General features: G+C 30.8%; 116 protein-coding genes (1 of these 116 running past the window's edge). 85 read left to right on the top strand and 31 right to left on the bottom strand.

The window, feature by feature from the left end:
- Positions 1-491: the 5' end (the start) of a nitrogenase component 1 gene (locus K354_RS0100585; protein WP_024953571.1), read on the bottom strand. The gene continues 865 nt to the left of window position 1, outside the view; the window shows 491 of its 1,356 coding nt (coding positions 1-491); it begins with the start codon at positions 489-491; its stop codon lies off the left edge, out of view.
- 107 nt (positions 492-598) lie between these two features.
- Here K354_RS0100585 and K354_RS0100580 point away from each other — a divergent pair, with 107 nt between their 5' ends.
- The 7 genes from K354_RS0100580 (at position 599) to K354_RS0100550 (ending at position 4,341) form a co-directional block, all read left to right on the top strand.
- On the top strand, positions 599-973 hold the full coding sequence (locus K354_RS0100580; RefSeq protein ID WP_024953570.1) for a NifB/NifX family molybdenum-iron cluster-binding protein: 375 nt from the start codon (positions 599-601) through the stop codon (positions 971-973).
- A complete protein-coding gene (gene cowN, locus K354_RS0100575) occupies positions 974-1,276 on the top strand; it encodes a N(2)-fixation sustaining protein CowN (RefSeq protein ID WP_024953569.1) in 303 nt (100 codons plus the stop codon). It begins immediately after the preceding gene.
- Between the two features lie 11 nt (positions 1,277-1,287).
- Positions 1,288-2,025, top strand: a complete 738-nt coding sequence (locus K354_RS14515) for a NifU family protein (protein WP_024953568.1) — start codon at positions 1,288-1,290, stop codon at positions 2,023-2,025.
- On the top strand, positions 2,022-2,384 hold the full coding sequence (locus K354_RS0100565; RefSeq protein WP_024953567.1) for a NifB/NifX family molybdenum-iron cluster-binding protein: 363 nt from the start codon (positions 2,022-2,024) through the stop codon (positions 2,382-2,384). Before K354_RS14515 ends, K354_RS0100565 begins: the two co-directional genes overlap by 4 nt.
- Positions 2,384-3,601 carry an FprA family A-type flavoprotein gene (locus K354_RS0100560; RefSeq protein WP_037939942.1) on the top strand — a complete coding sequence of 406 codons (1,218 nt, stop codon included), beginning with the start codon at positions 2,384-2,386 and terminating at the stop codon, positions 3,599-3,601. The genes K354_RS0100565 and K354_RS0100560 overlap by 1 nt, the downstream gene beginning before the upstream one ends.
- On the top strand, positions 3,598-3,927 hold the full coding sequence (locus tag K354_RS0100555) for a nitrogen fixation protein NifQ (RefSeq protein ID WP_024953565.1): 330 nt from the start codon (positions 3,598-3,600) through the stop codon (positions 3,925-3,927). The genes K354_RS0100560 and K354_RS0100555 overlap by 4 nt, the downstream gene beginning before the upstream one ends.
- A 66-nt stretch (positions 3,928-3,993) precedes the next feature.
- Positions 3,994-4,341 (top strand): MmcQ/YjbR family DNA-binding protein, encoded by a 348-nt coding sequence (locus tag K354_RS0100550; protein WP_024953564.1) that lies wholly within the window; start codon positions 3,994-3,996, stop codon positions 4,339-4,341.
- On the opposite strand, the gene K354_RS14510 is transcribed toward K354_RS0100550, so the two are convergent.
- Entirely contained in the window at positions 4,338-5,618 is a 1,281-nt protein-coding gene (locus K354_RS14510) for an HD domain-containing phosphohydrolase (RefSeq protein WP_024953563.1), read from the bottom strand. The genes K354_RS0100550 and K354_RS14510 overlap by 4 nt on opposite strands.
- On the bottom strand, positions 5,615-6,490 hold the full coding sequence (locus K354_RS0100540; RefSeq protein ID WP_024953562.1) for a type 2 periplasmic-binding domain-containing protein: 876 nt from the start codon (positions 6,488-6,490) through the stop codon (positions 5,615-5,617). The genes K354_RS14510 and K354_RS0100540 overlap by 4 nt, the downstream gene beginning before the upstream one ends.
- A gap of 224 nt (positions 6,491-6,714) precedes the next feature.
- Here K354_RS0100540 and K354_RS0100535 point away from each other — a divergent pair, with 224 nt between their 5' ends.
- From K354_RS0100535 to K354_RS0100510, 6 genes are all read left to right on the top strand, one after another.
- The gene (locus K354_RS0100535) at positions 6,715-8,967 is read left to right on the top strand and encodes an N-6 DNA methylase (protein ID WP_024953561.1); all 2,253 of its coding nucleotides are present in this window, start codon (positions 6,715-6,717) and stop codon (positions 8,965-8,967) included.
- A complete protein-coding gene (locus K354_RS0100530) occupies positions 8,964-10,376 on the top strand; it encodes a restriction endonuclease subunit S (protein ID WP_084607287.1) in 1,413 nt (470 codons plus the stop codon). Before K354_RS0100535 ends, K354_RS0100530 begins: the two co-directional genes overlap by 4 nt.
- Complete coding sequence (locus K354_RS0100525) at positions 10,366-11,808, top strand: DNA sulfur modification protein DndB (RefSeq protein ID WP_024953559.1); 1,443 nt, start codon at positions 10,366-10,368, stop codon at positions 11,806-11,808. Before K354_RS0100530 ends, K354_RS0100525 begins: the two co-directional genes overlap by 11 nt.
- The gene (locus K354_RS0100520) at positions 11,805-12,494 is read left to right on the top strand and encodes a hypothetical protein (protein WP_024953558.1); all 690 of its coding nucleotides are present in this window, start codon (positions 11,805-11,807) and stop codon (positions 12,492-12,494) included. Before K354_RS0100525 ends, K354_RS0100520 begins: the two co-directional genes overlap by 4 nt.
- Before the next feature lie 76 nt (positions 12,495-12,570).
- Positions 12,571-12,996 (top strand): MarR family winged helix-turn-helix transcriptional regulator, encoded by a 426-nt coding sequence (locus K354_RS0100515; protein WP_024953557.1) that lies wholly within the window; start codon positions 12,571-12,573, stop codon positions 12,994-12,996.
- Between the two features lie 49 nt (positions 12,997-13,045).
- Positions 13,046-13,630, top strand: coding sequence for an NAD(P)H-dependent oxidoreductase (locus K354_RS0100510; protein WP_024953556.1), 585 nt, complete (start codon positions 13,046-13,048; stop codon positions 13,628-13,630).
- Between the two features lie 143 nt (positions 13,631-13,773).
- On the opposite strand, the gene K354_RS0100505 is transcribed toward K354_RS0100510, so the two are convergent.
- Both K354_RS0100505 and K354_RS0100500 read right to left on the bottom strand, forming a co-directional pair.
- Positions 13,774-14,223, bottom strand: a complete 450-nt coding sequence (locus K354_RS0100505; protein ID WP_024953555.1) for an SRPBCC family protein — start codon at positions 14,221-14,223, stop codon at positions 13,774-13,776.
- 9 nt (positions 14,224-14,232) lie between these two features.
- A complete protein-coding gene (locus K354_RS0100500) occupies positions 14,233-14,745 on the bottom strand; it encodes a lipocalin family protein (protein WP_037939940.1) in 513 nt (170 codons plus the stop codon).
- A 138-nt stretch (positions 14,746-14,883) separates the two neighbouring features.
- Between K354_RS0100500 and K354_RS15300 the strand changes: the two genes are divergently transcribed.
- A complete protein-coding gene (locus tag K354_RS15300) occupies positions 14,884-15,012 on the top strand; it encodes a hypothetical protein (protein ID WP_281169377.1) in 129 nt (42 codons plus the stop codon).
- 118 nt (positions 15,013-15,130) lie between these two features.
- Positions 15,131-15,292, top strand: coding sequence for a hypothetical protein (locus K354_RS14950; protein ID WP_156928193.1), 162 nt, complete (start codon positions 15,131-15,133; stop codon positions 15,290-15,292).
- A 256-nt stretch (positions 15,293-15,548) separates the two neighbouring features.
- On the opposite strand, the gene K354_RS0100485 is transcribed toward K354_RS14950, so the two are convergent.
- Both K354_RS0100485 and K354_RS0100480 read right to left on the bottom strand, forming a co-directional pair.
- Positions 15,549-16,223: a response regulator transcription factor gene (locus K354_RS0100485; protein ID WP_024953553.1), complete on the bottom strand. Its 675-nt coding sequence runs from the start codon at positions 16,221-16,223 to the stop codon at positions 15,549-15,551.
- Complete coding sequence (locus K354_RS0100480) at positions 16,220-17,278, bottom strand: ATP-binding response regulator (protein ID WP_024953552.1); 1,059 nt, start codon at positions 17,276-17,278, stop codon at positions 16,220-16,222. Before K354_RS0100480 ends, K354_RS0100485 begins: the two co-directional genes overlap by 4 nt.
- A gap of 74 nt (positions 17,279-17,352) precedes the next feature.
- Between K354_RS0100480 and K354_RS14505 the strand changes: the two genes are divergently transcribed.
- The 7 genes from K354_RS14505 (at position 17,353) to K354_RS0100445 (ending at position 26,404) form a co-directional block, all read left to right on the top strand.
- Positions 17,353-19,995, top strand: coding sequence for a response regulator (locus tag K354_RS14505; protein WP_024953551.1), 2,643 nt, complete (start codon positions 17,353-17,355; stop codon positions 19,993-19,995).
- A gap of 114 nt (positions 19,996-20,109) precedes the next feature.
- A complete protein-coding gene (gene urtA / locus K354_RS0100470; protein WP_024953550.1) occupies positions 20,110-21,390 on the top strand; it encodes an urea ABC transporter substrate-binding protein in 1,281 nt (426 codons plus the stop codon).
- 49 nt (positions 21,391-21,439) lie between these two features.
- On the top strand, positions 21,440-23,035 hold the full coding sequence (gene urtB, locus K354_RS0100465) for an urea ABC transporter permease subunit UrtB (protein WP_024953549.1): 1,596 nt from the start codon (positions 21,440-21,442) through the stop codon (positions 23,033-23,035).
- Between the two features lies 1 nt (position 23,036).
- The gene (urtC, locus tag K354_RS0100460) at positions 23,037-24,167 is read left to right on the top strand and encodes an urea ABC transporter permease subunit UrtC (RefSeq protein WP_024953548.1); all 1,131 of its coding nucleotides are present in this window, start codon (positions 23,037-23,039) and stop codon (positions 24,165-24,167) included.
- Positions 24,154-24,942, top strand: coding sequence for an urea ABC transporter ATP-binding protein UrtD (gene urtD / locus K354_RS0100455; protein ID WP_024953547.1), 789 nt, complete (start codon positions 24,154-24,156; stop codon positions 24,940-24,942). The genes urtC and urtD overlap by 14 nt, the downstream gene beginning before the upstream one ends.
- Before the next feature lie 2 nt (positions 24,943-24,944).
- Complete coding sequence (gene urtE / locus K354_RS0100450; protein WP_024953546.1) at positions 24,945-25,640, top strand: urea ABC transporter ATP-binding subunit UrtE; 696 nt, start codon at positions 24,945-24,947, stop codon at positions 25,638-25,640.
- 11 nt (positions 25,641-25,651) lie between these two features.
- Positions 25,652-26,404 carry an urease accessory protein UreD gene (locus K354_RS0100445; RefSeq protein ID WP_024953545.1) on the top strand — a complete coding sequence of 251 codons (753 nt, stop codon included), beginning with the start codon at positions 25,652-25,654 and terminating at the stop codon, positions 26,402-26,404.
- A gap of 37 nt (positions 26,405-26,441) precedes the next feature.
- Here K354_RS0100445 and K354_RS0100440 read toward each other — a convergent pair whose 3' ends face one another.
- Genes K354_RS0100440 through K354_RS0100425 form a run of 4 tightly spaced genes read right to left on the bottom strand, consistent with a single transcriptional unit; the run spans position 26,442 to position 29,284 of the window.
- Positions 26,442-27,170, bottom strand: a complete 729-nt coding sequence (locus K354_RS0100440; protein WP_024953544.1) for an amino acid ABC transporter ATP-binding protein — start codon at positions 27,168-27,170, stop codon at positions 26,442-26,444.
- Positions 27,157-27,807, bottom strand: coding sequence for an amino acid ABC transporter permease (locus K354_RS0100435; protein WP_024953543.1), 651 nt, complete (start codon positions 27,805-27,807; stop codon positions 27,157-27,159). Before K354_RS0100435 ends, K354_RS0100440 begins: the two co-directional genes overlap by 14 nt.
- Complete coding sequence (locus K354_RS0100430) at positions 27,808-28,488, bottom strand: amino acid ABC transporter permease (RefSeq protein WP_024953542.1); 681 nt, start codon at positions 28,486-28,488, stop codon at positions 27,808-27,810.
- A 16-nt stretch (positions 28,489-28,504) separates the two neighbouring features.
- Positions 28,505-29,284 (bottom strand): transporter substrate-binding domain-containing protein, encoded by a 780-nt coding sequence (locus K354_RS0100425; RefSeq protein ID WP_024953541.1) that lies wholly within the window; start codon positions 29,282-29,284, stop codon positions 28,505-28,507.
- A gap of 254 nt (positions 29,285-29,538) precedes the next feature.
- On the opposite strand from K354_RS0100425, the gene K354_RS0100420 reads away from it, so the two are divergent.
- The 17 genes from K354_RS0100420 (at position 29,539) to K354_RS0100340 (ending at position 47,624) form a co-directional block, all read left to right on the top strand.
- Positions 29,539-30,234: a GntR family transcriptional regulator gene (locus K354_RS0100420; protein WP_024953540.1), complete on the top strand. Its 696-nt coding sequence runs from the start codon at positions 29,539-29,541 to the stop codon at positions 30,232-30,234.
- A complete protein-coding gene (gene puuE, locus K354_RS0100415) occupies positions 30,231-31,157 on the top strand; it encodes an allantoinase PuuE (protein ID WP_024953539.1) in 927 nt (308 codons plus the stop codon). Before K354_RS0100420 ends, puuE begins: the two co-directional genes overlap by 4 nt.
- Positions 31,154-32,158, top strand: coding sequence for an allantoicase (alc, locus tag K354_RS0100410; RefSeq protein ID WP_024953538.1), 1,005 nt, complete (start codon positions 31,154-31,156; stop codon positions 32,156-32,158). Before puuE ends, alc begins: the two co-directional genes overlap by 4 nt.
- On the top strand, positions 32,155-32,676 hold the full coding sequence (locus K354_RS0100405) for an ureidoglycolate lyase (RefSeq protein ID WP_024953537.1): 522 nt from the start codon (positions 32,155-32,157) through the stop codon (positions 32,674-32,676). The genes alc and K354_RS0100405 overlap by 4 nt, the downstream gene beginning before the upstream one ends.
- Positions 32,677-34,845: a malate synthase G gene (locus K354_RS0100400; RefSeq protein ID WP_024953536.1), complete on the top strand. Its 2,169-nt coding sequence runs from the start codon at positions 32,677-32,679 to the stop codon at positions 34,843-34,845. It abuts the gene before it with no gap.
- A gap of 76 nt (positions 34,846-34,921) precedes the next feature.
- Positions 34,922-35,602: an urease subunit gamma gene (locus K354_RS0100395; RefSeq protein ID WP_024953535.1), complete on the top strand. Its 681-nt coding sequence runs from the start codon at positions 34,922-34,924 to the stop codon at positions 35,600-35,602.
- A 1-nt stretch (position 35,603) separates the two neighbouring features.
- Positions 35,604-37,307: an urease subunit alpha gene (gene ureC / locus K354_RS0100390; RefSeq protein WP_024953534.1), complete on the top strand. Its 1,704-nt coding sequence runs from the start codon at positions 35,604-35,606 to the stop codon at positions 37,305-37,307.
- Positions 37,308-37,315: 8 nt separating this feature from the next.
- Positions 37,316-37,750 carry an urease accessory protein UreE gene (locus K354_RS0100385; RefSeq protein WP_024953533.1) on the top strand — a complete coding sequence of 145 codons (435 nt, stop codon included), beginning with the start codon at positions 37,316-37,318 and terminating at the stop codon, positions 37,748-37,750.
- Positions 37,725-38,414, top strand: a complete 690-nt coding sequence (locus tag K354_RS0100380) for an urease accessory protein UreF (protein ID WP_024953532.1) — start codon at positions 37,725-37,727, stop codon at positions 38,412-38,414. The genes K354_RS0100385 and K354_RS0100380 overlap by 26 nt, the downstream gene beginning before the upstream one ends.
- Before the next feature lie 8 nt (positions 38,415-38,422).
- Entirely contained in the window at positions 38,423-39,010 is a 588-nt protein-coding gene (ureG, locus tag K354_RS0100375) for an urease accessory protein UreG (protein ID WP_024953531.1), read from the top strand.
- A gap of 186 nt (positions 39,011-39,196) precedes the next feature.
- The gene (locus tag K354_RS0100370; RefSeq protein ID WP_024953530.1) at positions 39,197-40,888 is read left to right on the top strand and encodes a methyl-accepting chemotaxis protein; all 1,692 of its coding nucleotides are present in this window, start codon (positions 39,197-39,199) and stop codon (positions 40,886-40,888) included.
- Positions 40,889-40,971: 83 nt separating this feature from the next.
- Complete coding sequence (locus K354_RS0100365) at positions 40,972-41,892, top strand: helix-turn-helix domain-containing protein (protein ID WP_169733408.1); 921 nt, start codon at positions 40,972-40,974, stop codon at positions 41,890-41,892.
- Between the two features lie 245 nt (positions 41,893-42,137).
- The gene (nifH, locus tag K354_RS0100360) at positions 42,138-43,052 is read left to right on the top strand and encodes a nitrogenase iron protein (protein WP_024953528.1); all 915 of its coding nucleotides are present in this window, start codon (positions 42,138-42,140) and stop codon (positions 43,050-43,052) included.
- A 115-nt stretch (positions 43,053-43,167) separates the two neighbouring features.
- Positions 43,168-43,524, top strand: coding sequence for a hypothetical protein (locus tag K354_RS0100355; RefSeq protein WP_024953527.1), 357 nt, complete (start codon positions 43,168-43,170; stop codon positions 43,522-43,524).
- 28 nt (positions 43,525-43,552) lie between these two features.
- Positions 43,553-45,022, top strand: coding sequence for a nitrogenase molybdenum-iron protein alpha chain (nifD, locus tag K354_RS0100350; RefSeq protein WP_024953526.1), 1,470 nt, complete (start codon positions 43,553-43,555; stop codon positions 45,020-45,022).
- 1 nt (position 45,023) lies between these two features.
- Entirely contained in the window at positions 45,024-46,571 is a 1,548-nt protein-coding gene (gene nifK / locus K354_RS0100345; RefSeq protein ID WP_024953525.1) for a nitrogenase molybdenum-iron protein subunit beta, read from the top strand.
- A gap of 234 nt (positions 46,572-46,805) precedes the next feature.
- Positions 46,806-47,624, top strand: a complete 819-nt coding sequence (locus tag K354_RS0100340; protein WP_024953524.1) for an HhH-GPD family protein — start codon at positions 46,806-46,808, stop codon at positions 47,622-47,624.
- Positions 47,625-47,660: 36 nt separating this feature from the next.
- On the opposite strand, the gene K354_RS0100335 is transcribed toward K354_RS0100340, so the two are convergent.
- Positions 47,661-48,074, bottom strand: a complete 414-nt coding sequence (locus K354_RS0100335) for a DUF4410 domain-containing protein (RefSeq protein WP_169733407.1) — start codon at positions 48,072-48,074, stop codon at positions 47,661-47,663.
- Between the two features lie 300 nt (positions 48,075-48,374).
- Between K354_RS0100335 and K354_RS0100325 the strand changes: the two genes are divergently transcribed.
- The 7 genes from K354_RS0100325 to clpX all read left to right on the top strand — a co-directional run bounded on the left by K354_RS0100325 (position 48,375) and on the right by clpX (position 55,553).
- Positions 48,375-49,481: an aldo/keto reductase gene (locus K354_RS0100325; RefSeq protein ID WP_024953522.1), complete on the top strand. Its 1,107-nt coding sequence runs from the start codon at positions 48,375-48,377 to the stop codon at positions 49,479-49,481.
- Positions 49,482-49,483: 2 nt separating this feature from the next.
- Positions 49,484-51,130, top strand: coding sequence for an FAD-dependent oxidoreductase (locus K354_RS0100320; protein ID WP_024953521.1), 1,647 nt, complete (start codon positions 49,484-49,486; stop codon positions 51,128-51,130).
- A gap of 9 nt (positions 51,131-51,139) precedes the next feature.
- Positions 51,140-51,349: a putative nitrogen fixation protein NifT gene (nifT, locus tag K354_RS0100315; RefSeq protein ID WP_024953520.1), complete on the top strand. Its 210-nt coding sequence runs from the start codon at positions 51,140-51,142 to the stop codon at positions 51,347-51,349.
- Positions 51,350-51,475: 126 nt separating this feature from the next.
- The gene (locus tag K354_RS0100310; protein ID WP_024953519.1) at positions 51,476-53,005 is read left to right on the top strand and encodes a sigma-54-dependent Fis family transcriptional regulator; all 1,530 of its coding nucleotides are present in this window, start codon (positions 51,476-51,478) and stop codon (positions 53,003-53,005) included.
- Positions 52,995-53,528 carry a thioredoxin domain-containing protein gene (locus K354_RS0100305; protein ID WP_024953518.1) on the top strand — a complete coding sequence of 178 codons (534 nt, stop codon included), beginning with the start codon at positions 52,995-52,997 and terminating at the stop codon, positions 53,526-53,528. The genes K354_RS0100310 and K354_RS0100305 overlap by 11 nt, the downstream gene beginning before the upstream one ends.
- Positions 53,521-54,342 carry an SIR2 family protein gene (locus tag K354_RS0100300; RefSeq protein WP_024953517.1) on the top strand — a complete coding sequence of 274 codons (822 nt, stop codon included), beginning with the start codon at positions 53,521-53,523 and terminating at the stop codon, positions 54,340-54,342. The genes K354_RS0100305 and K354_RS0100300 overlap by 8 nt, the downstream gene beginning before the upstream one ends.
- Positions 54,342-55,553 (top strand): ATP-dependent Clp protease ATP-binding subunit ClpX, encoded by a 1,212-nt coding sequence (gene clpX, locus K354_RS0100295; RefSeq protein WP_037939939.1) that lies wholly within the window; start codon positions 54,342-54,344, stop codon positions 55,551-55,553. The genes K354_RS0100300 and clpX overlap by 1 nt, the downstream gene beginning before the upstream one ends.
- On the opposite strand, the gene K354_RS0100290 is transcribed toward clpX, so the two are convergent.
- Positions 55,550-56,119, bottom strand: a complete 570-nt coding sequence (locus K354_RS0100290) for a TetR/AcrR family transcriptional regulator (RefSeq protein WP_024953515.1) — start codon at positions 56,117-56,119, stop codon at positions 55,550-55,552. The genes clpX and K354_RS0100290 overlap by 4 nt on opposite strands.
- Positions 56,120-56,230: 111 nt before the next feature.
- Here K354_RS0100290 and K354_RS0100285 point away from each other — a divergent pair, with 111 nt between their 5' ends.
- Positions 56,231-56,791 (top strand): cysteine hydrolase family protein, encoded by a 561-nt coding sequence (locus K354_RS0100285; RefSeq protein WP_024953514.1) that lies wholly within the window; start codon positions 56,231-56,233, stop codon positions 56,789-56,791.
- Positions 56,791-57,324: a carboxymuconolactone decarboxylase family protein gene (locus tag K354_RS0100280; RefSeq protein ID WP_024953513.1), complete on the top strand. Its 534-nt coding sequence runs from the start codon at positions 56,791-56,793 to the stop codon at positions 57,322-57,324. The genes K354_RS0100285 and K354_RS0100280 overlap by 1 nt, the downstream gene beginning before the upstream one ends.
- Before the next feature lie 42 nt (positions 57,325-57,366).
- On the opposite strand, the gene K354_RS0100275 is transcribed toward K354_RS0100280, so the two are convergent.
- The 4 genes from K354_RS0100275 to K354_RS0100260 form a co-directional block, all read right to left on the bottom strand.
- Positions 57,367-57,747: a hypothetical protein gene (locus K354_RS0100275; protein WP_024953512.1), complete on the bottom strand. Its 381-nt coding sequence runs from the start codon at positions 57,745-57,747 to the stop codon at positions 57,367-57,369.
- The gene (locus K354_RS0100270; protein WP_024953511.1) at positions 57,748-58,395 is read right to left on the bottom strand and encodes a YdjY domain-containing protein; all 648 of its coding nucleotides are present in this window, start codon (positions 58,393-58,395) and stop codon (positions 57,748-57,750) included. It lies immediately after the preceding gene.
- A 253-nt stretch (positions 58,396-58,648) separates the two neighbouring features.
- A complete protein-coding gene (locus K354_RS0100265) occupies positions 58,649-59,029 on the bottom strand; it encodes a 4Fe-4S dicluster domain-containing protein (protein WP_024953510.1) in 381 nt (126 codons plus the stop codon).
- 2 nt (positions 59,030-59,031) lie between these two features.
- Positions 59,032-59,418 (bottom strand): 4Fe-4S dicluster domain-containing protein, encoded by a 387-nt coding sequence (locus K354_RS0100260; protein WP_024953509.1) that lies wholly within the window; start codon positions 59,416-59,418, stop codon positions 59,032-59,034.
- Positions 59,419-59,513: 95 nt separating this feature from the next.
- Here K354_RS0100260 and K354_RS0100255 point away from each other — a divergent pair, with 95 nt between their 5' ends.
- From K354_RS0100255 to K354_RS0100220, 8 genes are read left to right on the top strand one after another with little or no spacing between them, the layout of a single operon-like run.
- Complete coding sequence (locus tag K354_RS0100255) at positions 59,514-59,960, top strand: GNAT family N-acetyltransferase (RefSeq protein WP_024953508.1); 447 nt, start codon at positions 59,514-59,516, stop codon at positions 59,958-59,960.
- Between the two features lie 51 nt (positions 59,961-60,011).
- On the top strand, positions 60,012-61,442 hold the full coding sequence (nifB, locus tag K354_RS0100250) for a nitrogenase cofactor biosynthesis protein NifB (protein ID WP_024953507.1): 1,431 nt from the start codon (positions 60,012-60,014) through the stop codon (positions 61,440-61,442).
- Positions 61,442-62,548, top strand: a complete 1,107-nt coding sequence (gene nifV, locus K354_RS0100245) for a homocitrate synthase (protein ID WP_024953506.1) — start codon at positions 61,442-61,444, stop codon at positions 62,546-62,548. Before nifB ends, nifV begins: the two co-directional genes overlap by 1 nt.
- Positions 62,539-63,354 carry a hypothetical protein gene (locus K354_RS0100240; protein WP_024953505.1) on the top strand — a complete coding sequence of 272 codons (816 nt, stop codon included), beginning with the start codon at positions 62,539-62,541 and terminating at the stop codon, positions 63,352-63,354. Before nifV ends, K354_RS0100240 begins: the two co-directional genes overlap by 10 nt.
- A 10-nt stretch (positions 63,355-63,364) precedes the next feature.
- Positions 63,365-63,571: a CCE_0567 family metalloprotein gene (locus K354_RS0100235; protein ID WP_024953504.1), complete on the top strand. Its 207-nt coding sequence runs from the start codon at positions 63,365-63,367 to the stop codon at positions 63,569-63,571.
- A gap of 4 nt (positions 63,572-63,575) precedes the next feature.
- Positions 63,576-63,809, top strand: coding sequence for a hypothetical protein (locus tag K354_RS0100230; protein WP_024953503.1), 234 nt, complete (start codon positions 63,576-63,578; stop codon positions 63,807-63,809).
- 3 nt (positions 63,810-63,812) lie between these two features.
- Entirely contained in the window at positions 63,813-64,820 is a 1,008-nt protein-coding gene (locus tag K354_RS0100225; RefSeq protein WP_024953502.1) for a leucine-rich repeat domain-containing protein, read from the top strand.
- Between the two features lie 6 nt (positions 64,821-64,826).
- The gene (locus tag K354_RS0100220; protein ID WP_084607285.1) at positions 64,827-65,156 is read left to right on the top strand and encodes a cation:dicarboxylate symporter family transporter; all 330 of its coding nucleotides are present in this window, start codon (positions 64,827-64,829) and stop codon (positions 65,154-65,156) included.
- Positions 65,157-65,187: 31 nt separating this feature from the next.
- Here the strand turns inward: K354_RS0100220 and K354_RS0100215 are convergent, their stop codons facing one another.
- Positions 65,188-65,928: an N-acyl amino acid synthase FeeM domain-containing protein gene (locus K354_RS0100215; RefSeq protein WP_024953500.1), complete on the bottom strand. Its 741-nt coding sequence runs from the start codon at positions 65,926-65,928 to the stop codon at positions 65,188-65,190.
- 173 nt (positions 65,929-66,101) lie between these two features.
- Between K354_RS0100215 and K354_RS0100210 the strand changes: the two genes are divergently transcribed.
- The 6 genes from K354_RS0100210 to K354_RS0100185 all read left to right on the top strand — a co-directional run bounded on the left by K354_RS0100210 (position 66,102) and on the right by K354_RS0100185 (position 74,792).
- Positions 66,102-67,220: a metallophosphoesterase family protein gene (locus K354_RS0100210; RefSeq protein WP_024953499.1), complete on the top strand. Its 1,119-nt coding sequence runs from the start codon at positions 66,102-66,104 to the stop codon at positions 67,218-67,220.
- Positions 67,207-69,576, top strand: coding sequence for an AAA family ATPase (locus K354_RS0100205; protein ID WP_024953498.1), 2,370 nt, complete (start codon positions 67,207-67,209; stop codon positions 69,574-69,576). The genes K354_RS0100210 and K354_RS0100205 overlap by 14 nt, the downstream gene beginning before the upstream one ends.
- Positions 69,577-69,590: 14 nt before the next feature.
- On the top strand, positions 69,591-71,210 hold the full coding sequence (locus tag K354_RS0100200) for an ATP-dependent nuclease (RefSeq protein ID WP_024953497.1): 1,620 nt from the start codon (positions 69,591-69,593) through the stop codon (positions 71,208-71,210).
- Between the two features lie 3 nt (positions 71,211-71,213).
- Entirely contained in the window at positions 71,214-72,323 is a 1,110-nt protein-coding gene (locus tag K354_RS0100195; protein ID WP_037939929.1) for a UvrD-helicase domain-containing protein, read from the top strand.
- Between the two features lie 360 nt (positions 72,324-72,683).
- Complete coding sequence (locus K354_RS0100190) at positions 72,684-73,319, top strand: hypothetical protein (protein ID WP_024953495.1); 636 nt, start codon at positions 72,684-72,686, stop codon at positions 73,317-73,319.
- 102 nt (positions 73,320-73,421) lie between these two features.
- A complete protein-coding gene (locus K354_RS0100185) occupies positions 73,422-74,792 on the top strand; it encodes an esterase/lipase family protein (RefSeq protein WP_024953494.1) in 1,371 nt (456 codons plus the stop codon).
- Positions 74,793-74,926: 134 nt separating this feature from the next.
- Here the strand turns inward: K354_RS0100185 and K354_RS0100180 are convergent, their stop codons facing one another.
- Positions 74,927-76,780: a flagellar assembly protein A gene (locus K354_RS0100180; protein ID WP_024953493.1), complete on the bottom strand. Its 1,854-nt coding sequence runs from the start codon at positions 76,778-76,780 to the stop codon at positions 74,927-74,929.
- A gap of 123 nt (positions 76,781-76,903) precedes the next feature.
- On the opposite strand from K354_RS0100180, the gene K354_RS0100175 reads away from it, so the two are divergent.
- From K354_RS0100175 to K354_RS0100165, 3 genes are all read left to right on the top strand, one after another.
- Positions 76,904-77,749 carry an ion transporter gene (locus K354_RS0100175; RefSeq protein ID WP_024953492.1) on the top strand — a complete coding sequence of 282 codons (846 nt, stop codon included), beginning with the start codon at positions 76,904-76,906 and terminating at the stop codon, positions 77,747-77,749.
- A 207-nt stretch (positions 77,750-77,956) separates the two neighbouring features.
- Positions 77,957-79,168, top strand: a complete 1,212-nt coding sequence (locus K354_RS0100170; protein WP_024953491.1) for an MFS transporter — start codon at positions 77,957-77,959, stop codon at positions 79,166-79,168.
- A complete protein-coding gene (locus K354_RS0100165) occupies positions 79,165-80,640 on the top strand; it encodes a DUF2779 domain-containing protein (RefSeq protein ID WP_024953490.1) in 1,476 nt (491 codons plus the stop codon). Before K354_RS0100170 ends, K354_RS0100165 begins: the two co-directional genes overlap by 4 nt.
- Positions 80,641-80,683: 43 nt before the next feature.
- Here K354_RS0100165 and K354_RS0100160 read toward each other — a convergent pair whose 3' ends face one another.
- From K354_RS0100160 to K354_RS0100135, 6 genes are all read right to left on the bottom strand, one after another.
- Positions 80,684-81,208 (bottom strand): GlcG/HbpS family heme-binding protein, encoded by a 525-nt coding sequence (locus K354_RS0100160; protein ID WP_425426656.1) that lies wholly within the window; start codon positions 81,206-81,208, stop codon positions 80,684-80,686.
- Between the two features lie 381 nt (positions 81,209-81,589).
- Positions 81,590-82,816, bottom strand: coding sequence for an MFS transporter (locus K354_RS13680; protein WP_037939927.1), 1,227 nt, complete (start codon positions 82,814-82,816; stop codon positions 81,590-81,592).
- A 114-nt stretch (positions 82,817-82,930) separates the two neighbouring features.
- Positions 82,931-84,235, bottom strand: a complete 1,305-nt coding sequence (locus tag K354_RS0100150) for a DEAD/DEAH box helicase (RefSeq protein WP_024953488.1) — start codon at positions 84,233-84,235, stop codon at positions 82,931-82,933.
- Positions 84,236-84,352: 117 nt separating this feature from the next.
- Positions 84,353-84,865, bottom strand: a complete 513-nt coding sequence (locus tag K354_RS14500) for an ester cyclase (RefSeq protein ID WP_024953487.1) — start codon at positions 84,863-84,865, stop codon at positions 84,353-84,355.
- A gap of 160 nt (positions 84,866-85,025) precedes the next feature.
- The gene (locus K354_RS0100140) at positions 85,026-86,363 is read right to left on the bottom strand and encodes an OprD family outer membrane porin (RefSeq protein ID WP_024953486.1); all 1,338 of its coding nucleotides are present in this window, start codon (positions 86,361-86,363) and stop codon (positions 85,026-85,028) included.
- 124 nt (positions 86,364-86,487) lie between these two features.
- Entirely contained in the window at positions 86,488-87,408 is a 921-nt protein-coding gene (locus K354_RS0100135) for a LysR family transcriptional regulator (protein WP_024953485.1), read from the bottom strand.
- A gap of 153 nt (positions 87,409-87,561) precedes the next feature.
- On the opposite strand from K354_RS0100135, the gene K354_RS0100130 reads away from it, so the two are divergent.
- From K354_RS0100130 to K354_RS0100115, 4 genes are all read left to right on the top strand, one after another.
- Positions 87,562-88,542 carry an alpha/beta hydrolase gene (locus tag K354_RS0100130; protein WP_024953484.1) on the top strand — a complete coding sequence of 327 codons (981 nt, stop codon included), beginning with the start codon at positions 87,562-87,564 and terminating at the stop codon, positions 88,540-88,542.
- A 191-nt stretch (positions 88,543-88,733) separates the two neighbouring features.
- Positions 88,734-89,666: a lactate/malate family dehydrogenase gene (locus K354_RS0100125; RefSeq protein ID WP_024953483.1), complete on the top strand. Its 933-nt coding sequence runs from the start codon at positions 88,734-88,736 to the stop codon at positions 89,664-89,666.
- Positions 89,667-89,757: 91 nt separating this feature from the next.
- Positions 89,758-90,621, top strand: coding sequence for an MBL fold metallo-hydrolase (locus tag K354_RS0100120; RefSeq protein WP_084607283.1), 864 nt, complete (start codon positions 89,758-89,760; stop codon positions 90,619-90,621).
- Positions 90,622-90,677: 56 nt separating this feature from the next.
- Positions 90,678-91,103, top strand: coding sequence for a MarR family winged helix-turn-helix transcriptional regulator (locus tag K354_RS0100115; RefSeq protein ID WP_051505368.1), 426 nt, complete (start codon positions 90,678-90,680; stop codon positions 91,101-91,103).
- Positions 91,104-91,155: 52 nt separating this feature from the next.
- On the opposite strand, the gene K354_RS0100110 is transcribed toward K354_RS0100115, so the two are convergent.
- The 4 genes from K354_RS0100110 to K354_RS0100095 all read right to left on the bottom strand — a co-directional run bounded on the left by K354_RS0100110 (position 91,156) and on the right by K354_RS0100095 (position 94,099).
- Positions 91,156-91,731: a YceI family protein gene (locus K354_RS0100110; protein ID WP_024953480.1), complete on the bottom strand. Its 576-nt coding sequence runs from the start codon at positions 91,729-91,731 to the stop codon at positions 91,156-91,158.
- Between the two features lie 110 nt (positions 91,732-91,841).
- On the bottom strand, positions 91,842-92,135 hold the full coding sequence (locus tag K354_RS0100105) for a hypothetical protein (protein WP_024953479.1): 294 nt from the start codon (positions 92,133-92,135) through the stop codon (positions 91,842-91,844).
- Positions 92,136-92,280: 145 nt separating this feature from the next.
- Positions 92,281-93,144, bottom strand: a complete 864-nt coding sequence (locus tag K354_RS0100100; protein ID WP_024953478.1) for a DMT family transporter — start codon at positions 93,142-93,144, stop codon at positions 92,281-92,283.
- Positions 93,145-93,187: 43 nt separating this feature from the next.
- Complete coding sequence (locus K354_RS0100095) at positions 93,188-94,099, bottom strand: 1,4-dihydroxy-2-naphthoate polyprenyltransferase (RefSeq protein WP_024953477.1); 912 nt, start codon at positions 94,097-94,099, stop codon at positions 93,188-93,190.
- A gap of 119 nt (positions 94,100-94,218) precedes the next feature.
- Here K354_RS0100095 and K354_RS0100090 point away from each other — a divergent pair, with 119 nt between their 5' ends.
- Both K354_RS0100090 and dgt read left to right on the top strand, forming a co-directional pair.
- Positions 94,219-95,367 (top strand): nicotinate phosphoribosyltransferase, encoded by a 1,149-nt coding sequence (locus K354_RS0100090; protein ID WP_024953476.1) that lies wholly within the window; start codon positions 94,219-94,221, stop codon positions 95,365-95,367.
- Between the two features lie 83 nt (positions 95,368-95,450).
- On the top strand, positions 95,451-96,896 hold the full coding sequence (dgt, locus tag K354_RS0100085) for a dGTPase (protein ID WP_024953475.1): 1,446 nt from the start codon (positions 95,451-95,453) through the stop codon (positions 96,894-96,896).
- Between the two features lie 8 nt (positions 96,897-96,904).
- Here dgt and K354_RS0100080 read toward each other — a convergent pair whose 3' ends face one another.
- Together K354_RS0100080 and K354_RS0100075 are read right to left on the bottom strand one after the other, a co-directional pair.
- The gene (locus K354_RS0100080; RefSeq protein WP_024953474.1) at positions 96,905-97,594 is read right to left on the bottom strand and encodes a response regulator; all 690 of its coding nucleotides are present in this window, start codon (positions 97,592-97,594) and stop codon (positions 96,905-96,907) included.
- Entirely contained in the window at positions 97,587-99,431 is a 1,845-nt protein-coding gene (locus K354_RS0100075) for a 7TM diverse intracellular signaling domain-containing protein (RefSeq protein ID WP_024953473.1), read from the bottom strand. The genes K354_RS0100080 and K354_RS0100075 overlap by 8 nt, the downstream gene beginning before the upstream one ends.
- Before the next feature lie 347 nt (positions 99,432-99,778).
- Between K354_RS0100075 and K354_RS0100070 the strand changes: the two genes are divergently transcribed.
- From K354_RS0100070 to K354_RS15080, 14 genes are all read left to right on the top strand, one after another.
- A complete protein-coding gene (locus K354_RS0100070; protein WP_024953472.1) occupies positions 99,779-101,218 on the top strand; it encodes an SLC13 family permease in 1,440 nt (479 codons plus the stop codon).
- A 45-nt stretch (positions 101,219-101,263) separates the two neighbouring features.
- On the top strand, positions 101,264-103,768 hold the full coding sequence (gene hrpB / locus K354_RS0100065) for an ATP-dependent helicase HrpB (RefSeq protein WP_024953471.1): 2,505 nt from the start codon (positions 101,264-101,266) through the stop codon (positions 103,766-103,768).
- Between the two features lie 87 nt (positions 103,769-103,855).
- Complete coding sequence (locus K354_RS0100060) at positions 103,856-104,188, top strand: nitrogen fixation protein NifQ (RefSeq protein WP_024953470.1); 333 nt, start codon at positions 103,856-103,858, stop codon at positions 104,186-104,188.
- 103 nt (positions 104,189-104,291) lie between these two features.
- Complete coding sequence (locus tag K354_RS0100055; RefSeq protein ID WP_024953469.1) at positions 104,292-105,074, top strand: TOBE domain-containing protein; 783 nt, start codon at positions 104,292-104,294, stop codon at positions 105,072-105,074.
- Positions 105,075-105,082: 8 nt separating this feature from the next.
- Positions 105,083-105,832 (top strand): molybdate ABC transporter substrate-binding protein, encoded by a 750-nt coding sequence (gene modA, locus K354_RS0100050; protein WP_024953468.1) that lies wholly within the window; start codon positions 105,083-105,085, stop codon positions 105,830-105,832.
- Positions 105,829-106,224 carry a TOBE domain-containing protein gene (locus K354_RS0100045; RefSeq protein WP_024953467.1) on the top strand — a complete coding sequence of 132 codons (396 nt, stop codon included), beginning with the start codon at positions 105,829-105,831 and terminating at the stop codon, positions 106,222-106,224. The genes modA and K354_RS0100045 overlap by 4 nt, the downstream gene beginning before the upstream one ends.
- Positions 106,221-106,922: a molybdate ABC transporter permease subunit gene (gene modB, locus K354_RS0100040; protein ID WP_024953466.1), complete on the top strand. Its 702-nt coding sequence runs from the start codon at positions 106,221-106,223 to the stop codon at positions 106,920-106,922. Before K354_RS0100045 ends, modB begins: the two co-directional genes overlap by 4 nt.
- On the top strand, positions 106,919-107,770 hold the full coding sequence (locus K354_RS0100035) for an ABC transporter ATP-binding protein (protein ID WP_024953465.1): 852 nt from the start codon (positions 106,919-106,921) through the stop codon (positions 107,768-107,770). Before modB ends, K354_RS0100035 begins: the two co-directional genes overlap by 4 nt.
- A 41-nt stretch (positions 107,771-107,811) precedes the next feature.
- Positions 107,812-108,657, top strand: a complete 846-nt coding sequence (modD, locus tag K354_RS0100030; protein WP_024953464.1) for a ModD protein — start codon at positions 107,812-107,814, stop codon at positions 108,655-108,657.
- A gap of 8 nt (positions 108,658-108,665) precedes the next feature.
- Complete coding sequence (gene amrS, locus K354_RS0100025; RefSeq protein WP_024953463.1) at positions 108,666-109,691, top strand: AmmeMemoRadiSam system radical SAM enzyme; 1,026 nt, start codon at positions 108,666-108,668, stop codon at positions 109,689-109,691.
- Between the two features lie 237 nt (positions 109,692-109,928).
- On the top strand, positions 109,929-110,147 hold the full coding sequence (locus K354_RS0100020; protein WP_024953462.1) for a cold-shock protein: 219 nt from the start codon (positions 109,929-109,931) through the stop codon (positions 110,145-110,147).
- Positions 110,148-110,237: 90 nt separating this feature from the next.
- Positions 110,238-111,833, top strand: a complete 1,596-nt coding sequence (locus K354_RS0100015; RefSeq protein WP_245600544.1) for an aspartate:alanine exchanger family transporter — start codon at positions 110,238-110,240, stop codon at positions 111,831-111,833.
- A 92-nt stretch (positions 111,834-111,925) separates the two neighbouring features.
- Positions 111,926-114,022, top strand: coding sequence for a transporter substrate-binding domain-containing diguanylate cyclase (locus K354_RS14495; RefSeq protein WP_024953460.1), 2,097 nt, complete (start codon positions 111,926-111,928; stop codon positions 114,020-114,022).
- Positions 114,023-114,113: 91 nt separating this feature from the next.
- Positions 114,114-115,343, top strand: a 1,230-nt coding sequence (locus tag K354_RS15080; protein WP_024953459.1) for a cache domain-containing protein, incomplete at its 3' end; no start/stop codon positions are given.

Genomic DNA, 115,343 nt, shown 5'->3' with positions numbered 1-115,343 from the left:
TTTTTGCTACCTACAAAACCAGGAGAGTGGATTACTATTATGATAGTTTTATACTTTTCTTGAAGTCTTTTTGCAAGGCTATCCATATCATCACCTATCATTGCAGTGACACAGGTTTCATATACAAAAATGGCTTTTGGTCTTTTATTTTTGACAATATAGCTTATACTATCTTCTAGTTTTTGACTTCCACCAAAAATGATGTCATTTGTGCTTACATCTGTACAGTATCCAAGAGGGGTGTTATCAATACCACTAAAACTAGTTTTAGTAGCACGAGTTTCCCAAGAAGCACCCTGACAGGTTGCAGGTGCGTGAACTAAGTGGATAACATCTGCATAAGGGAAAAGAGATATTTGTGCTCCTTCAAAAGCACAACCACCACTTGTCGCTCCAGGTTTTGGTTTGTCACAACTACTTTTTTTCTCACTGTTATGAGAGCAAGCTGATTCGTTTAAAAGTTCTTTAATCTGTTTTTTATTTACCATCATAGTACTTCCTTACATATATATGATTTATTTACATAAAGTGTTCCTTTAAAAATGTAAAAGGAATGGATTATGTATATATAAATATAAATAAAGTAAAAGGATTATAAATGATTTCAATTCCCCTAGATACAAAAAGTTCCACAACTTTATCTGATTTATATGGTAATGCTCCGTATTTTGCACTTTTAGATATTGAATCTGGTGCTTTTAAAGTTATTAAAAATGAAGAGTGTGGTAATGGTCCTCAGTTAGTTCCATTTTTAAAGCAATCTGGTACAAGTGCAACAGTGTTTTCACATATGGGAGATAAGCTTTATAAATATTATACAAAAGAGGGTATAAAAGTCTTTACATGTAAAGATGAAAAACCTACTATTGACGCTATATATAAAGATTTTTTGAGTGAGTCACTTTTACTTGTTGATGAAAGTAATTATACAGAATTAACAGATGAGTGTAGTTGTTCTTGTAAAGGTGAGTAGGTGCAAGAAGTAAGAGATAGATATGTATCATTTGATAATATAGATTGTTATAAAAATGCAGTTGAAGTTTTAGATGCTATGGATGAGCTTTTTCTTTTAGAGCCTGAAAGCAAGAATGAATTTTGGATAAGTTTTCAAAGTAAGATTCCTGAAAATTATAGTAAAGAGTATATTAAGGATGGGTGTAAAGATATATTGTATCTTGTTTGCTCAAATGTATTTTATATTTCTGATTTATTTGAAGAGTTTGATTTTGAAAAAGGAATATCTCTTTTAGATAAAGCAGAATTAGAGTGTTGTTAGAGGAGCACAATATGAATCATGCAGAAGCATTAAAAGCGTATAAGGCAAAAGACTATGAAAGTGCTTTTAGTTTGTGGAGTAAAGAAGCAGAGTTAAAAAGCGATCAAGCTATGGCAAATTTAGGTCTTATGTACTTAAAAGGTGAGGGTGTTGATAAAGATTATGCAAAAGCAAAAGAGTGGTTTGAAAAAGCGAGTGAGTTTGAAAATGATTCTGCTAATTATAATCTTGCTTTAATGTACCAGAGTAAAATTGGTGTTGATGAAGATATAAATAAAGCAATAGAATATTTTAGACGTGCTGTTAAAAAAAACCATCAAGGGGCTAATTTTAGATTGGGATTACTTTTACTTAAAGATAGAACAAATGAGGTTTTAGTAAAAGAAGGATTTAACTGTATGCTTAATGCTGCAAAGAGTGGTCATGCTATGGCTAGAATTCAGATGGGTGGTGTGGATAGACCAAAAAAAGAGAGTCCAAATATAAATCTGGAGTTTAAAAAAATGAGTTTAGAAAAGAAAAAAGAAGTAGTGACTGATGCCTTAGATAGATATATAAGACCTATTTTAGTTCAAGATGGTGGGAATATTATGTTGATTGATTTTTTAAGTGGAGTAGATACTGAGATAAGACTTGCATATCAAGGAAATTGTGCGGGATGTTCTATGGCTTCTACTTCTACATATGAGCTTATCGAAAATACGCTTACTAAAGTTATAGATGAAAATATCAAGGTTTATATCATATGATAATTTCATTTGCTTCACTTGATGGCATAAATGTAAATGAACACTTTGGATGGTGTGAAAGGTTTTACATGTATGAGGTCAATGAAAATGATTTTTCTTTAATCAAAGAGATTGACTCTTCTATAAAACATGATGATGAGATAGATAAGCTAGAGTATAAGATAAATTGTCTTGAAAATAGTGATATGGTATGTGTCTCTCAGATAGGACCAAAAGCAGCAAATCTAGTTCAAAAATGTGGTATATATCCTATGAAGTCAAGTGATGATACGATAGAAGGTGTCTTAAAATCTCTACAAAATATGATAAAAGATAACCCACCTTTATGGCTGCAGAGAATTCTTTTAAGGAAACATTGATGAGTGCCGTAAAAATCAAAAGAGATGTTTATTATATAGGGGTCAGTGATCCTGATATCAGAACTTTTGATATTATTATGAAAACAGCCAATGGAACTACGTATAATGCATATCTTGTTAAGACTACGCAAGGAGTTATTATCTTAGATACTGTGAAAGAAGAGTTTTCACAAGAGTTTTTTGAAAATATAGAGTCAGTTTGTAGGTATGAAGAGATAAAATATATCGTGATGCATCATCTTGAACCTGATCATAGTGGAGCACTTTTAGAATTGACTAAAAAAGCACCTCAGGCAAAAGTTTTTATATCGCCTATGGCTGGACCTATGATAAAAGCAATAACAGGAAAAGAAGATATAGAGTTTGAAAATGTTTGGACCAATAAAGAGTTAAAACTTGGGGATAAAACACTAAAATTTTTAAGTACGCCAAATCTTCATTGGCCTGAGACGATGAGTAGCTACCTTGTAGAAGAGAAAGTACTTTTTAGTGGTGATGTTTTTGGATCACACTATTTTGATAGTAGGGTATTTAATGATTTAGTTGGTGACTTTGAATATGCTTTTAAATACTATTATGAGCATATAATGAGACCTTTTAAAAGTGATGTTATCAATGCAATAAAACTGTATGAAAAGTTAGATATTGATATCGTAGCAACACTTCATGGACCAGTTTTAAGAAAAAATCCACATGAATATATAGAGTTGTATAAAAAATGGAGTACTAAAACAGATAGACTGCATGGTAAAAAAATAGTATCTATTTTTTATGTAACAAGTTATAAAAATACAAAAGATATGGCTGAGAGAATTTATGATGGATTAGAATCAAGTGAAACTCTCATAGCAAATATATATGACCTTATGGCATTAGATGAGCAAAATATGCTCAGTATTTTAGAAGAAAGTACAGGTATAATTATAGGAACGCCAACTATCAATTCAGATGCTCCTAAACCTGTCTGGGATTTGTTAAGTTGTATGATGCTTTTAGAAAAAAAAGGTAAAATAGGTGCATGTTTTGGTAGTTTTGGTTGGAGTGGAGAAGCTGTTGATATGATTCAAGCAAGATTGAAAGCTTTGAAGTTTAGAGTACCACTTGAACCACAAAAGATAAAGCTTGTACCTACAAAAATGGAACTCAATGAGAGTTACAATTTTGGTGTAGAGTTTGGCGAAATTGTAAATGGTAAAATGATGGAGATGACTTTATGATAGTAAAAAATGAAACGCCACTTAATATTTTAGAAGAGAAAGTAACTTCATTTTTACAAAAGTATGCAAAAGATGAAAAAGCTTTTAATGAAGTTGCACCATATCTTTCAAAAGTTTCTTTAGAGATGAATCATCTTTATGAAGATTTAGGTTTTGAAAATAGAACTCAAATGGGGAAGTTTATGAAAGAGCATTTCCCAGCATTGTGTGAAATAAAACCTGCTGATAAACTTTGGAAAAAATTTATCTATGACTCAGTAGGAGAAGTTGCCCCAGCTTGTGCTACATGTAATGACCAAGATAACTGTTGGGCATGTAGAGTTTAACTCAAAAACATATCTTCTTTTATGATATTATAGAGAAAATACTTTACATGTAAAGGACATTGAGTTATGACTTTTAAAGAGGTAGATGTTTACTTGTTGTCAAAAAAAGGAGCTACGTTTGATTATCCTTTTGATGAGGTAGTACGTGTTTACAGAGTTTCTAACAAGATGTTTGCTCTTTTTGTAGATGAAGAGCTACTTCATATAAATCTTAAATGTGATCCTATCTACGCCTTAGAACTTCGCTCAATCTATGAGGGTATAAAAGCAGGATATCATATGAACAAAAAACACTGGAATACAGTCAGTGCAAATACCGATGTAACTGACTCACTTTTAAAAGAACTCATTGACCATTCGTATGAGCTTATCTATAATAAGCTTCCTAAAAAACAAAGAGAATTACTTGGCTAAGTAGAATACTTTTTTTGTACATCTATAAAAATATCTATATTGTCAATTAATTTTTGAGCAATTATTGGGTCAAATTGTTCTCCACGCTCTTTTTTCAAGTACGTAATGATTTCATCATATTGCCAAGCTTCTTTATAACACCTTTTATTTGCAAGAGCATCAAAGACATCTATAATAGCAGTGATTCTTCCAAAGATAGAGATTTCTTCACCTTTTTTACCCATAGGATATCCTGTACCATTCCATCTTTCATGGTGTTCATATGCGACTAAAGAAGCAATGTCAAGTGTTTCTTTATGTGTATCTTTTAGAATATCATAACCTATTGTAGAATGAGTTTTCATAATCTCAAATTCTTCAGGGGTTAACTTTCCAGGTTTAAGGAGTATGGAGTCTGAAATACCAATTTTACCAATATCATGCATAGGAGAAACAATTTTTAAGCTTATTGCTTCACTCTCTTTCATCCCTAATAATTTTGCTAAAAGATAAGACATATCAGCTACTCTTTTAACATGATAAGGATCATCAATGTATCTTTTTTCTATTACTTCGCCTAGTGTCTCAATTAATACTTCTTGTGTTTCAATCATCTCTTTATTGAGTTCTTGTATTTTTTCTGACTGCTGTTTATTTAATACTTCTCTATTGTGTAAGTTTTCTCTCATAGTTTCAAATTTATTTGCCAATAAACCAATTTCATCATTTGATTTGATGTTGATTTTGTGATGTAAGTTTCCAGAAGTAATTTTTTCTGTTGCCTTTGACAAAATATCGAGAGATTTTATGATTTGTTTGATTATAAAATAAAGGGAGATAAGGAGAATAAATACTAACAATACACTAAATAAAATAGCATAGTTTTTAAATTGGTTAAAGAAAATATTTATATATTTTTTTGTGTAAGAGACTTTCAAAATACCTATTTTCTCATTAGCATATTTTAATTCAAGTTTATCTTTTATTATGTCATCCGCATTAAATTCACCTTTATTTAATGTTAAATTTAGATTATTACTAAAATCTATGAGTTCTATTTTTACGATTTCTTTATCGTTATAAATAGAATGCAATAATGAGATTAGAACATCTTCGTTAAACTCATATAGTAAAGCAGAAATAGGTATAGTATAGAGTTTATTATTGTTTTTAATCTTTTGAATTAGTTTCTCTTCCAAATCAGTTTTTGTAGTATTGAGTATAATTACTGAGTAAATAAAAAATGAAGATGTTATTGAAATAAAGAGTGTTATAAAAATCTTCAATAATAATTTCATTGATACAACTTTGAAATATCAATATAATACTGCTCAAAATTAAAGCCAATTTCTTGACAAAAATGTTTTTTAAGCTTATATATCTTTCTTTTTTTAATGTGCATTGCTTGTATATCTTCAAAATAAAATTCATTAAAAATTTTATCTAAAGAACCATCTTTATAAGCTATAAGTAGACCTTCTTCTATCCTTTGGATAGCTTTTTTATTTGCATTATTTGTAAAAAATAGTTTTGGTAAATCATAATAGAGTAAAAATGTTTTGTCAAAAACTAAATCTTTAATATCGTTATATTTATGAAGTTCTTCTCTTATTTCAGTTATCCCTCTAAAGTATAAATCTGCTCTTCCTGTAGCAGTCATCCGTGCAAGACCTTTCATATCTGGATGAGAGTGTATATTGAAATGATTTTCTTTTAGTATTTTTATATCTAGCCACCCCGTTCCTTGGACTGTTTTTAATTTGTTAATTTTTTTTAAAGTGTTATAGAGCGCTTTGTCTTGTTGTAGCTTAGGTGATATAAAGGCAACTCTATATCCTATAATACCTCTATGAGTTGGAAACTTAGCGTATGAAAATTCAGAGAGAAGTTCTTTTGTTATGGAAGCATTGAGTATAAAGTTTTTAATTTTGTTGTTTTTAGCTATGTAGAGAGCTCTTTTATTGTTCATCTTTTCAGAGGGTTTAAGTTCATACTCCCCATACTTTTGTTTGGTTTTTTCTAAAGCTAATTGTAGTATTTTATATGTATAATTTTCTTTTTTATTGAGAAGTTCTTTTTTTGAATAATTATTATTATACGTAAAAAGAGTTTGTGCAAATAACTCTTGGTGAATAAACAGTACAAACAATAATAGATATATTTTTGACATACTAGAATCCTCTTTGAGGATATTATAATGAAATATGTAAATAAAGAGCAAGTTTTTATTGTTATTTCCTTTTGAAGACTAATATGTGATTATCTATGACAAACTTTCTACCCAACAAAGAGGGTTGTTGGGGTTAGTTGAGAAAACTTAAAAGGTTATATTGCTATAATCATTTGTTATAAAAAATATTTTACTTTACAAAACAACCAATAGGATTAAAAATAATGGATGATTTAATACAACAAGGTTTTGATAAAAAGCTATTTAGTTTAAACGATGAAAGAACAAAGATAACCTATCATACAGGACAAAAACAAGGCTCAACGAAATCTTGGAATGAGACAGAGGAAAAAGTACGAGCTTACATGGTTGCTAAGCTTGTTATTGAACACCAATATCCTATTTATAGTTTAGCAATAGAAGTAAAAGTGCCAATGGGTAGAGAAACCAAGTATGCAGATATAATTGCCTATAAAGTTAAAAATACCAAAAAAACAAATAAAGCCTATATGATTGTAGAGGTAAAAGATAAAAAACAAAAAGATTTAAAAACTGCAAAAGACCAAGCTATAAGTTATGCTCATGCAGCAGGTGCTGAGTATGCAATAGCTACAAATGGTAGTGAATTTTGGAAAGTGCATATTGGGGATAATGAAAGTAGAAAAATAGATGATTTCCCTGATTTTGGTGGAAGTGTTCCAAAATGGAAATATAAAAGAGGTTCAAAAGATAATGATATAAAGCCACTTGATACAGAGAAATTAAACAGTATATTAAAAGAAATACATGACTATCTTTGGAATGGTGGTAAAAGAAATCCTGCTGAAGCTTTTAATGAATTTAGTAAAATAGTATTTACAAAAATTATGGATGAAAAGGTTGATGAATTATCAGAGGAATATACAGAGTATTATGAGTTTCAAAAAGACAGAGATGAGACAAAAAAACAAAGAGAAATTAGAATAAAAAATCTTTATGATAAACATAAAAAGAAAGATTCAAATGTCTTTGATGATACTTTGATATTAGAAGCAGATGAGATTACTTTTTTAGTTGAGAAACTTGAATCCTATAGTTTAAATGAGACAGAGCTTGATATTAAAGGTAAAATATTTCAAGATTTTTTTGCAAAGTTCTTTAAAGGTGATGCTGGACAATATTTTACACCACCAAATGTAGTTAAATTTATAGTTGATCTATTTGATTTAAAAGAAAATGATAGAGTTATTGATCCTAGTTGTGGGAGTGGTGGCTTTTTACTTCAGTCATTAGCTCAAATGCAAAATAAATCAAAAGAATTTCTAAAGAAAAAAGAAAATCCGACAGATAAAGATAAAGAAAGAGCAAAAGCCTTTTGGCATAACTTTGCCGAAAAGAAACTATATGGTATAGAGATAAGTGGAGGTATAAGTCGTACAGCTAAAATGAATATGATTATCCATGATGATGGTCATACAAATGTTATCACAAGTGATGGACTTGCTACTTTCGATAGTTTTCAGAAACAAAATAATGAGTTTAAAAAAGAGAGTTTTGATTATATATTTACAAATCCACCTTTTGGCTCAATTATAAAAGATGATAAAACATATTTTAGTACCTTTGATAATTTTGCAAATTCTTATGTTGATTTTATAGATAAAATTATAGATAATAAATATAGAAAAGATTTAAAACAGCAAAAAAGTGAAATACTTTTTTTAGAAAGATATTATGAACTTCTTAAACCAAGTAGTGGAATAGTAGCCATGGTACTACCTGATGGGATACTTACAAATTCAACCATGCAGCATGTAAGAAATTATCTAATAGAAAGATTTAAACTATTGGCTTCTTTTTCTCTTCCTCAACATACTTTTAGTAACTATGGTGCAGGAGTAAAGTCATCTATATTAGTTTTAAAGAAAAAGAGTAAAATTGAAGAGAAAGAGTTTTTAGATAAGCAGGATAGCATAAGAGAAAGACATACAAATAAACACAAACCTGAAATACTATCTATAAGAAAAGAGCTAAAAGAAAAACTAGCTCCTTATAATGAAAAAATAAAAGAACTGAAAAAAGAGTCAAAAAAACATGATGATGAATTACAGGACTTAAGAGTTAAAAAATATGACTTAGGAGAAGAGCCAGAGAGTAACTTACTTCAAGAGATCAATGAACAAATTGAGGTATTAAAACATCAAATTGAAAAAAGTGAAGAAGAAATTGAAGGAGATCAAGAAAAAGTAGCCGAATTAAAAGAAGAATATAAACTAAAAGAGGAAATTGTAAGAGATAAAATTTATGAAGCTGTAAACACTGAGATGTCAAAGTTTGATAAATATCCTATATTTATGTCTATTATTGATGAAATTGGATATGACTCAAAAGGTAATGATACTTGTAAATATGAAGAATCAGAATTATCTACAGTAGGCAATGAGTTTAAAACTTTTTATGAAGAAGTATATAAAAAGGGAAATGTAAATTTTACTTGAGCCCCGATTTAGATAAGAATAAAATATTCTTAATAGATCGGGGCGAACTAAGTACTCAATGGTCACCAATATTTTATCATCCTGAAAGATTAAAGTATTTGGATATATTTTTAGATGAAAAATATTCATTTGAAATTAATAAACTAAAATATTTATTCAATATTAGTAATAAAAAGTCAACAGCATCACAAGTTAATAAATATATAGGTATGGCTAATATTGAATCAAATACGGGATTATATTTGCTAAGTGAAAATGAAAAAGGAAAAGGAGATTGTTCTATATTTTCAAAAGGTAATGTTCTTTTTGGCAAATTAAGACCATATTTAAATAAAGTATATTTAGCAGAGTTTGATGGTGGATGTACAACTGAATTTATTGTTATGGACACTATATATGAAAGTGTAATATCTAATAAGTTTTTATCTATTTTTCTACTTTTAGATTGTGTAGTAAATCAAACAAAATATATGATGACAGGTAATACATTACCAAGGTTACAAACTTTTGATATTGAAAATATTATTATACCTATACCAAATAAGATTATACAACAAAATATTATTGATATTATAGATAATGCGTATAAACTTAAAAAAGAGAAAGAGAAAGAAGCTAAAAGTATACTTGCAAGCATAGATAACTATTTACTTGATAAACTAGGTATAGAACTTCCAGAAGAACCAGAGAATAATATAGAAAATAGAACTTTTAAAGTTGGATTTGATGATATCTTCAATAGTAGGTATGATGGGTTTTATAATAAACCTTACTATATTGAGGTTGAAGAGCAATTATATAAGACAAAATTTGATTTAGTTAGTTTAAAAGAATTGTGTATAGGCATTCGTGGAGTAACATACTCATCAGAAGATGAATCTAAAGATGGAATAGGAATCTTAAGAGGAAATAATATTGATTTAAAAACTAATGAATTAGATTTAACAGAGATAAGATATTTAAAGAATTTTATTGAAATGGATGAAAAACAAAAATTAGTTACAAATGACATTTTAATGAGTGCAGCCAGTGGAAGTAAATCACATGTCGGGAAAGTGGCATTTATTGAAAAAGATTTAGATTATTATTTTGGTGCGTTTATGATGGTTTTAAGGGTTTATAATAAAGATGTAAACCCATATTTTTTATTTTGTTATTTACAAAGTAATTTGTTTAGACAACTATTAATGAGAATATTAGGAGGTACAAATATAAATAATCTTAATTTTAATATGATTAAAAATTATAAAATACCTTTACCTGATCTAAATATTCAAGATGAAATAGTAAAAGAGATACAACAAAGTAGAGAAAAGGCTAAAAGCTTACAAGAGGAAGCTAATAGTTTACTTGATGATGCAAAAGAAGAGGTTGAAAAAATTATATTAGGAGATAAATATGAATCTTGAATTTCAAATTTATACAATAGGTGTAAAAGATAGAGTTTTTAATCACACTGTTGCTAAAACATTTTTGACTCTACAAGAAATTGCCCAATTTAAAACATACGATGAAGGATATCAAAGAGAGCGAGATTTAGAACATGAAGCTAAAATAATTGAATATCTAAAAAATAGTTCCAATAGATACTTACCTGATATTATTGTTTCTTTAAGGCATCAAGATATTGATTTTGGAAATAAAATTTTATTAAGTAATGAAAACTTTTACTTATCAACTATTACTGGATATGAGATATTAAGAATACAAATTAAAAAAACAGAAGCATTTGAAAATTTAAAAATAATTGATGGTAATCATAGAATATCAGCTATTAAACAATTTCTTACTGAAACTCCAAATAGTGATTTATCAAATCTTAAAATTGGTGTAACTTTTGTTTTAACACAAGATAGAGAAGGTGACTACGAAGATGAGTTGGCACTTTTTTATTATCTCAACTCAAAAGCAAAACCACTTTTACCACATGATTATTTAAATGAAGCAACAGAAAATTTAAGTGATGAAAAAGCTAAAAGTATTGATTGGTGGATGTATGTATTTAAAATCTCAAATGTAAAGTTTACAGATATGTTCAAAGACTATTATATCGATATAAATAAACTAAAAAATAATATTAGTATATCATGTGATTATTTAGCTAAGAAGATACCTATAAACGATAATGAGGGTATTTTAGATAACTTTTTTGATAGGATGAGAACACTATCAAGAGAGGAGGAAATAATCCCTTTATTACAAAGGTTCATAGATCAAGATAAGTTATATAACTTTATTAATATTCTTTTTTACCTTGATAGGGTTATTGATGATATAGATAAAATGCAAAATGAATTTATCTATTTTTATGATTGGTTAAAAAATGAAGCAAAACTAGAGGATTTTGAGGATTTTGAAAATCTATATAAAACATACAAAGAAACTTATGTACCTAGAGATTTTAAAATATTTGTTGCTATGGAGTTTTACAAAAGAGATAAATATTTCAAAGCGATAGAAAAAACAATAGAGAAGGTTAAAAAAGAAACAAAACTTCCATTAGAGTGTATTAGAATTGATAACTTACAAAAGGGACATACTTATCAGATAATGGATGAAATTTTACATCAAATTCAACGAAATGGATTATTATTAGCAGATATTACAAATAAAAATGCAAATGTATATTTAGAAGTTGGTTTTGCTATGGGATTAGCAAAGGCAAAAGGGATGGAAAATCAAATTATGTTTTTTGTAGAAAAAAGTGATAGTGGAAGTGCTGATGTTGGCTTTGATTTGCAAAGTTATCAACAAAATAGATATGACTATGGTGACACAGGGGACTTAAGGGATCAGTTAGAAGCTCAATTACTTGAATATTATAAAAGGTTCTTAACATGAAAATCCATGAAAAGTATTTAGAAACATTAAAAAGTTTTGATGATTATGTCACTGTTTCAGAATGGGCAATTGGAGTTAGTGAAAAGTATCCTGAGTTGTTGAGAAATGCGGAGTCTCAAGTTGAAAATCATCAAAATGAAACTACAGGATTACGTGCAATTGGAGCTAGGCTTAGTGCTAGACTTTCTAAAGGGCGTTTTGATGGATTTGTTAAAATAGATGATTCTGAAAAACCACGAAAAGTTAAATACATCTCGGAAGATGAATTTAAAGAAAAAGAAAATCAAGATATAGAAGAAGATTTAGAACCTATTAATCGAAGAGAGATAGAAAAAAAAGCAGAGGATAAATTCGCACTCAAAGAACTCTATCGTTTGGATGAGTTTAGAAATATCCAAAAATCTTTTAAAATGTTTTTTAACCTAGACTTTGAATTAGACCATGCAAAGGCACTTTTAAATAAAGAAGATGCAGGAAAACATCATCCTGATAATTTCCAATTTATTCTTAAATATCACAATGGGAAAAAATCAAACAGTAATTGGCAAAGATTTACTATTGATGAACAAATAATTTACATTAAGAAGTGTATAGAATTACAAGAGTTAGTAGCAAAGGAAATGAAGTTGTCATTAGATGAAAATATTTTAGATAACTTACTTAGTCGATTAAAAGCAGTATATTAATTCTTACATGTAAAGAAATTTTCCTTTACATGTAAACCCTCTTGACATTAGTTAGATATCTAACTATAATACTTTTATGAAACCTAGAAAAACAGTAGCTATTATTAGCCAGATATCAGTCAAAGCAAATCGTTTTATTGTTCAAGAGCTTGAAAAAAGAGGGATACACGGTATCGTTCCATCACATGGTGGTATTTTGTATTTTCTTTCACTACAAGAGAAGATGACAATGAAAGAACTTGCTACAAAGATACATAAAACAAAACCAACAGTAACGGTGCTTGTGGATAAGCTTGTTACTTTGGGGTATGTCTATAAAGGCAAATGTGATGTCGATTGTCGTGTGACTTATATCACTTTGAGTGAAAAAGGAAAGTCTTTTAAAAAGGATTTTGAAGAGATTTCTCAGAGTCTAAATGCTCAGATTTTTCAAGGTATATCAGAAGAAGAGATAAATGTAGTTGAGCCGTTATTGGAAAAATTTCTACATAACTTGCTCTAATTTTTTTAAACGAAATATAGTTAGATATCTAACTAAAAAAGGAAATACAATGAAACATCTTATAGTTTATGCACATCCAAAAGAGGATAGCTTTAACCATGCGATTTTAGAAAGAACTATCAAAATACTTGAAGACAAAGGAGATAGTGTTGTAGTAAGAGATTTATATGCTCTTGGATTTAACCCAGTACTTAGTGCAAATGATATGAAAGAGATAGGTGCTGGAGAGGTACCTCAAGATATTGCAACAGAGCAGGGTTACATAACTGATGCAGATGCAATTACAGTTTTATATCCTATTTGGTGGACAAGTATGCCTGCTATCTTAAAGGGATACTTTGACCGTATCTTCTCTTACGGTTTTGCATTTAAGTATACACAAGATGGCAATATAGAAGGATTGTTGAGTGATAAAAAAGCTTTATTGTTCAGTACTCAAGGTGCACCAAATACTTACTATGATGCAACTGGAATGACTGAAGCTTTTAAAAATACAACTGATGTTGGTATTTTTGGTTTTGTAGGAGCAGAGGTTAAAGAACATGTTTTCTTTGGTGAAGTCCCAACTGTTGATGATGCAAAACGTAAAGAGATGCTCGATATTGTTGAGCAGACGATAAATAAACATTTCTAAATTTTAAGGTGTAGCAGATACTTTTTTGCTACACCTATTAAAATTAAAAAGCTTATATGGTTTGTAGTCTACTTATCTGTCTTTTAGATGAGCCTTATTATATCTACAGTTTGCCCCTAAAAGGCAAGCTAAGATACCTAGCTTTATGATTTTTCTTCTAGCATAGTTTTGGTTACATTATGTCTAAACTCAAACATATTTTTTAACTCTTTTTGTATTAAAAAATCAAAACTATTACCGATAAATCCAAAAGGCAAAGTATAGTTTACAACATCTCTCATCAAGCAACCTTCTTCACGTTTTTCAAATATATGAGAGTGTTCCCAATACGTAAAAGGAGATTTAAGGGAAACATCTATGAGTAAAGAAGGTGATATAAGTTTTTGAATCTGTATCTCCCAGATTGTACTAATAAAATGTTTGGTAGTTTTTAGCTTTAAAACCGCTCCTTCTTTTATATCCAGATTTGGAGTCAGAAGTTCTACTTTTGTATCAGGAGGTGTGATATGCTTTAGGTTATTTGTATCGAGGTGAAAGTTGAAAAGCTCTTCAACAGAACAATTAATGGCTACAGATTTTTCAAATGACTTCATTGCACATCCTTACATACTTTGTTTAGTCCAGATTAGTTTTGTTTCATCAAATTTATTTTCTTCTATTTTTTGTAAAATTTTATTTTTTATGTTTGCATTTAAAGTTTTAGTGCGAGAGAGTATCCAAAGGTACTCACGATTAGGTTCTCCTATAAGAGCATATGTATAATCTTTATCCAACATAAGTATCCAATAGTCCCCATAAAATGGTCTAAAAAAACTAACTTTTAATTTTGTATTATTTTTATTGGTGGCATATGCTACACCCGTGGCTTCTTTTTTTGTTCCATCTTCTTTTGTGCAACTATTGATTACATTGATGCTTCCATCTTTTCGTAAAGAATAAAAAGCAGATACGTTAGTACAACCTTTCTCAAAAGAGTGATCATATCTAGCTATTTCATACCAAGTTCCAAGGTATTTATTGATGTTTACTTTTCCTACAGTGTTCAGAGGAAGAGTGTCTTTTGAACATCCAATAAAAACAAAACTACAGATAAGTGATATGATAAGTTTGAACATTCCAACTCTTTTATTATTTTATTTGTAAAAAATTATACCAAAAATAAAAATACTTTTCATTTACCTTCATTTACTTTAGATTATATTTGGAGTTAAGTTGTAATGATATGATATTTAAATACTTAAAAAGGAGTTTTCATGCTAGGAAGTATTACGAATACACAGCAAGTTGTATGGGGTGCTTTATTTACAGATGAAACTGATGAAGTTTATATATCTGATCTTCTTGATTCATTATTAAATACAAATAGTGACATGGTAACTTAGATATCGAGTGTAAAAGTGATAAAAAAGATGAGATAGCAGAAGTTGCAAATGAATTTGATAATGCTGCAAAAAAATATCCTTACTCCTAGAATCAAGACAACTTTTTTTAAGAACTGTTATGCATGAGCTTAAAACTCCTATAGCAAAAGGAAAAATTGTTTCTGCACTTATAGAAGATGAAGTCCAAAAAGAAAGAATTTTTACTATATTTGATAAACTTAATTTTGTATCGATGATTTTGCAAAAACTGAGCAAGTTATATCAAGTAATTGTGAAATAAATAAAAGTCAATTTAGTATAAGAGCTATTTTAAATAGTGCGGTTGATATGATGATTGAAAATGCAGATGAAAAAATCGTAGTGTAAAATTTAAGCAATAAAAAATTAAATGTAGATTTTGAACTTTTTTCATTAGCTATTAAAAATTTATTGGATAATGGCATAAAATACTCTGTTAATGGGTGTGAGATTAGGTTACCAATATATAAATGGAATCAATAGTTTTAGTATAGAATTCAGCATTTTATAAAATATTTTTAAGAATTAATTTTATTTTGTAGTTTATACCCTTGTCCTCTAATATTTATTATCATTCCATTTTTTAATTTTTTTTGTAACTTATGAATAACTGAGCGCATACTTACAGCTTCAACTTCTTTTCCATCCCATACATATTCATGTATTGCACTCATTTCTACAGTTTTTCCTATATTTTGGAGTAAAAGAGTTAATAATAATTTTTCTTTTAAAGTAAGAGGTATTTCATGATTATATTTATAAAGTACTTGGTCTTTTAGACAAAAAGTAAAACCATAATCTAAGTCTATAGTATTGTTGTCTATATCGTTTTTATAAGTAGTTTTAATCAAATATTGTATTCGTACCAATAATTCTTGAAGCACAAAAGGTTTTTTAAGATAGTCATTACAACCAAGTTCATATGCTTTTTGAATATTGTCTATATCTAATGCAGCACTTATAATTATAACAGGTAGAGTTGAGTGATTTTTTCTAATTATTTCTAAAATTTGATGACCGTCAAAACCAGGAACATTGATATCTAAAATATATATATCGTATTTATTGTTTAGAGCCTTTGTTACTCCAGTATAGCCTTCTGTATAGCTGTCTACAAAAAAACCTTGTTTTTCTAAAGAAGTTTTTATGATTTTATTTAATTCAAAATCATCTTCAAGTAAAAAAATTTTCATTTTTCATTTTCCTCTACTAAGGATGTAAAATCATAGATAAACGTTGTTCCCACATCTTTTTTAGTATTTATACTAATCTTAATATCGTATTTATCACATATCTCTTTTACAATAGTCAAACCTAAACCTAAACCAGAATTGTTACTTGATTGTTGATAGTATGGCAAAAATATCTCATCAGGATTTTCTATACCAACACCAGTATCTTTTATTTGCAAGACATATTTATTCTCTTCAAGTCCGATAAAAATATTTATATTGCTATTTTCTTTTGAGTATTTTATTGCATTTGAAAGGGCATTATCTATGATTCGTTCTAGTTCATATTCGTTTACATGTATATCAAATTCATGAGTAAATTCATAATCAATATTGATATTTTTTATTGTAGCTATTTCATCAAAAAAGATTATTCTAGTAGAGATAAAGTTAAAAAGATTTATATTTTTTTTCTCATAAACTCTAGACTCTTTTTTTATCATATAAGATAAGTCTCCATATATGGAAGAGAGAGTTTTTACAGATGCTTTTATAGATTCAAATTCAATTGCTGGACCGATTTTTCTCTCTAGTGAATCTGCATTTAAAGAGATTATACTCATAGGAGTATTCATTTCATGCATAATTTTTTTTATGAAAAGATCTTGTTGTTTTAAAAGATTTGTTATTATCCTTTGACTATTAAAAATATCTAGTTGTGTTTTTATTCTTGCTAAAACTTCTTTTGGTTCAAAAGGTTTTGTTATATAATCAACCCCACCATTTTCAAAAGCTTCTATTTTATGAGTTATATCATCAAAAGCACTAATAAATATAATAGGAATTTCTTTTAATTTTTTTTCATTTTTTAATAGCTTACATACTTCAAATCCATCAATAATGGGCATGTTGATATCCAACAAGATGATATCAGGGATGAGAAGCTTTGCCGCATTTATTGCTGATTGGCTATTTGTTGATGCCCTGATGTCATACTGTTTTTCAAGTATGTTACTTAGATATTTTAAATTTTCAACTTTATCATCAATTAGTAATACAGTATATTTTTTAGTCATTAATTTGCACTTTTTTAGGTCATTTTTCTGATAGTATTCATTATATATTATGGTATTGAAAAAAAAGGTTAATTTTGAAGTTAAAAAAACTATTTATATCTTTATTGCTTATAAATACTATTTCTTTAATTGCAGTTGTATTTATCATTAGTAAATATAATTATGTTATCAAAGAATTGGAAAATGCATATATTGTTCAGCATAAGTCTTTAGTCCTCGCAGACGAATTAAGACAGAGTTCTGATGATCTTACAAGAGTTGCTAGAACTTATGTAATCACTGGAAATATAATGTATAAAAAGCAGTTTCAAACTATATTAGATATCAGAAATGGGATTAAACCTAGACCAAAAAATTATAATAGAATATTTTGGGATTTTTTAGCAATAGATGGTAGTAAAGAGGTATTAGATGGAGAAAAAATTCCTTTAAGAGAGTTAATGAAAAAGGCAGGATTTACTAATGATGAGCTGTCACTTTTATATAAATCTCAGCAAGAATCAGATGATTTAACATATCTTGAAACAAAGGCAATGAATGCAATTATAGGAGTTTTTCAAGACAGTATAGGTAAATATACAAAAAAAGGAAAACCAAATTTTAAATTAGCTAGAGAGATAATGCACTCACAAGAGTATCATGAAGCAAAAATTTCTATAATGAAACCATTAGATAAATTTTATGTTGCATTTGAAAAAAGAACAAAGATTAAAGTTTTAGAATCTCATGCTAAAGTAAAAGAGTTGGAGTCATATGTAAGTATTGCAATTGTTTTTTTAATCATCTTAGTGCTTTTTTCATTTTTTATCATCTTATCACGCATGATATATCCATTAGAAATTTTAAATAATACAATGTTGAGATTAGCCAAGAATGATATGGAAGTTCCAATACCTGTATATGAAAATAAGGATGAAGTTGGAAGTATGGTTCGTTCAGTTGAAATTTTTAAAGACAACGCTATAAAACTTATTGATAGTGAACAGAAAAATAAATTACTTTTAGATTTGGCTGGAGATGGTATATTTGGACTAGATTCTTATGGAAAATTTACTTTTTTAAATCCAACAGCATGTAAATTATTGGGTTATAAAAGACAAGAAGATTTAATAGGAAAATACATATTTAATACGATTACTTCACAAAGAATAAAGAATAAATCTTCACTAAAAGAAAAACTACTTTTAGTGAAAAAAAAGGATATGAGTTTTAAGACAAAAGATGAAGATTTTTTTCCTATAGATTATGTTTCAACACCAATATATAGTAAAGATTATGATATAGATGGTTCGGTTGTTGTTTTTAGTGATATTACAAGTAGAAAAGAGAATGAAAATAGATTAAAAAAAGCTATTGAAGATGCAAAATCAGCAAATCATTCAAAATCAATTTTTCTAGCAAATATGAGTCATGAACTAAGAACACCTTTAAATGCAATATTAGGTTTTACTTCTTTATTGATAAAATCTCAAAAAGTTGCATTTGATGAAAAAGAAAATCTAAGAACTATCAAAAGTAGTGGTGAACACCTTTTAACACTGATTAATGAAATTTTAGAACTCTCAAAAATAGAAGCAGGAAAGATAGATATTAAGCCTATAGATTTTAATTTATTATCTAGCATAGAAGATATAAAAGATATGTTTAGTTCAAGATGTAAGGAAAAAGGGATAAGTTTTAATATATATGTAGATAAGAGTGTACCTGTTTTTATAAAATGTGATGAACAAAGACTCAGACAAATTTTGATAAATCTTTTAGCAAATGCGTTGAATTTTACTGATAATGGAAGTATTGAATTAAAAATATATACAAAATTTAATCAACTATTTTGTGAAGTTAAGGATACTGGTATAGGGATAAATGATAGTGATAAAAAGCTAATTTTTAAACCATTTGAACAACTAGAATCAAGTAAATATACAAATAAAGGTACAGGCTTAGGCTTATCTATAACAAAAGAGTTAGTAAATAGAATGGGAGGAGAAATAAAAGTAGAAAGTAAATTATCAAAAGGAACAGTTTTTAGTTTTTTTATCGATTTTGTGGTTTCTACGAAAGATAATGTTTTAGAGCAAGACAATGAAAAAGATATTTTAGGAATTACTAACGAAGTGAATGATAAAAGAATTTTAGTTGCAGATGATATAAAAGAGAATAGAATGCTTTTGGTTCAGATATTAAAACAATTTAATTTTGATGTAATAGAAGCAAATGATGGATTAGAAGTAATAAAAATATTAAAAGATAAAAATATCGATTTGATATATATGGATATATTAATGCCTAATTTAGATGGCTTTGAAACTACTAAAAAAATTAGACGGATGCAACTAGAAATACCCATAGTAGTTGTTTCTGCACACGCTTTTAAAGAAGATAAACAAAAGGCTCTTAGTGTTGGAGCAAACTGTTTCATTGCTAAACCAATTGAGTATAAAGCTATTATGGATACTTTACAAAAGTACTTAAATATTGAGTTTATTTATGATAAGAGTAAAATTGATAAAAAAGAGCAAGTGATTGTAGAAGTATCAACTGAGGTATTAATAAAAATCCAACAAGCTTCTCGGCGATTAGATAACAAAACAATAGAGTTATTAATAACTTCAAATGATTTTGATATAAATTTAGCTCAAAAAATAAATAAGTACATAAAAACATATAATTTTGAAAAAATAGATGTTCTTTGTGAAAAAATTATACAAAAAAGTTAAATTGCCTATTTTTTATACATAGTATTTTGATTGTTTCCAGAAAAAGCAACACTAAAGCAACACTTATTTTTTATACTTCTTGTATAGATTGAAAAATAAACTCAAGGAGTCTCAATGAAAAAGATGTTAGCTAAAACATTGACTATCGCTGCGATAGTTACAATGGGAATTACAGCACAAGCTGCAGATACAATTAAAGTTGGTGTTTTGCACTCATTATCTGGAACAATGGCTATTTCAGAAACAACATTAAAAGACACAGTATTAATGTTAATAGAAGAGCAAAATAAAAAAGGCGGAGTTTTAGGCAAAAAACTTGAGCCTGTTGTTGTTGATCCTGCGTCAAATTGGCCATTGTTTGCTGAGAAGATGAGAGGTCTTTTAACAAAAGATAAAGTTGATGTAACATTTGGTTGTTGGACATCAGTATCAAGAAAATCAGTACTTCCTGTATTAGAAGAGTTAAATGGTATTTTGTTTTACCCAGTACAATATGAAGGGGAAGAGTCTTCTAAAAATGTATTTTATACAGGTGCAGCACCAAATCAACAAGCAATTCCTGCAGTTAATTATTTGATGAATGAAATTGGTGTAAAAAGATGGGTTTTAGCTGGAACTGATTATGTTTACCCAAGAACTACAAATAAAATTTTAAAAGCGTATTTAATAGCTAAAGGCGTTAAAGAGAGTGACATTATGATTAACTATACACCATTTGGTCATTCAGATTGGCAAAGTATAGTTAGCAATATCAAAAAATTTGGAAGCACAGGAAAGAAAACTGCTGTTGTTTCAACAATCAATGGGGATGCAAATGTTCCTTTTTACAAAGAATTAGGAAATCAAGGTATAAGTGCTGAGAATATTCCTGTCGTAGCATTTTCAGTTGGAGAAGAAGAGCTTTCAGGACTTGATACTAAGCCTCTAGTTGGTCACCTTGCAGCTTGGAATTATTTTCAAAGTGTAGAAGATGATATCAATAGTGAATTTATTGCTAGTTGGAAAAAATTTATCAAAAATGATAAGAGAGTTACAAATGATCCAATGGAAGCAACATATATTGGTTTTAATATGTGGGTAAAAGCAGTTGAAAAAGCTGGAACGACTGATAGTGATGCTGTAATTGATGCTATGGTAGGTGTTTCTGTTCCTAACTTAACAGGTGGACTTGCAACAATGATGCCTAATCACCATTTGACTAAACCAGTATTAATTGGTGAAATTCAAGAAAATGGTCAGTTTGAAACTGTATGGGAAACACCTGATACTGTTGTAGGTGATGCATGGAGTGACTTTTTACCAGGAAGTAAAGATTTAATTTCTGATTGGAGAAAGCCATTAGAATGCGGTAACTATAACGTTAAAACTGGAAAATGTTCAGGACAAAACTACTAAAACAAAAAGGAGGAAGAATTTCTTCCTCCTTTTTTAACAGGGCTATTTAATGAAAACAATATTTATAAAAATAATTCTTCTTAATTTATTATTGATTACTTCTGTATTCTCAGGCAAATTTGAAAATGATATCAAACCTCTATTAAAAAATAGTTTTAAAACAAAAGAGGTAGTCATAAATCAAGTATCTCAAAAATATTCAGAAAATGATAAGTTACAAACTCTTTTGCAAGCTTTAATGAAAGGTGACCTTTTTTATACAAAACAAGATAAAACTTTTGTTGTTTTATATAAAAAAGAGGGAAAAATATACTATACAAAAAGTCTAGAAACACAAAAACAGTTAGAGCCTATGAATAAAAAGATGTTTAAAAAGGTAAAAACAAATAATAGATTAAGAAGTACTATAAGAGAGAAACTAGCGGAACTAAATCTTTTTTCTAAAGATAGAGATATTAGATATAATTCGGCAAAAAATATGTTAAAACATGTTAGCCAAAATTCATCTGTGTTGGTTCAAAAAGCTTTAAAAATTGAAAAAGATAGCAAAGTTTTATCTGTTTTAAATGAAATTAATACAATTATAAATGTGAAATTTGGAACAGATAAACAAGAAGCTATTGTTAAATTAGGTGATTATTTATCTCCACAATCTCTTCAAGCTTTAAAAGAAATATATGCTTCTAGTGAAGATAAAGAGCTAAAAGAATTGGCAAGGTTATCTATAGCTTCCATAAATAGAAGTAAGGATTTTTATGCTTTTGTGGAAAAAGCATTTTTTGGATTGAGTTTAGGATCTATTCTTTTACTAGCAGCTATTGGTCTTGCTATCACTTTTGGTGTTATGAAAGTGATAAATATGGCTCATGGTGAGATGATGATGCTTGGAGCTTACACTGTATATGCACTTCAAAAAAGTATGCCAAATCTTATAGAATATTCTGTAATCATAGCGATACCTGTTGCATTTTTAGTTAGTGGTATTATAGGGATTATTATAGAAAGACTTGTTATAAGACATCTTTATGGAAGACCTTTAGAAACTCTTTTAGCTACTTTTGGAATTAGTTTGATTTTACAACAAATGGTAAGAAGTATATTTTCACCATTAAATCAAGAAGTAAAAACTCCACAATGGATGAGTGGTGCATTAGAGATTAATAGTGCATTATCCTTAACTTATAATAGATTATATATCATAATATTCGCTTTATTGGTTTTTGCTGGAATTTTATTAGTTTTAAATAAAACATCTTTAGGATTAAAAGTTAGAGCAGTTACACAAAATAGAAAAATGGCACAAGCAATGGGCATAAAAACAGGTTTGATTGATGCGTTAACTTTTGGAATTGGTTCAGGAATTGCGGGAATTGCAGGTGTTGCATTGTCTCAACTTACTAATGTTGGACCAAATTTGGGCCAAGCATATATTGTTGATTCATTTATGGTGGTTGTTTTTGGTGGTGTTGGTAATTTATGGGGCACATTGATAGGAGCAATAACACTTGGAGAGATAAATAAATTTATAGAGCCAGTCGCTGGGGCAGTTTTAGCAAAAGTAATCATACTTGTATTTATCATTTTATTTATACAAAAAAGACCTAGAGGGCTATTTGCTCAAAAAGGTCGAGATGCGGAGGATTAAAATGAAAACAAATATTTCATTGGTACAACAGATATTACAAAAAGATAAGGGTGGAAAAATAGTTTTATTAATGTTGTTTTTTGTTGTAGTATTTGTTGCTATATCAAATTTATTAATACCAAAAGATTCATTTTTTTATATTTCCACATATACTGTTACTCTTTTAGGAAAGTATTTAGCTTTTGCTCTTTTAGCATTGGCGTTAGATTTAGTATGGGGATTTATAGGTATTCTCAGCTTAGGACATGGAGCATTTTTTGCTCTTGGTGGATATTCTATGGGAATGTACCTTATGCGTCAAATTGGTGATCGTGGTGTCTATGGAAATGCGGAACTTCCAGATTTTATGGTTTTTATGAATTTAAAAGAGTTACCATGGTTTTGGTGTGGATTTGATAATTTTTTCTTTGCTGCTTTTATGATAGCATTTGTACCTGCTTTACTTGCTTTTATATTTGGTTGGTTAGCATTTAGATCACGTGTAACAGGGGTTTATTTGTCTATAATCACTCAAGCTTTAACTTATGCTTTGATGTTGGCCTTTTTTAGAAATGACATGGGTTTTGGCGGTAACAATGGCTTAACAGATTTTAAAGATATTTTAGGATTTGATTTACAAAGTGATGGAACAAGAATAAGCTTACTTGTTTTGTCATTTTTGGCACTTTTGGGTGGATATATTGTCAGTAAATATATAATCAATTCTAGGTTAGGAAGAGTTTGTATTGCCATTAGAGATACTGAAAGTAGAGTGAGGTTCTTAGGATATAAAGTAGAACAGTATAAACTTTTTATTTTTGTTGTCTCAGCTATCTTAGCAGGAATCGCAGGAGCATTATATGTTCCTCAAGTAGGGATTATAAATCCTAGTGTTTTCTCACCAATGTTTTCAATTGAGCTTGTTATTTGGGTTGCAATTGGTGGAAGAGGGACTTTATATGGAGCTATTATTGGTGCCTTTATTGTAAATTACGCAAGTACTTACTTTACCTCTGCTCTTCCAGAAGTTTGGCTTTATGCTCTTGGTGGACTGTTTGTTATTGTGACACTATTTTTGCCAAAAGGCGCTGTTGGTTTTATAAAAAAATTGAATTTAAAAAAATATACTGAGGTGAGCAATGCTTCTTCTTGAACATGATAATACAGATAATATTGGTGAGCTTAAAAAAGGGAATAGGATTCTATATCTAGATGATGTAACAGTTAGTTTTGACGGTTTTAAAGCATTGAATTCTCTTTCTTTAACAATTGAATATGAGGAACTTAGATGTATTATTGGTGCTAATGGTGCAGGAAAATCAACAATGATGGATGTAATCACTGGAAAAACAAGACCTGATACTGGTAACGTTGTTTTTGGTCAAGCAGTTGATTTACTTAAGATGGATGAACCAGCGATTGCTCAAATTGGTATAGGAAGAAAGTTTCAAAAACCTACAGTATTTGAAGGACATAGTGTATTTGAAAATTTAGAGTTAGCAATGAAGGGTGATAAGAGATTTTTTAAAACACTGTTTGCATGTATGAGTGGAGAACAAAGAGATAAAATTGAAGAAGCTATGGTTTTAATTGGGCTAAAAGATTTTTATAAAAAAGAGGCTAGTATACTTTCTCATGGACAAAAACAGTGGCTTGAAATTGGTATGCTTTTAATGCAAGATCCAAAAGTGTTATTGGTTGATGAACCAGTTGCAGGCATGACCCCAGGAGAAGTTGAAAAAACTGGGCAAATTTTGACAGATTTGTCAAAGAATCATAGTGTGGTTGTAGTTGAACATGATATGGAATTTATAAGAAGTATTGCTAAAAAAGTTACTGTCTTACATGAGGGCTCTGTTTTGGCTGAAGGTTCTATAAAAAATATTCAAGAAAATGAAAAAGTGCGTAAAGTATATTTAGGTGAATAATTATGATTAAGATAGATAAACTAAACCAGTTTTATGGACAAAGTCATACTTTGTGGGATTTAACATTAGAATTAAATACAGGTAATTGTACTTGCTTGATGGGAAGAAACGGTGTTGGTAAAACTACATTAGCAAAAGCTATTATGGGGTTACTTCCTGTTAAAAGTGGTTCAATTATATATGATGGTAAGGATATAAGTAAATTAAGTTCTGACAAAAGAGCTGGCATAGGAATTGGATATGTTCCTCAAGGTAGAGAAATTTTTTCTCAACTTAGTGTAAAAGAAAATTTAGATATAGGTCTATTAGGCAATAGAAATGGCTTGAAAAGTGTCCCACAAAAAATTTATGAACTTTTTCCTGTTTTAAAAGAGATGTTAAAAAGAAAAGGTGGAGATTTAAGTGGTGGGCAACAGCAACAACTTGCAATTGCTAGAGCTTTGTGTATAGAGCCAAAACTTTTAATACTAGATGAGCCATCAGAAGGCATACAGCCAAATATTGTACAACAAATAGGAAGTGTTATTGATTATCTTACAAAAGAGGAAAAAATAACTGTTATGTTGATTGAACAAAAATTACCATTTGCAAGAAAACATGGGGATGACTTTTATATTATAGATAGAGGAAGTGTAGTTGCAAATGGAGAAATTTCACAGCTTAGTGATGATATAATTAAACAATATTTATCAGTTTAATTAGGATACAAATGAGTATAAAGTTTAGTTTGAAAGATGACAGTTTTTTTTTAGATAAATTAAAACTACCCTCACGTTACTATTATTTTAACAAGCAAGAAAATTATATAAAATTACTTAATATTGGGGAAGGAATTTTCCCTCAAGACAAAATTAGAACTTCTATTAGTCTCAATAATTCAAATCTCATTTTGACAACAGAATCAGCTACAAAGATTTATCCATCTAAAAAAGAGTATGGAATAAATAAAATAGATATAAATATAGAAAATAATTCAAATTTAGAGTTTTTAAATGATGAACTTATTTTATATAAAGACTCAAAATATATTCAATTTTTTAATTTAAATTATGATGATAATTCTACTTTTTTTTACTCTGATATTTTAAGTAGAGGAAGAAGTTTTGAGGATTTTGATTTTTCCAATGTTTTAATGAAAAACACTTTTTCTTTCAACAAAAAACTTGAATACCTAGAAAAGTTTGATGTAGTAGGTGATGATTTAAAAGATTATATTATTAGAAAAAATAGTGATAATTTTTTATTTTTAAAAATTTATATTACAACAAAAGATAATAAAAAGTTTTTAGATATATTAGAACAAAATAGTTTTAATTCATTTACATATACAAAATCAAAAGACCTACTCATAGGCTCTATTAGCTCAAACAATATGAATGATATCAAAAAAGTTCAAAAAGTTATTTGGGGTTTATACAGACACTTTTTAGGAAAAAATGAGTTTTCTTTAGGCAAGCAATAAATATTATGCCACTACTAAAATAGTGGCTTAATAAGTATTATAAAACAGAAGATAAAAAGTTTTGTAATTCAGGTGTTTGAGGATTGGCAAAAACTTCATCACTTGGACCAGTTTCCCAAACTTTTCCATCGTGCATAAAAACAACTCTATCACCAATATCCTTAGCAAAATTCATCTCATGCGTTACAAGAACTAAGGTCATACCCTCTTTGGCTAAATCTTCTAGTACTTTTAAAACTTCACCAACTAGTTCAGGGTCAAGTGCAGATGTTATCTCATCACATAATAATATTTTAGGAGACATTGCAAGTGAACGAGCTATTGCTACACGTTGCTTTTGACCACCTGAAAGACTATTTGGATATTGATCAAACATTTTATCCATACCAACTTTTTTAAGACACTCTAAGGCAAGTTCTCTACACTCTTTATCTTTTTTTCCTAAAACTAGTTTAGGAGATAGCATTACATTTTGTCCAGTAGTTTTATGAGGATATAGGTTAAATCCTTGAAAAATCATGCCACATTCTTTACTGAGTCTTCTTAGTTGTATATCATTTGTAGTAACTTCTAAATTAGATACAACGATATTTCCCTTTTGATGATTTTCCAACCCATTTATACATCGAAGAAGTGTACTTTTTCCTGAACCTGATCTTCCTATTATAGAGACAACTTCGCCTTTTTTTATCTTAAGATCAATTCCTTTAAGCACATGTTTTTCTCCATAATACTTATGTACATTCTCGATACTAACTAGAGACATTTAATTTCCTTTCTAAATATTTGCTATATCGTGTTAGAGGATAACAAATTACAAAATATAAAATTGCAACCATTGCAAAAACTTTAAATGGCTCAAAGGTTACATTATTTAACATCGTTCCAGCTTTAGTAAGCTCAACAAATCCAATAATTGAGGCAAGTGCAGTACCTTTTACAACTTGAACTGAAAAACCAATAGTTGGAGCTGTTGCTACTCTTATTGACTGAGGAATGATTACATGTACCATTGATTGATAATAGTTTAATCCCAAAGTTTTAGCAGCTTCCCATTGTCCTTTTGGAACAGAGTTTAAACAACCACTCCAAATTTCACACAGATAAGCACTTGTAAATAAAGTCAGAGCTAAACTAGCAGCTGTCCATGGTCCAACTTCAATCCCAAGTAAAGGCAATCCAAAAAATGCTAAGAACAGTTGCATTAGTAAAGGTGTACCTTGAAAAATTTCAACATATATTCTTATAAATGCTGATAAAATGGAGTTCTTTGTCATACGCAGTAAGATAAGTATCCCTGCGACTATCCCTCCACCTACAAAGGCGATAAGAGATAATAAGATTGTCCATCTAGCAGCTAATAATAGATTTTGAAATATATCTAAGGTTGTAAAATCACTCATTTAATTTCCCTCTTTCATTGCTTTTGTTTTAAAGAGTTTTTCACTTACTACTGTAAGCACAAATCTTAAGACAATTGCAAAAATTAAATATATTCCTGTAATTAAAAAGTATGATTCAAAACTCAAAAATGTACGAGACTGTATAAAGTTAGCTGTAAAGGTTAACTCTTCAACAGATATTTGAGATAACACTGATGATCCAAGCATCACAATAACACATTGACTAATCAGGGCTGGGGATATTTTATTAAAAGCTTGTGGTAAAATTATATGAATAAAAATTTGATACCATTTTAATCCTAAAGTTTTACCAGCTTCCCATTGACCTTTATCGGTTGCTTCAATACCTGCTCTAATAATTTCTGTGGAGTATGCTCCAAGATTTATAACCATAGCAATCATACCAGCTTCTAAAGCTGTTAATTTAAAACCAATAGTTGGTAATCCAAAGAATATAAAAAATAGTTGCACAATGAATGGTGTATTTCGCACCACTTCTACAAAACCACCAACTAAATTTTGTAAGAACTTATTTTTTCCTACTCTAGTTGCTGCTCCAATAATTCCAAAGCTAACACCTAAAATAGTTGTTAAAATAGTGATTTGTATAGTTAATATTATACCCGACACTAAATCCTTATAATAAGGGAATAAACCCACAAAATCTAATTGGTAATCCATCTCTTTTCCTTATATTTTATAAATCTTTTGGAAGATCTATTTTTAACCATTTTTGAGATGTTGTATTTAATTTTCCATTTGCTTTTAAATCTTTAATTAAACCATTTAAATAAGCAGTTAGTTCTGGTTGTTTCTTTTTAAGACCAATATAACAAGGAGAATTTTTTATTGCAAATTTTGTTTCTGGTGCTGTATTTGGATATTTTTTAGCAATATCACTTACAATAATATTTCCAGTTGCAATCAACTTAACTTGTCCAGAAACAAAAGCTGAGATTGTTATACTATTGTCTTCAAATCTTTTAATAGTAACAGATGAATCAACTAGTTTACTTAATTCTATATCTTCTACAGAACCACGAGTTACACCTACTGTTTTACCTTTTAAATCAGCTGCTGATGATACTTTTACATCTTTAGTTCCAAATACTCCTAAGAAAAAAGGTGCATATGCATCTGTAAAGTCAATCGCTTTTTGTCTTGCTGGATTTTTACCTAAGCTTGAAATAATTAAATCAGCTTTTCCTGTTTGCAAATAAGGTATTCTATTTGCACTAGTAACTGGTACTAATTTTAGTTTTACGCCTAAATCTGTAGCAATATATTGTGCCATATCAACATCATAACCCTGAATGCTCATATCTTTTGCTACTGAACCAAATGGTGAAAAATCTTGAGGAACAGCAACTTTAATTACGCCTGATTTTTTAATATCAGCTAATTGATTTGCATTTAATAAACTTGCACTTAGTAGTGCCCCTATAGCTACTGCTTTGAATAAAACATTTTTGAACATCTTTTTTCCTTTTGAAAAATATTGTTGACACTTATAGTCTATAATCTAGAGATTTAAACTACAAAATATCAATCGTGTGAACAATTTTAGACAATAATGACTAGATTGTCAACACAATAATTGTATAAAAAATAACCATATTCATCTAATTAACTGTTTTATTTCTTAAAATTGTATATTTTCTATACAAATATTGTCTACAATTATTTTAGACAATATTGTATAATTACGGAATATATTTGAAAGGAGTATAGATGGAAAACGAAATTATAGAGCTTTCAATAGAAGAAACTATTATTAATTACATATTTGACGAAATATTTGATAAGAATTTTCAACCAGGTATGAAACTTCCTGAAAGTGCATTTGCTCAAACATTTAATGTAAGTAGAGATTCTGTTAGAAAAGCTTTTAGTCAATTACAAAGTATGGGTATAGTTACATATAAAAAGAATCAAGGTTTTTATTTAAAATGGTTGACCCAAGAAGATACTAAAAATGTATATGCTGCAAGAAATATAATAGAAGTAGGAATAATCACTATAATAACCCAAAAATACTCTTTAGGACAAATTGACTTATCCTCACTAAAAAATGAAGTAGAAACAGAAAAGTACCTAAAAACTACCTTTCAAAATGGAGAATATGTAAAAACATCATGTGATTTTCACCTTAACTTAGCTTTTTTAAGTGGAAATGAGTTTTTAATCAATGCTTTAACTCCTCTAATACCACTAAGTATCTTAGCGGGACTAGTTTATGAAGATAGTACTTCTCATTTTTGCTCATATGATGAACATAACAATTTAATTAAAGCAATTGAATCAAATGACATAGAATATGCAAAAAGTATTATGAATCACCATTTACATCATTGTGTAGAGGCTTTAAACTTTGAAAAAACCAATAAACAAATATCATCTATAATCAATTTAAAAGTACAATCATGAATTTTGAAGAACAATACCCAAGGGATATGATAGGTTATGCAAATGAGCCTGTTCATCCAAAGTGGCCAAATAAAGCAAAAATAGCTTTACAATTTGTACTTAATTATGAAGAGGGAGCTGAGAGTTCAATCTTACATGGAGATGAAGCTTCCGAAGTATTTTTATCAGAGATGAACAATCCAGAAGCTTTTATGGGACAAAGACATAAGTCAATAGAATCACTGTATGAGTATGGCTCTAGAGTTGGAGTCTGGAGGATATTGGAACTTTTTAAAGAATTTGATATACCTATTACTATTTTTGCAGTGGCTATGGCAGTGGCTAGAAATCCAAAACTTGCAGAATATTTAGCAAAGTATGACTATGACATTTGTTCTCATGGCTATAGATGGATTAATTATCTAAATATTAGTAAAGAACTTGAACGTGACCACTTATATAAAAGTATCGAAGTTTTAGAAAAGATGATAGGCAAACGTCCTCTTGGTTGGTATACAGGACGAGATAGTGAAAATACAAGAGACTTAGTAGTTGAAGAGGGGGGATTTTTATATGACAGTGATGCATATAACGATGACTTGCCATATTTTGCACCGGAAATTACAACAAAAGAGCATTTAGTAATTCCCTATACCATGGATAACAATGATATGAGATTTGTGCCAAGTGGCTTTAATAATAGTGACCAATTTTTTAATTATCTAAAAGATAGTTTCGATGCACTCTATTTAGAAGGTTCGTATGCACCTAAGATGATGTCAGTTGGTATGCATTGTAGGATTTTAGGAAAGCCTGGAAGAATAATGGCTATGAGAAGATTTTTAGAGTATGTGAGAAATTTTGATGATGTTTGGTTTTGTACAAGATTAGATATTGCACAGCACTGGATAAATAATTTTGGAAATATAAAAGGTAATAAATGATTAATGTAACAAGTTTAGATTTAGGAACAAAAGTTTTACATGTAAGCGATGATTTTTTTGCAAATGCAGAGCGTATGTTAGAGGAAAGCCAACCAGTATTTAAAGATGAGTACGATGAGAATGGACACTGGATGGATGGCTGGGAAACTAGAAGAAGAAGAGATAGTAAAAATGATTTTTGTATTATTAAACTAGGAGCAAGTTCTAAAATAAACTCTTTTGAAGTTGATACTGCTCACTTTAAAGGAAACTATCCTTTAGCTGTTTCTATTATGGCTTGTTGTGCAAAAAATATAAAGGATGAAGAGCTTACTAAGCATCCTGAAAATTTTGAGTGGAAAGAACTACTTGTGCAAAGTGATTTAGAGGGAGATACAAAACATGATTTTAAATCTTCATGTCAAGATGAAGTTACACACTTAAGAATGGATATTTTTCCTGATGGTGGAATTGCAAGATTTAAAGCTTTTGGAACAATTTGTTTTGATGAAAAACTTTATGATAAAGAAAATATCAATGTCTTATCTATGTTACATGGAGCAAGAGCAGTTAGCACAAATAATGAATTTTTTGGGGAACTCAAAAATATATTAAAAGAGAAAGATGCCTTAAATATGGGTGATGGTTGGGAAACTAGAAGAAGAAGAAAACCTGGATTTGATTGGGGCATAATAGAGTTGGCAAAACCAGCTATTATTGATAATATTATGTTAGATACAAACTTTTTTAAAGGTAATTTTCCTGATTCTTTCTCTATTTGTAGTGCCTTTGTAGAAGAGTCAACCGATAAGTCAATCGTAACACAAAGTATATTTTGGGAAGAGCTAATACCAAGTCAAAAACTTGAAATGGACAATAAACACTACTATGATCAAAGTGTTTTACTACACAATAAACCAATTACACACATAAGAATAAATATTTTTCCTGATGGTGGAGTATCAAGACTCAAACTTTTTGGTAAATTTATAAAAGATGAAGAGTTAAAAGATTTAGTATGAGAAAAGTTATAAAACCAGAGATTCTTACAAAGATAAGTTTTAAAAAGTATGGGAAAGTAATCTCTTGTGAAGATAGTGATTCAAAGATTATCAATGAAGGTTTTGCCAAAAAACATTATGAACTATGTATCATGGATGCAAATGAAAAAGGTGGAAAATCGACTCTTCATATCTATGAAGCAAAAAAAAGAGAATTTCCTTTGAAAATCTCTATGTTAGAAAAACATCCATTTTTTTCACAAACTTTTATGCCAAGAAGTACAAAACCTTTTTTGGCTGTTGTTGCATTAGGAGATAAAAAACCTGACTTATCTACTTTACAAGCATTTATTACCAATGGTAATCAAGGGGTTCATTACGATAGAGGAGTTTGGCATTTTCCTTTGATAAGTTTAGAAGATAATGAACAGTTTATTGTAGTAGACAGAACAGATTGTAAAATCGAAGAAAATAAACTTGAAGAGTGTATTGAGTATCACTTTGAAAATGAAGAAATAATATTACATAAGGATAATTAAATGGGTAAATATACAAAGGTTGGAACATTACAAGTTGACAATGAACTATTAAATCTAATTAATCAAGAGATTATTCCAAATACAAATGTTGAAGTAGTTCAATTTTGGAAAAAATTTGAAGATATTATTACTGACTTATCACCAATAAATAAGGCACTTTTAGAAAAAAGAGATGAGTTACAACTAAAAATGGATGCTTGGTATAAAGATAATATTTATAATGAAAATGATTTGCGAGAATATAAAAGTTTTTTAAAAGAGATTGGTTATTTAGTTGAGGAGAAAAAAGATTTTAAAATTGCAACTGAAAATGTAGATGAAGAGGTATCTTTACAAGCAGGCCCTCAACTAGTAGTTCCTGTTAAAAATGCCAGATTTGCTCTTAATGCTGCAAATGCAAGATGGGGAAGTTTATATGATGCTCTTTATGGTACAAATGCAATTGCAGAAGAAGATGGTTTACAAATTACAAAAGAATATAATAAAAAAAGAGGTGAAGCGGTAATTACTTACGCAAAAGAGTATTTAGATGAGATTTTTCCACTTAAAAATGCTTCACATAAAAATGTTAGTTCGTATACAATAGTTGAAGGTAAGTTACAAGTTACTCTTGATAAGGGGTTGGCTACTAGCTTAGAAGATGAGAGTAAATGTATAGGATTTACTGGAGATAAACTAAATCCTAAATCTATTGTATTGAAAAACAATAACTTACATGTAGAAGTTTTATTGGATAAAAATAATTTTATTGGAGCAGAAGATAAAGCAGGAGTAGCAGATATAATTGTTGAAGCGGCAGTTACTACTATTATGGATTGTGAAGATTCTGTTGCTGCTGTTGATGCTCAAGATAAAGTTGAAGTTTATAGAAACTGGTTTGGTCTTATGAAAGGTGATTTGAAAGAGACCTTTTTAAAAGATGATAAAACTATAACAAGAAAATTAAATGAAGATAGAGTATATACAACTTTAGATGACAAGAAACTAGTTTTACATGGAAGAAGTTTACTTTTTATAAGAAATGTAGGTCATCTTATGACAAGTCCTGCTATCTTAGATAAAGATGGAAATGAAGTTTATGAAGGTATTATGGATAGTATGATCACCGTTTTAGCTGCTCTTACTGATATAAATAGTACCAATATAAAGTCAAATAGTAAAACAAAAAGTGTATATATAGTAAAACCAAAAATGCATGGACCTGATGAGGTTTCTTATGCTGTAAATGTTTTTGAGAGAGTTGAAGAAGCTTTATCTCTACCAAAAAATACAATAAAAATAGGAATTATGGATGAAGAGAGAAGAACAACCATAAATCTAAAAGAGTGTATAAGGGAAGCTAAAGAGAGAGTAGTATTTATAAATACTGGATTTTTAGATAGAACAGGTGATGAGATTCATACTTCTATGCTAGCAGGTGCATTTGTACCAAAAACAGATATGAAACAGCAAACTTGGATTAAAGCTTATGAAGATTGGAATGTTGATATTGGCTTAAAGTGTGGATTACAACAAAAAGCACAAATAGGAAAAGGGATGTGGGCAATGCCTGATGAAATGGCTGCTATGTTAGATCAAAAAATAGCCCATCCAAAATCAGGAGCAAATACAGCTTGGGTACCTTCACCAACGGGTGCTGTTTTACACTCTATTCATTATCATAAAGTAAATGTACTAGCAATACAAGAAGAGCTTAAAAATAAATCAAGAGCAAGTTTAGATGACTTGTTAACTCTTCCACTTTTAAAAGATACTTTAAATAAAGAACAAATCAAATTAGAATTAGACAATAATTGTCAAGGGCTTTTAGGATATGTAGTCAGGTGGATTGATGCAGGGATTGGCTGTTCAAAAGTACCTGATATTAACAATATTGGACTGATGGAAGATAGAGCAACATTGAGAATTTCTTCGCAGCATATTGCAAATTGGTTGGAACATGGTATTTGTACAAAAGAGCAAGTAATGGATTCTTTAAAAGCTATGGCAGTTGTGGTTGATAAACAAAATAAAAAGGATGCAACATACAATCCTATTGCTCCAACTTTTGATGGTATTGCTTTTAAAGCAGCGTGCGATTTAATCTTTAAAGGTAAAGAGCAACCAGCAGGTTATACAGAACCTATACTTCATGAATATAGAAGAAAATATAAAAATATAAATGAATAGTTTTTATACAAATAAACAAAAAAATATTTTGATGAATTTGATATACTCAATTACAGATATTATTTAAGGAGATTAAATGTTTCTAACTAATCGTGAACAAGAAAAGTTAATGCTTTACACGGCTGCAAAACTTGCCCAAGAGCGAAAAGATAGAGGGTTAAAGTTAAACTTTCCAGAAGCAACAGCAATTATAAGCTCATATATAATTGAGGGTGCTAGAGATGGTAAAAGTGTAGCTGAACTTATGGTAGATGCTACAAAAGTTTTATGTGAAAATGATGTGATGGATGGAATCGCTTCAATGATGCATATGGTTCAAGTAGAAGCAACTTTTAACGATGGTACAAAGTTAGTAACAGTACACAATCCAATTACTTTAAGTAAAAAAGCAGATATTGAACCAGGAGAATATTTTATCTCAAGTGGTGAAATATCTTTAAATGAAAACATTGAACTTACAACTATAGAAGTTGAAAACAGAGGTGATAGACCAGTTCAAATTGGGTCACACTATCACTTTTTTGAAGTAAATAAAGAGCTTTGTTTTGATAGAGCACAAGCTTATGGTAAAAGACTAGATATTCCAGCTGGTACTTCAGTTAGGTTTGAGCCAGGGTCATCTAAAGAAATCAATCTTATAAGTTTTACGGGTAAAAGATATATGAGTGGATTTAATGGTTTGGTTGAAGGATTCTTAGATGATGCATCAACAAAAGAAAATGCTATGAAAAATTTAGAAAAGTTTTTAGGAGTATAGTATGAAAATATCAAAAGAAAAATATGCTTCAATGTATGGACCAACAACAGGAGATAGATTTAGACTCTCAGATACATCTTTAATAGCAAAAATAGAAAAAGATTATACAATTTATGGTGAAGAGAGTAAGTTTGGTGGTGGTAAGACCATCCGTGATGGTATGGCTCAAAGTCCGACAGCTGTTGATGTTGCTGATTTGATTATTACCAATGCTACTATTATTGATTATACAGGTATATATAAGGCTGATATAGGAATTAAAGATGGGATTATTATAGCCATTGGAAAATCAGGAAATCCTAATTTATGTGATGGAATTACAGAGGGCTTAGAGATAGGAGCCAATACAGAGATACTTTCAGCTGAAGGTAAAATAATCACAGCAGGTGGGATTGATTCACATATCCATTTTATATCTCCTGGTCAAATTGATGAAGCACTTTCAAGTGGAGTCACTACAATGATAGGTGGAGGAACAGGACCAAATACTGGAACTAATGCTACAACTTGTACTCCTGGAGAGTGGAATATAGCTAAGATGATACAAAGTGTAGATAACTTTCCACTAAATTTTGGTTTCATGGGTAAAGGAAATAGTTCTTGTAAAGAGGCATTAGAGTCTCAAGTAAAAGCTGGAGCTATGGGACTTAAACTACATGAAGATTGGGGAAGTACACCAAAAGCTATAGATACATGTTTGAGTGTTGCAGATGAGTTGGATGTACAAGTAGCAATTCATACAGATACTTTAAATGAGTCAGGATTTGTAGATAATACAGTGGATTCTTTTAACAATAGAACAATCCATACTTTCCATAGTGAAGGTGCTGGTGGTGGTCATGCTCCTGATATTATGAAAGTTGCAGGGATGGCAAATATTTTACCGTCTAGTACAAATCCAACTTTACCATATACTAAAAATACAATTGAAGAACATCTTGATATGCTTATGGTGTGTCATCACCTTAGTCCAAAGATTCCTGAAGATGTAAGTTTTGCAGAGAGTAGGATTAGAGGAAAAACAATTGCAGCTGAAGATGTACTTCACGATATAGGAGCTATTAGTATAACGAGTTCTGATTCACAAGCAATGGGAAGAGTAGGGGAAGTTCTTATAAGAACTTGGCAAGTTGCAGACTCTATGAAACAACAACGTGGAGCGCTAAAAGAAGATGATAAAGAGAGTGATAACAATAGAATCAAAAGATATATTGCAAAATATACTATAAACCCAGCTATTGCTTGTGGGATTGATGAGCATGTTGGAAGTGTTGAAGTTGGTAAAATGGCTGATTTAGTACTTTGGAATAGAGCATTTTTTGGAGTAAAACCTGAAATTATCATTAAAGGTGGTTTTATAGCTCTTTCTTTAATGGGAGATTCAAATGCTTCAATCCCAACACCAGAACCTAGTATGTATAGACCTATGTTTGGAAGTTTAGGAAAAGCAAGTGCTAAAACATCAGTGATTTTTACTTCTAAAGTAGCATTAGATAGTGGCATAAAAGATAAACTAGATATTGATAAATCAATGTTAGCTGTTAAAAATACAAGAAATATTGGTAAAAAAGATATGAAGTTAAATGATTTTATAGGTGATATTCAAGTAGATGCAGAAACTTATGATGTAACAGTCAATGGTGAACTAATAGAATCAAACTATGTTGAAACTGTGCCAATGGCAAAAAAATATTTTATGTTTTAGGAAGTTTGATGATTAAAAAAGTTATAGAAGTTCAACACAATGTTATATCAGATGATAGAGTTGAGCTTAGCTGGTATGATATGCAAAAACCAAATCTATCCGCAGTAACACAAAATGATAAAGAGTTTATAATAAAAATCAAATTTACGCATCTTCATGAAAAAGATGTGTTGGTATGTGAAGATGGATATAAAATAGAAGTTTTAAAAGATAAAGATGAGATATATGAAATAACTTTTGAAGAGAGTTTGATGTTTGCAAAATATGCCTATGAGATAGGAAATAGACATCAGCCTATTTGTATAGAAACTCAAAAAATAACTATCTTGGATGATATCTCTTTATCCGATATTATTGTGGCATTAAAGACAGAAAATGGTGTACATGTAAAAAAAACAAGAGGATATTTTCAGCCAAATGGAAAAGCACATCACTCACATTAATGCCTTAAGTAGGTTTTTACAGATTCTTGATGGGAGTTTTCCTTCGGGCGCATTTGTTCACTCTTTTGGACTAGAGCCTCATATTGTTCTTGAACAAGTGCAAGATAAAAATACTCTTAGAGATTATTTTAATAATTTGATTATTGATCAGTATCAAAGACTAGAGTTTGTACATGTAAAGAAAGTGTACAAACTTTTACAAGAAAATAGGTTAAATTTAATTATAAAAGAAGATGAAAAGTATGCTGCTATGCTGAATTTTGATTATGCAAAAGCATCAAAAGATATGGGTGAAAACTATTTAAAACATATAAATTTTGATATTTCAAAAGAGATAGTAAAAAGCTATTTTGAGTTTGTTAAAAGTAATAAAGCAGTAGGCAATGAATTAACTATTTTGAGTGTTTATACATATGAGTTAGATTTGGATTGTACTATGTTTTTACTGTTATGGTGCAAAAAAAGCTTGATAAATATTGCCTCTGCTTCTTTAAAAATTTCAAGAATCAAACCAACAGAAATTCAACAACTACTCTTTGAATTTGATGAAGTTTTAGAAAACTACATAAATGATAGCTCAAAAAGGATAAGTAATTTTAATCCTCTTTTTGAAGAGGTTATATTTCAACATACTAATCTAGAGCCAAAACTTTTTATGACATAAGGAACAAAATGAGTATTAAAGTAGGAATAGCAGGACCAGTGGGAAGTGGAAAAACTTCTATTATTGAGTATTTAACAAATTTGTTACAAAGTGAATACAAAATTGGTATTGTAACAAATGATATATATACAACAGAAGATGCTAATTATCTAAAAACAAAACTTGATATAGATAGTGACATGATTATAGGTGTAGAGACTGGTGGTTGCCCACACACTGCTATAAGAGATGATATATCTATGAATTTAAAAGCATGTGAGTATTTAGAAAAAGAATTTCAACCTGATATTATATTTGTTGAAAGTGGAGGAGATAATTTGTCTGCTACATTTTCTTATGAATTGGTTGATTATTATGCTTATATTATAGATGTTGCTCAAGGTGGAGATATCCCTCGTAAAAAAGGAGCAGGTTTACTCTTTTCTGATTTATTAGTTGTAAATAAAACCGATTTGGCACCTTATGTAGGAGTTAATTTAGAACAGATGAAATCAGATGTAAAAGACAATAGAAAAAATAAACCTTTTTTGTTTATCTCAAATCAAGAAGAAGAGACTATTGTCAAACTCAAAGATTGGATAATAGCTCTTTTATAGCTTGAACTTAAGCCAGTTATATTATTTTTATTATCATTTTTTAAAGATTTAGTTAATAAAAATATTCTACAAACTTTTTATTATAAAATAAATTGTAATAATTAATAATTAATAATTTTTCCGTTTTTTTATATCTATATATTATTCCTTTTAGTAATATAATCCAAATTATATTAAGGATTTGGATTGAAAATATCAACTAGGATGCTTATATCAACAGTAACTGCATTGTTTCTTATAGGTATAATATTAATAGGATTAGCCTACAATGTTATGAAAGATGAAGCGAATGCATCTTTCAAAGAAGCAGAACATAGTGAGTATAAAGCTAAAAAAGATGAGTTAAAAAATGTAATATTAGTAGTACAAGGTGTAGCTCAAGCTATTTATGATGAAGGGATACTAGAAGGAAAAAATGACGATACTATAAAAGCTAGTATCAAAAAGGCATTTTTAAATCTATCCTATTTTCACGATAATAGTGGATATGTTTTTATCTATGATTATGATGGAACGAATATACTTAATCCCAAAAATAGGTCTACTGAAGGCGAAAATTATAATCATATAAAAGATGATAATGGTGTTTATTTTATAAAAGAACTTATACAATTAGCAAAAAATGGTGGTGGTATAGTTGAGTATATTTACCCAAAAAGAAAGGGTGAAAAGCCTGAGCCAAAATTTTCTTATGGTATTGGTTTTGATAAATATGGATGGATGCTAGGTACAGGTATTTATGTAGATAATGTTAAAAAAGAACTAGCAATAAAAAAAGCAAAGAGTGATGAAATGATTGCTAAAAGTGTAAGCTTTTTTATATTAGTATCGGTAATTGTTATTGCATTAAGCCTTTTATTGATTTATTTAAGTATTAAACAATCAGTTACTAAACCTCTTAATGAGTTAATAAATAGAACTAAAGACCTTTCCCATGGAGACGGAGACTTAACAAGAAAATTAGAAGTAAAAGGTAGAGATGAGATAGCACAAGCAAGTGAAGGAATCAATACTTTTATAGAAAAAGTACGTATCTTGATCGCTGATGCAAAAAACTTATCAAATGAAAACTCTTCGATTTCTCATGAACTCTCAACTACTGCTCTTGAAGTAGGAAGACTCGTTGAAGATTCAATGGGAATAGTTAACGAGACTACAAAACAAGCAAGTGAAATGAAAGAAGATATTGGTGTTAGCGTAAATGATGCAAAAACTTCTAAGCAAGATTTAGAAAATGCAAATATCTTTTTAAAAGAGGCAAATAACGAGATACTCAATCTTACAGAAAATATAAAATTAAGTGCTGCTACTGAAATTGCACTGGCTACAAGAATTCAGGAATTAAGTTTAGATACAGAACAAGTTAAAGACATACTTTTAGTTATAGGAGATATTGCTGACCAAACTAATCTTTTAGCACTTAATGCTGCCATTGAAGCTGCACGTGCAGGTGATCATGGTCGTGGTTTTGCTGTTGTCGCTGATGAGGTAAGAAAACTTGCAGAACGTACACAAAAGTCGCTTGTTGAGATAAATTCAACTATCAGTATTATTGTCCAAGCTATTATGGATGCAAGTGAACAGATGGGTAACAACTCTAAAAAAGTGGAAGAATTAAGTGATACTGCTACTGGAGTCGAAAGTAAAATCAATGAATTATCTAATATAATGAATAATGCAACAAGTGTGGCGGATACAACTGTAAATTCTTATATACAAACAGGAGATGATATTGGAGTAATGATCACAAGTGTAAGTGAAATGAATGGTATATCTACTCAAAATGCACGGAGTGTAGAAGAGATTGCAAGTGCAGCTGAACATATGAATAAAATGACGGAATCTTTAAACAATAAACTAAGTGAGTTCAGAACATAATTTTATATAGGAGGATTTATTATCCTCCAAGTTACTAGAAACAAATCACTTATTTTATTAAAAGCGTGGATATATAAATGATTATGGAATATAATAGTATCGAAGAGTTAGTTAGTAATATAGATGGATTTAAGATAGAGTATTTGCAAATAGGTGAAGGAAAATGTAAATGCTGTTTAAATAAAAAAGATTTAGGTCCAATACAAATTTATCAGATAGAAATTGATAAAACTATAGAATATAGAATGGAAAACGATGTAGACTATTACTGTTTTAGTATTCCAGATAAATATTATTCACACTCTTTATTATATACAAATATCTATGATGATATGTTTATATTGAGTAAACCTAATTGTAGATTTTTTGGAAAAATCAAATCTATATATAAAGGAATTTTAATAATAATTAAAAAAGAGTTTTTAAATCACGAAGTATTTTGTTTAGAAGGAGGAGTACATAAAGTTTCTAAGAAAAGTATTTTGTTTGAATTAAAAGAACTAATATATTCTATATTGAGTTCAAACGATGAAACTATAGAAATCAATAACAATTATGTTAATGCAATATTAAAAAAAATTATGCAAATGATTTTAAATGTAAAAGATGATATTTTTGATAAAAGACTTTATGACAATAAAGAGCTATATACTTTTTATAAGATATCACGATATATGAAAGAAAATATAGTATATTCTCCTAAAATAATCTCTTTATCAAAAAAGTTCAATATACATGAAAGAACATTAAGAAATATTTTTATTAGACAGATTGGTATTTCACCAAAACAATATCAAAAAGCTTTAAAAATGAATATATTAAAAGTGTATTTAATAAAGAATCCTAAAAAAAATATCTCTAATGCACTAATTGATTGTGGATTAGAACATCAAAGTTTAGTTTCGCGAGATTTTAAAAAATATTTACAGGTTACTCCATCTGAATACAGATCTAAGCTAGAGTTGAATAGTAAAAAAACTGTAATGAAAATAAAAAAAGATTGAATTTACTTTGATTGTAGTACTTTTTTGTCAAACAAATCACTATAAATATATAAATTAACAATTTTGCAAGTTATATTTGCAAAATTGTTGCTCTTTAAAAACCTTTACATGTAAACATCAAAAAAATATCAATACTCATAAAAACCCCTAAAATAGGGCAACAAAGTTTTTTTTATTGTTAATAATTCTCTGTGGAACACTATATGTAATGTAAGTTTACAAATAAACAAACACAAGGAGTTAATATGTCAGAATTAAGACAAATTGCATTTTACGGCAAGGGTGGTATTGGTAAGTCAACAACTTCACAAAATACTTTAGCAGCTATGTGTCACTACTATGGACAAAAGATTTTAATTGTTGGATGTGATCCAAAAGCGGATTCAACTAGACTTATATTACACGAAAAAGCACAAAATACAATTATGCAACTAGCAAGCGAAGCAGGAAGTGTTGAAGATCTAGAACTTGAAGATGTATGTAAAGCAGGTGCTGGTGAATTTAATCCAGACGATACTGAGTTTAGTGATGGTTATATTATGTGTACAGAATCTGGTGGTCCTGAGCCAGGAGTTGGTTGTGCTGGTCGTGGTGTTATTACTGCTATTAACTTTCTTGAAGAAGAGGGTGCATATGATGATGAATTAGATTTCGTTTCTTATGACGTTCTTGGTGATGTTGTTTGTGGTGGATTTGCGATGCCAATTCGTGAAGGTAAAGCACAAGAAATTTATATCGTTATGTCTGGTGAAATGATGGCAATGTATGCTGCAAATAATATTTCAAAAGGTATTTTAAAGTATGCAAATACTGGTGGTGTTAGACTAGCTGGTCTTATCTGTAATGCTCGTATGACTGATAGAGAGTATGATCTAGCGAAAAACTTAGCAACACAAATCGGTACTCAAATGATTCACTTCGTACCACGTTCAAATCACGTTCAACGTGCTGAGCTTAGACGTATGACTGTTGTTGAATTTTCACCAAAATCTGAACAAGCTTTAGAGTATAAAGAGTTAGCTAGAAAAATCATTGCAAATGACTTAAAAGTTATCCCAACTCCTTTAGAAATGGATGATCTTGAAAACCTACTTATGGAATTCGGACTTGAAGAAGAAGTTGAAGAAGATGCAATCGGTAAAAGAGCTGAAGAGGCATAAAAATTAGATGATGCTTTAGTTCTTGCCAAAGGCAAAGCTTTAGTGCAATGAATTGAATTTGGACTTGTTCAAATTTAAGAAAATAATTAAATGAAAAATATTGTAGGAGAATAATATGTTTATATGTGGATACCACTTCCCAGCAAGTGAAGGAAATGATGTTAGTTTTGATAAAGTTATTGAAAAAGTAGAAACAAGTGTTGGAGATACAGCAGGTAAAACTGTAAGTTTAACAGGTGAAACTGCTAAAGGTGAAGTTGTAGTTGAACTTGAAGTACCTGCGGGAACTTTTGCTCATAAAGCATTTGTAGATTATTTTAATACAGCAGATATTGAAGGAGATACTAAAATGGTTTATTTTACAAATAAATATCAAATTAGTGAAATCTCAAAAGTAGCTGATGGTGATGTAACAAAAGATTTATGTAGAAAACTAGATGACATGAATCTATATAGAGTAAAAGTAGCTTAATTGCTACTTTTTTCTTAAAGGAGAAATTATGGGACCAGAAACATTAGAAAATTTACAGAATGAAGCTATTGAAGAGGTATTAAAAGCATACCCTGCAAAAGCTGCTAAAAATAGAGCGAAACACTTAGGCGTTGATACTCCTGATGGTGTAAAAGGTGCTTGTGATTCTACAAGAAGTAACAAGCAAACAGTTCCAGGGGTAATGAGCCAACGTGGTTGTGCCTATGCTGGAAGTAAAGGTGTTGTTTGGGGTCCTATTAAAGATATGATTCATATTTCTCATGGACCAATAGGATGTGGACAATATAGCCGTGCTGGTCGTAGAAACTATTATATAGGAACTACAGGAATTGACACTTTTGTAACAATGAACTTTTCTACAGATTTTGGAGAAAAAGATATTGTATTTGGTGGAGATAAAAAACTAAAAAAAGCTTTAGAAGAGATTGATGAGCTATTTCCTTTAAACAATGGTATATCTGTTCAATCAGAATGTCCGATTGGTCTAATTGGTGATGATATTCAAGCTGTTGCTAAAAAACATAAAGCAGATAGTTCTAAACCAACTATTGCTGTTTCTTGTGAAGGTTTCCGTGGTGTGTCTCAGTCTTTGGGTCACCATATTGCAAATGATATGATTCGTGATGAAGTTATGCCAGATGCTAGTGCCAGAAAAGATTTTGATAGTACTGAGTATGATGTAGCTATTATTGGTGATTATAACATCGGTGGTGATGCTTGGAGTTCAAGAATATTACTTGAAGAGATGGGTCTTAGAGTTATTGCTCAATGGAGTGGTGATGCTACTTATAAAGAGTTAGCAATTGCACCTAAAGCAAAGCTTAACCTTCTTCACTGTTACCGTTCAATGAACTATATTAGTAGACACATGGAACAAGAATTTGGTGTGCCTTGGATGGAATATAACTTTTTTGGACCTTCAAAAACAACAGAAAGTTTAAGAAAAATCGCTGAGTTTTTTGGACCAGAGATTCAAGAAAAAACAGAAGCTGTTATCGCAAAATATACAAAAATGACAGATGAAGTAATCGCTAAGTATAAGTCAAAACTAGAAGGCAAAAAAGTAATGCTTTATGTTGGTGGACTTAGACCCCGTCACGTTATTGGTGCTTATGAAGATCTTGGTATGGAAATAATCGGTACAGGATATGAATTTGGTCATGGTGATGATTATAAAAGAACTAAAGACGAAATTGAGCGTTCAACTCTTATTTATGATGATGTTAATGAATATGAACTTGAAAAGTTTGTTCAAAAACTAAAGCCAGATTTAGTTGCATCAGGTGTAAAAGAGAAGTATGTATTCCAAAAGATGGGACTTCCTTTTAGACAAATGCACTCATGGGATTATAGTGGTCCTTATCATGGATATGACGCATTTGCAATTTTTGCAAAAGATATGGATTTAGCTTTAAATTCTCCTGTATGGAGTCATACAAAAGCACCATGGGAAAAAACTGAAGAAGTAGGAGCGTAATATGCAAGACGTAGAAAACATTGTAAACGGACAAAAACTATTTTTAAAAGATGAATATCAAGAAGTATTTAAAAATAAAAAAGAATTTGAAGGAAACTACGGCTCTACTAATCCTGAAAAAGTGAAGGAAGTAGCTGAGTGGACAAAGTCATGGGAATATCGTGAAAAGAACTTAGAAAGAGAAGCTATCACGGTAAATCCTGCTAAAGCATGTCAACCTCTTGGAGCTATCATGGCTGGGCTTGGTTTTGAAAACACTATGCCTTATGTACATGGCTCTCATGGTTGTGTTGCATACTTTAGAAGTTATTTTACAAGACACTTTAAAGAACCAACTCCTTGTGTAAGTGATTCTATGAGTGAATCAGCTGCGGTTTTTGGTGGTCTTGCAAATATGAAAGATGGTATTAGAAACTGTAACGCTCTTTATAAGCCTGAGATGATTGCTGTTAGTACTACATGTATGGCAGAAGTTATCGGTGATGATTTAAATGCTTTTGTTTTAGGAGCTATTGAAAATGCAGAAGGTGAGCTTGATAATACAGCTATCACTTATGCACATACTCCATCTTTTGTTGGTAGTCATATAACTGGTTATGATAATATGATTAAGTCGATTTTAGAGCAACTTAATCCTCCAAGAGCAGAAAAAGTAGAAGATGCTGAGCGTATCAATATTATTCCAGGATTTGAACCATACCTTGGAAGTCTAAAAGAGATAAAAGAAATCGGCGCAATGTTTAGTGACAAAATTGTAATGATAGGTGACCATGAAGAGCAATGGAACACTGGAGCTGGAGAGTACAAACTATATAGTGGTGGTACAACGCTTGCAGATGCTAAAACTGCAATCAACGCTGGTACAACAATATCTTTACAAAAGTATTCTACTATCCAAACTGCTAAAACTATTAAGAATAAATGGAAACAAGGTTATGCAACTTCTAATCCAATAGGTCTTGGTGGTACTGACGAATTTGTTATGAAACTAAGTGAATTGACTGGTAAAGATGTTCCTCTTGAGCTTCAAAACCAAAGAGCACAACTTGTTGATGCTATGCAAGATAGTTATCCTTATATGCATGGTAAAAAGTTTGCACTTTTTGGAGATCCTGACTTCTTACTTGGACTTGTGAGTTTTATTGTAGAGATGGGTGGAATCCCAACTCACGTACTTTGCCACAATGCACCAAGAAAAGGCTGGAAAGATGATATGCAAGCAATCCTTTCAAAATCAGCTTGGAGCGAAGAGTGTCAAATCTGGGCAAATAAAGATTTATGGCACCTAAGAAGTTTACTATTTACTGAGCCAGTTGATTTTATGATTGGTAATGTTTATGGTAAAGAGCTTTACAGAGATACAGGAACTCCACTTATCCGTATAGGTTTCCCTATCTTTGATAGACACCACTTACATAGATATTCTATCAGTGGTTATAAAGGCGCATTAAATCTTTTAACTTGGATTACAAATGCTGTTCTTGATCAACTCGATGAAGAAACTAAAGGTATTGCTGAAACTGATTATTTCTTCGATTGTGTAAGATAAATTAACTATCCTTTTGAAAATTTGCCAGAGGCGTGGTCCTCTGGTTTTTTTTTGTATTTAAACTTTGAAAAACTCCTTTTACTTGCTAAAATACTCCTTATAATTTACATGTAAGGACCTAACATCACAACAAAATCTCACATCGCACTTTTAGATTGGTACGAAAACTATGGTAGACATGAGCTTCCATGGCGTAATACAAAAGATGTATATCATATCTATCTAAGTGAAGTGATGTTGCAACAAACTCAAGTGAGTCGAGTTCAAGAGCACTTTTATCCTCTGTTTTTAAAAAAGTACCCCACGCTTAAAGCTTTAGCAGGTGCAAAGATTGATGATGTACTGGCTTCTTGGAGTGGGCTAGGATACTACAGTAGAGCAAGAAACCTACACAAAAGTGCCATCTTATGCAAAGAAGATGGGTTACCAAAAAGCATGAAAGAGTTGCAAACACTCTTTGGAGTAGGAAGATACACTGCAAGTGCCATATGTAGTTTTGGATACCATCAAAAAGTCCCCGTAGTCGATACCAATATATCCAGAGTTTTAAAACGCTACTTTGCTTTGTTAGATGAAAAGTTGATATGGCAAATGGCTGAAAAGTTTTTAAATCCAAACGAGCCAACCAAACACAATCTAGCACTCATGGACTTAGGCTCACTTATCTGTACTCCCACAAATCCACAATGCAAAGAGTGTCCTTTAAGCTTTACATGTAAAGGTAAAAATGAGCCAGAACTCTACACAAAAAAGAAAAAAACACAGTATGAAAACCTAGAGCTTTTTCTTGGAGTATGCATACAAAACAACAAAATAGCGCTTAGTAAATCCCAAACAAAACTTTACAAAGGTTTGCTAGTTTTACCTGAGACGGAGCCTTTAGAAGAAAACTTCATAGCAAGTTTTAAACACAGCTACACAAAATACCGCATAACTGTAAATCTCTACAAAACTAAAACTTACGATGAAAATAGTATCTGGCTAGAAGCAGAAGAGATGGACGAAGCTCCAATCTCCTCTATGACTAAGAAGGCTTTGAAGCTTCTTGGGTAATGTTTGTTTATAAAATATGGATTATAAATCCTTTTTCTAGTTATTATTCTTATCTGTTAAATATTTAACAATTTTATCTGCATGTCCTTCAATTAAACCTGCTGAAGTACCCCAAGCTGAATTGTTTTTTGATTGAACAATAAACTTTGAAACTATTTTACCACTAGCTTTATCTTTAACAATAATTTGAGTATCTATTCTATCTGTACCAGCAAAGATACCGACAGCAAATCTCACTCCTGCATTACGCATATTGTAATCTAAGAATGAAATATCAATAATATGGCTTGGCTGAACATTTTCATTAGCGAGTTTATTTAGCTTTTTAAGCTCTTCATTTAATCTATTTTCAAAGATTGACTTAGCCTTTATAGGAACTATATTATTAGTTTTTATTTCATATGAAAATATTTGATTATTTTCCTGATGAAATTTTTGCTGGACGTGCATCTTCGAACCACAACCTACAAAAAACATTACACAAATAAATATGCCTATTTTTATTAAATTCACGATACTTACCTACCTTTACTTTATTTATTGCGCGAATTATAACACAAATACATTTATTATTAGGAATTAAGTATATTTATATAAATAAAACAACGGAACACTTCATGTATATAAAACATTAGTAAAGATAATAAAAGGTTATATTATGGAGACATATTTTGCAATTGCAAGTTTCTTGGTACTTTATGTATCAGTTATTTATATTCAAGTTAAAAAATATGAAGTAAAAGATAAAAGATGAGTATTGCATCGTTGCAAGGGACTCTCTCTTATGCCAAAAAGTTTTCACACTATAAAGACTTTTACATCAAACACAATGATTTGATTTTCTCAAAACTTGGACTTGGTACTTTTAATCCTGAGCCTTACAAAGAAGAAAACTATGTTTTTCACTATATAGAGAGTGTAAAAGAAGCCATTAGAAGTGGGATTAACTTTATAGATACTGCGAGTAACTATCGTTATGGGCAAAGTGAAAGAGAGATAGGTATAGCACTGTATGAAATGATGAGTGATGAAGAGATCAAAAGAGAAGAGCTTGTCGTCTGCTCAAAAGGCGGGTTTATCCAGTTAGATTTTCCGTTTCCTTCTAATCCATATGAGTGGATAGAACAAAATATCCTTGATAAAAATTTAGCTTCAAAAGAGGACATTGAGTTAGACCAGCACTGCATGACTCCTGATTTTTTGGAGTGGTCTTGTAGAAGAAGTTTGGATAACCTTGGTGTTAAAGCTCTTGATATTTACTTTTTACACAATCCAGAGATGCAGTTTTTAAAGCTTGGTGAAAAAAAGTTTTACAAACAGATTGAAAATATATTTAAAAGATTTGAAAAACTAGCAGACGAAGGACTTTTTTCTTTTTATGGGGTTGCTGTTTGGAACGGTTTTACTTCACAAAGCTCAGAGCTGATAAGCTTAGAAAAACTCGTGAAGATTGCTCAAAAAGTGGGTGGAGACAATCACAGATTTAAGTACATTCAAACGCCGTTTAACATGGGAAAAACAAATATATACACGCAAGAAACTCAAAGTGTAGATGGTGCTTCTTGTACGCTTCTTCAAGCTGCTCATAGATTAGGCATTGGGGTTATTAGCTCATCTTCACTTTTACAAATGAATCTTTTTAAAAAGTCATTTTCACCTGAGAGTGGAGTTATCTTAGATGAGAGTATGACGCTGGAGAGTGACATACAACTCGCACTTCAGTTTGTGCGCTCAACACCTGGTATTATTAGTTCTCTTTTTGGTTCGATTAAACCTTTACATGTAAAGCAAAATGTTGAGATTTCTAAAGTAAAATCAGTTTCAAGGGCAAAGTATGATTTGCTCTATAGGTTGTAATCATGATATATGATGTTATTGTAGTAGGTGGTGGTATCTCAGGTCTTATGGCAGCTATTGAAGCTAAAACAAAAACAAATAAAGTAGCGGTTATTACCAAAGGAAATCTTTTTCGTTCAAACTCTGCACTTGCTAGTGGAGGTATAAATGCTGTACTAGACCCAAAAGATAAAGTAGGTATAGACCAACATGTAAAGGACACTATAAAAGGAACATATGGGTTAGGTGATAAAAAAGCTATATTTTACATGTGTAATCGTGCAAATAAGGTTATAAAAAAGCTTGAATCTTATGGAGTAGAGTTTGATAAAGATGAAGATGAGAAGATAGCCCAAAGAAGTTTTGGCGGAGGAAGTATAAAACGAACTTGTTATGTAGAAGACAAAACAGGCTCAGCTATTATGCAAGTACTTATTAAAAAAGCAAAAAGTGAAGGGGTTACTTTTTTAGTAAATACTTTCATTATGAACCTTACAAAACTCAATGGCAGAGTAAGTGGAGTTGTAGCTTTAAGGCGGTTTGATTCTTCTGTGGTTGTTTATCCTGCAAAGTCTATTGTTCTAGCTGGTGGAGGATATGCAGGAATCTATAGAGGATATAGTACAAATGCTGGGGATTATACAGGAGATATGCACGCAATAGCACTTCGAGCAGGGCTTAACCTCAAAGATATGGAGTTTGTACAGTTTCATCCAACTGGATTTAAAAAGACCAGTTATCTTGTAAGTGAAGCGGCTCGTGGAGAGGGTGGTTATCTTATCAATAGTGATGGTGAGAGATTTATCAATGAGTTAGAAAGAAGAGACATAGTAAGTTGTGCTATTGCCAAACAGATTGCTGCAGGTCAAGAAGTTTTTATAGACCTTAGACACTTACCACTCAAACAGATAGAGACAAAACTTCCTTCCTTGCAAAAAGCAGCTCTTATGCAAGCTGGAGTTGATGTAAGTAAAGAGTTACTTCCTATAAAACCAGTTGCACACTACAGTATGGGTGGGATTGATGCAAATCTTTGTAAAACGGGACTTAAAGGTCTTTTTGTTTGTGGTGAGTGTTCTACTACTGGAGTACATGGGGCCAATAGACTTGGAGGAAACTCTCTTTTAGAAGGAGTGGTTTTTGGTGAGCTTGCAGGAAAAGAAGCTGTAAAGTTTTCTCAACATAAAGAGTTTTTGCCTATAGATTATAATATCGTAGTTCAAAATGTAAAACTTGTAGATTATATCTTTCAAGGAGAAACTACAAAAAATTTCAATGCCATGAGAGTAAACCTAGGGAATACTATGTTTGAGTACGCTGGGATTTATAGGGATCAAAAGCGATTGGAAAAAGCTTATGATTATGTGCGTTATTTACGAGGAGAAGCAAGTACCCTTCACTGTATAGATAAAGATAGAAGAAATAATGTTGAACTTGTCTCAATCTTAGAGTTGAAAAATGCTTTAGAAGTTAGTGAGGCTGTCGTGCTGAGTGCTTTAAAAAGAAAAGAGAGTCGAGGAGCTCATTCGAGAGTTGATTACCCAGTAAGTAATCCAAAATTAAAAAAATCTATTCTGACCAATGAGATAAGAAGGTCGCAATATAAAATTTGGTATGAAGATAGCAATTTTATGAGTAAATTTAAAAAAACTTTTACAAACGTAACATAAAGGGAAAAAATGGCAAAAGTAATGTTAAGAGAAAATGGTGGCGAGATATATTTTTATATAGCAAAAAAAGATATGGAAGAGACTATAGAGACTATAGAGTTTGATAGTGAAGAGAAATGGGGTGGCGAAGTAGAGCTTAGCAATGGCGAAACATGGTGGATAAAACCAGATGCAAAAAAACTTCCTAAAGAAGAAGTGTGCAAAAAACTTGCTGATTGATTAAAAATTATTCACGAAAATGTATATTTTTTAATATATATATAGTATATTATAGACCTTAGTAGTTTTCATAGGGGTGGAGTACTACGGTAGTCTAAATACAAACTAATTAAAAAAGAAGTTACGATGAATAATTTATGTGAAGCCTGTCTAACAAAAAGAGAACTTGCTGTTTTATTTGATATAGCAAATTTTATTGCAGATTCTAGAGGTGATATTGTTAAGTCATTAGAAAAGTCTCTGCATGCTTTGAAAAAATCTTTAAATCTAGAAAATTGTGCTATTTACAAGTTAGAAGAAGACAATATACTAAAAGTATATGCTTCTATAAATCTCTCTCGACATCAAAAAAATGTTGCAAGTTATCGTTTAGGAGAAGGGGCAACCGGACAAGCTATCGAAAGTATGCAACCTATCGTTATTGAAAATGTTCACAATGATGTTTTGTTTTTAAATAAAACGGGCAATATAACAAGTGATACGATCTCTTATGTAGCTGTTCCTATGATAGTAGAAAATGAAGTCATAGGAGTACTTGCAACAAATCTTACAAAATCAACAGAGATAGGTTTTGATGAAACTGTAAGGATTTTATCTATCGTAAGCTCATTTTTTGCACAAGCAATGCATTCACACAATATTGTTGAGAGTGAAAAAGAAAAACTCAATGATTTAAAACTGTATTATAAAATGGAGTGGGACTCTAAAGCACATAATTTTGGTGACATTATAGGTGAGAGTGAAAAAATGAAGGGTGTTTATAACATCATAGAAAGAATTGCTCCTAGTGATGTTACAATTTTAGTTCGTGGAGAAACAGGAACAGGAAAAGAGTTAGTAGCTTCCTCGATACATAAAAGAAGTAAAAGAAAAGAGGGTGCTTTTATAAAACTAAACTGTGCTGCTATTACAGATACTTTACTTGAAAGTGAACTTTTTGGGCATGAAAAGGGTGCTTTTACGGATGCGAAAGAGACAAGAAAAGGTCGTTTTGAGTTAGCAGATGGTGGAACACTTTTCTTAGATGAGATAGGCGATATCTCAGCTTCTGCACAAGTGAAACTTCTTCGTGTTTTACAAGAGAGGGAGTTTGAAAGAGTAGGTGGAAGTAAAACCATAAAGGTCAATGTTCGTCTAGTCGCAGCAACCAATAGAAACTTAGAACAGATGGTAAAAGATGGAGAGTTTAGAGAAGATTTATATTATAGACTCAATGTTATTCCTATAGATTTGCCACCACTAAGGGAACGTGGAGAAGACATACGATTGTTGGTGAATTTTTTCTTAGAAAAATCTATGAAAAATCACAAAAAAAATGTAAAGATTTTAGATGAAGCTATGGATAAACTAATGGGCTATCCATGGCCTGGAAATGTAAGAGAGCTGGAAAATACCTTAGAAAGAATTGTTCTTATGGGACATGAAGAAGGTATAAGTGCTAAAGATATGTTTTTGATGTTACCTGCTCTTAAAGCAGAAAAAATTGAAGAAGAGTATAAAGAGATAACACTTGCGAATAAGACTTTAGAAGAGTTGGAAAAAGATGCATTAGTTGCAGCTCTTAAGATGTGCAAGGATAATCAAGTTGAAGCAGCGGAGCTTTTAGCAATTACACCAAGACAGTTAAGATATAAAGTGAAAAAATATGGACTCTAAATACACATATAAGGACGAAGAACAAGTTTTAGTTGATGACTTTATGGATATTGGTTATATGGCTGAAAATGTAGAAGTTCTTTCTACATGTAAGCAAAAAAAAGAGTTAAAAAGAAGTCACGCTAATAAAGCTATGACGATGTTTATCTCTTTTCCTTCTTGTGAGTTTGAAGATGAGATACTTTATATTGATGAGTTTATGTTTGATATACAAGTAGATATAAATTGCTATTTAATTTTTAATAAGTACGATGAAAAAAGCCTAAATCTAATACAAAAACTTAAAAAGTTTGAACTCTTTTTTGATGAAGAAGATGAGTTTGGAAATATGTATGGAACGAAAATTGAACAAGGTACTCTTAAAGACAAGCTTACAAAAGCACTCTTTTTGATTTCAAAAGATGGAGCAGTGTTTTATGTAGATATGCCTAATGTCATTGAAAACAAGTTTGACATAGATAGGTTACATATAGAACTCAATAAAGCTTATGTTACTTACACAGGAGTAGGATGTCATGGATAGTATAAAACAAAAGTTAATCGAAGGAAGTTTAGTTCCATTTTTAGGAATGGGTGTATTTAAAGGTGTGACATGTAAAGAGGGGAAAGAGCTACCCTACGATAGTGATTCTTTTGTCTTAGCCCTTAATAATGGTAGAGCTATGAGTCCAAGACTTATGTATGAGTATACAAGAGCGGCTATGAGTTTAGAGCAAAGAAAAGGACGCGAATACATAACGCAGATGACAAATCACATCTATAGTTCAAAAGAGTACGATTTACCGCCTGTATATGAGTTTTTGAAAGAGCTTAAACCAAAATATCTTATAGATACAAATATGGACGATAGCAGTTGTAAAGTTTACGAAGATGTTCCTCATTTTATGGTTACTGGAGTGAGTAGAGTCATGGGTGGCTATGATAGATTTATTGTTTACATGTATAACTTAGACAGTAAGAGTTATGATATTGTATCTAAAGAAGAATTAAATGGTGAGTTACCGATTTTGTTTAAACCTATGGGAAGTACCATACCTGAGAAAAATTTTATAGTGAGTGATGCTGACTTTGTTGATTGGTTGACTGAAGCTATGGGTGGATACGCAATGCCAGCATTTTTAAAAGAGTTCAGAAAAGATAAATCATATCTTTTTTTAGGCGTGGATTTTAGCCGTGATACTTACAGAATGGTATCAAATGAGATCACTTTAGAGTTAAGTGGTGGTTTTATAGTGAGTGAAAAAGAAGAGTTTAGTAAAAAAGAAGATAAGTTTATAGCTTCACATAATCTAGAGGTTATACAACAAAATCCGAATGATTTTTTAAGGTCGATATAATGAGTATGATATGTAGTTTTTGTGGTAAGCCAATGAAGGAAGTTACAAAAATCTTTAGTGCTGAAGAAGCTCATATCTGCAATGAGTGTATTGAAACTTGTAGTATGGTCTTAAGAAAAGATGAATTAAAACTTGCTCGTGATGAGTTTCAAAAAGGGTTAAAAGTACCTCAAAAACTCAAAGAACATCTTGATAATTATGTCATAGGACAAGAAGAGGCAAAAAAAGTTCTTAGTGTAGCACTTTACTCTCACTACAAACGTATTGATAAACCAGTTTTTAAAGACGTAGAGATAGAAAAATCGAACATTATGCTCATAGGTCCAACAGGAAGCGGAAAAACACTTCTTGCAAAATCTTTAGCGAGGATTATGGACGTACCTTTTACAGTAGCAGATGCAACAGCTCTTACAGAAGCTGGATATGTAGGTGAAGATGTAGAGTCTATACTCTCTCGTCTTTTAGCTGCAGCTGATTTTGATATAGACAAAGCGCAAAAAGGGATAATCTATATAGATGAGATAGACAAAATAGCCAATAAATCTGAGAGTAGTACAAGTGGACGTGATGTAAGTGGTGAAGGGGTGCAACAAGGTCTTTTAAAAATCTTAGAGGGTGGAGAAGTGTATGTGCCTCTCAAAGGAAGCAGAAAAAACTCAACTGCCGAAACAGTTCTGTTTGATACAACACATGTTCTTTTTATCTGTGGTGGGGCTTTTGTAGGTCTTGTAGGAGATGAAAAAACTAAGAGTGATAAAGAGTCTAAAAAGATGGGTTTTTTAAAAGAAGAGACCACAGATAAAAGTGATGAGGTAGAATCAAAAGATTTGATTAGTTTTGGTTTGATTCCTGAGTTTATAGGACGTATACCAGTTGTTGCTATGCTTAATGAACTTAGCATTGAAGATTTGGTAAGAGTTTTAAAAGAGCCACAAAATGCTATTATAAAACAGTATCAAGCACTTTTTGAACTCGATGGAGTTGAGCTTGAATTTAGTGACGATGCCTTACACTCAATCGCCAAAAGTGCAGAAGAGAAAGGTGTGGGTGCTAGAGGACTTCGAGGAATTATAGAAAAAATCATGCTTCCACTTCAATATGACTTACCTTCTAGAGAAGAAGTACAAAAATGTTTTATTACAAAAGATTTTATTGAAGGAAATGAAGAGATACAATTAGAGTTTTATAAAAAAGATAAAGAGGCTAATTAACCTCTTTTCATTTGAATATAATCTATCATCTCATCTATAACATCAAGATAGTCTTGCTCATCGCCTGTAGCTTTTGCTGAAAGGATAGCTCCTTCAAGAGTAGATGTGATAAAAAGTGCCAGTTTTGTTGTGTCGCAAGGTTTTAACTCTTTTATCTCAATAGCTTTATCTAAAATAGATTTTACATTTTCACGAAATACTTCATAGATGGATTTCATCAAAACATTAAAATCTTCATCTATATTTGACATCTCTTGAACTATATTTGCAATAGGACAACCACGTTTAAAATCTCTGGCTGTAAGATCTCTTAATCTTTTGTAAAACTCATCAAGAATTCCTATTTGATAACTTTCAACATAACTATATCTCTCATTAAATTTTTCAAACATTTTTTCACCAATAGCTGCTAAGGCCATCTCTTTTTTATTTTTGAAAAAGTGATACATTGAACCTTTGTGAACACCTGCTTTTTTAAGTATGTCCGTTAGTGGAGCACCTTGATAACCATGAGAATAAATCTCATCAAAGGTTGCATCGATTAGTTTGTCTCTTGTGTTTTCCATAAATATCCTTATTTCTAGTGTAATTATAGCATAATTTTTCACTACTTGACTATTTAGTCAACATACGTTATAATTCATTTGACCAAACAGTCAACATTAAAAGGAGTTTATATGAAAAGAGCACTTATTGTTGTTGATGTTCAAAATGAGTATTTTAGTGGAGGGGCTTTACCTATTAGTTATCCTCCTAATAGTTTTGAGCATATTAAAACTGCTATCAAAGAAGCACAACAAACAAATACATTTATAATTTTTGTACAACATACGGCACTGAAAGCCGATGCAAAAGCATTTGTAAGAGAGAGTCATAACTGGGAGTTTCATGATGACATTAAACAAATCAAACCAGATTTGTATATAGAAAAAAACCATGCAAGTTCTTTTATAGGAACGGATCTTAACTGGAGATTACGAAGTCTTGGGATTGATACTGTCGCAATTGTTGGTTATATGACACAAAATTGTTGTGATGCAACTGCTCGTGATGCTTCACAGCTTGGTTTTAATGTAGAATTTTTGAGTGATGCCAATGGAACACTTGATTTTAAAAATGAAGCAGGAGCGGTAAGTGCAGAAGAACTTCATCGTTCTTTTTTAGTAGCACAAGAGTTTGGATTTAGTCGTGTTTTAACACTCAATGAATGGAAAAATTTAATTAAAAAGGAAAAATAATGCCAATTATCAATACTATCCAACCAGAGAATGCAACAGGTGAGTTAGCAGAAATATACACTCAGATAAAAGCGATGAGAGGAAGAGTTGCAAACACTGCTTTACTTTTTAGCTCAAGCCCAAGTCTTTTAAAACAGCAAATGAGTTTTATAGGACATTATCTTAACCATGATACGCTTTCTATGGCACTATTAGCTTGTATAAGAACTCTTGTTTCTGATAAAAACAATTGTAGTTATTGTGTAGACTTTAACTCTTCAATGCTTATCAATATGCTCAATTGGTCTCCAAAAGATGTTGAAGTTATGAGAGCAAATCCGAGTGATGCAAAATTAGATGAAAAAGAGAAAGCAATGCTTCTTTTTGTACTTAAAGCAGTAAGAACTCCTCATGATGTAGAAGCAAGTGATGTTCAAATCTTAAGAGATTTGGATTACAGTGATGCAGATATACTAGACGCTACAAATCATGGGGCACGTATGAGTGCGATTGATATTATCTTTGATGCGTTTAAGATAGAAAAAGATTTTTAATTTAAAAAAGTAATGAAAAAAGGAGACTATTTGTCTCCTTCTTTAAAGTTTTGCTTTTTTCACAAAGATTTGAAAAAAAACAATGCCGTTAAAAAATGTTAATATACTTAAAAATACTATTTTTATTGTAAAAATAGAAATACCACTTAGATAAAAATTTCGTATGATATAGTAGATTAAGTCCATTTTGGAAAACCAAAAACAGAGTAAAAACATTAGACTTTGCAATACAAAAAATAGTGCGGGAGAAGTTTTTCTTTTAAAAAGAGAAAAAAGAATACCAAGTCCAACACAAACTCCAATAACAAGCCTTTCATGAATTCGCATCTCTAACCATACATTCATAGAAATGATTAGAGATATGCAAATTGCTAAAAGTAGTCCACAAAAAGCATAGAAACATGCTAAAGAGAGTTTATTCATTTATAGTTTAAACGTAACTGCTATAAGTGTACCATCTTGTGGTAAAACACTTGCATTACCATGAAAAACAACTTCGCTACGTTTTTCAACAGCACCAAAAGTATATGTATGATTTGAGATGATACCAACAGCACAACTATCTAAACAAGCAATACATCCTGTATTAAACTTTTTAGAATTTTCTTCATTGCCACCAAATCTCATATCGATAGGTAGTTTATTGCTATCGCTAATTACTTCATTAATATCATAGCTTTTTGGAGCGCCATTCCATGTTACGCTTACGTTTACTTTTTGGCCTTCGACTTTTGTTTTTGTAGCATTTTGTTTTGTCATATTGTTACCTGCAACACCACCGATTTCTATCATTGCTTTGTAAAAATCAAGTTGATTAGCAAGAGCTATAAAAACTGGTTTATCTCCAAATTTTCCATCTTTAAAAACAACTGCGTGACGTGTGTTTTCAGTAAGGTATTTTCCGTTTACTTTTGCTAAAATAGTGATAGATTGATTGTTTTTATCAATCTTCATTGGATTAGTTATTGAAACACCGTTGATTGTTTCGTTTGATTTAGTAGTATCGTCTTTTTTTTGGCAAGCACTGAAAAATAGTGCAACAAGAGTTAAAAGTATGAGAATTTTTTTCACAATAGGTTCCTTTTATTTGGTTAATTTTCCACGAAAATCTAAGAGGGTATTTTAGTTGAGTTAGACTTATATATAAATTAAAGTTGAAATATTATTTCGTCAAAATAAAAAGTTATTTTCAATCAATGTTAAAGTATATATCGATTATTTAACTGTAAATAGTAAGGAAAGTGTTGAATTTTTTAAATAAAATATCGTCATCTAGAGAGTATAAAGCAGCTTGAACACTTTATACTCTTTACATGTAAATATATTAGAAATCTAGGGGAGTATGAGAAGCTCTATCATTCATATCTATCGTATCTCTAAAAGGACGAGGTTGTGCTTCAGGAGAAAAGATACCTTTTTTCTTATGAATTCTTATCTTGTAAGTCCCATTATCATTACCATCCATATAGTATGTATTAAACTCAGCAGTATAAGGCATATCCCAAACAATAGCACCTTCTGTAGGACAAGCATCAAAACATTTTGGTACAGAAGAGTCAACACACTCAATACACTTTTCAGGTTTTACATACGTAAACTCAGCATTTTCAAGTGGCGAATCATCTGCACCTACTATTGCTGTTGCTGGACATTCATCTACACAACTATCACAGTTAATACATAGGTCTGTTATCATAACTGCCATGGTTAAAACTCACCTACATTTGCGTGAGCAGTTCTAGTATCCATTGTTATTGCTTCGTTGAAAGATTGTGATTTTATTTCTGGAAGCATAAGACCTTTTTTCTTATGTTCTCTTATTTTGTATGCACCACTTTCATTACCATTTTTGTAGTAGTCATTAAAATCCATAGTATAAGGCATATCCCAAACAATAGCACCTTCAGTAGGACAGGCTTCAGCACATCTTGGAAGATCTGCATGACCTACACACTCTACACAAGATTCAGGTTTTACATAAAAAACACCATCTTTAGGATTTTTTTCATTTGATTCATCTAGAATTGCAGCTACTGGACACTCTGGTGCACATGCTTCACAAGAGATACATTCCTCAGTTATCATAACAGCCATAATTACTCCTTTAAGTATTTTGTTATTTAGTAGGTATATATGCATATTGTATTCCTTTAGATAATTTTGTGTTATAGTTTCATAAAGGAAAAGTTATGCGTATAAGAAAAGCAAAATTGACTGATATAGAGGAGTTAGTAAAACTACTTTCATATCTCTTTGAACAAGAAGTAGAATTCAAAGCAGACACAAAAAAACAAGCTAAAGGTTTGAGCCTTATACTCTCTAATAAAAAAGTAGGGGACATTTTTGTAGCAACAAAGAAGAACAAAATTGTAGGTATGGTAAATCTTTTATATAGTGTAAGTACTTCACTTGGTTCAAAGGTTGGTATTATAGAAGATGTTGTTGTTTCACCAAAGTATAGAGGGCAAGACATAGGTTCAAAACTTTTATTACATGTAAAGACTTTCGCAAAGAGAAAAAAACTCAAACGACTTACTCTTTTTACAGACTTTGATAATTTAAAAGCACATACCTTCTATGAGAAACAGGGTTTCAAACGCTCTAGTATGGTGCAGTTTAAAAAAGAAGAAAACTAAGAGGAACACTTTATGAATATTATCCTTTAAGAAATAAATAAAGGATATATTATGAGTTGTTCTTGCACTAGTTCACCGACTACAAATGTAAACGAAGAAATTCAAGAGAAGATCAAAAACCATCCATGTTATAGTGAAGGGGCTCATCAGCACTATGCTCGTATACATCTTCCAGTAGCTCCTGCTTGTAATATTCAATGTAATTATTGCAATAGAAAATATGACTGTTCTAATGAGAGTCGACCAGGAGTAACAAGTGGCAAGCTTCAGCCTATAGAAGCTGCGAAAAAAGTACTTTATGTTGGTGGTGAGATTCAGCAACTCTCTGTAGTAGGGATTGCAGGACCTGGTGATGCTCTAGCCAATCCAAAAAAGACTTTTGAAACATTTAAAATACTTCAAGAAAAAAGTCCAGATTTAAAGTTTTGTTTATCTACCAATGGACTTAAACTTACTGAGTATATAGATGAAATTGTAAAGTACAATATAGACCATGTAACAGTTACTATCAATACCGTGGATGAAACTGGTGAGATAGGAAGCAAGATATATCCTTGGGTACATTGGGAGCATAAAAAGCTTAGAGGAAAAGAGGGTGCAAAAAGACTTTTAAAACAACAATTAGAAGGCATAAAGATGCTTACTGATAGAGGGATTTTAGTCAAAGCAAACTCAGTTTTAATCTCAGGAGTCAACGATAAAGACCTTCCAAATGTAGCTAAAAAACTCAAAGAATTAAATGTGTTTTTACATAACATCATGCCACTACTCTCAGCTCCAGAATTTGGAACAAAGTTTGGATTAGATGGAGTTAAGAGTGCAACTGACCAAGAAGTTATGGCAGCACAAGAAGCATGTGGAATGGATATGAAACTTATGAGCCATTGTAGACAGTGTAGAGCAGATGCAGTTGGACTTATTGGAGAAGATAAGAGTGAAGAGTTTGCAAAAGAGACGTTTACATCAAAAAGTTTTGAAGAACTTGAAGAGGTATATAACCTAGAAGCAAGAGTGAAAAAACATGAGATGATAGAAAACTGGAGAAAACATCTTGAAAAAGCAAACGATAGAATCAAAATAGAACAAGCAACTAAAGAAGAGTTAAGTAGTACTAGCCAGACAAAACTTATAGCCGTTACAACAGGTGGTGAAGGCATGGTTAATATGCATTTTGGTAGTGCGAGTGAATTTTTGATTTATGAAGCTGGAGATAAAGCTATCAAGTTTGTAATGCACCGTAAGATAGAGAGTGCATATTGTAGTGGACCAGAAAATTGTGACAATAATCCAATCGAAGAGATAAAAGAGACACTAAAAGACTGTGATATATTGTTAACAGAAAAAATAGGGGATTGTCCTATGGATGAGCTTAACTCTATAGGTCTTATATGTGATGAAAGTTACGCTTTACAACCAATAGAGCGTTCAGTTTACGAAGCGTATAAAAAACACTTTACATGTGAAGAGCAAGAGGCAGGATAATGGCTCTTATCAACGATACAACACTGCGTGATGGAGAACAAGCTCCTTATGTTGCATTTAACACAAAAGAGAAACTTCTGATTGCTCGTTTGTTATATGAAGCAGGAGTTGATGAGCTTGAAGTTGGTATTCCTATTATGGGAGACAAAGAGAGAGATGATTTAAAAGAGATTTTAGCGCTTAACCTTCCAATCCAAATCATGAGTTGGAATAGGGCTACAAAAAAAGATTTAGAAGCAAGTTTAGAGTGTGGTGTGAAAGCTGTAGATTTGTCTATCCCTGTTTCAGATGAATTGATTAATGTGAAATTTGGTGGGCAAAAAGAGAAGCTTTTTAGAAACTTAGAAGAAGTGGTAAAAATAGCAAAAGATGAAGGCTTATTTGTATGTATTGGAGGGGAAGACTCTAGTAGAGCTGATCTTGGATTTTTAAAAGAAGTTTTAGAGTTTGGTAAGAGTTTAGGAGCCGATAGATTTCGTTACTGTGATACAGTAGGGATTTTAACACCTCACAAAACATATGAAAATATCAGCTACTTAACATCTTTTGATTTGCTTGACATTGAGATGCATATGCATAATGACTTTGGTATGGCTACAGCAAACTCAATCATAGGCATTGAAGCAGGTGCAAAGAGTGCAAATACGACTGTAATAGGTTTGGGAGAACGTGCTGGAAATGCTTCTTTTGAGCAAGTTTTGATGAGTTTAAGCCAACAATTTGGAGAAAAAAGAGAGATAAAACCTTCTATATTAAAAGAGTTAGTAAGTACTGTTAGTTTGGCTGCAAACAAACCAATAGACACTAACCAACCAATCATAGGAGAGCATATTTTTTCTCATGAATCAGGTATACATGTAGATGGGATGATAAAGTCTAAAAATGCTTATGAAGCGTTTACTCCTGAAAGTGTTGGACTTGCTAGACACTATCCTATAGGCAAACACTCGGGAAGTGCAACACTAGATTATCACCTAAGATTAAGTGGTATAACTGCGGATAAAGATAGACTTCAAGAGATACTTCCTCTTGTAAGACAAATCGTTACAGGCAGAAAAAAAGTGATGAATACAAATGAGCTCAAAGAGTTATACTTATGTTCGTAGGTTGGATTAGAAAAAGTAGTTTTGAAAGTGATTTATTAGAGTTTGAAAAGACGCAAGTCATAGACAAAAAACTCATACTTAATACTGCTTTTTACAATCAAAGTTTATGTTTTGGAGCTTATGAAGATAAAAAACTTTTGGGATTTATCAGTGCGTATATGTTTGAAGAGAGTGTGTATATAAACAACTTTTATTATCAAAAAGAGTTAAGCAAAGAAGTAAAAAAACGACTTATAAAAATACTACTTACAAATATTAGTGAAGAAAATAAGTCTATCTATATACTCTCCTTAGAAGATGAAAAAGAAGTTTTTGAAAGTTTTGGATTTAAAAGTTATGCAAAATTTTCAAAAGCGACTTACAGTGGAAAATCAGGTGCATTTAACTTTACAAATGCCACAGCAAAAAGCATAAGTAATGAAAATTTTAAACCTACTCTAAAAAGAGTAGATGAAAAGACTTACAAGGAAGATAGGTTTGATTATGTGACTAAATCCATGTTTAAGTCATCTTCACTTTTATTATCAACTCAAAGAGGTTACCAACACTCATACGCACTCAATAAAAACATTATAAAACTTTCACCATGGATTATGGATCCTTCTTGGAGTGATGATGCAGAAAAACTTTTAAGAGGGGTGATTTATCATAGAGGATTAAAAAAGATTATTGCTTTTATTCCAAGTGAAGTCAAAGAGATTACAGATTTGTACCTTACTTACAATTTTGAGTTAACTGAGGGTTATAATCTTATGTATAAAAATGAAAAACCAGAGATAAATATACAAATGATATATGGTCTATAAAGGAGAAGATATGGGACTAAATGAAGAACAAAAGGTTATAAAAAAAGAGCTTGCAACTCAAAAAAGAAAGATTTCTGAACTAGCAGGACAAATTCATGACATAGTAGAAGATACACTTTGGTATGACTACGCTATGTTGCCAGAACTTAGCCAAAAGATACAAATATCGATGAAAGAGATGTTAGATTTTAAAGCAAAGCATGACTTCTTAAAGTAAAAATATGCAAAATCAAGAAGATAAAATCATCTGTGAGTGTGGAAATAAAACAGTTTCACAAGCTATAGAGATTTTTCAAAATACAGATCTTCCATATAAAAAAGCAAAAAAACTCGTGACAGAATGCAATCAAACATGTTGTAGAAGACCTTTAATGGCTCTGTTTAATATGATAGAATTTGGTAGTATTGATTACGAACAGATTGATTTTTTGATTGAACAAAAGAGGGGACGTTAGAGTATGAAAAAAGAGTTTGTTGATTTTTCAAAATGGCTAAGGGTCAATAATATAAAAACTACTTTACCAACTAATATAGAAGAGTGGGAAAGTGTAGTTTCTATAAACTTAAGTAACAATCAAATCAGAGAATTGCCTGAGAGTTTAGGAGCATTTTCAAATTTGAGTATTTTAAACTTGACAAATAACAGATTGAGAAAATTGCCAACATGCATAAAAAACTTGAAGAAATTGAGAAATTTGCAGTGTGAAAACAATCTTTTAGAAGAGTTACCATCAGAGATTGGTGCACTAGAAAATTTGATGGTTTTAAACATAAATGGTAATAGACTCAAAGAGTTACCAAATGAATTTTATAATCTCAAAAACATGACTCGACTTACCTTAGCGACGAACTTTATAGAACACATAAGTGAGAAGCTAAAAAACTTAAACAAACTACTCTATCTCTCTTTAGATACAAATTTACTCAAAGAGTTACCTGATGTATTTGCAGATATGAGTGCACTCTACTTCTTAGATTTATCGTACAATGAATTGACATCTTTACCAAACTCAATTAGTGAGATTGCAGAGCTTCAAACTCTTCTTTTAGAAGGAAATCAGATAAAAAACCTTCCTTCTTTAGAGTCTCATGATATGCTGATTAAACTCAATCTCAATGGTAACAATTTAGAAAATTTGGATTTTGATATTTCAAAACTAGAAGATTTGCAAATATTGACTTTAGATAATAATAACTTAAAAAATCTACCAGATAAGATATGTGAACTAAAAAAGCTAAATTATTTGAGTGTCAGTGAAAACAGTTTGGAAAAGCTTCCCACTCATATAGGTGATTTGGAGAATTTGCTTGAACTTGATGTTGAAGAAAACTGTTTAAAAACGCTTCCTGAGTCTTTCTCCAATCTACGTAAATTAAAAAATCTTTATTTAGGTAAAAATGAAATCAAGTATGAAGATGTATTAAACATCCATACTATAGAATTTTGTGATTTAGCAAAGACATAATCTCATATAAGGGAGTTTTACTTAAAACCCTTTATATTTAATTATCTATTAAAATATATTATTGCATTTGCTCCATATGGTGTATTTGGTTTGATGGCATGGGTATCTGCTTCATATGGAATTGATGTTTTACTAAGTCTTGGTAAGGTTATCTTAGGTGTTTATGTAGGTTGTATCATCCATGTACTTTTAACTATGGGTGGAACTCTTACTTTCATAGCAAAACTAAATCCTTTAAAATTTTACAAAGGTATTATTTCAGCTCAATCAGTTGCATTTACAACAACAAGTAGTTCAGGAACAGGTGCTGGACTTATTATGATCTTTTACATGTAAAGGGTTGTTTCAAACAACCCTTTATGTTCTTTTATCTTAAAAAAGAACGCTTAAAAAATTTCGATGCAATATATGGATTCCATGAAATAACTAAACAAGGAAGTTCTATTTCTCCATAAGCATCAAGTTCTTTTTCTATGTTCATCCCACCAAATTTAGAGTACATTTTGTAATGCTCTTCTTTTATCCCTGATACAACTAAATCTAAGTTGTTATTTGTAGTGATTTCATAGTAGGCTCTCATGATATTTTTAAAATCTAGGCTAAGTCCACCAGTATCTTTTTTTATAGTAAATCTTGATGTTTCACATAAAGAAAGATTTTTCTCTCTTAGATAGTTGAAAGAAAATTTACTATCTGTAGGCAATTTATCTTTAGAATCAAAAATGATTCTTGAAGTTCCTGTAAATTCTCCATCTTTTGCACAATAGATGATAGCCGAGTTGTGATCGAACTTGTCAAAGTTCAAACCCTCAATAGTATCAGGAAACTCTTCTTGATAGTTTATCTCAGTAAAAACATTACTTCTTAGTTTAAATACTTCTATAAGCTCTTCAGCTGTTGTTGTAAGTTGATAGTTTGTATTACTTTCATCCCAATTCAATTTTTTATTAAAAGAGATAGATTTATCTATAGTCTCTTCTAAAAACACTCTTTGGTTAAAAAGTTCTAAAACTTTTTTTTGCTCATCAACATTGATTCTTTCGTATATACTTTTTCGTATAACCCCACGTAACTCGTCCAATGAATGATTTTTGTTTAGATTAATCATTTTTACTCCTTATAAGATGTATAATTATTGTATAGTAAGAGCGTCACAGTGGGCGTCACAAAACATTAAGTTTTATTTAATATGGATATTTATTATATAATTATATTTTTTTACATCATTTATGACAATTTTATGATATTATTTATGTAAGTATGATTTGGGAGACACAATAGTTGAAAATAATCCATTTTTCAGATACTCATTTAGGTTTTAATGACCTTGAAATACTCGATGAGGACAATATAAATCAAAGAGAAGCTGACTTTTACGATGCTTTCTCGCAAGTTGTTAAAAACATAAAGATAATCAAACCTGATTATATCATCCACACAGGTGACTTGTTTCACCGCTCAAGCCCAAGCAATAGGGCGATTACTTTTGCGCTTGAACAGTTTAAAATCATAAATGAACTGAATATCCCTTTTATCATGATAGCGGGAAATCACTCCACGCCTCGTACAAACCTTAGTAGCCCAATCCTCAAGATATTTGAAAACTTTCAAAATATACACCTTTCATACGAACAAAAATACAAAAAAATAGAGTTTGAAGATGCAGTTTTTCATACCTTGCCTCATATGAATGACGATACCAAAGCACTCTCTCAAATAGAACTTTGTGAGCAAAACATAGACTCAAACAGAAAAAACATCATGATGCTTCACTGCTCCGTTGGAGCGTGGTATCTTATGGCTGAGTTTGGTGAGTGGGTTTACCCTCCAAACAAAGAAGATGTGTTTGCTAAAATGGACTACGTAGGTCTAGGACACTGGCATGGATTCCAAAAAGTAGGAAAACATGAAAATGTTTATTATGCAGGAAGTACCGAGCGAACAAGCCTCAACGACAAACGAAACTCAAAAGGTTTTGTAGTAGTAGACATAGACGAATCTTTGTCAGTAAACTACCATGAGATAAACATACGACCTATAAAAACATATGAGATAGATTGTGAGGACTTTGAAAGCTCGATAGAAGCTTTACATGTAGAAGATATAAAAGAGGCTTTAGTAGAAGTAAAACTAACAAATCTAACACCCTTACAGTCCATAGATATACAAGCCAATGACATAAAAAACCTTTTTGAAAAAGCCTTACATGTAAACATAAAAAGAGAGTTCAAAAAAACAGATGAAGATGCAAATCTAGGGGACGTAGAAGCCCTCTCGCTTGAAGAGTATTTTTTAGAACATATCAAAGAAGAGAGCCAAGAAAAAGAGTATGACAGACTCAAAAATAAAGTAAAAGAACTCTTTGCAAATTATGAGGAGGTGAGTGATGATACTCACTAAACTTCACCTTGAAAATTTTAAAAAGTATGTGAGCAAAACCATAGAGTTTAACGAAGGTCTTATAGGTATCATCGGGAAAAATGGAAGTGGAAAATCTACACTTTTTGAAGGTATCCTTTTTGCCTTATATGGGGAAGCTAAAAAAAGAGGCAACAAAGATATACTAAGAAACGCCAATGCTTCGAGTAAAGATGCAGTGGTCGTGGAACTGGACTTTGAGTTTGAGAGTCTAGAGTATAAAGTAGTGCGTGAGTTTCGTGGAAAAGTTATGAGTGCCAATGCAAAGTTTTATAAAAACGGTGAGCTTACAACAAGCGGAGCCAAAGAGGTAACGACAGCTATAATAAAACTAACCAAGATGAGCAAAGATGCTTTTATGCATACTCTTTTTGCATCTCAAAAAGAACTCACAAGCCTGAGTACTTTGAAAAATGAAGATAGAAAAAAGATGATAAGAAAGCTTTTGGGTTTGGAGAAAATCGACTTTGTAGAAAAAGAGTTGGTAGAAAAAAGTCGTGAGCTTAAACGCGAGATAAGTGCATTTGCTGAGGTGCTTTTAAGTGAAGATGATGTCAAAGCAAAACAGACCCAGATAAAAGAGATAAACACTCTGATAAGCACACAAAAAGAAGAGATTACTAAACAAAATAGAGTCTTAGAAGAGTTTAAAACTAAAGAGGTTGAAATAAAAAAAGAGTTAGAGGGATTTGCTAAGACTAAAGAGAAAAAACAAAAACTTTTCACAGACATTGAGTTAGTCCAAAACTCCATACAAAACCAAATCAAAAACCAAAAAAGACTCACACAAGAGCTTCAAGACTTAGAACTCAAAGCCAGAGAACTTCAAAAATACGAGGGCATAAAACAAGAGTTTGAAGCCTTACATGTAAAGCTGCAAGAACAAGCCAAACTCAAAGAGTATAGCCTCAAAAAAGAGGGACTTCAAAAAGAACAAGTCCAACTCACAGAGCAGTGGAAAAAATCCAAAGCAGATATAAAAGCACTGCAAAAAGCTTGTGAGATGATGGAAAAATATAGCTTTGATGCAAAGAACTTAGAGCAAGACTTGAGCATACGCCAAGATGAGATAGAAGCAAAACAGACGATAGAAAAAGAGATAGAACTCGAAATCGCAGCCGAACAGAGAGTCATAAACGAAACAAACGCAAAGATAACACACATAAAAAGTCTAGGCAAAGACTCAGCGTGTCCGACTTGTACAAGACCACTTTTAGAAGAGTATGACAATGTCATAGACTCTTTACTAGGACAAGTACAAAATACACACCAAAAAAAGATAGAAGCGTACAGCACACAACTCAAAACCGTCCAAACACAAAAAGCAACACTTGTTGAGCAAAAGAAAGTAAAAGATAAAGAGTACCAAGAACTAAGCAACAAAATAAACATCATAAAAAGCAAACAAAAAGATTTGAGCCAGGCACAAGAGTACTTTTCAGGAGTCGAAAAAAAGGGTATAAAAAACAAAGAAGAGCTTAAAACTCTCGAGCAATTTAGCTACGATGAGGCTTTACATGTAAACATACAAAAAGCCTACGAAGAACTTACTCCAAAACACAGACACGCTCTGAGTCTTGAGACGGAGTTAAAAAGAGAAAAAAGCCTCAAAGTAGAGTTGGAAAACTGCACAAAACAGATAGCCAAACTGAGCCTTACATGTAAAGCAAAAGAGGAAGAGTACAAAAGTGTAAACTACGATGAAGTAGCACACAAAAACAGACTCCAAGAGCATGAAAAACTCCAACTCTCAAAAGATGAAAACACAAACAAACTAAACGATATAAAAGTTCTCATAGCCAAAAGTGAGGGAGAGATAAAGACTCTGCAACACTCCTTGCAAAACAATGAAGCCCAACTCAAAAAAGTACAGACCAAAAAAGATGACTTACAAGACTACGAGAAAATCAAACTAAGCCTAAGCGAGTTCAAAACCCGCCTAAACTCAAAAGTAGCCCCACGCATCTCTGCAATTGCCTCACAGATGTACGCGACCATAACCAAAGGCAAATACCAACACATAGAAGTAAGCAACGACTTTGACTTTTACATCTACGATGAGGGCAAAAAGTACCCCATAGAGAGATTTAGCGGTGGAGAAGTAGACCTAGCAAACCTAGTCCTACGCATAGCCATAAGTAAAACTCTTACTGAACTAAGCGGAGCAAGTAGCATAGGTTTCTTGGCATTTGACGAAGTTTTCGGAAGCCAAGATGAAAGCAGACGTATGGAAATCTTGGAAGCGTTTCATACCATAAAAGAACAATATCGACAGATATTTATTATAAGTCATGAGATGGAGATTAAGGAGATGTTTGAGAGGGTTGTGGAAGTGTAAGGAAAAGGATGAAAATGAAAATAAAAAAAATCTATATTGAAAACTTTAAGAGTTTTAGAAAATTAGAGTTAAATGTAAATGGTGGTTTAAATATTCTTGTTGGAAATAATGAAGCAGGAAAATCAACAATTTTAGAAGCTATCCATTTAGCTCTTACGGGTTTATTAAATGGAAAGTATCTAAAAAATGATTTGACAGAGTATCTATTTAATTATGAATGTATTCAAGAGTATCTAGAAAATCCAGAAACTTTACCATACATACTTATTGAAATATTTTTTGAAGATGGAAGCTATCCACAATTTGAAGGTAAGTTAAATTATGAAAAAAAAGATAAAGAAAGCGGTGTTTCATTTAAAATAGCTTTTGATGAAAAATACCAAAATGCATACAATGAACTTTTAAAAGATAAAGACAATATAAAAACTTTACCAATAGAATATTATGAGATAGTTTGGTCTTCGTTTGGACGAGATTATAGTATCACTTCAAGAAGTATTCCTATTAAGTCTGCATTCATTGATTCTTCATCAAATCGTTTTCAAAATGGCTCTGATGTTTACTTGTCAAGAATAATTAGAGAAAATTTAGATGAAAATGATTTGGTTCAAATTTCTCAAGCTCATAGAAAAATGAGAGATGCGTTTATGGAAGATGAAAGCATCCAAACAATCAATTCTAAAGTTAAAACTCACTCCACATTGACAGCAAAAGAGTTGGCATTATCTGTAGAACTAGTTTCAAAAAATGCTTGGGAAAATAGTCTTATGACATATTTTGATGATATTCCTTTTCACTTTATAGGTAAAGGTGAACAATGTATTATTAAAACTGATTTAGCTTTAAGTCATAAAAAAAGTAAAGAATCAAATTTACTTTTAATCGAAGAACCAGAAAATCACTTAAGTCACACTAAGTTAAATGCCCTAATCAATAAAATCAAAACGGGAAATGAAGACAAACAAATCATAATATCAACTCATAGTAGCTTTGTAGCGAACAAGTTAGGATTAGAGCACCTGATTTTTTTACATGACAAACAAACAACACGGCTTAATAAACTATCACCAGAAACACAGAGATTTTTTGAAAAAATAGCTGGTTATGATACTTTGAGATTGATTTTATGTAAAAAAGCGATACTGGTCGAGGGTGATTCCGATGAGCTTGTTATTCAAAAAGCCTATATGCTTCAAAATAGCGAAAAACTGCCTATTGAGGATGAAATAGATGTCATTTCTGTTGGTATTGCATTTAAGAGATTTTTAGAAATTGCAGAAAAGATAAACAAAGAAGTTGTTGTACTTACAGACAGTGATGGAAATGTTGAAGCATTAGATAAAAAGTATAAAAAATACTCGAAATCACAAAATATAAAAATTTGCTTTGATAGAGATATTGACAGTGGTGATTTAAATATTGGAGATAAACCCTATAATTACAATACATTAGAGCCTAAGATTTTAAAATTTAATAGTTTGGCAAAACTAAACAAAATTTTTGGTACATCATACGCTACAGAAGATGATTTAAGAAAATATATGAAAAGCAACAAAACAGAATGTGCTTTAAAAATATTTGATACACAAGAAGATATAGTTTTTCCTACTTACATTATGGACGCAATAAAATAAAAGATGAGTAAGATAAATAAACTTATTATCGCTGCTGCTGGAGCTGGTAAAACCACATATCTAATAAAAGAAGCTTTGAAGCAAGATAAAGAAGTATTAATCACAACATATACAGAAGCAAATGAAAGCGAGATAAAAAAGAAATTTATAGAAATAAACGGTGCAATTCCAAAAAATGTGACCATTCAAACTTGGTTTTCAATGTTACTCCAACATGGGGTGAAACCGTATCAAGATTATTTAACTGATAAAAAAATCAATGGGATGCTTTTAGTAAATGAGCAATCCGGTTTAAAATTTAGAGGAAAATTTCCTGTTTACTATAAAGAGGAAGAAGTTGATAAACATTATTTTTCCAAAGAATATAAAATTTACTCTGATAAGTTGTCAAAATTTGTTTTCAAATGCAATGAAAAAAGTAAAGGTGTAGTCTTTGATAGAATAAGTCGAATTTATGAGTATGTTTTTATAGATGAAGTTCAGGATTTAGCAGGGTATGACTTGGAATTAATAAAGCTATTATTTCAAACTAATTCAAATATTGTATTAGTTGGTGATTCTAGACAAGTTACTTATTTAACACATCATGCAAAAAAATATCCAAAATATAAAGATGGAAAAATAAAAGAGTTTATTCAAAATGAATGTAAAAGAATTACAGTTGAAATTGATGAAGAAAGTTTGAATTGTAGTTATAGAAATAATGAGTTAATTTGTAAGTTTTCTTCTAAATTATTTCCTGATTATGCAGTTCCTACATCAAAACAGAATGATGAAGTAGAGCATAAAGGAATATTTTTTATTAGAGAAAAAGATATTGATACATATTTAGCACAGTATCAGCCTTTGCAATTGGTGTGGAACAGGGGAAAGAAGGTTAATGCAAATTACTCTGTAATGAACTTTGGTGAATCAAAAGGTTTAGGGTTTGATAGGGTTTTGATCTATCCAACTCAAAAGATATTAGATTTTATTTTGAAAAATAAAAGCCTTGATGGTACAAGTCGTGCAAAATTTTATGTAGCTATTACAAGGGCAAGACATAGCGTTGGTATTGTTTATACTTATTTAGATAAACTAAGTATTGATGAAATTGAAAATTGGAAATTATAAAATTCCGGGGACAGTTTACCAATTAAAATAGGTCGGAACTAAACTCAAAACTTTTTAGAGTAAGTACAGTATTGTAGGGAGTAATTTCCTTTTTATAACCGTAAAAAAAGAAAGAAAAAAAGCTCCCAACGGATGAAGTGCTTATCAGAAATTGATAAAATATTTTCTGATGTTGAAAACTCGTTAAAAACCTATACATGTAGTATAGTTTTTCAACTCAAACAGTTCAACATCATTTTCGAAAAGATTTGATAAATTTCTTGCATTTCAAATGTTGGATTTAAGAGTTCAGGGTAAAATATAATATAAAAATTCTTTACATGTAAAGAACTGGATAAAACAATAATAAAAAGGAATACAATGCAGCCAATATTAATGTACGCGGATAAAGCAAATATTTTGATACCTATTTTATTTGTTATTGTAGTAGCTATATATGCAAAAAAGATTTTAAATCTTTTTGACCAAGTAAAATTGCGAAAAGTGAACTATTTAAGTTCTCTATATGAAAACAAACATCTGCATGAAAATACAAAAGAAATGATAAAAGAAGAGATAAATAATGCGGCATTTAAAAGTGCTATCGGGATAAGAGTAGAGACAACTTTGCGAAAACAGTTAACAGAGTTGCATAACAAAGATAAAAATACTTTTACATGGAAAAGACTGAGGATGTCAATGAACTATCTTGATCATGAAACAGATGAGATAAAAGTAAAAATAGGATGGTTTGAAAAAATCAATTTGTATAGTTCTCTAATAGGAATAGCTTGTGTTATCATCATGTATATTTTAAACTTAATCATGTTGGTTATTAAACACGACTTAGAATCTTTTATAAATTTCTTTTTTTATACTGGTGGCCTAGGTTTATTGTTTGTATTTTTTGGATATTCTTTAGCAGAGTATTATCATGCATATAAACTCAACAAAGCATTAGAAAAATTTGAATCTAAGGATGTTGCTTTATCTACATGTAAAGATAAAAAGGAATAAATATGTTAAATATATTGGATAGTTTTAGAATTAAAGGTGACAGGCTAATTTAATTTTAGTCTTGTTGGTTTTAAAGATAATTATGTATAAAGGATAGATTAGATGAAACTAGTATTTGTACATGGTTGGAGTGTTACTTCAACTGAGACTTATGGAGAGTTACCGCAGGTGTTAGAGCGTGAGGCAGATGCATCTTTACATGTAGAGATAGAAAATATTTATCTTGGAGAGTACATTAGCTTTCATGATGAAGTCAATTTAGAAGATATTGCTCGTGCTTTTGAAAAAGCGAGAGTTGAAAAGCTTGGAGATGAGAGTTTTGCTTGTATTACTCATTCTACTGGTGGACCTGTTATGAGGTTGTGGATTGATTTGTTTTATAAAAACGATTTAACCAAGATTCCTTTAACACATCTTGTTATGCTTGCTCCTGCAAACCATGGTTCTGCTTTGGCTGTTTTGGGTAAAGAAAAAGTAGGACGTATAAAAGCTTGGTGGAACGATATTGAACCGGGTGTTGGTGTTTTAAATTGGCTTCAACTTGGAAGTCAAGGTCAATGGAACTTGAACAGTTCTTTTCTAGATTATTCTTACGAAGATACTTTTTATCCTTTTGTTTTAAGTGGTGAAAAGATAGATGAGCATTTTTATGATTTTATTAACCATTATTTAGTTGAAAAAGGTAGTGATGGCGTTGTTCGATTGTCTGGTGCTAACATGAACTATCAAAAAGTTGTATTAAAACAAGATTGTAATAGCGAAATGATTGATGCAAAAATCGCTGGGACAATTATAAACGCTTATCCTTTAAAAGTAGAAGGTGAGATTAGAAAATCTACTAATTGTGCCTTTGAAGTCATAAAAGGTGCAAGTCACTCAGGTGATAAATATGGGATAATGAACAGTGTCAAGAAAAAACGTGTTGTTAAACCTGTAGTCAATTCTATCTTAAAATCATTACATGTAAAGACTTTTGAAGAGTATAATAAACTATCAAATGAGATGATAGGAAGAACAAAAAACGCTCAAGCAAAAAGTGATAAATATATAATGTTTGTTTTTAATGTACAAGATAACTTGGGTAATGAAATCCATGACTACGATATGCTTTTATTGGCAGGGGATGACTATGACCCAAATAAGCTACCAAAAGGATTTTTTGTAGATAGGCAAAAAAACAATTTAAGTGGAAATTTAATTTACTATTTTAACTACAGTAAATTAAAAGAAGTAAAAGATGGGAAACTAGGCATTAGAATTGTAGCTAGACCTGATGAAGGTTTTAGCCATTATCTCCCAGCAGAGTTTAGATCTGAAGATATAAAACTAGAGCATTTGTTGCTACCAAATCAAACTGTCATGGTTGATGTCATCTTGCAACGAAGAATTGCTGAAAATACTTTTGTATTGGATACTGTGAAAGATGCAAAAAAAGATTTTATAGATAGAAAACCTAATGAAGAGAAATTATAATATAAAATTTCTTTACATGTAAAGAGTTTTGTACAAAGGAACAACTATGATTTTATCGGTTTCTCTTTATTCATTATGTGTGATGGTACTTGTTTTTATTTATGTAAAGTTTTTGTAAAAAAAAGTAAAAAGTTTTAGTTTACATTTACTATTTTCAAGACACCATTATAATCTTCTCTGATTTTAAATGTAGGTTTACTCATACTTTTATCTGTTTTTAGAACTATTTCTCTATCAGGATTACTCAATCTATATACGATGCTATTAAACCCTTTTATAGGCTTTTTCACTACTATTTTGGCATCAAAGATAGCTAAATTGGATTCAAGTTGTCCACTTTTTGCTTTTTCAAGTTGATTTTTTTTATCTGCAACGTCTTCTTTAAACTTTTTATAACGAGCCATCATGGCTTTGCATGATTTTAAATTTTTAATAAGAACATCAGGTATATTTACACCTTCGTTTTTATTTTTAAGAATCATAGCTTGTATTTTTTTACAAGGAGCTAAATTCTTTTGGACTTTTTCAGCAGATTCTTTAAGTGATGCTAGTAGAAGCTTCAACTCATCTTTTAGCTTTTGCCCATAATCTATTTTAGCTTTTTTCTCTTCATCAAAAGCACTTACTATTGAAGTATCAATAACAAACGTATTTTCTCCACCTGTTATCATATCTACTTGGATATATTCTGGGGATTCCATAGTAACGTTTGAGCCAAGCGTGCCTATCTGGATAGTTTTTGCTTTAATCTTCCCTCGCACAGCATGCTCGATGATCGCTTTATCTGCAACAACTTCACCACCTTCAAGAGTGTTTATTTTGATTTCGCGACCTATTATTTTACCTCTATGTTGTTTTATGTCCGCATCGATACATTTTATAGAAGATCTATTGTGAGTTTGACCACCTATAGATATATCATCTGTTTTTATTTTAGTGTTAGGTCCAACATTTCCTCTTACTACGAGGTGTTTGACTGTTATGTGCATACCTTCTGCAACGGCATCTTCTAAAGGGTCATTTTTTGTTACATTGATAGTTATGTCTGCATCTAAATCGGCGTTGATTGTTCCAGTGGTTTTAAAGGATATCTCATCTATTTCTAAGTTATTGATTACAGAGTATTGATTTGCATTTTTTATAAGAAAACCGTTTTTAGTCGAGAGGTATTTTATGTTTTCAAGACTATCTTGCACCTCAATGCTATCGTCAACTGTAAATGTCGGTGCATCGTCTAGATTTATCGTTTGTGCTTCGATAATATCACCTTTACAAGTTCTACCATGTTCTCCTTGCTGAGGCTTGATAAATTCAAAAAGTTGTTCATCTTGCGTACAGTTTATGAAGACTCCTCTATTTGAGTGATCAACTTTTCCTGTACTATCTTTAGTCTGAACATCACTCTTCTCTTCAATATTCTTAATAAGTTTAGATACTACTCCATCAGTGGCATTAACACTTTTTGCGATTAGGATTTTTTTGTCTTCTTTAAATGTCATTAGTGTGATTTTTTGTACTAGGTTTACAAACTCTTTAATAGTACTTTCATAATCTATATCAAACAGATAAAGCATTATATTTGCTCTTAGTTTTTGCTCAGTAATATACTCTAAAAAACCATCATAAAGTCCATCTTCATACTTTAGTCTTGAACCTTGTTTTATAACAAGATATGCAAGTGTATCATTTTCTTCGAACTCTATTTCAGAATACACATCTTTAAAAGTATAATCTGTACGTTTAGATTTTATTTTTATGTCGTATTGTTGTTTAAACTCAAGAGTATTATCTCTTAAGCTTTTTTCTTCTTTGTAGGTATTAAGGGCGTCTTTGGCTACTTCAACAAAATCTGTATCAGCAGTTTGAACCAAAGTAGTAATAGAATTAATCTCAATGCGAAGTGTAGAATCAAGTATAGAGTTTTCACTAGCAACATGGCGTAGTTCTTCTGAAACATTATCGGTGATGACTTTTACAGGTTTTATCATATTGTATTACCTTTCAAATTATCATATTTTAACATAATATTTTTAAATAAAAAAAAAGTGTATTCTTCTTTTTAATTTTAAATTAGAATATAATCACTATAAAAGTTATCTTTAGGAGAGTTTATGGCAAGGTTTTATTCACCAAGTCCAAATGAAAATAGCAAATGGAAAATAAAGATTTTTGATATAGTTTTTGGAAACGATACACATGCAGGTAAGTGGTTTGACATAGTGCTTATTCTTGTTATATTATTAAGTGTTCTTGTTGCTCTTTTTGATTCTATTGGTACGATTCACCTAAGCCACGGTAGGTTACTCCTTCAAATAGAGTGGGTTTTTACAACTCTTTTTACTATCGAGTATATAATCCGTTTGGCAGTAGTCAAACAACCTTTTCGTTTTGCTCGTAGCTTTTATGGGGTTATAGATTTATTTGCTCTTTTACCTATGTATTTGTCTCTTCTTTTTATAGGAGCTCAGTATCTTGCGGTACTTAGAGTACTTCGTATCTTACGGATTTTTGAGATTTTACACTTAAGGCGTTATACAAAAGAGAGTAGTGTTTTGATCAATTCATTGTTAAATAGTTGGAGAAAGATTTTTGTATTTTTACTTGCTATGTTGGCTATTATAACAGTTTTTGGGGCGATTATATTTTTAGTAGAAGGTCCAGAACATGGTTTTACAAGTATCCCTATCTCTATGTACTGGGCACTTGTAAGTGTCACTACTGTTGGGTTTGGAGATATTACTCCTGTAACTCCTTTAGGTCAGATAGTTGCTTCTATGTTGATACTACTTGGTTATGGGATTATAGCTGTTCCTACAGGGATATATACAGCTGAACTCGCTACTTCTTTACGTCGAAATTATGACAGTAGAGTTTGTGAGTCATGTGGCTATAAATCACATGAATCAAATGCAAAATACTGTATGAAATGCGGAAGTGAACTATCAGAAAAAAGTTAGCTAGTGATATAAAAAGATATACATGTAAAGAGTTAATGTTAAAAGAGAGAATACTTAAGTATGAGATTATTTTATTTAAAATAAGAATATCTAAGTTTGAAAGTAGTAAAATCCTCATACAGCTCTATAGAATTTTCTACTACAAATAGTTGATTTTACAAAACAGTTAACAAAATAAAAAGTCAAAATATAAAGAAGTTATCTAATATGAATATTAACACTTTCAATGCTTTTCGCAGTCGTAATTATAGATTATATTTTTTTGGTCAGTCTATCTCTCTGACTGGTACATGGGTACAACGTACAGCAGTTTATTGGATCATTTATGAGAAGACAAACTCGGCGTTTATGCTTGGACTTGCCGTCTTTGCTACACAGTTTCCATCTTTCTTATTTTCACTTTTAGGCGGTGCAGTAGCCGATCAGTATAACAAATACAAAGTTCTTTTACTAACGCAAATCGCGTCTATGATTCAAGCGATTTTGATGACTCTAGTTGTTGTTTTCACAGATTATAGTGTTGTAGAGATTTTGGCACTCAGTGTGACTTTGGGCATCATAAATGCATTTGATATCCCGACAAGACAATCTTTAGTCCATCATATGATAGATGACAAATCGCACCTCCCAAATGCCATAGCTCTCAACTCTTCCATGGTTAATTTAGCGAGGCTTTTTGGCCCTGCAGTTTCAGGAATACTTTTAGCAAAATATGGAGCAGGAGTCTGTTTTATACTCAACTCAGTAAGCTTTGTTGCAGTTATAACAACTCTTCTTATGATGCGATTTCCTAAGTATTTATCACCAATTAACAAGACAAAAGTTATAGATGGACTAAAAGAGGGCTGGAGTTATATTTTTCAAACGCCTATGATTGGGATGCTTATTTTGATGCTCTCTTTGACTAGTTTTTTTGTCTTTCCTTATGTAACACTCCTTCCCATTATGGCTAAAGAAACATTTGGTGGTGATGCTGCTACATATGGGTATCTCAATAGTTTCATAGGTATAGGTGCTTTTTGTGCTGCTATCACTTTGGCATCTTTTAAATCTTCTATAAATTTGAGAAAGATTTTGATAGGAGCAACGATTGTTTTTGGAGTAGGGCTAGTTCTTTTTTCTACCACTCATAGTCTTGTCTTAGCTTATATAGTTGCGGCATTAGCTGGTTTTGGGATGATGATGCATATAGCCATCATCAACACTTTATTACAAACTACAACATCCGCACAGATGAGAGGAAGAGTAATAAGCTATTTTGCTATGGCACTTTTTGGTATGCAACCTTTAGGATCATTAGCAGTAGGTTCGATTTCTCACTATATTGGTGCTCCTATAACTATTGCTTTTGAAGGCTTGTTTGCTATTGTGATAGCTTTGTTGTTTGCCAAGTATCTTTGGAATACTAAAGAATCATGAACTTATCAAAATCCCTTTACACCAGAGCCATCCAGTGCCCAAAATCTCTATGGCTAAAAAAGTACAAGCCCGAAGTCCTTACTCCACCTGACGAGTCAGCCAAGGCAGTATTTGAGACGGGAAATGTAGTCGGGGATTTGGCTTGTGAGCTTTTTGCTGGTGGCAAGGAAGTGCCTTACTCTAAAAACTACGATGAGATGATAGCTACGACACAAAGACTTATCGATGAAGGAGTAGAGTATATCTACGAGGCTACGTTTAACTACGGTGGTATTTTGGTTATGGTAGATGTCTTACATGTAAAAGGTTGTGAAGTATCACTCTACGAAGTAAAAAGCTCAACGGGACTCAAAGATATATATCTTCATGATGTCTCTATCCAGTACTATGTTCTCGCTCATCTTGGTTTTTGTGTAAAAGAAGCTTATGTGGTACATGTAAACAACTCTTATTTAAGAGGCGATGAGTTGGATTTAAAAGAGTTGTTTTGTGTGGTAGATGTGAGCGAAGAGGTGAGAGCTTTACAACATGATATACCTAGTCATTTGAGCGAGTTTAAAGCTTATCTTGATGACAAAGAGAACGAACCTGACATAGAGATTGGAAAGCATTGTAAAAGTCCTTATGAGTGCGATGCAAAAGAGTATTGCTGGAAGATACAGAGAAATATCCCTGAGTATAGTGTTTTTAACATTTTTAACCTTGGGAGCAAAAAGCAGATAGAGTTGTACGAGCAAGGCATAGTAGATATAAAAGATGTGCCAGAAGACTTTGCTATGACTCCAAAACAAAGCAGTGCAGTACAAAACTACAAATCAGGTGAAACACATATACATGTAAAGGCTATCAAAGAGTTTTGTGAGAGTTTGTCCTATCCGCTTTATCATTTAGACTTTGAGACTTACCAACAAGCTGTGCCACTTTTCAAAGGCATCAGTCCATACCAACAGATACCATTTCAATACTCTTTACATGTAGAGCATAGTGATGGGGTTTTGGAGCATTATGAGTTTTTAGCAGATGTGGGTGTTGACCCTAGACGTGCTTTAGCAGAACAGTTAGTCAAAAACATACCTTTACATGTAAACACTTTAGCGTACAATATGAGTTTTGAAAAAGGTGTCATAAAAAGACTTGCCGAGCAGTTTGAAGACTTGAGTGAACATCTTATGCATATCCATGAAAACATGAAAGACTTGATGACTCCTTTTCAAAAAAAGCACTTCGTAACTCCAAGTATGCAAGGAAGTTACTCTATAAAGTACGTCTTACCAGCACTTGTTCCTGAGTTTGAAAAAGCCTACAAAGAGTTAGAAGGCATACAAAACGGAAGCCAAGCTATGAGGGCATTTGCATCTTTACATGTAAAGAGTGAGCAGGAGCAAAAAGAGATAAGAAAACAACTCTTGGCTTACTGTGAGTTAGATACTTTGGCGATGGTGAAGATTTTGAAAAAGTTGAAGGAAGTGTAAAGTAGACAGGCTATGTTAATCTAACCTGTCTAAATGATAGCTATTATTTTAGTGCAGCAGCACCAGCCATAGCAACTTCGTGATCGTTTTCTACACTACTTCCACTAACACCAATAGCACCGATGATGTTACCCTCTTTATCTTTTAATGGCACACCACCAGGAAATGTAATAAGTCCATTATTTGAGAATTCAATGTTATACAAAGGTTTACCAGGTTGTGCTAGCTCACCTAATTTTCCTGTAGGCATATTAAAAAGTCTTGCAGTTTTTGCTTTTTTTATAGAGATATCTATACTCCCCATAAAAGCACCATCCATACGGACAAATGCTGTAAGGTTTGCACCAGCATCAACAACTGCAATGTTCATTAATGTCCCTTGTTTTAAAGCTTGTGCTTTAGCAGCTTTAACAATTACCGTTGCTTGGTCTAAGGTAATTCCAACATTTCCCTTTGCCATTAGGCTACTAGAACTCAATAAGGCAAAGCTTAACAATACTGTGACTAAGAACTTCTTTTTAAAATTAACCATTTGTACTCTCCAGTTATTTCCCTCAGTTTTATTCATTTTGAAAGCCGAGTTGAGGGGATAGACGGCGATAACGCTCATCTACAAGCGTTTGCTAGTAGGCACACACCCACATACTTTGGAAATCCCTTCTTTCAGACGTAAAAACGTCTTTATACCCCAATACTAGAATCATGTTTTTATGCCATTTTGTAGATACATTGATTCATTACGCATATACCATTGTTCAGCACCTCCGTAAGCTGACTATGAGGTAACTTTTTTCCAATAACCCTCTAAACTTTTAAATTATTGTGTGACTAGTTTACATGCAGTAAAATTTAAAAGGATAGACTCTAAGACAGAGTATATAAGAAGTATGTAGCATGAGTATAGCTTACAAAATATCAGCTTATAATTGGCGATACTTTACATGTAAAGCTATTCTGCATCTTGCCTTGGGTCTAGCTGAGGGAGTTCTGCTCCTGAAACGACTGGTACATTGACATATTCACTCATATCATCATCAGGAACTTTCTCTTTAGAAAGAGCGTAAAAAGCCAAGAAAATATTGAGTATAAAAAACATGATAAACATACTGTGCTCAAAGTAAGTCGATAAAATACCTATGAGTAAAGGGGAAAGAAAAGAACCTATGCTATTAGTAAAAAGGAGTGTTCGAGTAATCTCTACAATATCTTTGTTTTCATCAACAACATCATTTGCTCTAGCAAGACTTAAAGGATAAATAGAAAAAATAGTCATACCCAATGAAAACCCACATACATAAGTGAGCATAATAGAAGAGCTAGAAAAAATAAAAAGAAGAGAGGAAAAAGCTGTAAAAAAAGCACTAGAGGATATCACTTTACGTCTACCGTATTTATCCGAGAGTTTACCTATGGGCCATTGAGAAATCAATCCTCCACACAATGTTATAATCATAAAATATGATACAACTTCAAGGGAGTCAAATTTACTCAAGATATAAATAGGAAACATGGTGAAAAATCCACTAACAAAAATCCCACCAAGAAAGCTTCCTGTTACAGCCAAAGGAACAACAGAATAGATTTTAGGAAAACTATATCTTTCAAAGGGTTCTAAAAAAGGTTCTTTGATTTTGGTTAATGAAATAACGATAATAGAGCAAAGAATAAGCGCTGAACCAATTGTAAAAAGATGTTGTTTAAGGTTGTCTCCTAAGTTTAAAAAAAGTTGTCCAACAGCAGTTGAAAGATAAAAAGTAATACTATAAATTGCTAAAACAGTTCCCCTAGATTCTGGAGAGCTTTTTTCATTGAGCCAACTCTCAAGAATAATCAATAAGGCATAAAAGGCAAAACCAGAAAAAAATCGTAAAAGTGCCCATAACATTTCATTGAAAAAAACTGCATGCATTAAAAAAGCAACAACCATAACAGAGGCAAATGTAGCAAAACTTCGTATATGCCCGACGTTAGTAATAATTTTTTGGCTAAAAATAGAAGCTAGAATAGAACCTAAATAAAAGCAAGCATTGATAACACCTATACTAGCATTAGTAGTTCCTGACTCTTTAAGATAGATACCTATGAAAGTAAAAATGATTCCATACCCTAATGCCAAAAAAGATATGGCAAGGAATAAAGGCGAAATGGCACGAATAGAAAAAGTGTTATGAGTCATCGACAACCTTTCTTTCTGTTATGATTTTGCATTCTATCACAATTTTAAAATGATAAAGGATACTAGTAATTTTTTGGGATATTGTTCAAAATTAAAGGGGAGAATCCCCTTTTTTTACTTTTTCTTTCTTTTTCTAAGCGTTGCCTTTTTTTGAGCATTTCTGTCGTTTGCTTTTTTCTTTCTCATGCCCGCTACATTGTTGGCAGTTTTACTTCTTTTTTCTTGGCTTCGCTCTATTTTTCCTCTAAGCGTGTGTTTTCTCGCTTCTTTTTCTACCCAGTCTTTTGGCTCAAATCCTTCAAAAAATTCTACTTTAAGCCCATATTTGAGTAGTCTTTCTATATCTTTTAAAACACTTTTTTCTTCTTTACAAACTAAAGAGATAGCTTCACCTTCATTTCCTGCACGTCCGGTTCTTCCTATACGGTGAATGTAGTCTTCAGCATCTCCCGGAAGTTCATAGTTAATAACATGAGGGAGTTCTTCAATGTCAAGACCACGGGATGCAATATCTGTTGCTACGAGTACACGAATAGTTCCAGCTTTAAAATCTTTAAGTGCTTTAGTACGTTTAGAATGAGCTTTATCACCATGTAAGATTAATGTTTTTAAACCACTATCTTCAAGATATGCACCTACTTCGTCTGCACTTTTTTTCGTTTTTGTAAAAACCAATACTTGATGCCAGTTGCGTGAGCCTATCATGTATGATAAAAGTGCTGATTTTTTATTTTCGTCACATACATAGATAGTTTGTCTCACTTTTTTTGCTAAATCACCTTGATTGTTGATATCGATTTTTACTGGTTTTATCACAGTTAACTCAGAAAATCTTTTTAGAGATTTGTTATGCTCAACAGAAAAAAGTAATGTTTGACGTTTTTTTGGAAGCATATTTGAAAGAGTTACAATTTCTTCCCAAAATCCCATATCTAAAATCCTATCTGATTCATCAAATACGACTATTTCTACATGTGAAAGATCTACATTATCTTGTTTAATATGCTCTAATAAACGCCCGGGTGTTGCTACTAAAATATCAATACCACGTTCAAGTTTTTTAGTTTGTGGAGTAAATTTAACACCACCATAAACTGCACAACTTTTTAAATTGTAGTTTTTCCCATAAGCTTCAATACTTTTTCCAACTTGTGCTGCAAGCTCTCTTGTAGGTACTAAAACAAGGGATCTTATAACTCTTATTGTTTTTTCTTTAATCTCTTTTTTAGACAATAACTGCAAAATAGGAAGTGCATATGCTGCTGTTTTACCTGTTCCTGTTTGTGCTGTTGCCATGATATCTTTTCCATCTAATACTAAAGGGATAACTTTTTTTTGCACAGGTGTTGCTTTTGTATAGCCTAACTCATTCACAGCAGTACAGATTTCAGGCGTTAAGCCTAGTGTTTCAAACGACATAAATATTTCCTTATTCTACTTCTTGTTTTTATCGTATTGTATCTAAAAACTATGCAAAATTATGCCGTTATTATTACATGTAAAAGTAGGTGAGTGTAAAACCCACCTTTTGAGTTGTTATTTTTTAGCTTTTTTAAATGGTTTAACAATACCTAATTGTTTAAATGCTGTACGATAGTCTTCAATATGGTATGTTTTAACTACTTTACCATTTTTGATCGTATGCATATCAATACTCATGATTTTAAAACTTTTACCTTTTTTTACAGGTGATGTGATAAAAACTGGACCAGCTACAGTACCACTTCCTTCACCTCTTACAATGATAGTGTTACCAGACATTTTAGTATCTATAATATCCCATTTTAGGTTTGGTACCATTTTACGAAATACATTTCCCAAGAATCCAGTAGTTTGTTTAAAAGTACGATAATCCTTTTCTCCATTTCCATAATAAGACTTCCAATCTTTATCAAATGAAGGTTGAACTTCCTTCGCACTGACTTTGCCACTTAAAAATTGGTAGAAGGGTGTAACAATTTTGAGAGCTTCTTGTTTTGTAATATTGCCAGCTTGAAGTGTTCCAGCTACTAAAGTAGCAACGAGAAGAGAACGGAGTATAGTTTTCATAATAATTCCTTTTGAGGTATTATATACCTAATATAAATTTATTATTCTTATTATAGTAGATGTCTAATTAAAGTCAAGATTTTTGAGTCTAAATAGAGGAAGGGCATTCCAATAAATTTTATTGGAATGCGTGTAATTTTTATTTTAAGGATGCAAATAGTTAAAATCTATATCTTGCTCTAAATCTTAGTTCGTCTCTTTGATTTATATCTTCTGAATTTTGTTCTTGTGTCATAGATTCATAGTGTAGCTCAAAACTTAGACCTTTTACTGAAGGAACATTATAATTTGCAGTAAATACATACGAAGTAGATTCTATGTCACTAAAATCTTGCTCTGCATAACCATACATGATTCCACTTTTAAAGCCTTTCCAACCAATAGTATTAAAATCATATGTAAGACCAATTATATAAGAATCCGTGTCTTTTGCAATTTCATTGATAGGACCTCCAATTTCAGTTCCAGTATAAACCATTCCGCCATTACCAAAGCTATCGATTACACCATCATCTTCAGAAGTTGTACCATATGCGATTTGAGCTCCAAAACCTTTATAGTCTTTTATACTAGCTCTTATACCAAAGTAATAACCACTAAGATCAATAGCATTTAATTCACCACCCATATGTGATCCAACATACATTGTATCAAGACCAAATCTATAACCATCCATAGGTATAGTATATAATGCTTCTGCATAATAAAGGTCAATATCACCTTTTGCCATTACACCACTAGGAGTATAATTAGTTAGAGTTTCTACATCATTAATTCTTACATAGTTACCAACTAATACTGTATTTGGGATTGATTTATTAATTGCACCAAGAGTATATGCACCATCAAACGGCACAGCTTTAACTATAGTAAGAGGATTTGAAAAAACAATTTTTTTCTCAAACTTAGAAATACTACTATCTATATTTGCTATAGACTTTAATTCATTCCCAGCAACTGTTGTTCTTGCTTGAAATTTTGAAATATATCCAGCTAATAATACCGTTTGAGGTACTTCCATACTCGTTACCATAGCACCTTCAAATGACTCTTCAATCATACGAGATCTACTACCTCTAACAAGGGGTGTATATCTTCCTATCCCTTGGCGACCTACTTTAATATTTGTTTTATTTAAATTGTACTCAAGATATGCTTCTGATAGTACAGCACCAGAACCATACATATCGCCACCAAATTGATTTTTTGCATCATCATCAGCAAATGGTGCATAGCTTGATTGAAAAGTAGTACCAAGTTTAAAACCATGATAAGAATCTGTTTTATATCCTAATTTAACCCCTGTAACAAGAATTGAAGCAGCTAAATCAACATCACGGCTAGGTTGATCAACATCTAAATCAAAATAATAAGCCTTAAGCTCACCAGTCACTTTACCATTAGTAAATGCATCACGCAAAGAATCACTTGCCAAACCGCTTGTAGTTGCCATACTACAACAAATTAATGCTGCAAGACTACATCTTATCTTTTTCATAAGTCCCCTTTTTTATTTAGTTAATATATTTAATATCAACTTAAGAATTAGAGAATTGTACTTGAATATACTCACATATGTCAAATAGTATAATATATATGAAAGTCATAATAAAATAGATATGTTATTTTTCTTTTTTAGATAATATTCTTTTTGAAACTGTAAGGAATTCTTTTACTATCTTAGGGAGATATTTTCCTTTTCTATATGCCATAACCATCTGTTTTAATGTATGCTTTTCATCAATTTGGAAAAGTGTAATTTTATCTGCAAAATCATTACGAATTATTTCAGGTAAGGTAAAACAGATACCCATACCAGATGCTACTATAGCATTTGCAACGTCCATAGATTGAGTGGTACAAAATATTTTAGGCTCAAACCCAGCATCTATAAAAGGTTTGTCAAGCTGAAGATGAATTTGTTGTGGTTTTTCAGGAAGAACAAATTGTTCATCTTTGAGTAATTTTAAAGATATGTAAGGATATAAATTATTACTATTTTTTTTTATTTTTTTAGCTAAAGGGTGTTTAATTGGGAGTGCTAATAGCATACGCTTCTCTTCTACTACTTGATAGTCTAGGTTTTCCAAAGAACCTAATAACGGGAGTATACCAAGGTCAATATCTCCATTTAGTATTAAAGATTCTATTTCTTTTGGAGCTTTGCATTCTTTAACTTTTATTTCAATATTTGGAAATTTTTTATGAAAAATTGGCAATACTTTTGGAATAAAATCAGCACCTGCTTGTGTTATTCCAATGACAATTTTTCCAGATCTAATACCATTATAATCATCTAATTCTAAAGTCATATCATCATATATATCTAATATTTTTTTAGCTTTTTCACAAAAAGCCTCACCTACATTAGTTAATTTTACAGGTGTGATTGCTCTATCAAATAAGAGTATTCCCATTTGACTTTCTATGTGAGAGATATACTGACTTAGATATGGTTGAGAAACACCAAGTTTTTGTGCTGCTTTGGTAAAACTTTGTTCTTTTACTACTTGTAATATGAATTGTAATTGTTTAATATTCATCATAATACCTTTTCAAATTTTATTCTATAGTATAACAAAATAATTATAATAATTATATATATTATACTATTTGACTTATGTATAATTCTATTGTATCATAAATTATTCAGTTAATAAATATATATTAACTATAATTAAGTTTAAAGGATTTACATGACAAATTTTTCTAAGTTTGTAGGTGCTATATTAGTAACCTCTCTTGTTCATTTAACGGCAGGATCTCTTAAAACAACAGATCACAAAAATACACATGTGATTGATGTTGAGATAAAAAGACCTCAACTTGATGTTCTTTCTAATTTGGTTTATTCACAACCAAAAATCTATGGTTATGAAAATACACCATTAGAGATGAATATTATGATACCTAAGGGTTCAAAAAAACCATTACCAACGCTTCTTTTTATACCAGGAGGTGCTTTTGTATCAGCTAATATAAATAAAAATTTTCAACTTAAAGTTGATATTGCCGAAGCTGGTTATGCTGTTGCAAGTATTTCGTACCGTGTAGTACCAACTGCTATTTTCCCAGCACCACTTGTTGATGCTAAATCAGCTGTACGTTTTTTACGTGCAAATGCAAAACGTTTTAATATAGATCCAGATAACATTGCTGTTATGGGTAGTTCAGCTGGTGGATTATTTGCTGCAATGACAGGGCTTACTGGTGATTTGAAAGAGTTTGATAAAGGTGATAACTTAGATCAACGTAGTGATGTAAAAGCAGTTGTTGATCTTTTTGGTGCTTCAGATTTAACAAAGATTGGTTATGGTGCACCTAAATTTATTCAAGACTTACACTTTGATGCATCTTCTCCAGAGTCTGTATTAGTTAATGGTATGGCTCTTGTTCAAAGAACAAATGGTGGGATATTAACAAATCCTGAAAGAGCAGCAAAAACTAATCCAATAAATTATATTACAAAAGAGAGTCCTCCTTTCTTAGTAATGGTAGGTGATGCAGATAGACGTGTTGCTGCAAATCAATCAGAGTTATTACATGATGCTTTACTTGAAAAAGGAGTAGATTCTACACTCTATATTCTTAAAGGTGCAGGTCATGGTAATCTTCCATGGGAACAAACAGATGTTTCTAACATTATTGTAAAGTTTTTAGATAAAAATTTAAAATAATTATCGGTTTCCCTAAAGTATACACTTTAGGGAAATTATTTCCTTATAATAGTTGATACTAAAACATAGTATTAAACAAACACTATCTCAATTACTTTTTTATTACAATAAATACAGCACAGATGGTTATATTTTCACCATACAAGAACAATTTAGAGTGTTATAATTTTCTAAAAGATTAAGGATTATATATGCGTGTTGGAATTGTTGGTGCAGGTGGTGTTGGAGTAGAGCTTGTAAACTATTTACTTACACTTGGCAATATGAGTGAAATTGTTTTAGTCAATCGTAATGTTGAAAAAGCTTTAGGCGAAGTAGCTGATTTTTCATTTGTTGAATCATTTACATATGCAAGCAATACACATTTACATGTAGGAGATTATGTTGATTGTGCAAGATGTGATGTTATTGTGATTACTGCTGGTATTACAGTAAAAGAAGGACAACCTAGAGAAGAACTTTTAGGAGAAAATTCTGTTTTGATTCAGAAAATCATTCGTGAACTGCATCGCTATGCACCCCAAGCTATTATTCTTATGGTGACCAATCCTGTTGATGTACTTACCCATGTTGCTTACAAAGAAGGGTTATACCCAAGATCAAGACTTCTTAGTGTAGGAACACTTGTTGATACAGCGCGATTTATGAAAATTGTGAGTAAAAAGGTGGGTATCGATCCTAAAAATATAATAGGATATGTTTTAGGAGAACATGGCAAAGGAAGTATACTGCCATGGAGTATATGCAATATTTGTGGTTTAGATGTAGATACATTTTGTGAACTTAATGGCTTAGAAAAGCTTGATAGAGAGCAAATTTTTAATGATGTTATCAATGCTGGTTATTCAGTTTTTTCTCAAAAAGGTAATACAAATCATAGTACAGCAGCAAGTGTATTTCGTATAATTAGAGCTATTGCAAATGATGAACATTCTGTATTACCATTGGGGATTTATCTAGAGGGTGAATATGGTTTACACAATGTTGTAGTCAATGTTCCTGTTGTTGTTACACGCAAAGGAGCAAGTAAAATTCTTAAGTATAAATTACTCCCAGAAGAGCTTAAGTCTTTACACAATAGTGCAAAAAATATGCAATATATGGCAGATGATATTTTAAGTTAAAAACTCTATTTTTTATTGACTTTATTACACTAATATTGTAGACTTTAGAATATAGTACGTGTACGTACTAAATTTTTTAAAGGATATTTTTATGAATAGATTTATAAAAGTAATTATAGTTGCAACTTTTTGTGCATTACCATTTTTATCACAACCTCTTATGGCAGGAAAACCACCAGCACATATTATGGCATTTCTTATGAATAATACACCATTGAAACCAACAAAGGTTTTTGATAATGTATATTGTATTGGTAGTGTAAGTGTTACTACTTGGGCAATTAAAACATCAGAAGGTATTATTCTTATAGATTCTATGTGGGATGATAATGATGCTAAGATGATTGAAAAAGGTATGATAGAACTTGGTTTAGATCCAAAAGATTTAAAATATATTTTAGTCTCTCATGGCCATGGTGATCATTATGGTGGAGCAAAATATCTAGCCGATAAATATCATGCAAAAGTGGCAATGACTAAAGTAGATACTGATTTTATGAATACATTAAATAAAGGACCAAATGGACCTCGTTCACCTAAAGCTCCTGTAAGTATGTTTTTAAAAGATGGAGATGTAGTTACATTAGGTGATAGATCGGTAAAAATTCTTGTAACTCCAGGTCATACACCAGGAGGTATGTCTTTTATATTTCCAGTTATGAATGATGGTGAAAAACATAATGCTATTTTATGGGGTGGTACAGGAATTCCAAGAGATATGAAGAGCAAATTGGCATATAAAAAATCTGTTGAGCATTTTATAACTGAGGCTAAAAAAGTAAATGCAGATGTTTCTTTGACAGCTCATCTATTTATAGGTTCAGGATTTGATGATTTAAAAGCAGCTGGAATTAGAAAAAAAGGTGAAAAAAATCCTTTTATTCTTGGTAAAGATGGAATACAAAAGTATTATACACAAATGCGTGAATCTATCAATAAAGCAATCAATAACTAAACTGTTATCAATATATACCCATATATCTTGGATATATGGGTAAAAAGGATATGCCCATGAACTCCATAGGATACGATATTTGTCGCACAGCTAGAGAAATTCATCAGCATCTTAGTTTTAAATTTAAAAATTATGATGTGACTCCTGAACAATGGGTTGTTTTAAAAGAGTTATTTGAAGAAGATAAGATTTCTCAAAAAGAACTATCACTAAGAGTAGACAAAGACCCTAATACTATAAAAGCTATTGTTGATAAGCTAGAAAAAAAAGGTTATGTTAATCGCCAAAAAAATCCTAGTGATCAAAGGGCTTTTTTACTTACTTTAACTAGAAGTGCTTTTGAGTTAATAAAGCAGCTTGACCCATTAGATGAAAATATGATTGCTAATATAAGTGAGAATTTTACAGAAGAAGATTTAAAAATCTTTAGAACTATGTTGTCAAAAGTAAATAGAAATTTGAAAAATATTTGTGATAAATAAGCCCTCAAAATTATGAGGGCTTTACATGTAACGATAATTTTACAACGTAGTTTTACATCTTTTTCTTTTCAATACCTTCTAGCTCAATAATCAGTTTGATCTCGTTAGAAACAATAGCCCCACCTGTTTCAAGAAGTTTATTCCAGTTGAGTCCATAATCTAATCTATTAATTTTGCCTTCTAAAACAAAACCAATACGTTTATTACTTTTTGGTCCAATTATAGTCCCTACATCATCTATTTCAAGTTTGATATTTTTTGTTATACCTTTGATTGTTAAATCTCCCCAAAGGTGATTGCCATCTACTTTTGTAGAAACAAAGGTCATTTTAGGGAATTTTTTTGCATCAAAAAAATCAGGACTTTTTAAATGCTTATCTCGTTTTTCATTGTCTGTATCAATAGAGGCAACATTAATTGTTCCTTTTAGGGCTTTAAGTTGTTTTTTCATATAGTCAAACTCTATACTTCCATCGAACATGTCGAAATTACCATTGACTGATGAAACCAAAAGATGTTTTGCTTTAAAACCTACATTTGTATGTGCTTTATCGAGCATAAAACTCTCTGCAAATGTACTGCTAACGAGTACAATAGTACTCAATAGGAAAACTTTCAATAAACTCATAGTAATACTCCTTATTAAAATATTAAGATATTGTATAATAAAAATATGTAGTTAATGTTTAGTGATTCTATGTAATCCATAGTAATAAATCTATAAGCCATCCAATCTTTTTAAGCACTATTTGCAGTGCTTACTAATTCTAAGTCAGAATGGAGTATCCAAAACGAATTTTTTTCTTCATTATGGTACGATAGATTGTACTTATCAACTTCATCACCAAATTGAACGAGTAGTTGCAATTCACTTTCACTAAAAGCAAGATGGGCAATCTCTCTTTTTCTAAGTACTTTACCACAGTGATTTATCAATTTCCAATAATTTTGTTTTACACCTACTTCATTAATAGAAGTTTTTGTTCCCAAAAATGACTTGACTTTAACATAATCATTGCGTAAAAAATTCATTAACATTTCCTTTTATATTAAGAAGACAGATCTTCATAAACCACTGTTTACAAAGATCTACTTCAATATAGTGTAGTATCGAAGGAGGATTATATCTATGTAGTATTAGTTAAGTGTAAGTTCTGTATTTTATGAATAAATTTTTTTATTTACTAAGCCTATATTGCTTTATAAAAAAATGATGTAACCACAATGAGAAGGCTATGATAATACTCCCTAAGCCTAGTAAAAGATAATTGGTCGGTTTTTCCCAAATAAGAAGGTTAACAATAAGCCCTGCTGGCACTAAAGCATTATTCATGATAGCAAGTACTCCAGCATCAACTTCACAGGCACCTTTGTTCCATAAAAAATACCCTAAGCCAGAAGCGACAACACCTAGCCAGATTAAAACACACCATTGTATAAGTGAAGGGGAAATCTTTTGAGGATTAGCAAAAAAGATAAAGGCTATAATGCTTACACATAAAGCTCCAAAATAAAAATATCCAAATATATCACGTTGTTTAATATTTGAGTGCGATTCCATCACTTTTTTATACGAACTTTGTCCAATAGCAAAACAGATATTTGCTCCTTGTACCATTAAAAAGCCAGTGATAAATTCTGAATTAATATTATGGTATCTTAAAATGTATGTTCCTAAAACTGCTATGTTAGTACTTATTAAGTATAAAGGTTTGAATTGTTTTTTTAATGCATCATAAAATAATGTCACGTAGATGGGTGTAAAAATAGTAAAAAGAAGAACTTCCGGAACACTAAGAAATAAAAAAGATTGGTAAAAGAAAAGGTACATCAAGCCTATTTGTATACTACCGATGAGTAACATTTTAATCTTTAATTCTGTTGGAATAGCGCGAAATTTGGTAAATGGTAAAAAGATTAGTGAAGCAAGTATTATACGTACTAATACTGCAAAATAGCTATCTACATGCCCTGCTAAAAATTCACCAATAAAACTAAATGAAAATGCCCATATTATTGTTATTATTATCAAGTATTGCATATATATCCTTTTAAAAATTAAGTTTTATGTACTAAATATACCGTTAAATTATACGTTCTAATACAAGTCCTACAAATAAAAGTAGTCCAAAAAGAGTGGAGAGTTGAGCTGTTGCACGCATAGCTGGCATCAATACTATTGCACTTGCTTTGATTTTAAATTTATTAATTGCTTGCAGGGCTTTTGGAAGACTAAAAAAGACTACTAAAACCCAAAAAGAAACAATTTTTAACATAACTAAGCAAACAAGCCAAAGATAAGCTGTAATAATAACGCTACTAAATACTTGTACTGCTCGTTTATGCCCTAATATGATTGGTAAGGTTCGTCGTCCTTTTTCTTGGTCATTATCTAAGTCACGAATGTTATTTGCCATATTAATAGCACCTACTAAAAAACCAATTGGTAAAGAAATAAGTACAGCACGTATACTAAGGGTATCAGTTTGAATATAAAAAGAAATCCAAAGAATAAAAAGCCCCATAAAAAGGCCTGAAACGATTTCACCAAAAGGAGTATATGCAATAGGTCTTGGACCACCTGAATAAAGGTAACCTATAGCCATACAAATAATGCCAGCAAGTCCTACCCACCAATTAGTGTTAACACAAATGTAAAGTCCTATAAGAAGAGAGATGAAACATAATAATTTAGCTAAGTTAGAAATGGTTCTAGGTTGAAATCCATCACGTACAATGCTACCACCAATACCAACTGAATCAGCAGTATCCAGACCTCGTTTAAAATCGAAGTATTCGTTAAAAAGATTGGTTGCAATTTGAATAAGTACTGAGGCTATGAGCATTGCTAAAAAAAGATTCCATTGTATTGTATTAGTGTTTTCTAATGCTAAGATACTTCCTAAGATAACAGGTATAAATGAAGCAGTTAGGGTATGAGGTCGAATCATTCGCCACCATTTAATTAGTGTATATTGTTTTGTGTTATTTATCATTCTTATTTCTTTCTAAAGTCATATATTTCAAAGAAGATTTTAAGACCCATTTTTTACTTTTTAAGCCGTAGTATAGCAAAATGAGTATATAAATATAGAATGAAAAAACAAGGAGCTTTATGCAAAAGAGTACATTATCTAATGTTACAGATGTCTCAGCGTGGACTGATAAATATTTTTCCAATACAAAAATTCTCATTGAACACTTTGGTGATAAGCAAGTTACCTATGCTTTTTTTTTACGACGCCCTGTCCTTTCAGCAATACGCTTAGCTGAAGAGTGGATTCAAACACAAGCAGCGTATCGCAGTATAGACATTACTATTGAAAAGATGCATAAAGAAGGTGAATGGGTTGGCTCTGGAGAGCCTTTAATGTACTTAAGTGGTTCTTTTGCTTTTATTGTCGAATTAGAAACACTTATTTTACAAAAATTAGGTTCGGCATGTATTGCAGCTTATAATGCTTATGAGATGTGCCAAACACTTCCTCAAGTCTCTTTTTTAGCTATGGATGCACGCCACTGTGCCGGAACAGAAATGGCTGAAATAATGGCTTATGGTGCTTCTGTTGGCTCAGTAGCTGCACAACAGAATCTTGGGGCGGTAGGATTTATTGGTAATGCTACGGATGCAACAGCCCATTTTTTTGGTAAAGAGAAAGGATTGGGTACTGTTCCTCATGCTTTTATTGGATATGCTGGCTCAACGCTTAAAGCAGCTCAAATGTTTCATGAATGTTTTCCTGAGGAAAATCTTCCTATTTTAGCTGATTATTTTGGTTGTGAAATTACTGATACATTAGAGGTTTGTGATGCTTTTTCTGACTTAGCTAAGCAAGGAAAAATTAGTGTACGTCTTGATACTCATGGAGGACGTTTTTTAGAAGGACTGGATACACAAAAAAGTTATCAAGTTTTAGAAAGACATGCCCCTGATGTAATGCTCGAATACCGTACAAAAACTCAACTTCATGACCTTATTGGTATGGGAGTTTCTGCTGCTGCTTTATGGAGTATGCGTGAGGCACTAGATAACGCAGGTTTCCCTAAAGTACGTATTATTGCTTCATCTGGATTTAGTGCACAAAAGTGTCTTTCTATGGCATGTGCAAAAGCCCCAATCGATATTATTGGCACAGGATCATTTTTACCTGAGAGATGGAGTGAAACATATGCAACAGCAGATATTATCGCTTATGATAATAAGCCAATGGTTAAAGTTGGACGAGAATTTTTATTTAAAAAGCATGCTAAATCAGTTGTTTAAGCATTGTATTTGATGAAAGTAATATAAAATTTTTAAAATGTTAACATATCAAGTAAAAATTAGAATATACAAAGAGAAGATTGATGATTGATTATACTAAAAAATTTACCTTAGATAGAGAGTTTTACCCCGCAACAAATATAGAAGTTTCTATAGAGAGTGATAGAGGTCGTATTCTTTCTGCTCCAGCTTTAAGACGTCTTCAAAAACGTACACAAGTTTTTGCACTTGAGCTTAATGCTTCTATTCGTACAAGACTTACTCATTCTTTGGAAGTATCACAAAATGCTCGTTTTATTGCTAAAACAATTTTTACAAAACTTAAAAAAGAAGGTTTAGAAAAGTATAAACTTGAAGAGTTAGAAAATGCTTTTGTATCAACAGCGGAAATGACAAGTTTACTTCACGATATAGGCAATCCTCCTTTTGGGCATTTTGCAGAGCAAACTATAAATAAATGGATGAAAGATAATGCTGTAAGTATTTTAAATAACTATACATGTACTACCAAAAAGACCAAAGAACTTAAAGAAGAACTAAGCAAAGATATATGTAACTACGATGGAAATGCACAGGCCTTAAGAGTTATAACCAAGCTTCAAAGACTCAATCTTTCTTATACGCAGATACTCTCAGTTTTAAAGTATACTAGAGGTGCGTATGAAGATAAACCTTTTGAAGATGATGCATTAGATTATTTAAAGAAAAAACCAGGGTTTTATTATAGTGAAAAAAAGTTTATACAAAAGATTCAAAAAGCTCTATATGTAAAGAGTGGATGTAGGTTTCCTATCACATATATTATGGAAGCAGCTGATGATATATCGTACTTAACAGCCGATTTAGAAGACTCAGTAGAGAAGGGTATACTGAGCCTTGATGAGGTGTATAACTTAATAAAAAAAGAGTGTGAAAAAGAGGATGAAAATTATCTGTTAGAAGTGATACAAAAAAGATATGAACAAGCAAAAAAAGATGAAGAGCCGTATCAATTTAATATGTTTTTTACTTTGATTCGTGCAAATCTTGTGAATTCTTTAGTGAAGCACGTAGTTGATATTTATATAGATAATCATGAGTCTATTTTCAATGGAGAGTTCAATTCTGCTTTATTAGAGTATGATAAAACAAGTAAATATTATAAAGCTATCAAGATTTTACAAAACATATCTGTAAAGTACATTTATCAAAATAGACATGTTCAAACTTTAGAGCTTCAAGGTTATTCTATCATCAATGGTTTACTAGATATATATAAACCACTTTTATCTCTTACATGTAAAGACTTTAAAAAACTTATAGAAGATAAAAAAATAGAGTGTTTTATTGCTATGAGACTTATAAAAAGGATTTCATCAAAGCAGATTGTGGCTTACAAAAAGGATGTAGAAAAATTAAATAAAGAAGATATAGAAGCCTATGAAATGCTAGAGTGGTATTATAGAGTGAGGCTTGTTATAGATTATATTAGTGGTATGACAGATGATTATGCTTTAGATGAGTATAAAACACTCTTAGCGCTAAAGTAGGTAATTAATTAGTAAAGAGGAACTAATCTTAATCCTGTAGAGTGTACAGTTTCAATGAGTTTGTATTCTAATTTTGTTCTTAATCTATAAATAAGTGTTCTTAGTGTGCTATTTGAGACTATATTTTCAGGCCATAGCATATTTTCTAACGTTTCAATAGAGACTAAAGTTCCTTTTGCTTGAATCAGTATATTGAGTAGTTCAGTCTCTTTTTGAGTAAGTTTTATTAGCATAGTATTATAATAAAGTGCATTGTTTTCTAAATCAAAATAGTAGTTAAACCCTAAATTTTTACAATTGGTTGATATGACTTCCTGACTTGATTGGTTGATTTTATATATACTTAAAAGAAGGGCAGATTTTAACTCTTTTCTTTTAAAAGGTTTATGAAGATAATTTACTGGATTTGTTTCAATAGCTCTTTGTATAGTATCGTCATCTGCAAATGCTGTAAGGTATATAACAGGGATAGTTTCTATCTTTTGCATATCTTTAGCGAGCTCTATTCCATCTTTGCTATTTTCTAGATGAATATCAGTGAGTAAGATATCTGGTCTATTTTTTTTTATACTTTGCATAGCATCATCATAGTTAGTTACCATATCTGTTACTTGAAAATTTAAATTTATGAGGGCATTTTTTATATCAAGTGCTACTATACTTTCATCTTCTACTACAAGTATTTTGGCTTTACTCATTGTCTTCCCATGTTATCCTTACTTTTACGCCATCTTTTGAATCGACGGTTATATTTCCTTTTATCTGTCTTTTGACTAAAGTATCTACTAGAATGTTTCCTAAAGAATTTGTAGGCATAGATTGATTATAGCCTATACCATCATCACTGATAGATAAGTCATATGTGTTTTTATTTTTTTTCAAACTAATATATATATTTCCTTTTTGATTAGGAAAAGCGTATTTTAAAGAATTTGTTATGAGTTCATTAAGGATAAGACCACAGTAAATGGCTTGTTCATTTTTCAGTTTGGTTTGTATATCTATATGTATATTGACTTCATTTTCATAACTCTCTTCAATCCCTTCAATAATAAGTTCAAAATACTCATAAGCATTTACATAAGCTATGGTTTCATTTTCATATAAAAGTTCATGTAAATGACTGATTGATTTTATTCTGTTTTGTATTGTAGTGAGTACATCTTTTAATTTTTCATCTTTAATTTTATCTTTTTGTAGTCTTATGAGCGAAACTATAGTTTGCATATTATTTTTGACTCTATGATTTAACTCTTTTAAAAGAAGTTGTTTTTCATCTAATGCTATTTTTAAGTCTCTAGTTTTTTCTTCTACTTGCATAAAGAGTCTTCTTCTTTCATTGACTTGTTGATCAAAAAGCTTTTGATTTGCTTTTTCTTTATCGGCTTGGAGTTGTTTTATTCTATCTGCTAAAGCAATGGAAAATATAACGGCTTCAAAAACAAGTGAAACTTCTATATAGTATGGGATATATTGATATATACTAAACATTCCTACGCTAGATAACAGCATAAATAAAATAGCTATAAATATAGCAGACCAACCAATTAAAATAAAATAAGCTTGTCTATTTTTTTTAAAAACAGCATAAATAGTTATAAATATTAAATATGAAAGCACTAAAACAGGCATAATATTTCTATATTTGTTAAATTCATTTGTCAACGTAAATACTAATGTAGTAAAAGGAAGTAAAATAATCAAGAGAGTTAATAATTTATCGAGAATAGGATACTGTTTAGTTCTTAAAAAAGTTTTTGTAAAAAGAACTAACCAAAAAATTGGTAAAGCAGCGGCAAATGCAGCATTATTAACTATATGTATAATCCAAGTTTGGTTGAGTATATAGATATGTACAACACCTACATAAAGACCATGGTGAATAACAACACCAACAACATATAAAAAATAAAAAAGATAACTTATATCTTTAGTAAAGAAAAATATAAATAGATTATAAAAACCAAGTATCATCATAGCACCAAAAAAAAGTGCCAAAATAAATTGATGTTTTACTTCTGTTTGATAAAAACTTGTACTATCCCACATATTAATGTTAATAATAAGCGTAGTTATGTATGAAGAGGCTTTTAAATAATAAGTTTTAGTTTCATGTGGTTTTATCAATATGTGAAAGATAGGATTGAGTGTTCTTCTTTTTGTATTTATAGTAAAAAGACCATCTTTTTGGACTACAAAGTTTTTATCAGGATCATAAAATTCTATATGTGTTGTAAGGGGGTTTTTGTATTCTACTATTTTGTGAATTGTTTTTTTTGAGTTGTTTGTAAGGGAAAATTGTATCCAAACGTCAAAATTTGGGGAAAAACCAAAGCTTAAAATATTTTGTTTATTTTTTTTAAAAGGAATATCGTTTTTTAAAATATTATTTATTGTTAAAGTTTGACTTTTATCTATGTAAATTTTAGAGTATGGTAGTATATTCGTAAGTTTTACATGATTACTCATATATAAAGGTTGAGCATAAAGAACAGTTGTATAAAATATTAATATAAGTATTTTAAAAAATCTCACAAATCCCCTTCTTCTTGATTATTATACATCATAAAAAATAGTATTATCTTAAATCTCACTCATGAATCATAATGTATATATAAAATAATAAATATTGTTATAATAAATTTAATAAAGGATTATGTATGGATAAATATTATATATGAGTTTACGTTATCACATTAAACTATTAATTTCAGGTGTATTTATTGTTTAGTATTCGCATCTGTATCTTCTTTTTCTTATGAAAAAAAGAGTTTGTAATCTTATGTTATTATAAAAATAGTAATTATTTAATATAGATTAAGTATTTAATTAGCTATAATCTCACGCGCAAAAAAACTAGCAGACAATAGAAAAAGGTCATTATGATAAATAAAAATCGAAAGATTATAAACAATAGACTAAAAATGACAGTAAAGAGTTCACTGAGTAAATTTCTGATTTCTTTATTTATTGCATATTTTATTGCTTTTATGCCAGATTATGTAGGCTTGAGTGTACAAGCTTCTTATATGCTTTTTATTATGGTTTTTTCTGCCTTGTTATGGATGAGTGAAGCTGTTCCAGCTTTTGCTGTCTCTTTTTTAATTATTGCATTAGAAATTCTTTTTTTAGGATTTCATGATTTTGATTTTAGTAGTGGTTCAAAAGAGTGGACGTATTTTTTAAAATCTTGGTCATCTCCTTTAATATTTTTATTTCTTTCAGGTTTTATTTTAGCTATTGCTGCATCAAAAACAAAACTAGATTTATGGCTTGCAAAAAAGGCTCTGTTTTATTTTGGTAATAAACCAAAAAATATTCTTTCAGGGCTTATGCTTGTTACTTTTGTTTTATCTATGTTTGTTTCTAACACTGCAACAACGGCTATGATGATGACACTGTTAATTCCTATACTAAAAAACATGAAAAAAGATAATCCTTTTCAAAAGGGAATTTTACTTGCAGTTGTAGTATCAGCAAATATTGGAGGTATGGGAACTATTATAGGTACTCCTCCAAATGCAATTGCTGTAGGTATATTAGGAGATGATGCTCCTTCTTTTGTATCATGGATGATGATAGCTTTACCTCCTGCAATACTAATAGTTTTGGTTTTAAGGTTTGTTATATTAAAAGTTTATCCATCTAATGAAGATATTATAGATATTAGTAAAGTTAAACATGTAAAACATTATGATGATTCAACGACAGAATTCACCACAGTTCCGAAAATTCCAAGTTGGAAAAAAGTCTTAGTTATTGTTACAGCTTCTACAACCATTTTACTTTGGTTAACAGGACCTTTTCATCATATTCCACTTACTGTTGTCTCTTTGTTGCCTATAGTTGTTTTTACTCTTTTTGGTTTGATTGATAAAGAAGATATAAGTTCTATTAGATGGGATGTTATTATACTTATTATTGGGGGTCTTTCAATTGGTGCTGGAGTAAGTAAAACAGGACTTGATGGTTGGTTGGGCACACAAATAAATTTAGAAGGTTTAAGCATCTATATTATTGTATCAATATTTGCTGCTATTATAGTATTGGTTTCAAACTTTATGAGTAATACTGCAGCAACAAATATCATGTTACCTTTAGTTATAGCACTTGTAAGTACTTTAGGAGATAGTGTTATATCTTTTATGGTGATTTCTGTTGCTTTATGTGCATCATGTGCTATGATACTTCCAGTCTCCACACCACCTAATGCTATAGCTTTTTCTTCTGGGAAACTCTTTACAAAAGATTTTTTATTGATTGGTTTGATAGCGGGTATTGCTGGTCCAGCTATTATATTGACTTGTTTGAGTTTTTTTTAGGGGATACTTTATAATATCTTTTACATGTAAAGGATACAATTGTTTATGCAAAAATTACCTATAAATGAAGTTATACCTGAGATAAAAGAAAAACTAAGAGTAAACACTAAGCTTATTTTACAAGCACCTCCAGGAGCAGGAAAAAGTACGGTAGTGCCTATCTCTTTATTAGATGAGCCTTGGCTTGATAATAAAATTATTATTGTCTTAGAGCCAAGACGTGTTGCTGCACGCCAAGTAGCTATACAGATGGCAAAAAGTTTAGGGGAAAAAGTAGGGCAAAGAGTTGGTTATCAAATCAAAATGGATAAGTGCACTTCAGTACACACAAAGATTTTAGTTCTCACAGAAGCAATACTTGTTAAAAAACTTCAAAATAATCAATCTTTAGAGAATGCAGCCTTAGTAATTTTTGATGAGTTTCATGAGAGAAGTATACATACAGATTTGTCATTAGCTTTATCTTTACAAGTACAAGAGTTACTAAGAGATGATTTAAAGATTTTGATTATGTCTGCTACTTTAAACTCTGAAGCACTTATAAATCTTTTAGGCAATGTTCCAGTAGTTACGTCACAAGGAAAGATTTATGATGTACAAATGAATTATTTAGAATCACATATTTCTCAGCCAACAGTAAAAACTCTCAATACAGTACTTTTACAGACAATCTTAAAAGCTTTAAAAGAAGAGAGTGGTGATATCTTGGTATTTTTAGCAGGGATTAGAGAGATAAAAGCTTTACAAAAAGTTTTAAGTCAAAAGATAGAAGATAAAAAAATGCAAATTCTTCCTTTATATTCTACTTTGTCTAAACAAGATCAAGATAGAGCTATAGAAAAATCAGATAAAAGAAAAATTATTCTCTCAACAAATATTGCTCAAACTTCTTTAACAATAGAAGGGATAAAAATTGTGATTGATTCAGGGCTAGAAAAACTCTCTCGCTATAATTATGCAACTGGTATGAACCATTTAGAACTTAGTTTTATTTCACAAGATTCAGCAACTCAAAGAGCAGGGCGAGCAGGAAGATTATCTTCTGGTAAATGTTATAGGTTATGGCATAAAAATAAAATTTTACAAGAGAGTACAAAACCAGAGATACTAAGAACTGATTTAAGTTCAGTAGTGTTGGATTTAGCTTTATGGGGAGTAGATGAGTTCGATGAACTGTGTTGGTTAGATATACCTGACAAGAAAGTTATAGCTAAGAGTAAAGAAGTACTACAAGAACTTATGATGCTAGATAAATTGTATCAAATTACTCTATTTGGGAAAGATGCTCTATCTTTAGGAATGCATCCTAGATACTCATATATGATACTCAAAGCAAATGAGTTAGGTTATGCTTATGAAGCCTGTCTTTTGGGTGCACTTTTAAATGCAAAAGATATTTTTAAAAATACTTTTAGAGATAGTGACATAAGAACTAGATTTATACATCTTTATGAAAAAGATTTTCAAAGTGAATATATCAATAAATTTGTATCAAAAGAGGTATTAAAAGAAGCGGACTCTTTTTATAAAAAGTTAAAGAGTATAAAAAAAGTAGTCATATCATCAAAAAGTTTTGAAGTTGAAATGATTGGTATTTTATTATTGTTTGCTTATCCTGATAGATTAGCGAAAAAAAGAAGCCAAGGTGATGCGAAATATAAACTGAGTAATGGTAAAGGAGCTACTTTACATGTAGAAGATAGCCTGTTTAGTGAAGAGTATTTAGTGGTGCCAAATCTTAACGCTCATGAGCAAGACTCTTATATAAACCAAGCATGTAGTATAACTTTATATATGGTTGAGAAGTATTTTGATTCATATATTAAAACTCAAGAGAGCATAAAGTATAACAAACAAACTAAAAAGTTAGACATACGTGAAAATAAATGTTTTTTACAATTGCAACTTTCCTCAATATCAAGTACTAAAACTGATAAAAGAGATTTTAAAGACTTGCTTATTAAATTATTAAAAGAAGAAGGATTAGAGCTTCTTACTTGGAGTAAAGAAGCAAAGAGTTTAAGAAATAGGGTAAATTTTTTAAATGCTCATACAAAAACAGATTTAATAGATTTTAGTGATGAGAGTTTGATGGAGACTTTAGACGTTTGGATAGCCCCTTATTTGACAAACATAAAAACAATAAAAGAGTTAGAAACCCTCAATATGTACAATATCTTATTATCACAAATATCATGGGAAAATCAAAAACTTTTAGACAAATTAGTACCTAAGAGTATAAAAGTACCAAGTGGGTCATTTATAAGTATTGATTATTCAAACATTAAAACTCCAATATTCGCAGTGAAAATACAAGAAGTTTTTGGATTAAGGCTCGCTCCAAAAATTCTTAACAACACAATAGCTTTACAAGTTCATCTTCTAAGTCCTGCGCGTTTGCCTATACAAATAACATATGATTTAGAAAGTTTTTGGAAAAATTCTTATGATGAGGTAAGAAAAGAGTTAAGAGGTAAATATAAAAAACACTATTGGCCAGAAAATCCATATGAAGCAATAGCAACTAATAAAACAAAAAAAAATATGTAAAATTATTAGTATTAGCTCTTTTTAAAGGAATATTCTATAATATCTATATTTGAAGTGCTCTAATATTTGTAATTTTATGGAGATATCATGGAAAAAGTGATTGATACAACAGAATTAAATATATTACAAGATAAAGTAACTCTATTTTTGCAACGGTATGCGAAAGATGAAAAAGCTTTACATGAAGTAGCTCCCCGTCTTGCAGAAGTTTCTTTAGAAATGAATCATCTTTATGAAGACTTAGGTTTAAAAAGTCGCGAACAGATGAGAGGATATATGCAAAAACATTTTCCAATCTTACATAAAAGAAAACCTAAAAATATGCTATGGAAAAAATTTATATTTGAATCTATAGGTGAAAGTGTTCCTTGTTGTTCAAGCTGCGAAAATCAAGATAATTGTTGGGCTTGTAGACTTTAAAATATTCCTTTACTTATAAAATCTATTTTCTAATTTCATTATATCTTAAGATATATAACGCTATATTTCGTTATGTTTTTAAAAATACAACGAAGGAAAATACTTGGAAATATCATCTAATCTGACCTTAGAATTAGCAAATACACCATTTTTACTTGAAAAAAGAATTAACCTCCTTCATGCAATAGATAAAGTTGGCTCAATCTCTAAAGCGGCTAAAGTAGTTCCTATGAGTTATAAAAGTGCATGGGAAGCAGTAGATGCTATGAACAACCTTTCTCCTACTCCAATTGTAGAGAAAGAGACAGGCGGTGCGGGAGGAGGTGGTACAAAACTTACTTCTTATGGAAAAAATCTCTTAAAGACATATGAAATTATTGAAATAGAACAAAAAAGATTTTTAGAAAAATTAACCTTGTTAACTGACATGGATAATGGAACTATGAAAACAATAAGGAGACTCTCAATGCATATAAGTGCAAGAAATCAACTATTTGGAAAAATAGGTGATATAAAAAGAGCAAAAGTAAATGCAGAAGTGAGTGTGGTACTTAAGAGTGGAGTAGTATTGGTTTCAAATATTACTAATAGTGCTGTGGAAGAGCTTGGTTTGGAAGTTGGTAACGGTGTGGTTGCTATTATCAAAGCATCTTCTGTTATTTTAACAACAGTTTTAGATTTACAAACAAGTGCTCGCAATAAGCTTGTTGGTGTAGTTACAAATGTAAAAAAAGGAGAGGTCAATTCACAAGTGAGTGTAGATGTTGGAGATACAGATGTTGTTGTGGCAACTATTACAACAGGATCAGTTGAATCTTTAAATTTAGAAGTTGGCACAAAAGTTTGTACAATGATAAAATCAAGTAGTATAATCATAGGAAAATAGGAGAAGATATGTTTAAAAAGATAGTATTAGGACTTTTAGTATTGAGTAGTTTTGCTTTAGCTGAAGTTATTAATATAGCAGTTGCAGCAAATGTAAGCTATGCGATACCTCAGTTAAAAAAAGAGTTTAACAAGGCATATCCAGAAACGGAAGTAAGAGTTACTTTAGGTAGTAGTGGAAAACTTACGGCTCAAATAAAAAATGGTGCCCCTTATGGACTTTTTATGGCAGCAAACATGAAGTATCCAAAAGCTTTACATGTAGATAAAATTGCTATTACAAAACCAGTAATTTACGCACAAGGTTCCCTAGCAATGTTAAGTAATAAAAAACAAGACTTTACTAAAGGTATAGAACTTGCAAAAGAAGCAAGTATAAATAAAATAGCAATTGCAAATCCTAAAACAGCACCATATGGAAAGGCAGCTGTTGAGGCATTTAAAAATGCAAAAATATATGATAGTACAAAAGATAAACTTGTTTACGCAGAGTCTATTTCTCAAACAGTAGCTTATACTATAACCGCAACTGATCTTGGTTTTATAGCAAAGTCATCTTTATATAGCCCAAAAATGGCCAAGTTTAAAAAAAATATAAATTGGGTAGATGTTAATCCAAAACTCTATACACCGATTAATCAAGGCATAGTTATTTTGAAAAATGGTGAAAATACTAAAGGAGTAAAAGATTTTTATGACTTTATATTGGGACAAAAAGCTAGAAAAATCTTTGAATCTTATGGATATTTAGTGCCATGAATGAGCATATAGCAACAGTTGTAGATATACAAAATAATGAAAGTTTAAATATAGTAGAGTTTGAAATTTCAAATCAATCACTTTTTATGATGAGTTTAGAATTGGGAAAAGTTAAAATTGATTCAAAAGTTAAACTAGCTGTAAAATCTACAAGTGTTGCTATAGCAAAAAACTTTTCAGGCCAGATAAGCTTTTCAAATCAATTAAAAGCAAAAATAACTGACATATCAAAAGGGAAGCTTTTATCTAATATAAAAACTTTATCAAATGACATAAGTTTAGAAAGTATTCTTACAACGCAAAATGTAGATGCGATGGATTTACATGTAGGTGATGAAGTAACAGTATTTATAAGAGCAAGTGAACTTTCTATAAAAGAGGTTTTAGTGTGATTGAAATTTTACAAAACTTGGAGTTTGGACCATTTTTATTATCTTTTAAATTAGCGGGGATTACTACTGTGATTTTATTTTTTGTTTCTTTACCATTGGCTTGGTTTTTATCACAAACTAAATCAAAAATGAAACCATATTTAGAAGCCATAAGTGCCCTTCCTATAGTTCTTCCTCCCTCAGTTCTTGGTTTTTATATTTTGTGGGCTTTATCGCATAATTCGCCTATAGGTGCTTTTTTTGATGAGTATTTTGGTATAAAATTAGTTTTTAATTTTACAGGCTTGGTTATTGCTAGTTGTTTTTACTCTTTGCCATTTATGGTACAACCACTTCAAAGTGGGTTTGAGAGTATAAATAAAAACATGATTGAAGCTTCTTATGTAAGTGGAAAAAATAAAATACAAACTTTATTAAGAGTTGCATTACCAAATATAAAACCATCTCTTTTAACAGCAATTATTGTTACTTTTGCACATACTGTTGGGGAGTTTGGAGTAGTTTTAATGGTAGGTGGTAGTATTCCAAAAGAGACAAAGGTTGCTTCAGTTGCTATTTATGAGTTTGTTGAAATATTAGATTATACGAGTGCACATGTTTATAGTGCAATCATGGTTATTATAAGTTTTATAGTACTTTTAAGTGTATATGTTTTTAACCACAGATTTAATAAAAAACTCACTGGAATTGACAAATGATAAATATTGATATAAAGAAAAGACTTCATGGTAGCAATGGTACTATGGATTTGATGGTTGATTTACAGATAGAAAAAAATGATTTTGTTGCTTTAGCTGGAGTAAGTGGAAGTGGTAAGACAACTTTACTTAGAATTTTAGCAGGACTTGAAACTGCAGATGGTGAAATACATATTGATGGTGAAGCTTGGCTTGATGAGAATCATTGTTTAGTGCCACAAAAAAGAAAAATAGGTTTTGTATTTCAAGATTATGCACTTTTCCCTAATATGAGTATAGAAGATAATTTGCTTTTTGTGAATAAAGATAAAGAGTTAGCCAAATACCTTTTAGAACTTACAGAACTTACAGAACTTGGAAAAAGATATCCTAATAGTTTAAGTGGTGGACAAAAGCAAAGAGTGAGTTTGTGTAGAGCGATGATGAACAGACCAAAACTTCTTCTTATGGATGAGCCTTTATCTGCTCTTGATCCAGCTATGAGAATAAAACTTCAAAATGAAATTTTACTTTTGCATAAAGAGTTTAATACTACAACTATTATGGTAAGTCATGATCCAAGTGAAATATATAGACTTGCAAATCGGGTAATTGTTTTAAAAGAAGGTTTGATATTAAATGACGGAAATCCTCGGGAAATTCTTTTAAAAACAAATGGCTCTCAAAAGTTTTCTTTTGAAGGGGAAATTTTAAATATTATTAAAGTTGATGTGATATATATAGCTATCATCTCTATTGGACAACAAATTGTTGAAATAGTTATATCAGAAGAGGAATCACACCATTTAAAAATTGGAGACACAGTCAATGTTGGTACAAAAGCTTTTTCTCCTATTATAAGTAAATAGTTTATTATTTTATGTAAAAAGAAATTATATAAGGAAAAATATTGTTTAATTTAACTGATATAGAATTAATGGAATATATAAAAGAGGATATTCCATATTTTGATTTGACTACATATACTCAAAATTGTAGTGATAAAAAAGCTCGATTGGAAATATATACTAGAGAAGATACTTTAGTCTCTTGTTCTGAAGAATCTGCAAGGATTGCTAAACTTCTTGGTTGTAAAGTTGAAACATGTGTATCTTCAAAAACTTTGGCAAAAAAAGGAGATGTTTTACTTTCATTTAGTGGAGACTATGAAAAAGTTCATCAAGCATGGAGGTCATCACAAGTTATTTTAGAGTATAGTTGTAAGATGGCAAATTATGCCTATGAAATGAAAAAAATAATGCTCAAATCAAATCCAAATATTGAACTTTTAGCAACACGTAAAACTTTTCCTTTTGCAAAAAGGTTTTGTATAAAATCTATTATGAATGGTGGAGCAATGCCGCATCGTTTAGGATTAAGTGAAACTATACTGTTTTTTCCTAATCATAGATTGGTATATAAAAGTGATGAAGTTTTTTATGATGAAGTAAAAAAGATAAAAGCAAAAACACCAGAAAAAAAGGTTGTAGTAGAATCAGAAAGTTTAGAAGACTCTATCTCTTTAATGCAAGTGGGTGTTGATGTTATTCAGCTTGATAAAGTGAGTGTAGAGCTTTTAGAAAAAGTTATAAAGTACAAAAATAAACATTTTGTACATGTAAAGATATTAGTAGCTGGTGGAGTAAATATAAAAAATGCAGATAAATATGCCAAAAGTGGCGTAGATGGAATAGTCACTAGTGCTATTTATTTTAATGGCATGACTGACATTGGATGCAAAATGAGCATAATATAGGAATAAATATGACTCAAGAAGCATGGTTGAGCAAAAGATTGAGTGATGGACAAGTTTTATGTCAAGCGTGTGCGCATGCTTGTAAACTTCAAGAAGGGGAGTATGGGATTTGTGGTGTGCGTCAAGTTCAAAAGGGAGAATTACAACTTTTAGTGTATGAACTGGTTAGTGCTGCTCATATTGATCCCATAGAAAAAAAACCAATGTTTCATTTTCTTCCAACGAGTAAAGCATTTTCAGTTGGAACTATTGGTTGTAATTTTTCGTGCCTATTTTGTCAAAATCACAGTATCTCTCAATATCCAAAAGAAAATAGTCATAAGATAGTTGGACAAAAGCTTACATGTAAAGAAATTGTTGCCCTTGCAATTGAGCATCAATGCCAATCTATTGCCTATACGTACAATGAACCTATTGTATTTTTTGAGTATACCTATGAGACTGCAAAACTAGCACATGAGAGTGGATTAAAAAATATTTATGTAACAAGTGGTTTTGAAACTCGTAAAGCCATAGATTTACTCGCTCCATTTTTAGATGGAATGAATATAGATATAAAAAGTTTTTCTGATGAGTTTTATAGAAAAATTTGTGGAGCAAGATTGAAACCTGTTTTAGAAGCTGTAAAGTATGCATATCAAAAAAGAATTTGGATAGAGATAACAACACTTTTGATTCCAGATAAAAATGATTCTGATGAAGAGATTCGTAGTATTGCAAAATTTATAGCTAGTGTAGATACTTCTATACCCTGGCATCTTTCAGCATTTCATCCCACATATAAAATGCTTGATACTCCAAATACACCAAAAGCAACATTAAGAAGAGCATATAAAATAGCACAAGAAGAGGGATTAAAATATGTTTATGTAGGAAATATTGATGATGAGGATTATGAATCTACGTATTGTCCTCGTTGTAAAGAAAAAGTTATAAAAAGAGAAGGACACATTGGACAATATGTAACAAATAAACTTAATGAAAAAGGAATTTGTTGCTATTGTGGATATAAAATAGAAGGTGTCTGGACATAAAAAAGAGTAGAAAAGTGCGTATATTAGGGAAAAGTGCACATAAATTGAAAAAAAAAGCAATATTTGGTGCAAAATTAATTTTTTTCAGGTATAATTGTTACCTTGAAAAGTGATTTAAAGTTTTCTATTTAATCAGTTTTTATTTGTTGACTTTAGTGAGCAGTAAAACCGTGACAAAAAACTTCATTTTATATTTTAAAAAAAGCTCATTTAGAGAATAAACAAAAAGGAATTGCAATGGCAGATTTAGTAAATGGATCAGTAAAATGGTTTAACAGTGAAAAAGGTTTTGGATTTATCCAACCAGATGATGGTGGAAAAGATGTATTCGTTCATTTTCGTCAAGTAAATAACTCAGGATACGGACGTGTATCTTTAGAAGAAGGCCAAAAAGTTACTTATACTGTTGGTGAAGGCCAAAAAGGTCCTCAAGCAGAAAACGTTACTGCTTTATAATAACGCAACGAGCGAAATATTTTCGCTCGTTACCCCTTTCTCACATAAATCCCCAAAATTGTAGTATAATTCGCCTAAATTAAAATATTAATGGCATATCTTATGATTCACAATGAAATTTTCTATCTTTTTTCCATAATCTCTATAGGTTATATTCTTGGTAATATAAAAATAAAAGGTTTTTCTCTTGATATTACTGCTATGCTCATAGTTGCACTTGTAGCTGGACATTTTGGTATGGTGATATCCGATGAGTTTAAATTTTTTGGTTTAGCTATTTTTATTTATGCCGTTGGTTTACAATCAGGTCCTGGTTTTTTTGAAACTATTAAAAAAAATGGTGTAAGATTAAATTTATTGGCAATACTTTTAGTTTCGCTTATCTTTATAGTGATTTTAGTTGTTGGTATGTATATGAAATTACCTACTGGAACAATAGAAGGTATTTTTGCAGGCTCATTAACAAGCGTACCTGCTTTAGCTTCTGCATTGGAAGTAGAAAATGATCCTTCAATTTCTGTTATATTTGGGTTAGTCTATCCTTTTTGTATTGTTGTTACTGTTTTATTTATTCGTATTTTACCTATTCTTTTTAGAGTGGATTTAAATAAAGAGATAGAACTATATGAAGTAAATCAAAGAGCAAAATATCCAGATGTTTTTACTAAAAATTATAAAATTACAAATGATAACTTTAAAAATTCAGATATTAAAAAATCTCAAATTGAAGATATGACAGGTGCTATTATTGAAAGAATTGAGCTACATGAAAACAATGAAAATATAGATGAAAATCCTATTCTTAATATTCATGATATTTTAAGAGCTTCAGGAACTGCTACTGAGTTAAAAAAACTAGAGATAATTTTAGGTGAAGAGATAAAAGAATCAGTTGAGTTTCATGATGATATGAAAGTGTATAGATTATTGGTTGCATCACCAAAAATAGTTGGTAAAAAAATAGCTCAATTAACTCAATTACAATCACTTCGTACTGTGATTACAAAAGTAAGACGCTCAGGCATAGATATCACGCCATATCCTGGATTGACATTAAGATTAGGAGATAAACTTTATGTGGTTGCTCCACAAGAATATGGTCAAAGAGTGACAAAAATCATAGGAAATGATTTACTTAAATACCCAGCAGCAGATTTTTTACCCATCTCACTAGGTATTGTTTTAGGTATATTATTAGGGAGTATTCCTTTTACTTTTCCAGGTATTGGTAGTATTAAACTGAGTTTTGTTGGAGGGATTTTACTTACAGCTATTATTCTAGGTAGATTAGGACGAATTGGACCTATTGTTTGGCAGTTATCACCTCATTCAACAAGTATGATGAAAACACTGGGGCAGTTAATATTTATGGCTACAATTGGAACAAATGCAGGTAAGTATCTTGTTGAAGCAATCTCCTTAAATGGATTTATCCCAGTTTATATAGCACTAGGTGGGCTAATATTACCAATTTTAATAGTGACAGTTATATGTAGAGTGTTTTTAAAGATGAATTTTATAAATATATTAGGATTACTTTCTGGTGCTATGGTATCGACTCCAACATTAAGCATGATAAACAATACAACAAAGACTGAGTATTCATCTATAGCTTATGCAGCTGTTTACCCTATGTCTTTAGTGTTGATGATACTTTTTGCACAACTTGGTATGAAAATATTTTAAATCATAATTATTATAAATAAAATAAGGGTATTTAAGAATAAGAAGTAGTGGATTATGATAATATTATCTCTATAAAAATTTATGGAGATATAATGAGAATTTTTTTATTTCTTTTATTATTACTCAGTATATCTTTAAATGCTACTATATTAAACTTAACTGATGAAGAAAAAAATTATATTGGTCAAAAGCATATTCTTAAAGTTTCAAATGAATTAGATTGGTATCCTTATGATTTTAATCAACAAGAAAAAGCAAAAGGGTATGCTGTTGATTATTTTAAACTTTTAGCAACTAAAATTGGTTTAGATGTTGTATTTGTTACTGATAACTGGAAAAGTTTAAATAAAAAGTTTATAACAGGTACATTAGATGTTTTATATCCTGCGAGAAAAACTCAAGAAAGAGAAAAAATAGCACTTTTCAGTGATGAGTTTTTAAAAATGCGTCTCTCACTGATTACACAAAGCAAAGAAAAAAAGATTAAATCTTTAAATGATATGGATGGTAAGATTTTAGCAGTGATTAAAGGTTGGTCAAGTGCAGAATTGATAAAAAAGAAATATAAACGTATTATATTTTTAGAGTTTAGTACTTCAAAAGAAGCATTAGAAGCAGTAGCTTTTGGTTTAGCAGATGCTACAATTGAAGATTTTTTTACTGCAAATTATATTATAAAAAAGCAGATGCTTTCTAATCTTCATATTGCTTCAAAAATAACTATTGATGGTGGTGAGAGTTATAGTTTACATCTAATGTTTCAAAAAAACAATCAAATTTTACAAACACTTTTTAATAAAGCAATAAGTAGTGTAACAGAAGAAGAGTTGTTGAAAATAAAAAATAAATGGTTAGGTTCATCTGCTAATATAAAGAGCATAATCATTAGTTCAGAAGAAAAAAAATATTTACAAAATAAAAAAATTATAAATATGTGTATTGATCCTAATTGGATGCCTTTAGAAAAAAATAAAAATGGGCAACATATTGGGATGTCTAGTGAGTATATCAATCTTATAGAAGAAAAAATCAATATACCAATAAAGCTTATTAATACAAAGAGTTGGTCAGAGTCTCTTTCTTTTGCGCAAAAAAGAAAATGTGATATTTTATCATTAGCAATGCAAACACCTCAAAGAAAATCGTATATGAATTTTACAAAACCATATCTTAATATACCACTTGTTTTAGTCTCTAAAGTGGATAAAATTTTTTATCCAGAGTTAAATACAATTAAAGGAGAATCAATTGGTATCGTATCAGGGTATGGGTATAGAAATTTTTTTAGAGTAAAATACCCAAATATAAATTTAGTAGAAGTAGAGAGTATAAAAGATGGATTGGATAGAGTAGAGAAAGAAGAGCTTTTTGGATTTATTGATACATTACCTACTGTTGCATATCAAATACAAAGTGATTATTTTGGTTCTTTAAAAATAATAGGTAAATTTGATGAAAAATGGGAATTAGGAATAGCTATAAGAAATGATGCTCCATTATTATTGAGTGTTTTTGAAAAAGCTATTAGTTCTATTGATGAAGAAAAGCACCAACAAATATTAAACAAATGGATTCCTCTTAACTATACTGTTAAAGCAGAGTTTAAATATTTGAGAGAATTATTTTATTTTATTTGTGCAATTATTATATTTATTATTTACAGACATTATCAGCTTCTTTTATATAATAAACAACTAAAAAAACTTTCATTTATTGATAAATTAACCGGTATATATAATCGCTCAAAATTAGATGACATGATGCTTTATGAAAAAAAGCTTTTTGATAGATTTCAAAGGCCTCTTAGTATTATTTTATTTGATATTGATGATTTTAAAAAAGTAAATGATAAATTTGGACATCAAATAGGTGATAAAATTTTACAAGAAATATCACAAATTATACTTGATAACAAAAGAAAAACAGATGTTTTTGGTAGATGGGGTGGAGAAGAATTTTTGCTCATATGTCATGAAACAGATATCAAGGGTGCAGTTGAATTAGCTGAAAAATTTAGAAAAGCAATTTTTGCATATACATTTACAGAGGCAAAATTATTGAGTGCAAGTTTTGGTGTTGCAGAATTTAAAAAAGGTGATAGTATAGAAAAAGTTTTTACTAAAGTAGATGGCGAATTATATAAAGCAAAGAAAAAAGGGAAAAATTTAGTTTTTTACTATGAAGATTAAAACTATTCAATAATATTCGCGTCATTTTTGTCAATTTTAAGATATAATATTTACATAGCAATTGTGCTAAATACCATATGGAGGGTGAATAATGAAAATATCTACACGTATTAGCATATCATTAATTATTTCATTGTTAATTGTAGGCGGGGTACTGATTGGTTTAGCTAATCATAGTATGAATAAAGAACAAAATATTATATTAAGTGAATTTGAAGATAATATGTATATGTCCAGAAAAACAGAGTTAAAGAATGAAATAGAAATAGTAAAAGGTATTGTTCAAGCTCAGTATAGTGCTCTTAAAAAAGAGGGTAAAGATGATAAAGAAATAAAATATACTATTAAAGAGACATTAAGAGGTTTGAAATTTTTTAAAGATAAAAGCGGTTATGTTTTTATTTATGAACATGATGGTACAAATGTACTTTTCCCTATAAAACCTCAGTTAGAAGGGAAAAATTTAAACCAAATTAAAGATAAAAATGGTGTTTTTGTTATCCAAGATTTAATAAAAGCAGCCAAAAATGGTGGTGGTATAGTTGCTTATTTATGGCCAAAGAAAAAAGATGCTGTTCCAGAACAAAAATTTAGTTATGCAACTAATTTTGAACCGTATAATTGGATGATTGGAACAGGAGTATATGTTGATAATGTTCACAGAGAAATTACTGTTATAAGAGATAGAGTTAATAAAACTATTGTTGAAGAGATAGCTTTTTTTATACTTGTAGCGTTAGGGCTTATAGTTATGAATATTTTAGTAAATATGTTTCTTATTAAAAAAGTAGTCTCAACCCCACTAAACAATCTTATAGATAGAACAAATGATCTTTCAAGTGGAGATGGAGATTTAACAAAAAAATTAGAAATTATAGGACGTGATGAAATAGCACAAGCGAGTGAAGGAACAAACGCCTTCATAGAAAAAGTAAGAATACTTATAGCAGATGCAAAAAACCTATCAAATGAGAACTCTTCTATAGCACATGAACTCTCAACAACATCACTTCAAGTAGGAAAACTCTTAGAAGAGTCAACTGATGTAGTAAATACTACAACAAAACAAGCAGATACTATAAAAAATGAGATGGGATCAAGTATAGATGAAGCAAAAACATCTAAAGAAGATTTGATTCAAGCAAATGTATTTCTAAAAGAAGCAAACCAAGCAATCCTTGATTTGACAGAAGAAATAAAAGTAAGTGCAGCAACAGAAATAGAATTAGCAGTAAAAATACAACAACTTAGCCAAGATACAGAACAAGTAAAAGATGTTCTTCAAGTAATAGGAGATATTGCAGATCAAACAAACCTTCTT

The organism is Sulfurospirillum arcachonense DSM 9755 (assembly GCF_000597725.1).
Classification (GTDB): Bacteria; Campylobacterota; Campylobacteria; order Campylobacterales; family Sulfurospirillaceae; genus Sulfurospirillum_A; species Sulfurospirillum_A arcachonense.
Note: the sequence above shows the minus strand (reverse complement) of the source record. Positions and strands in the feature narration are given on the sequence as shown.

Coding starts and splice junctions, on each gene's coding strand:
- K354_RS0100120 (WP_084607283.1), top strand. CDS start 89,758: ATGAATAGATTTATAAAAGTAATTATAGTTGCAACTTTTTGTGCATTA.
- K354_RS0100385 (WP_024953533.1), top strand. CDS start 37,316: ATGATTAAAAAAGTTATAGAAGTTCAACACAATGTTATATCAGATGAT.
- K354_RS0100485 (WP_024953553.1), bottom strand. CDS start 16,223: ATGAAAATTTTTTTACTTGAAGATGATTTTGAATTAAATAAAATCATA.
- K354_RS0100280 (WP_024953513.1), top strand. CDS start 56,791: ATGCCAATTATCAATACTATCCAACCAGAGAATGCAACAGGTGAGTTA.
- K354_RS0100230 (WP_024953503.1), top strand. CDS start 63,576: ATGCAAAATCAAGAAGATAAAATCATCTGTGAGTGTGGAAATAAAACA.
- clpX (WP_037939939.1), top strand. CDS start 54,342: ATGAGTATGATATGTAGTTTTTGTGGTAAGCCAATGAAGGAAGTTACA.
- urtE (WP_024953546.1), top strand. CDS start 24,945: ATGATTAAGATAGATAAACTAAACCAGTTTTATGGACAAAGTCATACT.
- K354_RS0100180 (WP_024953493.1), bottom strand. CDS start 76,780: ATGATAAAACCTGTAAAAGTCATCACCGATAATGTTTCAGAAGAACTA.
- urtD (WP_024953547.1), top strand. CDS start 24,154: ATGCTTCTTCTTGAACATGATAATACAGATAATATTGGTGAGCTTAAA.
- K354_RS0100555 (WP_024953565.1), top strand. CDS start 3,598: ATGATAGTAAAAAATGAAACGCCACTTAATATTTTAGAAGAGAAAGTA.
- K354_RS0100560 (WP_037939942.1), top strand. CDS start 2,384: ATGAGTGCCGTAAAAATCAAAAGAGATGTTTATTATATAGGGGTCAGT.
- K354_RS0100405 (WP_024953537.1), top strand. CDS start 32,155: ATGAGAAAAGTTATAAAACCAGAGATTCTTACAAAGATAAGTTTTAAA.
- K354_RS15300 (WP_281169377.1), top strand. CDS start 14,884: ATGCTAGGAAGTATTACGAATACACAGCAAGTTGTATGGGGTGCTTTA.
- K354_RS0100135 (WP_024953485.1), bottom strand. CDS start 87,408: ATGAATATTAAACAATTACAATTCATATTACAAGTAGTAAAAGAACAA.
- K354_RS0100020 (WP_024953462.1), top strand. CDS start 109,929: ATGGCAGATTTAGTAAATGGATCAGTAAAATGGTTTAACAGTGAAAAA.
- K354_RS0100015 (WP_245600544.1), top strand. CDS start 110,238: ATGGCATATCTTATGATTCACAATGAAATTTTCTATCTTTTTTCCATA.
- K354_RS0100310 (WP_024953519.1), top strand. CDS start 51,476: ATGAATAATTTATGTGAAGCCTGTCTAACAAAAAGAGAACTTGCTGTT.
- K354_RS0100580 (WP_024953570.1), top strand. CDS start 599: ATGATTTCAATTCCCCTAGATACAAAAAGTTCCACAACTTTATCTGAT.
- K354_RS0100185 (WP_024953494.1), top strand. CDS start 73,422: ATGAAACTAGTATTTGTACATGGTTGGAGTGTTACTTCAACTGAGACT.
- K354_RS0100445 (WP_024953545.1), top strand. CDS start 25,652: ATGAGTATAAAGTTTAGTTTGAAAGATGACAGTTTTTTTTTAGATAAA.
- K354_RS0100260 (WP_024953509.1), bottom strand. CDS start 59,418: ATGGCTGTTATGATAACTGAGGAATGTATCTCTTGTGAAGCATGTGCA.
- K354_RS0100060 (WP_024953470.1), top strand. CDS start 103,856: ATGGAAAAAGTGATTGATACAACAGAATTAAATATATTACAAGATAAA.
- K354_RS0100115 (WP_051505368.1), top strand. CDS start 90,678: ATGAACTCCATAGGATACGATATTTGTCGCACAGCTAGAGAAATTCAT.
- K354_RS14515 (WP_024953568.1), top strand. CDS start 1,288: ATGAATCATGCAGAAGCATTAAAAGCGTATAAGGCAAAAGACTATGAA.
- K354_RS0100340 (WP_024953524.1), top strand. CDS start 46,806: ATGTTGCAACAAACTCAAGTGAGTCGAGTTCAAGAGCACTTTTATCCT.
- modA (WP_024953468.1), top strand. CDS start 105,083: ATGTTTAAAAAGATAGTATTAGGACTTTTAGTATTGAGTAGTTTTGCT.
- urtB (WP_024953549.1), top strand. CDS start 21,440: ATGAAAACAATATTTATAAAAATAATTCTTCTTAATTTATTATTGATT.
- K354_RS0100425 (WP_024953541.1), bottom strand. CDS start 29,284: ATGTTCAAAAATGTTTTATTCAAAGCAGTAGCTATAGGGGCACTACTA.
- K354_RS0100265 (WP_024953510.1), bottom strand. CDS start 59,029: ATGGCAGTTATGATAACAGACCTATGTATTAACTGTGATAGTTGTGTA.
- K354_RS0100255 (WP_024953508.1), top strand. CDS start 59,514: ATGCGTATAAGAAAAGCAAAATTGACTGATATAGAGGAGTTAGTAAAA.
- nifH (WP_024953528.1), top strand. CDS start 42,138: ATGTCAGAATTAAGACAAATTGCATTTTACGGCAAGGGTGGTATTGGT.
- alc (WP_024953538.1), top strand. CDS start 31,154: ATGATTAATGTAACAAGTTTAGATTTAGGAACAAAAGTTTTACATGTA.
- K354_RS0100430 (WP_024953542.1), bottom strand. CDS start 28,488: ATGGATTACCAATTAGATTTTGTGGGTTTATTCCCTTATTATAAGGAT.
- K354_RS14950 (WP_156928193.1), top strand. CDS start 15,131: ATGCATGAGCTTAAAACTCCTATAGCAAAAGGAAAAATTGTTTCTGCA.
- K354_RS0100520 (WP_024953558.1), top strand. CDS start 11,805: ATGAAAATCCATGAAAAGTATTTAGAAACATTAAAAAGTTTTGATGAT.
- K354_RS0100200 (WP_024953497.1), top strand. CDS start 69,591: ATGAAAATAAAAAAAATCTATATTGAAAACTTTAAGAGTTTTAGAAAA.
- K354_RS0100565 (WP_024953567.1), top strand. CDS start 2,022: ATGATAATTTCATTTGCTTCACTTGATGGCATAAATGTAAATGAACAC.
- K354_RS0100080 (WP_024953474.1), bottom strand. CDS start 97,594: ATGAGTAAAGCCAAAATACTTGTAGTAGAAGATGAAAGTATAGTAGCA.
- K354_RS0100395 (WP_024953535.1), top strand. CDS start 34,922: ATGTTTCTAACTAATCGTGAACAAGAAAAGTTAATGCTTTACACGGCT.
- puuE (WP_024953539.1), top strand. CDS start 30,231: ATGAATTTTGAAGAACAATACCCAAGGGATATGATAGGTTATGCAAAT.
- hrpB (WP_024953471.1), top strand. CDS start 101,264: ATGCAAAAATTACCTATAAATGAAGTTATACCTGAGATAAAAGAAAAA.
- K354_RS0100225 (WP_024953502.1), top strand. CDS start 63,813: ATGAAAAAAGAGTTTGTTGATTTTTCAAAATGGCTAAGGGTCAATAAT.
- K354_RS0100195 (WP_037939929.1), top strand. CDS start 71,214: ATGAGTAAGATAAATAAACTTATTATCGCTGCTGCTGGAGCTGGTAAA.
- K354_RS0100105 (WP_024953479.1), bottom strand. CDS start 92,135: ATGAATTTTTTACGCAATGATTATGTTAAAGTCAAGTCATTTTTGGGA.
- nifV (WP_024953506.1), top strand. CDS start 61,442: ATGGCTCTTATCAACGATACAACACTGCGTGATGGAGAACAAGCTCCT.
- K354_RS0100035 (WP_024953465.1), top strand. CDS start 106,919: ATGATAAATATTGATATAAAGAAAAGACTTCATGGTAGCAATGGTACT.
- K354_RS0100150 (WP_024953488.1), bottom strand. CDS start 84,235: ATGTCGTTTGAAACACTAGGCTTAACGCCTGAAATCTGTACTGCTGTG.
- K354_RS0100535 (WP_024953561.1), top strand. CDS start 6,715: ATGGATGATTTAATACAACAAGGTTTTGATAAAAAGCTATTTAGTTTA.
- K354_RS0100235 (WP_024953504.1), top strand. CDS start 63,365: ATGGGACTAAATGAAGAACAAAAGGTTATAAAAAAAGAGCTTGCAACT.
- K354_RS0100170 (WP_024953491.1), top strand. CDS start 77,957: ATGAATATTAACACTTTCAATGCTTTTCGCAGTCGTAATTATAGATTA.
- K354_RS0100140 (WP_024953486.1), bottom strand. CDS start 86,363: ATGAAAAAGATAAGATGTAGTCTTGCAGCATTAATTTGTTGTAGTATG.
- K354_RS0100400 (WP_024953536.1), top strand. CDS start 32,677: ATGGGTAAATATACAAAGGTTGGAACATTACAAGTTGACAATGAACTA.
- K354_RS0100305 (WP_024953518.1), top strand. CDS start 52,995: ATGGACTCTAAATACACATATAAGGACGAAGAACAAGTTTTAGTTGAT.
- K354_RS0100125 (WP_024953483.1), top strand. CDS start 88,734: ATGCGTGTTGGAATTGTTGGTGCAGGTGGTGTTGGAGTAGAGCTTGTA.
- K354_RS13680 (WP_037939927.1), bottom strand. CDS start 82,816: ATGACTCATAACACTTTTTCTATTCGTGCCATTTCGCCTTTATTCCTT.
- K354_RS0100045 (WP_024953467.1), top strand. CDS start 105,829: ATGAATGAGCATATAGCAACAGTTGTAGATATACAAAATAATGAAAGT.
- K354_RS0100110 (WP_024953480.1), bottom strand. CDS start 91,731: ATGAGTTTATTGAAAGTTTTCCTATTGAGTACTATTGTACTCGTTAGC.
- K354_RS0100300 (WP_024953517.1), top strand. CDS start 53,521: ATGGATAGTATAAAACAAAAGTTAATCGAAGGAAGTTTAGTTCCATTT.
- K354_RS0100515 (WP_024953557.1), top strand. CDS start 12,571: ATGAAACCTAGAAAAACAGTAGCTATTATTAGCCAGATATCAGTCAAA.
- urtC (WP_024953548.1), top strand. CDS start 23,037: ATGAAAACAAATATTTCATTGGTACAACAGATATTACAAAAAGATAAG.
- K354_RS0100320 (WP_024953521.1), top strand. CDS start 49,484: ATGATATATGATGTTATTGTAGTAGGTGGTGGTATCTCAGGTCTTATG.
- K354_RS0100550 (WP_024953564.1), top strand. CDS start 3,994: ATGACTTTTAAAGAGGTAGATGTTTACTTGTTGTCAAAAAAAGGAGCT.
- K354_RS14495 (WP_024953460.1), top strand. CDS start 111,926: ATGAGAATTTTTTTATTTCTTTTATTATTACTCAGTATATCTTTAAAT.
- K354_RS0100130 (WP_024953484.1), top strand. CDS start 87,562: ATGACAAATTTTTCTAAGTTTGTAGGTGCTATATTAGTAACCTCTCTT.
- nifK (WP_024953525.1), top strand. CDS start 45,024: ATGCAAGACGTAGAAAACATTGTAAACGGACAAAAACTATTTTTAAAA.
- K354_RS14500 (WP_024953487.1), bottom strand. CDS start 84,865: ATGAAAACTATACTCCGTTCTCTTCTCGTTGCTACTTTAGTAGCTGGA.
- urtA (WP_024953550.1), top strand. CDS start 20,110: ATGAAAAAGATGTTAGCTAAAACATTGACTATCGCTGCGATAGTTACA.
- K354_RS0100325 (WP_024953522.1), top strand. CDS start 48,375: ATGAGTATTGCATCGTTGCAAGGGACTCTCTCTTATGCCAAAAAGTTT.
- K354_RS0100540 (WP_024953562.1), bottom strand. CDS start 6,490: ATGTCAAAAATATATCTATTATTGTTTGTACTGTTTATTCACCAAGAG.
- K354_RS14510 (WP_024953563.1), bottom strand. CDS start 5,618: ATGAAATTATTATTGAAGATTTTTATAACACTCTTTATTTCAATAACA.
- K354_RS0100175 (WP_024953492.1), top strand. CDS start 76,904: ATGGCAAGGTTTTATTCACCAAGTCCAAATGAAAATAGCAAATGGAAA.
- K354_RS0100165 (WP_024953490.1), top strand. CDS start 79,165: ATGAACTTATCAAAATCCCTTTACACCAGAGCCATCCAGTGCCCAAAA.
- K354_RS0100095 (WP_024953477.1), bottom strand. CDS start 94,099: ATGATAAATAACACAAAACAATATACACTAATTAAATGGTGGCGAATG.
- K354_RS0100190 (WP_024953495.1), top strand. CDS start 72,684: ATGCAGCCAATATTAATGTACGCGGATAAAGCAAATATTTTGATACCT.
- ureC (WP_024953534.1), top strand. CDS start 35,604: ATGAAAATATCAAAAGAAAAATATGCTTCAATGTATGGACCAACAACA.
- K354_RS0100435 (WP_024953543.1), bottom strand. CDS start 27,807: ATGAGTGATTTTACAACCTTAGATATATTTCAAAATCTATTATTAGCT.
- K354_RS0100505 (WP_024953555.1), bottom strand. CDS start 14,223: ATGAAGTCATTTGAAAAATCTGTAGCCATTAATTGTTCTGTTGAAGAG.
- K354_RS0100240 (WP_024953505.1), top strand. CDS start 62,539: ATGTTCGTAGGTTGGATTAGAAAAAGTAGTTTTGAAAGTGATTTATTA.
- K354_RS0100090 (WP_024953476.1), top strand. CDS start 94,219: ATGCAAAAGAGTACATTATCTAATGTTACAGATGTCTCAGCGTGGACT.
- ureG (WP_024953531.1), top strand. CDS start 38,423: ATGAGTATTAAAGTAGGAATAGCAGGACCAGTGGGAAGTGGAAAAACT.
- K354_RS0100205 (WP_024953498.1), top strand. CDS start 67,207: ATGATACTCACTAAACTTCACCTTGAAAATTTTAAAAAGTATGTGAGC.
- nifT (WP_024953520.1), top strand. CDS start 51,140: ATGGCAAAAGTAATGTTAAGAGAAAATGGTGGCGAGATATATTTTTAT.
- K354_RS0100100 (WP_024953478.1), bottom strand. CDS start 93,144: ATGCAATACTTGATAATAATAACAATAATATGGGCATTTTCATTTAGT.
- K354_RS0100480 (WP_024953552.1), bottom strand. CDS start 17,278: ATGACTAAAAAATATACTGTATTACTAATTGATGATAAAGTTGAAAAT.
- amrS (WP_024953463.1), top strand. CDS start 108,666: ATGACTCAAGAAGCATGGTTGAGCAAAAGATTGAGTGATGGACAAGTT.
- K354_RS0100215 (WP_024953500.1), bottom strand. CDS start 65,928: ATGATTAATCTAAACAAAAATCATTCATTGGACGAGTTACGTGGGGTT.
- nifB (WP_024953507.1), top strand. CDS start 60,012: ATGAGTTGTTCTTGCACTAGTTCACCGACTACAAATGTAAACGAAGAA.
- K354_RS0100365 (WP_169733408.1), top strand. CDS start 40,972: ATGGAATATAATAGTATCGAAGAGTTAGTTAGTAATATAGATGGATTT.
- K354_RS0100275 (WP_024953512.1), bottom strand. CDS start 57,747: ATGAATAAACTCTCTTTAGCATGTTTCTATGCTTTTTGTGGACTACTT.
- K354_RS0100290 (WP_024953515.1), bottom strand. CDS start 56,119: ATGGAAAACACAAGAGACAAACTAATCGATGCAACCTTTGATGAGATT.
- dgt (WP_024953475.1), top strand. CDS start 95,451: ATGATTGATTATACTAAAAAATTTACCTTAGATAGAGAGTTTTACCCC.
- K354_RS0100525 (WP_024953559.1), top strand. CDS start 10,366: ATGAATCTTGAATTTCAAATTTATACAATAGGTGTAAAAGATAGAGTT.
- K354_RS0100160 (WP_425426656.1), bottom strand. CDS start 81,208: ATGAATAAAACTGAGGGAAATAACTGGAGAGTACAAATGGTTAATTTT.
- K354_RS0100070 (WP_024953472.1), top strand. CDS start 99,779: ATGATAAATAAAAATCGAAAGATTATAAACAATAGACTAAAAATGACA.
- K354_RS0100420 (WP_024953540.1), top strand. CDS start 29,539: ATGGAAAACGAAATTATAGAGCTTTCAATAGAAGAAACTATTATTAAT.
- K354_RS0100440 (WP_024953544.1), bottom strand. CDS start 27,170: ATGTCTCTAGTTAGTATCGAGAATGTACATAAGTATTATGGAGAAAAA.
- nifD (WP_024953526.1), top strand. CDS start 43,553: ATGGGACCAGAAACATTAGAAAATTTACAGAATGAAGCTATTGAAGAG.
- K354_RS0100355 (WP_024953527.1), top strand. CDS start 43,168: ATGTTTATATGTGGATACCACTTCCCAGCAAGTGAAGGAAATGATGTT.
- K354_RS0100285 (WP_024953514.1), top strand. CDS start 56,231: ATGAAAAGAGCACTTATTGTTGTTGATGTTCAAAATGAGTATTTTAGT.
- K354_RS0100510 (WP_024953556.1), top strand. CDS start 13,046: ATGAAACATCTTATAGTTTATGCACATCCAAAAGAGGATAGCTTTAAC.
- K354_RS0100335 (WP_169733407.1), bottom strand. CDS start 48,074: ATGCACGTCCAGCAAAAATTTCATCAGGAAAATAATCAAATATTTTCA.
- K354_RS0100500 (WP_037939940.1), bottom strand. CDS start 14,745: ATGTTCAAACTTATCATATCACTTATCTGTAGTTTTGTTTTTATTGGA.
- K354_RS0100380 (WP_024953532.1), top strand. CDS start 37,725: ATGGAAAAGCACATCACTCACATTAATGCCTTAAGTAGGTTTTTACAG.